The organism is Bradyrhizobium sp. USDA 4541 (assembly GCF_024171085.1).
In the GTDB taxonomy this organism is placed as follows: Bacteria; Pseudomonadota; Alphaproteobacteria; order Rhizobiales; family Xanthobacteraceae; genus Bradyrhizobium; species Bradyrhizobium australafricanum.
In genome coordinates this window covers 3342391-3455119 of sequence record NZ_JALJZF010000001.1, presented here as the reverse complement: position 1 = coordinate 3455119, position 112729 = coordinate 3342391, and the positions used below count along the sequence as shown (strand labels likewise).

The 112729-nt window shown below is 63.2% G+C and carries 111 protein-coding genes, 1 tRNA gene and 4 pseudogenes (2 of these 116 running past the window's edge); 52 read left to right on the top strand and 64 right to left on the bottom strand.

The window, feature by feature from the left end:
• A protein-coding gene (locus J2R80_RS16225; protein WP_253638873.1) for an ankyrin repeat domain-containing protein crosses the window boundary here: on the top strand, window positions 1-421 show its end. It extends 494 nt beyond the left edge of the window; the window shows 421 of its 915 coding nt (coding positions 495-915); the start codon falls outside the window, past its left edge; it ends in the stop codon at window positions 419-421.
• 115 nt (window positions 422-536) lie between these two features.
• Here J2R80_RS16225 and J2R80_RS16220 read toward each other — a convergent pair whose 3' ends face one another.
• From J2R80_RS16220 to J2R80_RS16170, 11 genes are all read right to left on the bottom strand, one after another.
• Window positions 537-1103: a c-type cytochrome gene (locus J2R80_RS16220; RefSeq protein ID WP_245311669.1), complete on the bottom strand. Its 567-nt coding sequence runs from the start codon at window positions 1101-1103 to the stop codon at window positions 537-539.
• 247 nt (window positions 1104-1350) lie between these two features.
• The gene (locus J2R80_RS16215; RefSeq protein WP_168855785.1) at window positions 1351-3060 is read right to left on the bottom strand and encodes a PQQ-binding-like beta-propeller repeat protein; all 1710 of its coding nucleotides are present in this window, start codon (window positions 3058-3060) and stop codon (window positions 1351-1353) included.
• 406 nt (window positions 3061-3466) lie between these two features.
• Complete coding sequence (locus J2R80_RS16210; RefSeq protein ID WP_076830636.1) at window positions 3467-4405, bottom strand: carbohydrate kinase; 939 nt, start codon at window positions 4403-4405, stop codon at window positions 3467-3469.
• 10 nt (window positions 4406-4415) lie between these two features.
• Window positions 4416-6068: an FGGY-family carbohydrate kinase gene (locus tag J2R80_RS16205; protein WP_253638872.1), complete on the bottom strand. Its 1653-nt coding sequence runs from the start codon at window positions 6066-6068 to the stop codon at window positions 4416-4418.
• A 42-nt stretch (window positions 6069-6110) separates the two neighbouring features.
• Entirely contained in the window at window positions 6111-6884 is a 774-nt protein-coding gene (locus J2R80_RS16200) for an SDR family NAD(P)-dependent oxidoreductase (protein WP_168855788.1), read from the bottom strand.
• 11 nt (window positions 6885-6895) lie between these two features.
• Window positions 6896-7903: an ABC transporter ATP-binding protein gene (locus tag J2R80_RS16195; protein ID WP_253638871.1), complete on the bottom strand. Its 1008-nt coding sequence runs from the start codon at window positions 7901-7903 to the stop codon at window positions 6896-6898.
• A 16-nt stretch (window positions 7904-7919) separates the two neighbouring features.
• A complete protein-coding gene (locus J2R80_RS16190) occupies window positions 7920-8750 on the bottom strand; it encodes a carbohydrate ABC transporter permease (protein ID WP_028334898.1) in 831 nt (276 codons plus the stop codon).
• 4 nt (window positions 8751-8754) lie between these two features.
• On the bottom strand, window positions 8755-9627 hold the full coding sequence (locus tag J2R80_RS16185) for a carbohydrate ABC transporter permease (RefSeq protein WP_024583852.1): 873 nt from the start codon (window positions 9625-9627) through the stop codon (window positions 8755-8757).
• A 136-nt stretch (window positions 9628-9763) separates the two neighbouring features.
• Complete coding sequence (locus tag J2R80_RS16180) at window positions 9764-11077, bottom strand: sugar ABC transporter substrate-binding protein (protein ID WP_253638870.1); 1314 nt, start codon at window positions 11075-11077, stop codon at window positions 9764-9766.
• Between the two features lie 377 nt (window positions 11078-11454).
• Entirely contained in the window at window positions 11455-12408 is a 954-nt protein-coding gene (locus tag J2R80_RS16175) for a sugar-binding transcriptional regulator (RefSeq protein ID WP_253638869.1), read from the bottom strand.
• 9 nt (window positions 12409-12417) lie between these two features.
• Window positions 12418-13083, bottom strand: coding sequence for an HAD family hydrolase (locus tag J2R80_RS16170; protein WP_168855791.1), 666 nt, complete (start codon window positions 13081-13083; stop codon window positions 12418-12420).
• Between the two features lie 114 nt (window positions 13084-13197).
• On the opposite strand from J2R80_RS16170, the gene ybaL reads away from it, so the two are divergent.
• Both ybaL and J2R80_RS16160 read left to right on the top strand, forming a co-directional pair.
• A complete protein-coding gene (gene ybaL / locus J2R80_RS16165; protein ID WP_057019226.1) occupies window positions 13198-14919 on the top strand; it encodes a YbaL family putative K(+) efflux transporter in 1722 nt (573 codons plus the stop codon).
• Between the two features lie 61 nt (window positions 14920-14980).
• Window positions 14981-15214 (top strand): hypothetical protein, encoded by a 234-nt coding sequence (locus tag J2R80_RS16160; RefSeq protein ID WP_028343292.1) that lies wholly within the window; start codon window positions 14981-14983, stop codon window positions 15212-15214.
• A 260-nt stretch (window positions 15215-15474) separates the two neighbouring features.
• Here the strand turns inward: J2R80_RS16160 and J2R80_RS16155 are convergent, their stop codons facing one another.
• The 6 genes from J2R80_RS16155 to J2R80_RS16130 form a co-directional block, all read right to left on the bottom strand.
• Window positions 15475-15699, bottom strand: coding sequence for a hypothetical protein (locus tag J2R80_RS16155; RefSeq protein WP_016843345.1), 225 nt, complete (start codon window positions 15697-15699; stop codon window positions 15475-15477).
• 64 nt (window positions 15700-15763) lie between these two features.
• Complete coding sequence (locus tag J2R80_RS16150; RefSeq protein ID WP_057019224.1) at window positions 15764-16039, bottom strand: chaperone modulator CbpM; 276 nt, start codon at window positions 16037-16039, stop codon at window positions 15764-15766.
• The gene (locus J2R80_RS16145) at window positions 16036-16938 is read right to left on the bottom strand and encodes a DnaJ C-terminal domain-containing protein (protein ID WP_253638868.1); all 903 of its coding nucleotides are present in this window, start codon (window positions 16936-16938) and stop codon (window positions 16036-16038) included. Before J2R80_RS16145 ends, J2R80_RS16150 begins: the two co-directional genes overlap by 4 nt.
• A 125-nt stretch (window positions 16939-17063) precedes the next feature.
• The gene (locus J2R80_RS16140; RefSeq protein ID WP_028343296.1) at window positions 17064-17246 is read right to left on the bottom strand and encodes a hypothetical protein; all 183 of its coding nucleotides are present in this window, start codon (window positions 17244-17246) and stop codon (window positions 17064-17066) included.
• Between the two features lie 83 nt (window positions 17247-17329).
• Window positions 17330-18748, bottom strand: coding sequence for a hypothetical protein (locus J2R80_RS16135; RefSeq protein WP_253638867.1), 1419 nt, complete (start codon window positions 18746-18748; stop codon window positions 17330-17332).
• Window positions 18749-18844: 96 nt separating this feature from the next.
• The gene (locus J2R80_RS16130; protein WP_141340045.1) at window positions 18845-19069 is read right to left on the bottom strand and encodes a hypothetical protein; all 225 of its coding nucleotides are present in this window, start codon (window positions 19067-19069) and stop codon (window positions 18845-18847) included.
• Between the two features lie 347 nt (window positions 19070-19416).
• Here J2R80_RS16130 and clpB point away from each other — a divergent pair, with 347 nt between their 5' ends.
• The 5 genes from clpB to J2R80_RS16105 all read left to right on the top strand — a co-directional run bounded on the left by clpB (window position 19417) and on the right by J2R80_RS16105 (window position 24675).
• Complete coding sequence (clpB, locus tag J2R80_RS16125) at window positions 19417-22029, top strand: ATP-dependent chaperone ClpB (protein WP_057019220.1); 2613 nt, start codon at window positions 19417-19419, stop codon at window positions 22027-22029.
• A gap of 100 nt (window positions 22030-22129) precedes the next feature.
• Window positions 22130-22384, top strand: a complete 255-nt coding sequence (locus tag J2R80_RS16120; RefSeq protein ID WP_253638866.1) for a DUF2171 domain-containing protein — start codon at window positions 22130-22132, stop codon at window positions 22382-22384.
• 147 nt (window positions 22385-22531) lie between these two features.
• Window positions 22532-23593 (top strand): Dyp-type peroxidase, encoded by a 1062-nt coding sequence (locus J2R80_RS16115; protein WP_253638865.1) that lies wholly within the window; start codon window positions 22532-22534, stop codon window positions 23591-23593.
• Complete coding sequence (locus J2R80_RS16110; RefSeq protein WP_253638864.1) at window positions 23586-24401, top strand: family 1 encapsulin nanocompartment shell protein; 816 nt, start codon at window positions 23586-23588, stop codon at window positions 24399-24401. The genes J2R80_RS16115 and J2R80_RS16110 overlap by 8 nt, the downstream gene beginning before the upstream one ends.
• An 82-nt stretch (window positions 24402-24483) precedes the next feature.
• A complete protein-coding gene (locus tag J2R80_RS16105; protein WP_057019217.1) occupies window positions 24484-24675 on the top strand; it encodes a hypothetical protein in 192 nt (63 codons plus the stop codon).
• A 9-nt stretch (window positions 24676-24684) separates the two neighbouring features.
• On the opposite strand, the gene J2R80_RS16100 is transcribed toward J2R80_RS16105, so the two are convergent.
• Window positions 24685-25974, bottom strand: coding sequence for an MFS transporter (locus tag J2R80_RS16100; protein ID WP_256527844.1), 1290 nt, complete (start codon window positions 25972-25974; stop codon window positions 24685-24687).
• 118 nt (window positions 25975-26092) lie between these two features.
• On the opposite strand from J2R80_RS16100, the gene J2R80_RS16095 reads away from it, so the two are divergent.
• Window positions 26093-27304 carry an amidohydrolase family protein gene (locus J2R80_RS16095; protein ID WP_253638863.1) on the top strand — a complete coding sequence of 404 codons (1212 nt, stop codon included), beginning with the start codon at window positions 26093-26095 and terminating at the stop codon, window positions 27302-27304.
• A gap of 27 nt (window positions 27305-27331) precedes the next feature.
• On the opposite strand, the gene J2R80_RS16090 is transcribed toward J2R80_RS16095, so the two are convergent.
• The 3 genes from J2R80_RS16090 to J2R80_RS16080 form a co-directional block, all read right to left on the bottom strand.
• Complete coding sequence (locus tag J2R80_RS16090; RefSeq protein WP_076830597.1) at window positions 27332-28357, bottom strand: glycoside hydrolase family 5 protein; 1026 nt, start codon at window positions 28355-28357, stop codon at window positions 27332-27334.
• Complete coding sequence (locus J2R80_RS16085) at window positions 28354-29643, bottom strand: O-antigen ligase (RefSeq protein ID WP_253638862.1); 1290 nt, start codon at window positions 29641-29643, stop codon at window positions 28354-28356. Before J2R80_RS16085 ends, J2R80_RS16090 begins: the two co-directional genes overlap by 4 nt.
• A 75-nt stretch (window positions 29644-29718) precedes the next feature.
• Window positions 29719-30573 (bottom strand): WecB/TagA/CpsF family glycosyltransferase, encoded by an 855-nt coding sequence (locus J2R80_RS16080; protein WP_057019213.1) that lies wholly within the window; start codon window positions 30571-30573, stop codon window positions 29719-29721.
• Window positions 30574-31034: 461 nt separating this feature from the next.
• Here J2R80_RS16080 and J2R80_RS16075 point away from each other — a divergent pair, with 461 nt between their 5' ends.
• The gene (locus J2R80_RS16075) at window positions 31035-32165 is read left to right on the top strand and encodes a GNAT family N-acetyltransferase (protein ID WP_253638861.1); all 1131 of its coding nucleotides are present in this window, start codon (window positions 31035-31037) and stop codon (window positions 32163-32165) included.
• Window positions 32166-32189: 24 nt separating this feature from the next.
• Here J2R80_RS16075 and J2R80_RS16070 read toward each other — a convergent pair whose 3' ends face one another.
• The gene (locus J2R80_RS16070) at window positions 32190-33410 is read right to left on the bottom strand and encodes an NAD(P)/FAD-dependent oxidoreductase (RefSeq protein ID WP_253638860.1); all 1221 of its coding nucleotides are present in this window, start codon (window positions 33408-33410) and stop codon (window positions 32190-32192) included.
• Window positions 33411-34028: 618 nt separating this feature from the next.
• Between J2R80_RS16070 and J2R80_RS16065 the strand changes: the two genes are divergently transcribed.
• A complete protein-coding gene (locus tag J2R80_RS16065) occupies window positions 34029-35354 on the top strand; it encodes a polysaccharide biosynthesis C-terminal domain-containing protein (RefSeq protein ID WP_256527998.1) in 1326 nt (441 codons plus the stop codon).
• A gap of 18 nt (window positions 35355-35372) precedes the next feature.
• Here the strand turns inward: J2R80_RS16065 and J2R80_RS16060 are convergent, their stop codons facing one another.
• Complete coding sequence (locus tag J2R80_RS16060; protein ID WP_375162583.1) at window positions 35373-37478, bottom strand: GumC family protein; 2106 nt, start codon at window positions 37476-37478, stop codon at window positions 35373-35375.
• A gap of 279 nt (window positions 37479-37757) precedes the next feature.
• Here J2R80_RS16060 and J2R80_RS16055 point away from each other — a divergent pair, with 279 nt between their 5' ends.
• Entirely contained in the window at window positions 37758-38948 is a 1191-nt protein-coding gene (locus tag J2R80_RS16055; RefSeq protein WP_375162648.1) for a glycosyltransferase family 4 protein, read from the top strand.
• A 15-nt stretch (window positions 38949-38963) separates the two neighbouring features.
• Window positions 38964-40520, top strand: coding sequence for a hypothetical protein (locus tag J2R80_RS16050; RefSeq protein WP_253638857.1), 1557 nt, complete (start codon window positions 38964-38966; stop codon window positions 40518-40520).
• Between the two features lie 16 nt (window positions 40521-40536).
• Here the strand turns inward: J2R80_RS16050 and J2R80_RS16045 are convergent, their stop codons facing one another.
• From J2R80_RS16045 to J2R80_RS15990, 12 genes are read right to left on the bottom strand one after another with little or no spacing between them, the layout of a single operon-like run.
• On the bottom strand, window positions 40537-41739 hold the full coding sequence (locus tag J2R80_RS16045; protein ID WP_076830579.1) for an ABC transporter substrate-binding protein: 1203 nt from the start codon (window positions 41737-41739) through the stop codon (window positions 40537-40539).
• Between the two features lie 55 nt (window positions 41740-41794).
• On the bottom strand, window positions 41795-42496 hold the full coding sequence (locus tag J2R80_RS16040) for an SDR family NAD(P)-dependent oxidoreductase (RefSeq protein WP_253638856.1): 702 nt from the start codon (window positions 42494-42496) through the stop codon (window positions 41795-41797).
• 39 nt (window positions 42497-42535) lie between these two features.
• A complete protein-coding gene (locus J2R80_RS16035; RefSeq protein WP_253638855.1) occupies window positions 42536-43342 on the bottom strand; it encodes a glutathione S-transferase in 807 nt (268 codons plus the stop codon).
• 24 nt (window positions 43343-43366) lie between these two features.
• Window positions 43367-44527, bottom strand: coding sequence for an iron-containing alcohol dehydrogenase (locus tag J2R80_RS16030; protein WP_253638854.1), 1161 nt, complete (start codon window positions 44525-44527; stop codon window positions 43367-43369).
• A gap of 40 nt (window positions 44528-44567) precedes the next feature.
• Window positions 44568-45341 (bottom strand): enoyl-CoA hydratase-related protein, encoded by a 774-nt coding sequence (locus tag J2R80_RS16025; protein WP_253638853.1) that lies wholly within the window; start codon window positions 45339-45341, stop codon window positions 44568-44570.
• A gap of 12 nt (window positions 45342-45353) precedes the next feature.
• Entirely contained in the window at window positions 45354-46364 is a 1011-nt protein-coding gene (locus J2R80_RS16020; protein ID WP_057019203.1) for a nitronate monooxygenase family protein, read from the bottom strand.
• Window positions 46365-46385: 21 nt separating this feature from the next.
• A complete protein-coding gene (locus tag J2R80_RS16015; protein ID WP_168855810.1) occupies window positions 46386-47573 on the bottom strand; it encodes an acetyl-CoA C-acyltransferase in 1188 nt (395 codons plus the stop codon).
• Between the two features lie 15 nt (window positions 47574-47588).
• On the bottom strand, window positions 47589-48719 hold the full coding sequence (locus tag J2R80_RS16010) for an acyl-CoA dehydrogenase family protein (protein WP_168855811.1): 1131 nt from the start codon (window positions 48717-48719) through the stop codon (window positions 47589-47591).
• A 20-nt stretch (window positions 48720-48739) separates the two neighbouring features.
• Window positions 48740-49921, bottom strand: coding sequence for an acyl-CoA dehydrogenase family protein (locus tag J2R80_RS16005; protein ID WP_253638852.1), 1182 nt, complete (start codon window positions 49919-49921; stop codon window positions 48740-48742).
• Window positions 49922-49933: 12 nt separating this feature from the next.
• Window positions 49934-50671: an SDR family oxidoreductase gene (locus J2R80_RS16000; RefSeq protein ID WP_076830559.1), complete on the bottom strand. Its 738-nt coding sequence runs from the start codon at window positions 50669-50671 to the stop codon at window positions 49934-49936.
• A gap of 51 nt (window positions 50672-50722) precedes the next feature.
• Complete coding sequence (locus J2R80_RS15995; RefSeq protein ID WP_229189138.1) at window positions 50723-52267, bottom strand: class I adenylate-forming enzyme family protein; 1545 nt, start codon at window positions 52265-52267, stop codon at window positions 50723-50725.
• A 59-nt stretch (window positions 52268-52326) separates the two neighbouring features.
• On the bottom strand, window positions 52327-52965 hold the full coding sequence (locus J2R80_RS15990; RefSeq protein WP_076830551.1) for a 2-hydroxychromene-2-carboxylate isomerase: 639 nt from the start codon (window positions 52963-52965) through the stop codon (window positions 52327-52329).
• Between the two features lie 206 nt (window positions 52966-53171).
• On the opposite strand from J2R80_RS15990, the gene J2R80_RS15985 reads away from it, so the two are divergent.
• Window positions 53172-53678, top strand: a complete 507-nt coding sequence (locus tag J2R80_RS15985; protein ID WP_026193238.1) for a helix-turn-helix domain-containing protein — start codon at window positions 53172-53174, stop codon at window positions 53676-53678.
• A 49-nt stretch (window positions 53679-53727) separates the two neighbouring features.
• Here J2R80_RS15985 and J2R80_RS15980 read toward each other — a convergent pair whose 3' ends face one another.
• From J2R80_RS15980 to J2R80_RS15970, 3 genes are all read right to left on the bottom strand, one after another.
• Complete coding sequence (locus J2R80_RS15980; protein ID WP_253638851.1) at window positions 53728-54603, bottom strand: PhzF family phenazine biosynthesis protein; 876 nt, start codon at window positions 54601-54603, stop codon at window positions 53728-53730.
• A 26-nt stretch (window positions 54604-54629) separates the two neighbouring features.
• Window positions 54630-55673, bottom strand: a complete 1044-nt coding sequence (locus J2R80_RS15975; protein WP_253638850.1) for an alpha/beta fold hydrolase — start codon at window positions 55671-55673, stop codon at window positions 54630-54632.
• A gap of 103 nt (window positions 55674-55776) precedes the next feature.
• Window positions 55777-58098, bottom strand: a complete 2322-nt coding sequence (locus tag J2R80_RS15970; RefSeq protein ID WP_253638849.1) for a molybdopterin guanine dinucleotide-containing S/N-oxide reductase — start codon at window positions 58096-58098, stop codon at window positions 55777-55779.
• A gap of 408 nt (window positions 58099-58506) precedes the next feature.
• Between J2R80_RS15970 and J2R80_RS15965 the strand changes: the two genes are divergently transcribed.
• Together J2R80_RS15965 and J2R80_RS15960 are read left to right on the top strand one after the other, a co-directional pair.
• The gene (locus tag J2R80_RS15965; RefSeq protein ID WP_253638848.1) at window positions 58507-59166 is read left to right on the top strand and encodes a hypothetical protein; all 660 of its coding nucleotides are present in this window, start codon (window positions 58507-58509) and stop codon (window positions 59164-59166) included.
• Window positions 59163-59429 carry an HGGxSTG domain-containing protein gene (locus tag J2R80_RS15960; RefSeq protein ID WP_253638847.1) on the top strand — a complete coding sequence of 89 codons (267 nt, stop codon included), beginning with the start codon at window positions 59163-59165 and terminating at the stop codon, window positions 59427-59429. The genes J2R80_RS15965 and J2R80_RS15960 overlap by 4 nt, the downstream gene beginning before the upstream one ends.
• Before the next feature lie 953 nt (window positions 59430-60382).
• On the opposite strand, the gene ligD is transcribed toward J2R80_RS15960, so the two are convergent.
• Entirely contained in the window at window positions 60383-61306 is a 924-nt protein-coding gene (gene ligD / locus J2R80_RS15955) for a non-homologous end-joining DNA ligase (RefSeq protein WP_253638846.1), read from the bottom strand.
• Window positions 61307-61428: 122 nt separating this feature from the next.
• On the opposite strand from ligD, the gene J2R80_RS15950 reads away from it, so the two are divergent.
• Window positions 61429-61659: a DUF3606 domain-containing protein gene (locus J2R80_RS15950; protein ID WP_092090290.1), complete on the top strand. Its 231-nt coding sequence runs from the start codon at window positions 61429-61431 to the stop codon at window positions 61657-61659.
• Between the two features lie 314 nt (window positions 61660-61973).
• Here J2R80_RS15950 and J2R80_RS15945 read toward each other — a convergent pair whose 3' ends face one another.
• The 5 genes from J2R80_RS15945 to J2R80_RS15925 form a co-directional block, all read right to left on the bottom strand.
• Window positions 61974-62153, bottom strand: a complete 180-nt coding sequence (locus J2R80_RS15945) for a hypothetical protein (RefSeq protein WP_229189145.1) — start codon at window positions 62151-62153, stop codon at window positions 61974-61976.
• Between the two features lie 103 nt (window positions 62154-62256).
• Window positions 62257-62448, bottom strand: coding sequence for a hypothetical protein (locus J2R80_RS15940; RefSeq protein WP_057019190.1), 192 nt, complete (start codon window positions 62446-62448; stop codon window positions 62257-62259).
• 25 nt (window positions 62449-62473) lie between these two features.
• On the bottom strand, window positions 62474-62716 hold the full coding sequence (locus J2R80_RS15935) for a hypothetical protein (protein ID WP_229189146.1): 243 nt from the start codon (window positions 62714-62716) through the stop codon (window positions 62474-62476).
• Between the two features lie 1285 nt (window positions 62717-64001).
• Window positions 64002-64208, bottom strand: coding sequence for a hypothetical protein (locus J2R80_RS15930; protein ID WP_253638845.1), 207 nt, complete (start codon window positions 64206-64208; stop codon window positions 64002-64004).
• Window positions 64209-65031: 823 nt separating this feature from the next.
• Window positions 65032-65202 carry a hypothetical protein gene (locus tag J2R80_RS15925; protein ID WP_253638844.1) on the bottom strand — a complete coding sequence of 57 codons (171 nt, stop codon included), beginning with the start codon at window positions 65200-65202 and terminating at the stop codon, window positions 65032-65034.
• A gap of 161 nt (window positions 65203-65363) precedes the next feature.
• Here J2R80_RS15925 and J2R80_RS15920 point away from each other — a divergent pair.
• Window positions 65364-66306 (top strand): IS630 family transposase gene (locus tag J2R80_RS15920; protein WP_141343507.1). Its coding sequence is split into 2 segments (ribosomal slippage): window positions 65364-65702 and window positions 65704-66306, totalling 942 coding nucleotides; the frame shifts between segments, so codons are not numbered across the junction.
• A gap of 174 nt (window positions 66307-66480) precedes the next feature.
• On the opposite strand, the gene J2R80_RS15915 is transcribed toward J2R80_RS15920, so the two are convergent.
• Both J2R80_RS15915 and J2R80_RS15910 read right to left on the bottom strand, forming a co-directional pair.
• The gene (locus tag J2R80_RS15915; protein WP_141340037.1) at window positions 66481-66690 is read right to left on the bottom strand and encodes a hypothetical protein; all 210 of its coding nucleotides are present in this window, start codon (window positions 66688-66690) and stop codon (window positions 66481-66483) included.
• A 98-nt stretch (window positions 66691-66788) separates the two neighbouring features.
• Window positions 66789-67202: a hypothetical protein gene (locus J2R80_RS15910; protein ID WP_076830452.1), complete on the bottom strand. Its 414-nt coding sequence runs from the start codon at window positions 67200-67202 to the stop codon at window positions 66789-66791.
• 364 nt (window positions 67203-67566) lie between these two features.
• Between J2R80_RS15910 and J2R80_RS15905 the strand changes: the two genes are divergently transcribed.
• From J2R80_RS15905 to fabF, 3 genes are all read left to right on the top strand, one after another.
• On the top strand, window positions 67567-68685 hold the full coding sequence (locus J2R80_RS15905; protein ID WP_253638843.1) for a hypothetical protein: 1119 nt from the start codon (window positions 67567-67569) through the stop codon (window positions 68683-68685).
• Between the two features lie 668 nt (window positions 68686-69353).
• Window positions 69354-69776, top strand: a complete 423-nt coding sequence (locus tag J2R80_RS15900) for a hypothetical protein (protein WP_253638842.1) — start codon at window positions 69354-69356, stop codon at window positions 69774-69776.
• A 170-nt stretch (window positions 69777-69946) separates the two neighbouring features.
• Window positions 69947-71209, top strand: coding sequence for a beta-ketoacyl-ACP synthase II (gene fabF, locus J2R80_RS15895; RefSeq protein WP_057019181.1), 1263 nt, complete (start codon window positions 69947-69949; stop codon window positions 71207-71209).
• A gap of 18 nt (window positions 71210-71227) precedes the next feature.
• Here the strand turns inward: fabF and J2R80_RS15890 are convergent, their stop codons facing one another.
• The 3 genes from J2R80_RS15890 to J2R80_RS15880 form a co-directional block, all read right to left on the bottom strand.
• Window positions 71228-72391 (bottom strand): radical SAM protein, encoded by a 1164-nt coding sequence (locus J2R80_RS15890; protein ID WP_253638841.1) that lies wholly within the window; start codon window positions 72389-72391, stop codon window positions 71228-71230.
• Between the two features lie 128 nt (window positions 72392-72519).
• On the bottom strand, window positions 72520-72915 hold the full coding sequence (locus J2R80_RS15885) for a hypothetical protein (protein WP_253638840.1): 396 nt from the start codon (window positions 72913-72915) through the stop codon (window positions 72520-72522).
• A gap of 535 nt (window positions 72916-73450) precedes the next feature.
• Window positions 73451-76234 carry a UPF0182 family protein gene (locus tag J2R80_RS15880; RefSeq protein ID WP_253638839.1) on the bottom strand — a complete coding sequence of 928 codons (2784 nt, stop codon included), beginning with the start codon at window positions 76232-76234 and terminating at the stop codon, window positions 73451-73453.
• A 658-nt stretch (window positions 76235-76892) separates the two neighbouring features.
• On the opposite strand from J2R80_RS15880, the pseudogene J2R80_RS15875 reads away from it, so the two are divergent.
• A pseudogene (locus J2R80_RS15875) lies at window positions 76893-77041 on the top strand (IS5/IS1182 family transposase); the annotation flags it as partial.
• On the opposite strand, the pseudogene J2R80_RS43465 reads toward J2R80_RS15875, so the two are convergent.
• The 3 genes and pseudogenes from J2R80_RS43465 to J2R80_RS15860 form a co-directional block, all read right to left on the bottom strand.
• Window positions 77024-77141 (bottom strand): annotated as a pseudogene (locus J2R80_RS43465) (DUF2130 domain-containing protein); the annotation flags it as partial. The pseudogenes J2R80_RS15875 and J2R80_RS43465 overlap by 18 nt on opposite strands.
• Window positions 77142-77406: 265 nt before the next feature.
• Window positions 77407-77973 carry an ImmA/IrrE family metallo-endopeptidase gene (locus J2R80_RS15865; protein ID WP_375162582.1) on the bottom strand — a complete coding sequence of 189 codons (567 nt, stop codon included), beginning with the start codon at window positions 77971-77973 and terminating at the stop codon, window positions 77407-77409.
• 16 nt (window positions 77974-77989) lie between these two features.
• On the bottom strand, window positions 77990-78448 hold the full coding sequence (locus J2R80_RS15860) for a hypothetical protein (RefSeq protein ID WP_253638837.1): 459 nt from the start codon (window positions 78446-78448) through the stop codon (window positions 77990-77992).
• Here J2R80_RS15860 and J2R80_RS15855 point away from each other — a divergent pair.
• From J2R80_RS15855 to J2R80_RS15820, 8 genes and pseudogenes are all read left to right on the top strand, one after another.
• Window positions 78447-78665, top strand: coding sequence for a hypothetical protein (locus J2R80_RS15855; RefSeq protein WP_253638836.1), 219 nt, complete (start codon window positions 78447-78449; stop codon window positions 78663-78665). The two genes, J2R80_RS15860 and J2R80_RS15855, sit on opposite strands and share 2 nt — an antisense overlap.
• A 2-nt stretch (window positions 78666-78667) precedes the next feature.
• Window positions 78668-78931, top strand: coding sequence for a DUF1883 domain-containing protein (locus J2R80_RS15850; RefSeq protein WP_253638835.1), 264 nt, complete (start codon window positions 78668-78670; stop codon window positions 78929-78931).
• 12 nt (window positions 78932-78943) lie between these two features.
• On the top strand, window positions 78944-79210 hold the full coding sequence (locus tag J2R80_RS15845; protein ID WP_253638834.1) for a hypothetical protein: 267 nt from the start codon (window positions 78944-78946) through the stop codon (window positions 79208-79210).
• 124 nt (window positions 79211-79334) lie between these two features.
• Window positions 79335-79754, top strand: a complete 420-nt coding sequence (locus J2R80_RS15840; protein ID WP_253638833.1) for a hypothetical protein — start codon at window positions 79335-79337, stop codon at window positions 79752-79754.
• Window positions 79751-80465 (top strand): annotated as a pseudogene (locus tag J2R80_RS15835) (DUF6602 domain-containing protein). The gene J2R80_RS15840 and the pseudogene J2R80_RS15835 overlap by 4 nt, the downstream one beginning before the upstream one ends.
• Window positions 80466-80601: 136 nt before the next feature.
• Window positions 80602-81594 carry a DUF4238 domain-containing protein gene (locus J2R80_RS15830; RefSeq protein ID WP_253638832.1) on the top strand — a complete coding sequence of 331 codons (993 nt, stop codon included), beginning with the start codon at window positions 80602-80604 and terminating at the stop codon, window positions 81592-81594.
• Window positions 81595-81829: 235 nt separating this feature from the next.
• Window positions 81830-82054: a hypothetical protein gene (locus J2R80_RS15825; RefSeq protein ID WP_253638831.1), complete on the top strand. Its 225-nt coding sequence runs from the start codon at window positions 81830-81832 to the stop codon at window positions 82052-82054.
• Between the two features lie 1858 nt (window positions 82055-83912).
• Window positions 83913-84581 carry an Abi-alpha family protein gene (locus J2R80_RS15820; RefSeq protein ID WP_253638830.1) on the top strand — a complete coding sequence of 223 codons (669 nt, stop codon included), beginning with the start codon at window positions 83913-83915 and terminating at the stop codon, window positions 84579-84581.
• A 117-nt stretch (window positions 84582-84698) separates the two neighbouring features.
• Here the strand turns inward: J2R80_RS15820 and J2R80_RS15815 are convergent, their stop codons facing one another.
• Both J2R80_RS15815 and J2R80_RS15810 read right to left on the bottom strand, forming a co-directional pair.
• Window positions 84699-85616, bottom strand: coding sequence for a hypothetical protein (locus J2R80_RS15815; protein WP_253638829.1), 918 nt, complete (start codon window positions 85614-85616; stop codon window positions 84699-84701).
• 294 nt (window positions 85617-85910) lie between these two features.
• Window positions 85911-86855, bottom strand: a complete 945-nt coding sequence (locus J2R80_RS15810) for a type I restriction enzyme HsdR N-terminal domain-containing protein (RefSeq protein ID WP_253638828.1) — start codon at window positions 86853-86855, stop codon at window positions 85911-85913.
• A 154-nt stretch (window positions 86856-87009) separates the two neighbouring features.
• On the opposite strand from J2R80_RS15810, the gene istA reads away from it, so the two are divergent.
• From istA to J2R80_RS15775, 7 genes are all read left to right on the top strand, one after another.
• Window positions 87010-88548, top strand: coding sequence for an IS21 family transposase (gene istA / locus J2R80_RS15805; protein WP_083715045.1), 1539 nt, complete (start codon window positions 87010-87012; stop codon window positions 88546-88548).
• A gap of 11 nt (window positions 88549-88559) precedes the next feature.
• Entirely contained in the window at window positions 88560-89303 is a 744-nt protein-coding gene (istB, locus tag J2R80_RS15800; RefSeq protein WP_076828398.1) for an IS21-like element helper ATPase IstB, read from the top strand.
• Between the two features lie 1681 nt (window positions 89304-90984).
• Window positions 90985-91710, top strand: a complete 726-nt coding sequence (locus tag J2R80_RS15795) for a thermonuclease family protein (protein WP_253638827.1) — start codon at window positions 90985-90987, stop codon at window positions 91708-91710.
• A gap of 13 nt (window positions 91711-91723) precedes the next feature.
• Window positions 91724-93172, top strand: coding sequence for a hypothetical protein (locus tag J2R80_RS15790; RefSeq protein WP_253638826.1), 1449 nt, complete (start codon window positions 91724-91726; stop codon window positions 93170-93172).
• The gene (locus J2R80_RS15785) at window positions 93165-94001 is read left to right on the top strand and encodes a hypothetical protein (RefSeq protein WP_253638825.1); all 837 of its coding nucleotides are present in this window, start codon (window positions 93165-93167) and stop codon (window positions 93999-94001) included. The genes J2R80_RS15790 and J2R80_RS15785 overlap by 8 nt, the downstream gene beginning before the upstream one ends.
• A gap of 4 nt (window positions 94002-94005) precedes the next feature.
• The gene (locus tag J2R80_RS15780; protein ID WP_253638824.1) at window positions 94006-95022 is read left to right on the top strand and encodes a hypothetical protein; all 1017 of its coding nucleotides are present in this window, start codon (window positions 94006-94008) and stop codon (window positions 95020-95022) included.
• Window positions 95023-95031: 9 nt separating this feature from the next.
• Window positions 95032-96192: a hypothetical protein gene (locus J2R80_RS15775; RefSeq protein WP_253638823.1), complete on the top strand. Its 1161-nt coding sequence runs from the start codon at window positions 95032-95034 to the stop codon at window positions 96190-96192.
• 1139 nt (window positions 96193-97331) lie between these two features.
• Here J2R80_RS15775 and J2R80_RS43460 read toward each other — a convergent pair.
• Window positions 97332-97754 carry a hypothetical protein gene (locus tag J2R80_RS43460; protein ID WP_309143759.1) on the bottom strand — a complete coding sequence of 141 codons (423 nt, stop codon included), beginning with the start codon at window positions 97752-97754 and terminating at the stop codon, window positions 97332-97334.
• Here J2R80_RS43460 and J2R80_RS15770 point away from each other — a divergent pair.
• Window positions 97647-98240: pseudogene (locus J2R80_RS15770) on the top strand (site-specific integrase); the annotation flags it as partial. The gene J2R80_RS43460 and the pseudogene J2R80_RS15770 overlap by 108 nt on opposite strands.
• Before the next feature lie 135 nt (window positions 98241-98375).
• Here J2R80_RS15770 and J2R80_RS15765 read toward each other — a convergent pair.
• Window positions 98376-98452, bottom strand: a tRNA-Pro gene (locus J2R80_RS15765).
• A gap of 78 nt (window positions 98453-98530) precedes the next feature.
• On the opposite strand from J2R80_RS15765, the gene J2R80_RS15760 reads away from it, so the two are divergent.
• The 4 genes from J2R80_RS15760 to J2R80_RS15745 all read left to right on the top strand — a co-directional run bounded on the left by J2R80_RS15760 (window position 98531) and on the right by J2R80_RS15745 (window position 102144).
• A complete protein-coding gene (locus J2R80_RS15760; protein WP_158074217.1) occupies window positions 98531-99517 on the top strand; it encodes an L-threonylcarbamoyladenylate synthase in 987 nt (328 codons plus the stop codon).
• 134 nt (window positions 99518-99651) lie between these two features.
• On the top strand, window positions 99652-101079 hold the full coding sequence (locus J2R80_RS15755; protein ID WP_141343179.1) for an FAD-binding oxidoreductase: 1428 nt from the start codon (window positions 99652-99654) through the stop codon (window positions 101077-101079).
• A 14-nt stretch (window positions 101080-101093) separates the two neighbouring features.
• Window positions 101094-101543, top strand: coding sequence for a GNAT family acetyltransferase (locus J2R80_RS15750; protein ID WP_035632483.1), 450 nt, complete (start codon window positions 101094-101096; stop codon window positions 101541-101543).
• A 19-nt stretch (window positions 101544-101562) separates the two neighbouring features.
• A complete protein-coding gene (locus tag J2R80_RS15745; protein ID WP_141343178.1) occupies window positions 101563-102144 on the top strand; it encodes a GDP-mannose pyrophosphatase in 582 nt (193 codons plus the stop codon).
• 231 nt (window positions 102145-102375) lie between these two features.
• On the opposite strand, the gene J2R80_RS15740 is transcribed toward J2R80_RS15745, so the two are convergent.
• Complete coding sequence (locus tag J2R80_RS15740; protein ID WP_141343177.1) at window positions 102376-102816, bottom strand: hypothetical protein; 441 nt, start codon at window positions 102814-102816, stop codon at window positions 102376-102378.
• Between the two features lie 273 nt (window positions 102817-103089).
• Between J2R80_RS15740 and J2R80_RS15735 the strand changes: the two genes are divergently transcribed.
• Window positions 103090-103344, top strand: a complete 255-nt coding sequence (locus tag J2R80_RS15735) for a hypothetical protein (RefSeq protein WP_057019143.1) — start codon at window positions 103090-103092, stop codon at window positions 103342-103344.
• Window positions 103345-103431: 87 nt separating this feature from the next.
• On the opposite strand, the gene J2R80_RS15730 is transcribed toward J2R80_RS15735, so the two are convergent.
• Window positions 103432-103905 carry a hypothetical protein gene (locus J2R80_RS15730; protein WP_141343176.1) on the bottom strand — a complete coding sequence of 158 codons (474 nt, stop codon included), beginning with the start codon at window positions 103903-103905 and terminating at the stop codon, window positions 103432-103434.
• A 127-nt stretch (window positions 103906-104032) separates the two neighbouring features.
• Between J2R80_RS15730 and J2R80_RS15725 the strand changes: the two genes are divergently transcribed.
• On the top strand, window positions 104033-104800 hold the full coding sequence (locus tag J2R80_RS15725) for an SDR family NAD(P)-dependent oxidoreductase (RefSeq protein WP_057019141.1): 768 nt from the start codon (window positions 104033-104035) through the stop codon (window positions 104798-104800).
• Between the two features lie 169 nt (window positions 104801-104969).
• Window positions 104970-105230 carry a helix-turn-helix domain-containing protein gene (locus tag J2R80_RS15720; RefSeq protein ID WP_016840962.1) on the top strand — a complete coding sequence of 87 codons (261 nt, stop codon included), beginning with the start codon at window positions 104970-104972 and terminating at the stop codon, window positions 105228-105230.
• A 113-nt stretch (window positions 105231-105343) separates the two neighbouring features.
• Here the strand turns inward: J2R80_RS15720 and J2R80_RS15715 are convergent, their stop codons facing one another.
• Entirely contained in the window at window positions 105344-106339 is a 996-nt protein-coding gene (locus J2R80_RS15715; RefSeq protein WP_141343175.1) for a hypothetical protein, read from the bottom strand.
• 130 nt (window positions 106340-106469) lie between these two features.
• Here J2R80_RS15715 and J2R80_RS15710 point away from each other — a divergent pair, with 130 nt between their 5' ends.
• Complete coding sequence (locus J2R80_RS15710; RefSeq protein ID WP_057019139.1) at window positions 106470-106997, top strand: collagen-like protein; 528 nt, start codon at window positions 106470-106472, stop codon at window positions 106995-106997.
• A gap of 55 nt (window positions 106998-107052) precedes the next feature.
• On the opposite strand, the gene J2R80_RS15705 is transcribed toward J2R80_RS15710, so the two are convergent.
• Together J2R80_RS15705 and J2R80_RS15700 are read right to left on the bottom strand one after the other, a co-directional pair.
• Complete coding sequence (locus J2R80_RS15705) at window positions 107053-107277, bottom strand: hypothetical protein (RefSeq protein ID WP_028334831.1); 225 nt, start codon at window positions 107275-107277, stop codon at window positions 107053-107055.
• A gap of 85 nt (window positions 107278-107362) precedes the next feature.
• Complete coding sequence (locus J2R80_RS15700; protein ID WP_141342579.1) at window positions 107363-107629, bottom strand: DUF2277 domain-containing protein; 267 nt, start codon at window positions 107627-107629, stop codon at window positions 107363-107365.
• A gap of 119 nt (window positions 107630-107748) precedes the next feature.
• Between J2R80_RS15700 and J2R80_RS15695 the strand changes: the two genes are divergently transcribed.
• Complete coding sequence (locus J2R80_RS15695) at window positions 107749-107994, top strand: DUF2188 domain-containing protein (protein WP_016840968.1); 246 nt, start codon at window positions 107749-107751, stop codon at window positions 107992-107994.
• 15 nt (window positions 107995-108009) lie between these two features.
• Here the strand turns inward: J2R80_RS15695 and J2R80_RS15690 are convergent, their stop codons facing one another.
• Window positions 108010-108696 carry a helix-turn-helix transcriptional regulator gene (locus J2R80_RS15690; protein WP_159109476.1) on the bottom strand — a complete coding sequence of 229 codons (687 nt, stop codon included), beginning with the start codon at window positions 108694-108696 and terminating at the stop codon, window positions 108010-108012.
• Between the two features lie 139 nt (window positions 108697-108835).
• On the opposite strand from J2R80_RS15690, the gene J2R80_RS15685 reads away from it, so the two are divergent.
• From J2R80_RS15685 to J2R80_RS15665, 5 genes are all read left to right on the top strand, one after another.
• The gene (locus J2R80_RS15685) at window positions 108836-109237 is read left to right on the top strand and encodes a nuclear transport factor 2 family protein (RefSeq protein WP_246786722.1); all 402 of its coding nucleotides are present in this window, start codon (window positions 108836-108838) and stop codon (window positions 109235-109237) included.
• A 111-nt stretch (window positions 109238-109348) separates the two neighbouring features.
• A complete protein-coding gene (locus J2R80_RS15680) occupies window positions 109349-110413 on the top strand; it encodes an alpha/beta fold hydrolase (protein WP_076830371.1) in 1065 nt (354 codons plus the stop codon).
• 17 nt (window positions 110414-110430) lie between these two features.
• Window positions 110431-110778 (top strand): MmcQ/YjbR family DNA-binding protein, encoded by a 348-nt coding sequence (locus tag J2R80_RS15675; protein ID WP_141342582.1) that lies wholly within the window; start codon window positions 110431-110433, stop codon window positions 110776-110778.
• A 154-nt stretch (window positions 110779-110932) separates the two neighbouring features.
• Window positions 110933-111286, top strand: coding sequence for a hypothetical protein (locus tag J2R80_RS15670; RefSeq protein ID WP_253638822.1), 354 nt, complete (start codon window positions 110933-110935; stop codon window positions 111284-111286).
• A gap of 214 nt (window positions 111287-111500) precedes the next feature.
• Window positions 111501-111896: a hypothetical protein gene (locus J2R80_RS15665; RefSeq protein WP_141342584.1), complete on the top strand. Its 396-nt coding sequence runs from the start codon at window positions 111501-111503 to the stop codon at window positions 111894-111896.
• Between the two features lie 90 nt (window positions 111897-111986).
• On the opposite strand, the gene bfr is transcribed toward J2R80_RS15665, so the two are convergent.
• Window positions 111987-112475: a bacterioferritin gene (bfr, locus tag J2R80_RS15660; protein ID WP_076830360.1), complete on the bottom strand. Its 489-nt coding sequence runs from the start codon at window positions 112473-112475 to the stop codon at window positions 111987-111989.
• 189 nt (window positions 112476-112664) lie between these two features.
• Window positions 112665-112729 carry the end of a bacterioferritin-associated ferredoxin gene (locus tag J2R80_RS15655; RefSeq protein WP_016843730.1) on the bottom strand. The gene runs 208 nt beyond the window's last position, so 65 of the gene's 273 nt are visible here — the last part of the coding sequence; the start codon falls outside the window, past its right edge; it ends in the stop codon at window positions 112665-112667.

Genomic DNA, 112729 nt, shown 5'->3' with positions numbered 1-112729 from the left:
GCTGGCGCACGGCGCCGACGGCCGCAAGGCAGACGACACCGGCAAGCCGCCGGTCGTCTACGCCGCGGCGGGCGGCCAACTCGGCATCGTCAAGCAGCTGCTCGCGCACGAGATCGACATCAACGCGCGCTACGCCAACGATCTGACGCTCCTGATGTGGGCCGCCGGCCCTGACGAGACCGTGCCGGAGGCGCAAGCACTGGAGGTCGTCTCGTACCTGCTGGAAGGCGGCGCCAAGGTCGACGCCCGCGATGCGCGCGGCCGCACCGCGCTGATGATCGCCGCCGAAGGCAATCATCCGGCGATTGCCAGGACACTGCTGGCGCACGGCGCCGACCCTGCGCTGGCCGACAAGGCCGGCAAGCACGCCGCCGATCTCACCATCCTCTCAGTGCTGCGCGAAGAGCTGACGCCGCGCTGAGGCGACTTGCTCGGACGTCATGGCCGGGCTTGTCCCGGCCATCCACGTCTTCTTTTGCCTGGATATCAAGACGCGGATGCCCGGGACAAGCCCGGGCATGACGAGTGCCCGCCGCTCACAGCCCCGCCAGATAGTCCACCAATGCGGCAAGGTCGTCGGGCGACGTTGCCAGCATCAGGTCGGACATGCCGGGATTGTTGCCGCGCGCACGGGTGCGGAAATCGGCGATGGTCTTGGCGAGATAATCCCGTCCCATGCCGGCAAGCCGCGGCACCGTGCCGTCGCCCTGGAAGCGATCGAGATGGCAAGCCGGGCAACCGACCGAGCGGCTGGCGCTGACCGCCTTCTCCGCCACGTCCTTGGGCGCGCGCGGCTGGCCGAGGTCAGGCCACGGCTTCTGCGAAAAATATTCCGCGATCGCCAGCATATCGTCGCGCTCGAACTGCGCCGCGATCGGCTGCATGATCTCGTTCTTGCGATCACCGCGCTTGAAATCGCGCAGCTGGATGTAGAGATAACCGGCCTGCTGGCCCCAGATCGTCGGAATGGTCTTGTCGACGGGCTTGCCGTTCTCGCCATGGCAGCCGGCGCAGACCTGTACTTTTTCTTCAATCGTCTCTGCGCGCGCCTGCGCCGCCATCAGCAACAGCGCGACGCCGCAAATCATCAATTTACCGAACATTGGCTCATCCTGAGGCGCAGTATCGGTCCACCTCCGTCATTGCGAGGAGCTCGCGACAAAATTGCAAAGCAATTTTGCGCTGGAGCGACGAAGCAATCCATGCTTCCACAAACGCGGCACAATGGATTGCTTCGCTTCGCTCGCAATGACGTGGCTGGACCTTTTATCCGACCAAAACAGAGGCGGGACCGAACCGGTCCCGCCTCGCCGTCAATGTTTGCACGCGTGATGATGCATCAGGCCCGGCTCAGTCGAGCGTGAAGGCGATGATGTTGTTGCCACGCTTGTAGTCGAGCTGGGTGTTACCGCCCGCGCCGACCACGATATATTGCTTGCCGCCGACCATGTAGCTCGACGGCGGCGCGTTGACGCCGGCGCCGGCGCGGAAGCTCCACAGCTCCTTGCCGTTCGACGAATTGTAGGCCGCGAACTTGCCGTTGCCTTCGCCGGTGAAGACCAGGCCGCCGGCGGTGGCGAGGATGCCGCCGATCATCGGCTCGGGCGTGTTGACCTGCCATTTGATCTTGCCGTTGTTGTAGTTCACCGCGGTGATGTTGCCTGCCTGCTTCTCGCCCGGGATCACCTTGAAGGCGCCGCCCAGCCAAAGCTTGCCGTTCGGATAGGCCGAGCTTTCGACGTGGTAGGTCATCGGCTGGTGCAGATTGATCGCGTAGGCCAGCTCCTGTCCCGGATCGGTTGCGATCGGCGACCATTCGACGCCGCCATTGGCGCCGGGCAGCATGCGCGCGCCTTCCTTGGTCGGCAGCACCCACATGTTCTCCTGCGGCACCATCGCCTCGGAGAAGCGGATCAGGCTGCAATCCTTGCGATCGTGCACATAGATGTGCCCGGTCTTGCCGGCATGGATGACGCCGGGAATCGTCTTGCCGCTCTTGTCCTTGACGTTGACCAGCACCGTCGGGCTGACCGCGTCGAGGTCCCAGACGTCATGGGCGATGTACTGGAAGTGGCAGACATACTTGCCGGTGTCGAGATCGAGCGAGACCAGCGAATTGGTGTAGAGGTTGTCGCCGGGCCGGTTCGACCCGTCGAGGTCGGGCGACGGGTTGCCGACGACGAAGTAGATCCGGTTGGTCGCGAGATCGACCGACGGGTTCTGCCACACGCCGCCACCGAGCTTGGCATAGGGATCGCCGATCTTGGCGAGCATGTCCTTCTCGGCCTGGATATTGCGATGCATGTCACGGCCGGTGGCATCCTTGGTCGCCCAGACACCGACGGAGTTCTCCGGAATGGTGTGGAAATTCCAGAGCTGCTTGCCGGTCTTGGCGTCATAGGCGCGCACGAAGCCGCGGATGCCGTATTCGCCGCCATTGGTTCCGATCAGCACCTTGTCCTTGACCACGGTCGGCGCCATCGTCTCGCTGTAGCCGAGCTCGGGATCGGCGATGTTGGTGGTCCAGACCACCTCGCCGGTCTTGGCGTTCAGCGCCATCAGCTTGGAATCGAGCGTCGCCAGATAGACCCGGTCGCCGAGCACCTGGACGCCGCGATTGTTGGGACCGCAGCAATAAACCGTGATCGGGCCCATCTTGTGGGCGTAGTGCCAGAGCTGCTGACCGGTCTTGGCGTCGAGCGCATAGACATGGCTGAACGACGTCGTGACGAACATCACGCCATCGACGACGATTGGAGATGTCTCAAGCGATTCCTTGACGTCGGTCTGGAAGATCCATGCGACGTGCAGGTCCTTCACATTGTCCCGGCTGATCTGCTTGCCCGGATAGAATCGCGTCTGGGCATAGTTGCCGTTGGTGAGCAGGAAATCCCTGCTGTTCTTGTCGGCGGCGTTGAGCTGCTCCTGGGTCACCGGAGAAACATTGGCGTTGCCGAGGACCGACTGCTTCTCCTGCTTGACTTCCTGCGCGATGGCGGCGCCCGACAACAGGCCAACGCCAAGCGCGGCGGCGAATGCCGCAATCCCTCTCACATACATATCTTCCCCCGTTGTTTCTTGGTTGCAATATTAGGGATGCGTGTCTGCTACTTCCCTTCGAGGCCCGGTCGCCCTGGCGAGCCCGCAACCCGTTGCGTGGCCTGGTTGCGCTGCAATAGACGATCAAAAAAGGACGAAGACAGGTATCGATGGATGGATTCCATGTTAGCGCGGTCTTTCACAAAGACAACCGATGCGCTCAATGCGAAGCCGAAGCAGCATGACTTCGTACGATCGAAATGCAGCGATCGCGGGTTGGCATCAAATCCGAGCGATATCGGGTGCTTCGGACGCTTTCACGCATCGCCGGGCAGATTTGCCTTCGCAGGCGCAGCACGCAAAATGAGACTAAGCGTCAAGCGACGGCATCGCGCGGGAGGCCGCGCCGGCTGAGGCCCTGCATGGCCTACCAATAGTCGGCCGGCAACTCCCGGCTGCGCGGCGGATCGGCGCCGGGCCGCGTGCAGGTGAAAGCGGCGCATTTGCAGGCAAAGGACAACGCACGGGTCAGCTCGGCTGCGGAGACGTCGCGCAACTGCGGCTGCGCGATCCGGTCCAACCGATGCAACGCGGCGAGCAGCGCCGCCTGAAAGCTGTCGCCGGCGCCGATCGTATCGACGACGTTGACCACCGGCGCTTCGGCCGCGATCGGTCCTGCCTTGCGATGCCAGGCGCAAGCGCCATCATTGCCGCGCGTAATGACGACGAGCGATGCGCCGCCCGACAGCAGCGTCTCGGCCCGCGCAGCATGGGCCTCGTCACCGAACAGATAGGCGAAGTCGACGTCGGACATCTTTACGATGTCGGCATTGCCGCAGAACGCCAGCATGCGCGCGCGATAGGCGTCCTTGTCCTTGACGAGGTTCGGTCGGCAGTTCGGATCGAGCGAGATCGTCACGTTCGGCCGCGCATCCTCGATCAAGGCCAGCGTCTCCGCCGCACCCTTGTCATGGACCAGCGTGGTCGAGCCGGTGTGCACGCAGGTGACGCCGTCAAGCGCGACCGCATCGCGCCGATAGGTCCAGTTCCGCGACGCAGTGTCCGCGTCATAGAAGGCGTATTGCGTCTCGGTGCCGGTGACGCGCGCAAAGGCCAGCGTGGCCTGGCGATTGCTCCGCGTGGCGCGACGAAGATCGACGCCGGACGCCGCGGCATGATCGGCGATCATCCTGCCGAAGGTGTCGGTCGAGATGCCGCCGACAAAGCCGGTGGGAACATCGAGCCGGGCGCTGCCGATCGCGATGTTGAGGCAGGAGCCGCCGACGGCGGGCGTCAAGGCCTCACGTCCGTCCGCCGTCTTCGACGGCAGGAAATCGATCAGCGCATCTCCGCAACTCAGCAGCATGGGGCAAACCTTACGTCGGCGCTTCGCCGGGCACCCGCCTCATCGCCTCGCGGCTGTCGCGGTCAAGCTCTCGCAGCAGCTTGTGCACGCCGCGCTTCTTGCGGTGGAACTCGGCGAGCTCCGGCCTGGTCGGCTCGCTCAACCGTCCAAGCGCCGACATGCCGGCCATCGCCGCATTGATCGAGTTGTGCGCGCCGCTGGCGACCGCGCCCAGCATCGCGGCGCCGAGCAAGACGGGTTCTTGGGTCTGCGGCAGTGCCACCGTGTAGCCTGTCGTGTCGGCCATGATCTGGCGCACCAGGGGGCTGCGACTCGCGCCGCCGCCGATCACGATGGTCTTGCCGTTGACGCCATGCGCCTGCAAGGCGTCGATGACGTCGGCAAGGCCATAGGCCAGCCCGCACAAACCGGCGATGAACAGCCGCTCCAGCGCCGACACGTCGGTATCGAGATCGAGCCCCGCGATCACCGCGCGCGAGCCGGGATCGGCATAGGGCGAACGGTTGCCGAGGAACTCCGGCAGAACGTGAACGTTGCGCGCGAGCAACGCCGCAGCACCGGCATTGCCGCTGCGCGCCAGGATGCGCCTCTCGAGATATTCGATGACGTCGACGCCGTCGGTCTTCGCCGCGAGCGCAACCTCGGCATGCGCCGGATGCGACTTGAGCAGGTGATCGATCGCGGCGCCCGCCGCCGATTGGCCGCCCTCGTTCAGCCAGAAGCCCGGCACCATGCCTTCGAAATACGGGCCCCAGACGCCGGGCACGAAGCAGGGATCGACCGTCGTCGCCATGATGCAGGCCGACGTTCCCATGATGTAGGCGAGCCGTTGGCAGACATCGACCTCGGCGCCGGAGCCATCGCGGCCGCCGATCGCGCCGACGCCGCCGGCATGGGCATCGATCAGGGAGGCACCGACCGCGGTTCCCGGCAGCAGGCCGAGATCGCGCGCGGCATCCTCGGACAGCCCGCGACCGAACGGCGAGCCGGGCGGCACGATCTCGCTGCCGATCCGCCCAAAACGGTCGGCCGCGAGCGCCTCGAGCCCGACCCGCTTGAAAAAGGATTCGCTCCAGCCGCCCTCGCCGGCGACATAGGTCCATTTGCAGGTGACCGTGCAGGTCGAGCGCGCCAGCGAGCCGGACGCGCGGAACGACAGATAGTCGGCAAGATCGAAGAAATGCCCGGCGGCCTCGAAGGTCGCGGGCAGATGCCGCTTCAGCCAGAGGATCTTCGGGATCTCCATCTCCGGCGAGATGGCGCCGCCGACATAGCGCAGCACCTTGTCGCCAGTCGCATTGACGAATTCGGTTTCATCCATCGCGCGGTGATCCATCCAGACCACGACATTGCGTACGGGATCGCCGGACGGGCTGACGGTGAGCGGCCGGGCTTCCCGGTCGAGCACGACCAGCGAACAGGTCGCGTCGAAGCCGATGCCCTTGACGTGCTCGGCGGCAACCGCAGCCTCCCGCATCGCACCGCGCACGGAGGCGACGCAGGCCGCCCAGATGTCATCGGACGATTGCTCGACGATATCGCCGGGCTCGTGCCAGACCCGGATCGGATGCCGGGCCGACCCGAGCAGCTTCCCCGACTCGTCGAACACGCCCGCCCGGGCGCTGGTGCTGCCGACGTCCACCCCGATAAAGGCTTGCCGCATGACCGCTCTATCTTCCGTTGAGCACGATCCCCGGGCGCAAGCCTACCAGCAAGTGTAGCCGCCATCGACCAGAACGATGCTTCCGGTCATCAGGCTCGCCGCCTCGGACGCCAGGAACAGCACCACGGAGGCGATCTCGTCAACCTGCCCCATCCGCGCCATCGGGGTTCCACCGATCCAGGCGTCGTACATTCTGGGGCTGTTCTTCACGAAGGCGTTCAGCGGCGTCTCGATATAGGTCGGCGCCACGGCGTTGACGCGAACCCCGCGCGCGCCCCATTCGGCGGCGAGCGATTTCGTCAGGTGATGCACCGCGGCCTTGGAGGCGTTGTAGAAGCACTGTTCCTGCGGCTTGTTGACGATGAAGCCGGACATCGAGCCGACATTGACGATGGTGCCGGATTTCGCCTTCAGCATGTGATTGCCGAAGGCGCGACAGCACCAGAAGGTGCCGTTCAGGTTGACGTCGATGACGTTGAGCCAGTGCTCGTCGGTCACGGTTTCCGCCGGCGTCTCGCTGCGGGCGATGCCCGCATTGTTGACGAGAATGTCGACCTTACCGTACTTGCCGACCAGTTCGTCGGCGACCGCGGCGACGCGACCGGAATCCGTCACGTCCATCAGCGCGATGTCGGCGTCAAAGCCCTGGGCCTTCAGCGCCGCCTGCGCGTCATTGGCAAGCTTGGCGTCGCGATCGCCGATGATGACCTTGGCGCCGGCTTCGGCGAGCGCCTCGGCGCAGGCGAGCCCGATGCCCTGACCCGCGCCGGTGATGATGGCGGTCTTGCCGCCGAGCCTGAATTTCTCGAGATACATTTTCTTCTTCCTTACGCGTGAATCGATTTTCCGCTGTCGTCGAAACGGTGGATGCGCGCCGGATCCGGGATCAGCGACACCCGGTCGCCGGGATGCAGGTCGAGCTCGCCGACATAGCGCGTGGTCAGCATTCCCAGCGGTCCGGCGTCGACATAGAGGAAAGTGTCGCTGCCGAGATGCTCGGCGACCGAGACGGTGCCGTGCCAGCCGCCCTGCCCGTCGCGCTCGACCCTCAAATGCTCGGGCCGTACCCCGATGGTCGCGGCGCCCTGCTGCTTGGCGATCTCACCGGTGACGAAATTCATCTTCGGCGAGCCGATGAAGCCGGCGACGAACAGGTTGGCAGGCTTCTCATAGAGCTCGAGCGGCGAACCGTATTGCTCGATCTTGCCGCCGTTCAGCACCACGATCTTGTCGGCCATGGTCATGGCCTCGACCTGGTCGTGGGTGACGTAGATCGCCGTGGTGCCGAGCTGCTTCTGCAACCGCGTCACTTCGAGCCGCATCTGCACCCGCAGCGCGGCGTCGAGATTGGACAGCGGCTCGTCGAACAGGAACGCCTTCGGTTCGCGCACGATGGCGCGCCCGATCGCGACACGCTGGCGCTGGCCGCCTGAGAGCTCGCGCGGCTTGCGGTCGAGATAGGGCGTCAGGTTGAGCGTCGCCGCGGCCGCCTCGACCTTGCGGTTGATCTCGCCCTTGGCGATGCCGGCCATCTTCAGGCCGAACGCGATGTTGCCGCGCACGCTCATATGCGGATAGAGCGCGTAGGACTGGAACACCATCGACAGCCCGCGCTTGGCCGGCGGCACGTCGACCACATTGCGTCCGTCGATCAGGATAGCGCCGCCGGTGACATCCTCGAGCCCCGCGATCAGCCGCAGCAGCGTGGTCTTGCCGCAGCCGGACGGGCCGACGAAGACGACGAAGGAGCCGTCGGCGATGTCGAGGTCGGCGCCCTTGATGATGTGGACCGGCCCGAACGATTTTTGCACACCCTGCAGCGTAATCTGACCCATGGCGAAAGCCTTTCTGCTACTTGACCGCGCCGAAGGTCAGGCCGCGGACAAGCTGCCGCTGACTGAACCAGCCGAGCACGAGAATGGGCGCGATCGCGAGCGTCGACGCCGCCGACAATTTCGCCCAGAACAATCCTTCCGGGCTGGAATAAGACGCGATGAAGACGGTGAGCGGCGCCGCCTCGAGCGTCGACAGATTGAGGGTCCAGAACGCCTCGTTCCACGCCAGGATCAGATTGAGCAGCAACGTCGAGGCGAGCCCCGGCACCGCCATCGGCGTCAGCACATAGATCAGCTCGCGCCCGATCGTGGCGCCGTCCATTCGCGCCGCCTCGAGGATGTCCTTCGGGATCTCCTTGAAATAGGTGAACAGCATCCAGATCACGATCGGCAGATTGCCGAGGCACAGGATGAAGATCAGGCCAGAGCGGGTGTCGAGCAGACCGAAGGTGCGGTAGATCAGATAGATCGGCACCAGCACGCCGACCGGCGGCATCATCTTGGTAGACAGCATCCAGAGCAGCACGTCCTTGGTCCGCTTGGTCGGCGAGAACGCCATCGACCACGCCGCCGGGATCGCGATCAGCATCGCGATCAAGGTCGAGCCGCCGGCAATGATGATCGAGTTGAGCGCGTGGTGGAAATAGTCGCTGCGCTCCTGCACCGTGGCATAGTTCTCGGTGGTCCAGTGAAAGAACAGGAACGAGGGTGGGATCGCGAACGCCTCGAGCTCGGTCTTGAAGCTCGCCAGCACCATCCAGAGGATCGGGAAGAAGATCAGGAAGCCGACCAGCCAGGCCGCCGCCGTCGAGATCACCTTGCGCCGTGTCGTGACCATCCGCGCCATGACGTTACGCCTCCAGATTCCGGCCGACGATACGAACGAGGAAGAAGGCGACGATGTTGGCGAGGACCACCGCGACCAGGCCCCCCGCCGAGGCGCTGCCGACATCGTACTGGATCAGCGCCTGCGAATAGATCAGGAAGGCGATGTTGGTGGTCTGCAGGCCGGGGCCGCCGCCGGTGGTGACGAAGATCTCCGCGAACACCGTGAGCAGGAAGATGGTTTCGATCAGGATCACCACGGTGATCGGGCGCGCCAAATGCGGCAGCGTGATGTAGATGAAGGTCGAGATCGCGCTCGCGCCGTCCATCTCGGCCGCCTCCTTCTGCTCCTCGTCGAGCGATTGCAGCGCGGTGAGCAGGATCAGGGTCGCGAACGGCAGCCATTGCCAGGAGATGATCAGGATCACCGAGAACAGCGGCGCGTCGTTGAACCAGTCGATCGCCGGCAGCCCGAACAGATGCGCGATCCAGGCGAACAGGCCCGACACCGGATGCATCAACAGGTTCTTCCAGACCAGCGCGCTCACCGTCGGCATCACGAAGAACGGCGCGATCACCATCAGCCGGACGATCGATAGCCCGACCACCTGCTGGTCGAGCAGCAGCGCCAGCGGCACGCCGAGGATGATCGTGATCGCGAGCACCGAGCCGACCAGCACCAACGTGTTCTGCAACGAGGCGAGGAAGGCCGGATCGGTCAGGAAGTAGCGGAAATTCTCCAGCCCAACGAATGATTCAGAGCCGGGATCGAGCAGATTGTAATGCAGGGTCGCGAAATAGATCGTGAGCGCCAGCGGCACGATCATCCAGATGAACAGCAGCGCCACCGCGGGCGTGAGCAGCGTGCGTGCAAGCAGTTGGGTCTGCTGGGTCGCCATCCCCGCCTCCTTGTCAAGGAAAGGAGCGACCATCCCGCTGCGGGACAGGATGGTCGCAAGTGGCCCAGCTCGGGAGGTCTAAGCTGGTCGGGCGGCCAAGGCGTTCGACGCGCCCTGGCTTTGGTTCCGGCGTGCTCTACTTGATATAACCCGCGCGCTTCATTTCGCGCTCGGTCACGGACTGCGCAGCGGTGAGCGCTGCATCGACGGTGGTCGAGCCTGAGAGCGCCGCGGAGAACTGCTGACCCACCTGGGTGCCGATACCCTGGAATTCAGGGATCGCCGCATACTGCACGCCGACGTAAGGCACCGGCTTCACCGTCGGCTTGTTTGGATCGGCGGCATCGATCGAGGCCAAGGTCAGCTTGGCGAAGGGCGCGACCTTCAGATAGTCGGGGTTGTTGTACAGCGAGGTGCGCGTGCCCGGCGGCACGTTGGCCCAGCCTTCCTTCGCGGCGACGAGCTTGGTGTAGTCCTTGCTGGTCGCCCAGGCGATGAACTTCTCGGCCGCCTCGACCTTCTTCGAGCCGGCGGGGACCGCGAGACTCCACGCCCACAGCCAGTTGGCGTTCTTGCCGAGCCCGGTGTTCGGCGCCAGCGCAAAGCCGACCTTGTCGGCGACCGTGGATTCCTTCGGATTGCTGACGAACGACGCCGCGACGGTGGCATCGATCCACATCGCGCATTTGCCGGCGTTGAACAGTGCGAGGTTCTCGTTGAAGCCGTTGGAAGAGGCGCCGGGAGGGCCGGCCTGCTTCATCAGGTCGACATAGGTCGTCAGCGTCTTCTTCCATTCCGGCGAGGTGAATTGCGGCTCCCACTTCTCGTCGAACCAGCGCGCACCGTAGGAATTGGCCATCGCGGTCAGGAACGCCATGTTCTCGCCCCAGCCGGCCTTGCCGCGCAGGCAGATGCCATAGACGCCGCCCGACTTGTCGGTCAGCTTCTTGGCGGCGTCGACCACGAAGTCCCAGGTCGGGCTCTCCGGCATCTTCAGGCCGGCCTTGTCGAACAGGTCGGTGCGATACATCACCATCGAGCTCTCGCCGTAGAACGGCGCGGCATAGAGCTTGCCGTCGACCGAGACCGCATCCTTGATCTTGGGCAGGAGGTCGCCGACGTCGTAATCGGCGCCGAGCTTGTCGAGCGGCACCAGCCAGTTCTTCTTGGCCCAGATCGGCACCTCATAGGTGCCGATGGTGAGCACGTCGAACTGGCCGCCCTTGGTGGCGATGTCGGTGGTCACGCGCTGGCGCAGCACGTTCTCCTCGAGCGTCACCCATTTGACGGTGATGTCGGGATTCTTCGCGGTGAATTCGCTGGTGAGCCCCTGCATGCGGATCATGTCGCCATTGTTGACGGTCGCCACCGTCAGCGTGGTCTGGGCGATCGAGGGGACAGAGATCAAAACAGCAGCCGCGCCCGCAACGGCGCAAAGGACGTTTTTCAAGGTGACCTCCCTTATGTCACGTTGAGCATATGCCCACGTGTTGAGCGTATGTTCATACTGCCGCCAAACTTTGTCAAGCGCGCGGGAGCGCCGTCCCGCGCGTTTGCGGGTTCCACTGCACGCTGGAATGGAGGTGTCTGCGGAGATGAAGAAGGGCGCTGAGACCCAGAAGGCAACTTGATTTGCGGCCACAGCGGGACTGCGCTCCCTCGCCCCGTTCTTACGGGGAGAGGGTTGGGGTGAGGGGCTCTTTCCGCGCATACGAAGCGGACGAATGCGCGGAGACTCCCCCTCACCCGGATCGCATCTCCGATGCGATCCGACCTCTCCCCGCAAGCGACCGCAAGCGGGGCGAGGTGAAGTACGACTCGTGGCGCCTAACGATCCAGCACCGCGCGCGCGGTGGCCTCATCGGTGATGAGGCCGTTGACCACCCGGCCCGCCAATGCGGCCTTGATCGAGGGCACCTTGGCGGCGCCGACCGCCGCGGCGATCGTGGTCGCTTCCGCGGGGATCTGCGGCGGAATGCTGGTCAGCCGCTTGTTGGTGCCGCCCTTGATCAGGCGGCCCCTGGCGTCATAGGCCCAGCCGGTCACCTCGCCGACCGCGCCGAGCCGCATCATCTCCAGCAGCTCCTCGCGGGTGACGAAGCCGTCGACATGGACCTGGGCCTTCTGGTCCATCTGGCCGATGCCGATCAGCCGCAGATCGGCCTTGGCGGCGACCGCCCTCACCCGCGCGATCGGGTCGATGCGCACCATGCGGTTGCGCTCGTCCTCGCTCGACATCAGGAACGGCAGCGGCATCGGGTAATGGCGCGCGCCGGTGCGGTCGGCGAGCCGTCCCACCGTGTCGTAGAAGCTCGCCGAGCCGTCGGCGGAGATGTTGCCGACCAGCGAGACGATCTGGTGATCGGGCCGCTCGATCGGCGAGACCCGCTCGACCGCGGCGCGCACCGCGCGGCCGGTGCCGAGCGCCACGATCACAGGCGTCTCCGAGCGCAGCGTCGTCTCCAGCAGATTGGCGCTGCGCTCGGCGATCCCTGCATTGGACAGCGGCGCCGCCGGATCGGTCGGCACGACGTCGCAATGCACCAGATCGAACCGCGCCTTCAGCCGGGAGGCCAGCTCCATGCAGGCCGCGATGGGGTGTTCGAGGCGAAACGTGATCAGCCGCTCCGCCAGGCACAGCGACACCAGACGCTGCGCGGAGGCGCGCGACACCTGCAGCATTTTCGCAATCTCATCCTGGGTGTGGCCCGCGATGAAATACAGCCAGCCGGCGCGCGCCGCATCGTCGAGGCGAGACTTTTCGTTGTCGGGCGCAGCCATCGTCTTGCGTCAGCCTTCCATCCAGAAATCCGTCATCGCGGCGAAGATTCGATCCGCCCCCGCTTGCCGCAGCAGAGCACTGCCATCCGCCAACCGATAGTGGGCGCCGCCGACAAATCCCCACACTTTCATGCCCGCCGCCTTCGCGGCCATCACACCGCTGACGCTGTCCTCGATCACGAGCGTGCGGCGCGACGCGGCGCCCATTGCGCTTGCCGCATGCAAGAACAGATCCGGGGCCGGCTTGCCGCGCTTGACCATCTGCGCGGTGTAGAGCCGCGGCCCGAAGCTGGCAGCGAGGCCGGTCAGCTCCAGCGAAAACTTCACCCGCTCGAGATCGCTCGATGAGGCGACACAATATGGCAGCCGCAATTCCTCGAGCACCGCCGCGATGCCGGCGATCGGCTTCAGCCGGGAGCGGAAGGTCTCACGGACCTGCAGCGCGAGGTCAGGCAGAAACGTCTCGGGCAACGGCTTTCCCACGCCCCGGCAGTAGTCGACCAGGGCCGCGGTGCTGCGGCCGAGGAAGAGCTCGAGCGCCCGCTCGGTGCTCATCCCGATGCCGGCCCGAACCATCGCCTCGGCAAGACAGCGGCAGCTCAATTCCTCGCTGTCGACGAGCACGCCGTCGCAGTCGAAGATGACGAGATCAGTCTCGGGAAGCCGCGGATCCATCCCGACATGAGATCATATGCTCACGGCATGAGCAATAGATCACAGTTTCCGCGCGGAATGCCGCGCCTCAAATGGTCGCGGTGCACCGCCACGGATGCTGTGCGACAAGGCGAAATGCCGCATGACACACCTCTGATCGCGACCGTCGTCGCGGGCCTCGGCCTCGCTTTTGTCTTCGGAACCATCGCCCAGCGCTTTCGGGTTCCGCCACTGGTCGGTTATCTGCTCGCGGGCGTGGCCGTCGGTCCCTTCACGCCCGGCTTCGTTGCCGATCAGGCGCTGGCAACCGAGCTGGCGGAGCTCGGTATCATTCTCCTGATGTTCGGCGTCGGCCTGCATTTCTCGCTGAACGATCTGTTGTCGGTGCGCGCGATCGCGGTGCCCGGCGCGATAGCGCAGATTGCGGTCGCCACATTGATGGGCCTCGGCCTCGCGCTATTGATGGGCTGGACCGTCGGCGCGGGTCTGGTGTTCGGCCTCGCGCTGTCGGTCGCAAGTACCGTCGTGCTGTTGCGCGCGCTGCAGGAGCGCCGCCTGATGGACACCGAACGCGGCAAGATCGCGGTCGGCTGGCTGATCGTCGAAGACCTCGCCATGGTGCTGGCGCTGGTGCTGTTCCCGGCGGTGGCGAGCTTGCAGGGCGGCGATGGCGCGGCGCTCACCTCCGACCCGCTCGCCGCCCGTTTCGGTCTCGGGCTCACCGGCGTGCTGGTGCTGACGCTGATCAAGATCGCCGTGTTCATCGCGCTGATGCTGGTGGTCGGACGCCGGCTGATCCCGTGGGTCCTGCACTACATCGCGCATACCGGCTCGCGCGAGCTGTTCCGGCTGACCGTGCTCGCGATCGCGCTCTGCATCGCGTTCGGCGCGACCAAGCTGTTCGGCGTCTCGCTGGCGCTCGGCGCCTTCTTCGCCGGAATGATGCTGCGGGAATCGCCGCTCAGCCAGCGCGCGGCCCAGGAGACCTTGCCGCTGCGCGATGCGTTCGCGGTGCTGTTCTTCGTCTCCGTCGGCATGCTGTTCGACCCGATGAGCGTGGTCCGCGAGCCCTGGCCATTCGTCGCGACGCTGTTCGTCATCGTGGTCGGCAAGTCGATCGCAGCCCTTCTGATCGTCGTGCTGTTCCGTCATCCGATGGCAACCGCCCTGATGATCTCGGCGAGCCTCGCCCAGATCGGCGAATTCTCCTTCATCCTGGCCGAACTCGGCGTTGCGCTCAATCTGCTGCCGAAGGCCGGCCGCGACCTGATCCTGGCGGGCGCGATCTTCTCGATCATGCTCAACCCGCTGGTGTTCGCGGTCGTCGACTGGCTGACGTCGCGGCTCGAGAAGCCGCAGACCTCCTCGCCAACTGCCGCAGCTTCTGAACCAATCCCGGTCACTGAATTGCAGGATCACACCATCCTGGTCGGCTACGGCCGGGTCGGCAGCATCGTCGGCGATGCGCTGCATCAACGCAGCGCGCCGTTTCTCGCGGTCGAGGCATCCGACGACATGGTCGCCAAGCTCAAGGAGCGCGGCATCGAAGCGCTGATGGGCAACGCCGCGCGCGCCAGCGTGCTGCGCGCGACCAATCCGGCCGGCGCGCGATCGCTGGTCATCGCCATTCCCGAAGCCTTCGAGGCCGGCCAGATCGTCGAACAGGCGCGCGCCGCGAATGCCGATATCCAGATCATCGCCCGTGCACATTCCGACGCCGAGGTCGATCATCTCAAAGCACTTGGCGCCGACATCGTGATCATGGGCGAGCGCGAGATCGCCCGCGGCATGATCGAGGAGCTCGACAGGGCGCGTCCGGCTGCTATGCGAACGGCCGAGCAGGATTCGGCAGCTTGAGATAGACTGCACCCACCGTACAGATGCGCGCCGCGCGTCACGCGATGAGGGAGATCGAGCGATGGCCTTCAAGAGCCCGCACGTATCGCTGGTGTCGTTCTCGGTCGAGATCGGCGCCGCGGACACGACAAACGTCATGCAGATCGAGACCGACTTGCATCTGAACACCCGTCATCCGAGCTATGACGCGGCCGCCGTGGAGCGGCTGGTGCGTGACGCACAAGCCTATCTCGCCGGCAATGCCGGCCAAGTCACCCGGATCCGACTGGTCTCCACCCGCGGCGGCCAGACCTGAAGCCTCATTATTTGAGCTCTTTGTTTGAGCGTGATCACCGCGCAAACGCTTTGCGTCTGTCGCGAGGGAAAACCGGCTTCCACTTTTCCGGATCATGCGCTAGTGTGCTGAATGCGAAGTTCGTGCAACTTCGCGGCAGCCACTTTCACGAACTTCGCATTCATAAAGCACACGAGAATCATAAGTTCGCTAGTGTCCTTATCGAATCCGAAGTTCGCCCCGAAGGTGCGGCAAATGATGCGAACTTCGGATTCGGGACACTAGCCGCCAAGGAATGCCGGCGCGAGATCCTCCTGCACGATGATGTTGGCGGCTTCCGTCGTCAGTTCGCTGCCGACCAGGTCAAGATTCTTGGCGGCCTCGAACAGCATCGACCGGACGTCGTCCGGCGTCAGCACGCCTTTCGCGATCAGCTTGCGCACCAGCGCCTGCAGGATAAGAACGTCGATCTCGCCATGCGCCAGCGGCGTCGGCTTGTCCGTCATGATCGCCTCCCAGGCTGATCCCAAGGCTGAGTCCCAAGGCTGAGGTTCATCGCAAGTGAGACGCCTAGCGCGGTGGTGACGCCATGTCCTTGTGCAATTGTTCGAACGCGCGGCGCAGGCCGTGCAGCTGATCGACCAGATGAAGGATGACGTCGATGCCCTCGTCGTTGACGCCGAAGTCGCCCTTCAGGTCGCGGATCAGATGCGCGCGCGCCACGTCGGTGTCGGAGAAGCTGATCTCGCTGGCGGTCTCGTCCGGCACGAGCCATTGCTGCTCGATCCAGAACTCCAGGGTCTGCACCTCCAGACCCGCATCGATGAGGAACTGCTGCTTGTTCATGATGCACCATCCTCGCGCGGATCGAATGCCTTTCGATCCCAGTTCGACACAAACGCCTCGAGCTCGGGATCGGGTCCCTTGGGCAGGACCACCTTGAGCTTGACGAGCTCGTCGCCATGGCCTCCGCCGACGCGGGGCGCACCCTTGCCGCGCAACCGCATGGTCGTGCCGGTGTTCGATCCCTTCGGAACCGTCATGGTCACGGCACCGGTCGGCGTCGGAACGCGGACTTTTCCGCCGAGCACCGCCTCGGACAGCGAGATCGGCAGTTGCAGCGTAATGTCGTCACCCTCGCGGGTGAAGCGCGGGTCGGGGCGAACTTCCACCTCGATCAGCGCATCGCCGGGACCGCCCTTGCCGCTGCCGGGCATGCCCTTGCCGCGCAGACGAATGATCTGGCCATCGACGAGCCCCGGTGGGATCGTCACATCGAGCGTACCGCCGTCGGGAAGCGTCAGCCGCTTGCTCGCACCGGTGATCGATTCCGCGAAGTCGATCGCGAGAGCGTAATGCAAATCGCGGCCGCGCCGGTTGGCGCGCGCCTGCTCGCTGCGCCGGAGCAATTCGGCGAAGGCGTCGTCCTGGTCCATGTAGTCGGCATAGCCGGAACTGTCGGCATAGGGATGCCCCGCATCCGCGGTGGCGAAATCCCTGTAGTAGCGATGCTGCGGCCGCTCGACGCCATCAGCATCGATCTCGCCGGCATCGAAGCGCTTGCGCTTCTCGGCATCCGAGAGCAGATCGTTCGCAGCAGCGACTTCCTTGAATTTGTCTTCGGCCGCCTTGTCACCCGGATTGAGGTCCGGGTGCAGCTTCTTCGCCAGCTTTCGATAGGCCTTCTGGATATCGGCCGCAGACGCCGTCGGGGCAACGCCAAGAACCTCGTACGGATTTCTCACAACCTGCTCCGCAACACCGTGAGTGCACCTGCAATCATGAGGGCGCAAAAGCAGGCGATTTGCAAGTGCGCAGGCGCGCCGCCCGGAAGCGGCCGACGCAGCATGCGCTCACGTCACATGACAAGTTAAGATGTATGTCCGGGGTCCAGATAGTTCGGCATGTTCTTTTGCTGCTGCGGCGTCATCTTGGCGGTATCCGCCTTGCCTGGCACGCCCCGCGGACCGAGCAGGGCGCGCTGCATATCGTCCTCGCTCAAACGCGGCTTGCCATCGTCGAGCTGTCCATCGCCGCCATGACTCTGTGCCATGACCAACCTCCAGTGATGATCGCTTGCACAGGCGGAACAATACCGCGCTCCGCCGGAACGAGCCAGCGGAGCGCGGACGTGCCTTAGTGTTGCTCCTGCCGCTTCTCCTCTGCGGGATGACCTGCCGCAGGCGCAGCATGCGGAGCGGCGTGCGGCTCCGGCCGTGCCGCCGGCTGGGGATGGGCGGCCTGCGGCTGCGGATGCGGCTCAGGGCGCGCCATCGTCTCCGGGTGCGCTTGCGGCTTCGCTGCTGGCTCCGGTCGCGCTTCGGGCCTCGCTGGCTCGGGCCGCGCGACGGGCTTCGCGGCAGGCTCGGGACGCGGCTCTTCCTTGCGCACCTCTTCGGGCCGCTTCTCCTGCACGGCAGGCCGCGTCGCTTCTGCAGGATGCGGCTCAAGCTTCGGCTCGGCGGCAGGCGCCGCGCGCTTCTCTTCGACCGCGGGCCTGTTCGCTTCGGCGGGCGGATGCGCCGCAACGCCCTTCTCGGGAACCGGAAGCGCGTGGGATCCGGCAGGCGCCGGCGCAGCAGGATGCGGCTCGGCCTTGGTCTCGGGAGCAGGTGCCGCGCGCTTCTCCTCCGCCGCGGGCTTGTTCGCCTCGGCGGGCGGATGCGCCGCCGGAAGCTGCTTTCCCGGGACCGGGAGCGCATGGGAAGCAGCCGGTGCTGTTGCGGGTGCGGGTGCAGGTGCAGCTCCCGGGTGCCCCGGCTCCCCGGCCGCCGGCCGTGCGGCGTTGGCCGGCACCGCCTCGCCGGCCGGCCGCGCGCGAACCACGCCCGGTCCCTTCAATTCGCCGGGACGCGCCGTTGCGGCGACTGCGGGCACGCCATTGTTGGTCCGCTTGAACAGGCTCGGATCCTGGCTTGCGGTCTCGACCTGCTTGCGTTGCAACGGCGTCGCCGCGAAGTGCTGCTCCTTGGCGACCGCGCGCTCGGCCGGCGTCGGCCGCACCTCGATGCCGCCGCGGCCGCCATTGTAGCTGACGTTGTTGACGGTGGTCTGATTGATCGTGACATTCTTCTCGTAGACGTTGGTGATCCGCGCACCCTGCAGATTGTTCACGGTCCGATTGTAGAAGAAGTTGCCGTGATCCCAGCGGCCGCCTTCATAGCCCGACCCGCCGTAGCCGAAGCCGTAATTGATGCCACCGTAGAAGCCGACGCGATCACCCCAGTAGCCCTGATGGAAGATGAAGCCGCCGCCGAACGCGCCCCAATAACCAGGTGTCCACAGCAGCCCGACCCGCGGCGGCTGCACCCAGGTGCCCGGCACCCAGTAGTAATCGCCGCGATCCTCGTCCCACGACCAGTTGCCCGGCGACCACATATAGCCGGGACCAGGCACCGGCGGCTGATCGTAGGTCGGCAACGGCGGCGGCGCGGTCTCGACGGCAGAGACCGGCGCGCATGCCGCATCCTGCGCGATTGCGGGCACCGCGGTCGCATAGAACAGCGCCGTGGCAATCGCTGCACACGACGCGGTCGAAAGGAGACGAGTTGTCATTGGGAGCCTCTTCGATGAGCACGTTCAACGTGAGACGGAACAAAGGTTCCGTGCATCGGCAATGCACCGACACACTTCATCGCTAGCGCCTTGACCTTACACCAGGCTGAAACGCATCGACGCAAACGGAAACGCGCTCATCCGGCTATTCATGGTCGGTTCAGAGCGCGCCGTGATGCAACGTTGCGCGATGCAGTGGAACATCGCGCGTTGCTTCTCTGCATCATCGGGCGAGCTACGCGAAACGCGACGTGATCGATTCCGATAGCGTGTCCCGATCATGCCTTTGGCCTTTGTACGATCACGGCGATCCATGCTCATCCAGCACTCGCTTCGCGAGCCCGGCGATCCATCGAACCGCAATCAGCGCGACGCGTGCACCCGGCTTGCCCGCGCGGCCGTAGCAGTGCCCCCGGATGAGTGCCAGCGACGAACATCAGCCCTCACAACGGCTTAACCGAAGCATCCCAGCGAGCGCGCTGCGCGATTGACACTCCCCTGAAAGGACCACACGATGCGAGATGCGGCAGCCTTTGGCCCGCGGTTTTCCGCCGGCGCAATTGCACGGGGCTGTTGCATGATGGATGTCATCGTTCCGCCATCTGTCGCCGACGGAACTGCGTGGCATAATGGATCTCGACGAGCCTGCGTTGCCTTGAGGTGCCACGATGAACATAGAAAAATATACCGATCGCGTTCGCGGTTTCATTCAGTCGGCGCAATCGCTCGCGATGCGCGAGGGGCATCAGCAGTTCTCGACGCTGCACATCCTGAAGGTGCTGCTCGACGACAATGAGGGCCTCGCGGCCGGCCTGATCGACCGCGCCGGCGGCAATTCGCGCGCGATCCTCAAGGCGACCGAAGACGCGCTGGCGAAGATACCGAAGGTCAGCGGCGCCGGCTCCGGACAGATCTATCTGGCGCCCGAGACCGCGCGCGCCTTCGCGGCGGCGGAACAGGCCGCCGACAAGGCCGGCGACAGTTTCGTCTCCGTCGAGCGCCTGCTGCAGGCGCTCGCAGCCGACAAGGACAGCGAGGCCGGCAAACTGCTCGCCAAGGGCGGTGTCAATCCGCAGAACCTGAATGCGGCCATCAACGCGCTGCGCAAGGGCCGCACCGCCGACAGCGCATCGGCCGAGAACGCCTATGACGCGCTGAAGAAATACGCCCGCGACCTCACCCAGGCCGCGCGCGACGGCAAGCTCGACCCGGTGATCGGCCGCGACGAAGAGATCCGCCGCACCATCCAGGTGCTGTCGCGGCGGACCAAGAACAATCCTGTGCTGATCGGCGAGCCCGGTGTCGGCAAGACCGCGATCGTCGAGGGCCTCGCGCTGCGCATCGTCAACGGCGACGTGCCGGAAAGCCTGCAGGACAAGGCGCTGCTCGCGCTCGATCTCGGCGCGCTGATCGCCGGCGCAAAGTATCGCGGCGAGTTCGAGGAACGGCTCAAGGCAGTGCTGCAGGAAGTGACCTCGGCCGAGGGCGGCATCATCCTGTTCATCGACGAGATGCACACGCTGATCGGCGCCGGCAAGGGCGACGGCGCGATGGACGCATCCAACCTGTTGAAGCCCGCGCTCGCTCGCGGCGAGCTGCATTGCATCGGCGCCACCACGCTCGACGAATACCGCAAGCATGTCGAGAAGGATGCAGCGCTGGCGCGGCGCTTCCAGCCGGTGTTCGTCTCCGAGCCGACGGTCGAGGACACCATCTCGATCCTGCGCGGCTTGAAGGACAAATACGAGCAACATCACGGCGTGCGCATCGCGGATTCGGCGCTGGTTGCAGCCGCGACGCTGTCGAACCGCTACATCACCGACCGCTTCCTGCCCGACAAGGCCATCGACCTGATGGACGAAGCGGCCGCCCGGCTGAAGATGCAGGTCGATTCCAAGCCGGAAGAACTCGACTCGCTCGACCGCGAGATCATCCGGCTGAAGATCGAGCAGGAGGCGCTGAAGAAGGAGACCGATCTCGGCTCCAAGAGCCGCCTGCAGACGCTCGAGAAGGATCTCACCGACCTGGAAAAGAAATCGGCGGATATGACTTCGAAATGGCGGTCGGAAAAGAGCAAGCTCTCCGATGCGCAGAAGATGAAGGGCGAACTCGAGCAGTTGCGTACCGAGCTTGCCAATGCGCAGCGCAAGGGAGAATTCCAGAAGGCCGGTGAGCTGGCCTATGGCCGGATTCCCGAGCTCGAGAAGAAGCTCGCGGCGGTCGAAGCCAGCGAGACCTCGTCCGCCAGCGAGACCGTGACCGCCGACAACATCGCGCAGGTGGTGTCGCGCTGGACCGGCGTGCCGGTCGACAAGATGCTGGAAGGCGAGAAGGACAAGCTGCTGCGCATGGAGGAGATGCTCGGCAAGCGCGTCGTCGGCCAGGCCGAGGCGGTCCGCGCGGTGTCGACCGCGGTGCGCCGCGCCCGCGCCGGCCTGCAGGACCCCAACCGGCCGATCGGCTCGTTCATGTTCTTAGGTCCCACCGGCGTCGGCAAGACCGAGCTTGCGAAAGCGCTTGCCGAATATCTGTTCGATGACGAGACCGCGATGATCCGCCTCGACATGTCCGAATACATGGAAAAGCATTCGGTCTCGCGGCTGATCGGCGCGCCTCCCGGTTATGTCGGCTATGATGAGGGCGGTGCCCTGACCGAAGCGGTGCGGCGGCGGCCTTATCAGGTGGTGCTGTTCGACGAGATCGAGAAGGCGCATCCCGACGTCTTCAACGTACTGCTGCAGGTGCTCGACGACGGCCGTCTCACCGACGGCCAGGGCCGCACCGTCGATTTCCGCAACACGCTGATCATCATGACCTCGAACATCGGCGCCGAGTATCTGGTCAACCAGCCGGAAGGCCAGAGCACGAGCGCGGTGCGCGAGCAGGTGATGAACATGGTACGGGCGCACTTCCGGCCCGAATTCCTCAACCGGATCGACGAGATCATCCTGTTTCACCGGCTGCAGAAGAGCGACATGGGCCGCATCGTCGAGATCCAGTTCTCGCGGCTGCGCAAGCTGCTCGAGGATCGCAAGATCGAGCTGGAGCTCGACCCGAAGGCGCGGGACTGGCTCGCCGAGAAGGGTTGGGATCCGGCTTACGGCGCCCGCCCGCTGAAGCGGGTGATCCAGCGCAGCGTGCAGGATCCGCTGGCGGAGATGATCCTTTCCGGCGATGTGCGCGACGGCTCAGAGGTAAAACTCTCGGCCACCAAGGCCGGCCTCACCTTCAACGGCAAGAAGCCGGAGAACGCGGCGGCGGACGAATTCGAACCGGTGTGAGACAGGCCGGATCGCCAACGACGCGCTGTCATCGCCGCGTCGTCGGCCGGCATCATATGCAAGCCGAATATACAAGCTGACCTGCAACCAGGAGAGCGCCATGACGCAGCACAAGATCAAGGACAACATGGAGGTCATCGGCGCCGATGGCGTGCATGTCGGCACCGTCGATCACGTCGAGGGCAACCGCATCAAGCTCAAGAAGAGCGAGAGCGACGGCTTCCACAAGGGCCATCATCACTTCATCGAGCTCGGCTTCGTGGCGGATGTCGAAGGCTCCAAGGTTCGGCTCTCGGCCAACGCCGCGATCGCGGTGACCCTCGAGGAAGAGAAGTCCGGCAAGCCCGTCGATTGAGGCAGGCACCTCTGCAAGAGCGTGAGCCATTCGAGCCCTTGTAAAGGTTCCAGTGGCATGCTCCTCTGCCCCTGTCTGGACGCCGATCCGGCGTCCAGCGCCTGCCTTTTGTCCTCGTGGAAGTGCCGTTTAGTCAAGGAGACATGCGTGCCATCAGCCGTTCCGCAACCGGTCGCTGCGAAGCTGACGCGCGCGGCCATCTTCCTTGCGGTCACGATCAAGCCCAATCCGGAATATGACGCGGTGGTGCGGTCGCTGTGCGCCGATCTGGGCGCGCTGCTGCGTGCGGTGGGCTTCCGCGATCTCGAGGGCCGGCTGTCATGCGTCATGGGCATCGGCTCCGACGCATGGGACCGGCTGTTCGGTGGGCCGAAGCCGAAAGGCCTGCATCCGTTCCGCGAGATCAACGGCGTCCACCACGCCGTCGCAACGCCGGGTGACCTGCTGTTTCACATCCGCGCCGTGCCGATGGATCTGTGCTTCGAGCTGGCGACCCAGATCGTGACGCGGCTCGGCGATGCGGTTGCGACCTCCGACGAGGTGCACGGCTTCAAATATTTCGACGAACGCGACCTGCTCGGCTTCGTCGACGGCACGGAGAATCCGGAGGACCAGGCGGCCGCCGACGCCACCATCATCGGCGACGAGGACGCGGCGTTCGCCGGCGGCAGCTATGTGATCGTGCAAAAATACCTGCACGATCTGAAGAAGTGGAACGAGCTGCCGGTCGAGATGCAGGAAAAGATCATCGGCCGAACCAAGCTGTCCGACATCGAGCTCGACGATGCGGTGAAGCCGAGCTACGCGCACAACGCGCTGACCACGATCGTCGAGAATGGCGAGGAGCTCGATATCGTCCGCGACAACATGCCGTTCGGCAATATCAGCAAGGGCGAGTTCGGCACCTATTTCATCGGCTATGCCAAGTCCCCGCAGCGGATCGAGCAGATGCTCGAGAACATGTTCGTCGGCAAGCCACCCGGCAATTACGACCGCCTGCTCGACTTCAGCCGCGCCGTCACCGGCATGCTGTTCTTCGTCCCGTCGGCGACCTTCCTGGAGGATGTCGCGAGCGAGGCGCCGGCACCTTCGCCCGCCGAGCCGTCTCCGGATGACGCCGGGGCTCGCGACACACCTGCACCAGGAATACCGCCGTCCGACGGCTCGCTCGGGATCGGCTCACTGAAAGGAGAGGCTGGACATGAATAATCTTCATCGGGGACTCGCCCCTATCTCGGACGCGGCATGGGCCCAGATCGAGGAGGAGGCCTCGCGCACGTTGAAGCGCCATCTGGCGGCGCGCCGTGTCGTCGACGTCGACGGTCCGAAGGGAACGGATTTCTCCGCGGTCGGCACCGGTCATCTCAAGAAGATTGCGGCGCCCGGCGACGGGGTCGAGGCGACGCAACGCGACGTTCGCGCGCTGGTCGAACTGCGCGTGCCGTTCGAGCTCTCGCGCCAGGCGATCGACGATGTCGAGCGCGGCGCGAATGATTCCGACTGGGATCCGCTCAAGGAAGCGGCGCGCAAGATTGCCTTCGCCGAGGATCGCACGGTGTTCGACGGCTACGCGGCCGCCGGCATCGAAGGTATCCGTCAGGGCACCAGCAACCCGGTGCTGACGCTGCCGCCGAGCGTCAAGAACTATCCCGCCGTGGTCGCGCAGGCGGTCAGCCAGTTGCGGCTTGCCGGCGTCAACGGTCCCTATACGCTGCTGCTCGGCACCGAGCCCTATACCGCGATCGGCGGGGCGACCGACGACGGCTATCCGGTGCTGCAGCACATCCAGCGCCTGATCGACGGCAAGATCATCTGGGCGCCCGCGATCGAGGGTGGCGTCCTGGTGACCACCCGCGGCGGCGATTTCCAGCTCTCGATCGGCCAGGATCTTTCGATCGGCTATCTCAGCCACTCGGCGAAATCGGTTCAGCTGTATTTCCAGGAGACCATCACCTTCCTGATGCTGACGAGCGAAGCGTCGGTGGTGCTTGCGCCGGAGGCGAAGAAACCCGCCTAGTCTTGCCGGCGTTGACCTATCCGGGAAGTCTCCGGCCGTTGCCGGAACTTCCGCCAAACGTGAAACGGAGAGGAGGCGCGCAATGGACTACGATCTCTACATCAATCCGAAGAAGGCATCGGTCGGTCTCTACGTCCGCAAAGGCGCCGGCCTTCCCGACCTTGCCGACGCCAAGGACTGGGTGTTCGACGGCACCTCGGCGCAGGCCAATCTGCCGCCGCAGCTCGTGAAGGAAATCGAAGCCAACGGCCACGCCTTTCGCGACATGGATTGAGCGGGGCGGTTACTTCTCGCCGACCTTCACCGGGGCGGTCTCGGGCATCAGGCTCATGGCCACGATGCCGACCGCCGCCGCGAGCAGAAGATACCAGGACGGCGCCAGCGGATCGCCTGACACGTGCAGCAGCCACGTGACCACGAGTTGCGCGGTGCCGCCGAACGTCGCGATGGCGACCGCGTAGATCGTGGCGAACACGCCGCCGCGAATGCTCTGCGGCAGCGCTTCGGTGAAGGCGGCATAGAACGCGGTGAACGGCAGCGACCCGATGAACGACAGGATGCCGAAGCCGAACAGCAGCGACCACGCGCCGGGGTCCTGGACGATCCACAGGAAGGCCGGATAGGTCAGCACCAGCACGACCAGCTGCGGCCAGATCATGATCGGCTTGCGGCCGAGCCGGTCGGCAAGCCAGCCGCCCAGCACCGCGCCGATGATCTGCAGTCCGTTGCTGACCAGCGATACCGTGAACGCCAGCGACGGCGACACATGCAGCGTATTCTTGGCGTAGGTCGTCATGTATTGCGTCACATAGGTCGAGATCGTGCCGCTGGCCAGGATCATCACCGCCAGCACGATGACGCGAAGATGCCGCCGCGCCAGGGCCACATGGCTCGAGCGTTCGATCTGCCCGACGACGTGCTCGCCATGCGAGACGGTTTCCGGCAGCGTGCGGCGCATCCAGATGCCGAACGGCAGACAAACCGCCCCGAGCAGGAACGCGACGCGCCATCCATAGGTCTGCAGCATGTCGGGCGCCATCGTGCTGCTCAGGATGACACCGACAAGCGCGCCCACCGTCGCCGCGATCTCCTGGCTGGCCGGCTGCCAGGCGACCACGAGGCCGCGGTTCCTCGGTGCGGCGATCTCGATCAGATAGGCCGTGGTCGGCCCGACCTCGCCGCCCAGCGCAAATCCTTGCACCATCCGCGCCAGGATCACGATGATCGGCGCCACAATGCCGATCGCGGCATAGGATGGCGTCAGCGCGATGGTCAGGATCGCGCCGCCCATCAGCGCAAAACTCAGCAGCATCGCCGGCCGCCGGCCGACCCGGTCGGAGAAGATGCCGAGCACGATGCCGCCGATCGGCCGCGTCAGGAAACCGGCGCCGAAGGTCGCAAGCGACAGCATGAGGCTGCCGTATTCGCTGTGCGCGGGGAAGAAGGTGCGGCCGATCTCGGTCGCAAAGAAGCTGTACGTGATGAAGTCGTAGAACTCCAGCATGTTGCCGATGGTCGCGGCAAAGGCTGCGCGCTTGACATCGAACTGTTCCCCGCTTGCAATCTCCGGCAACGCTCTCGGTTCCTTGTCTGCTTGTGCGAGCGGAGTATTATTCCTCTGACCATGTTAGGCAAGGCATGGAGAGCCGCGCGATCTGCATGCGACGCAAGCGAGAAGAGGAACAGATCCGATGCCAGCCGACAAACTCTTCATCAATGCCAGGTTCGGTGACGGCGCCAGCCGCGATATGCTGGTTCGTGGCGGCCGCATCGTTGCGATTGAGGCGAAGGGCGAACGCCCCAGCGGGGTCGAGATCGTCGATCTCGGCAATGCGCTGGTCGTGCCCGGCTTCGTCGAAGGCCACATCCATCTCGACACTAGTTTTTACGGCGATACCTGGCGGCCACACCGTCCCTGCACCGACGGATTCGACGTCCATGAGCGGGTGGCGTTTCAGGCCAAGAACCTTGCCGCCGCCGCGCCGATGGACGTGCGCGCGCGGAACCAGCTCGACCTCTGCATCGGCCATGGCACGACGCAGATGCGCAGCCACGTCATGGTCGACGGCTCGGTGGGGCTGAAGTCGCTGGAGACCATCCTCGGGGTTCGCGAGGAATACAGCGACTTGATCGATATCCAGCTCGTGGCGTTTCCGCAGAACGGCATCCTCACCAGCCCGGGCACGCCGCAGCTGCTCGACGAGGCGATCAAGCTCGGGGCCAATGCCGTCGGCGGGCTCGATCCCGCAAGCTTCGACCGGGATGTCGAGGGCCATCTCGACGTCGTGTTCGGCGTTGCGCAAAAGCACGGCGTCGATGTCGATATCCATCTTCATGACGGCGGCATGCTCGGTGCCTTCGAGGTCGAGCAGATCGCGGCGCGAACGCGCGCGCTCGGCATGGCGGGCCGCGTCACCGTCAGCCACGCTTACGGGCTCGGCGACATTCCCGCCGATGCGCTGAAGAAGACCGCCGACAGTCTGGCGCGTTCGGGCGTGGCGATCATGACGAATGCCCCGGGCAGCCGGCCGTTCCCGCCGGTCGCGCTGTTGCGGAAAGCCGGCGTCACGGTGTTCAGCGGCAACGACAACATCCGCGACTCCTGGTGGCCCTATGGCGACGGCGACATGCTGGGCCGTGCCATGATGATCGGATACCGCTCGGGCTTCTACACCGATGAGGGGCTCGCGATCGCGTTCGACATGATCACCGCGGCCGGCGCCAAGGCGCTCAGGCTCGAGGACTACGGCCTGCACGTGGGGGCCAAGGCCGATTTCGTGACCTTGAACGCCGTGCATATCCAGGAGGCCGTGGTGGCGCGGCCGTCCGGGCGTTCAGTCTACAAGGGTGGCGTGCTCACCGCGCGGGACAATCGCGTCGTCAAGGCCGCTGGCCGATCCTGAAGCGGACGCTGCGTCCAATCGAAGGGCTCAGCGGACCGGAGGGATGATCGCGCGGAGGATGTCCGCCTTCCAGCGTTGCCGGACGCCGTCGAAGGCCGCAAAATCGTGGTCGAACTGCCAGTAAGCCCACGCCCAGCCATTGCGTTCCGCGCGTCTCGCCATGAACGACAGATACGTCGCGCGGCTCTCCGCGGGCGCGCGTTCATAGACACCGAACTCGCCAAGATAGATCGCGCGCTGCTCCTTCTCGGACCAGGAGCGGATCTTGTCGAAATCGGCCGAGGCCGTGGCCAAGTCTTCCGCAGAGCCCCAGCGCAACGGACCGATCTTCGAGAAGGTCGGCGACCACGGCGCGCCCTGATGGGTGAATTGCAGCGGCAGGTAATAGTGGAATGTGACGATGAGGTTTCGGTCGCCGGCCGGCAGCACCAGCTGATCGATCGGCAGCTCCTCGGTGTTCAGGATCGCGACCACGACATTGCGCTTCGGGTTGGTATCCCGGATGATGGCAAGACAATCGCCGAGCAGCGCATTCCATTCGGCCGAGGTCATGTTGCCGCCGGGCTCGTTCAGGATCTCGAACACCAGCGCCGGGTATTTCCCCGCATAGCGCGATGCGATCTGGCGCCAGAATGCCTTGAGCTTCACGCCGCATTCGGCCACGTCGCGTTGGCAGAGATCGGTGTCGTGCTCATCGAGGATCGGAACGAGCCTATTCTCCAGCACCTGCTCGATCACGGCATCGAGGCGCCGCAGGACGGCATCATCGAGGATGTTGCCGGACTCCATATGCCTGAAGCCGAAGAAGTTGATCCGGACATGGGAAAATCCGGCCCTGCGAATCGCGGCGAGGTTTTCCAGCCGGAACGGCGCGTTCCGGTAGCCTTCCCAGATGCCGTCATAGCCGAGGATATTGATGCCGCGCCCCAATGGCGCGGCGTCCGGCGATGCCCCCTGCCCCGCAGCGTTCGCCGGCGCGATCAGCGGGAGAGCAAGTGCCGCCGCCGCCAGCATGACGAAGGCTCTTTGCAGAAGCAATCGGAACGCGGTCATGGCTGCTTCAACTCGCGCGGCTCTACGCGCGATGACGGCACCGGCCGGCAAATGGCGAGGAAGAAGGCGATCAGCAGCACCGACGTGAACATCGTCGAACGAAGGAAGACCGTCTCGGTGAAATTGGTCTGGCAGTTGAGGAAGACGAACCCGATGATCAACGCGCAGTGCAGACGGTCGATCGCCCGCCCTGCGATCAGGCAGAGCACCTTGTAGGAAAACAGGAAGACGCCCGCCGTGAACAGGAAATAGCCCAGGAATCCGGTCTCGACGAGAATGGCGATATAGCCGTTGTGATAATTGTCGAGCACCCAGCCGTGGTTCTGGTTGAAATAGTCGTAGATCGCCGGATTGGTCCAGAAGCCGTTGATGCCGAATCCGAACAGCGGCGCGTCATCGAAATGGCTGATGGCGTACTGCCAGATGAAGGTTCGCTCGGTGAAGTCGATCGTCGTGTCGAAGGCATGAATCGAATCGTATCCGGTCGTGTAGAAATACAGGATCAATAGCGCTGCCGCGACGCACATGACACATGGCAGGATCGCGTAGACCTGCATGCACCGGACCGACCACAGGGAGGTGAGCAGCAGCGCGCAGGCAACCAACGACAGGGCGCCGGCGCCGCGCGACTCCGAAAGCATGACGCAGGTCGAGGCCAGCACGAACGTCACGAGGAACGGCAGCCATCCTTGTCCCGCTATCTTTCGATAGCAGGCGAAGAACATGAGATAGGCGCCGGCGAAGCCGAGGGTTTGCTTCGACTCGAAGACACCCTGCCACTGCCCCTTGTGCATCCATGTCTGATCGATCCCGATGTCCGGCAGGATCACAGCACAGAGCGCAGAGGCCGCGATCAGCACCAACAGGCCGCGGGTGGCCGATGTCACGATGTCGTCGATATCGACGCGAGTGATCATGCAGAACGCGCCAAGCGTCGTGATTGCGAGCGCCGCGGCCTTCATCAGGGCCGCCACGCCGAGGTTGGTCCACAGCACGGAAACAGTGGCGAACGCATAGAACGCGACGATCACGAGCGCGTCGAGATTGAGGGCCAGCCGCAGGCAGGGACGGATGAACAGGCTTGCGTAGATCAGGACGCCCCACATCAACAGGGCGACGGCTTGCTGCACCAGGGTCAACTCGGTCGGAAGCAGCGCGGCGTGGAAGGTCCCCATCGACATGATCACATTGATGGTGATCGACCAACCGATGACGGTCCTGGCGAAATTTTCCGCCCCGACGCCGGGTGCCTGCCAGACCGAACTGTCGATCGCACGTCCGTCCATTCGGTTGTACTCCGCTCATGGAATGAGCTTGCTGCTCCGGTGGATCGGAGCAGCACATTGCACTCGTGAGAGGCGTCAGTCTTTCGTTGACGAAGATCGGGTCCGGTTGAACAGCAGATAGAGCGCGTGCGGGTTGGTCGTCAGGTAACGCCAGAACAGCCGCCGCGGCTCGAGCCACAGGCGCCAGGCCCATTCGAGGCCGACGATCTGCATCCATCTCGGCGCACGCGGCCGCGAGCCGGACAGGAAGTTGAACAGCCCGCCCGAGGTCTTGATGACGCCGACATTGCCGAGTCGAGGCATGAATTCGTCGACGAAAGCCTGCTCATAGGGCACGCCGAGCGCGACCCAGAGAAAATCCGGCGCCAGGGCGTTGATCTCGTCGACCTTGGCCCGCAGCGCGTCGCCGCGCAGATAGCCGTGCGAATGGCCGACGATCTTGAGCGCCGGATAGGCCCGGCGGACATTGGCGATGGCAGCCTTGTTCTCGGCCTCGTTGGCGCCGAACAGATAGAAAGTCAGCCCGAGTTCTTCCGCCTTGCGCGCGACGTCGTGAAACAGGTCCGTGGTCGCGACGCGCTCGGGAAGCGGATTCGGCGACCGAAGCTTGGACACCATGACCAGCGGTTGCCCGTCGGCGTTGATCAGGTCGGCGGTACGGAACAGCCGATCCGTCATCGGCTCGGTCGAGCAGCGCGACAGCACCTCGCCGTTGGCGGAGGTCAGATACAGCGGACGATTGACACGCCGGTTCGGATGCACCGCCTCGACCATGAACTCGGCGGTCTGCTCGCGATCGAGCACGGCGAGCCGCAGTCCACCGATGGTCGCCCGGGGAACACCGGCAGTCGCAGCCCTGCCGACAGGATTGATACGCCGCTCCGGCGCACCGTGTGGCAATGATCCGATCTGCGCCGACGCCAGGGACATCTGCTCGGCCCGCGACGTGTCGCAAATCCGGACAGGCGGAGCAGCGATGTCCGAATTGAGACGCCGAGGCGGCTTGCGGTCGGCCTGCGGGAACGAAATTGCGTAGGAAGCGCGGTTTTTTTGGCTGTGACTCAGCATTTCGGCGGGACTCCAGGACTTGCGAGCCCTTAACTGCAATATCCGGTCCAGACCGGGTGCGATATCTCACCACGGCGCGATTGAACGCATCCTTAAGGGATTGTTAACGATGCTGATCCCCGGACGCGGCCAACTGAGATGACAGCCGATCGCAGTCGATGCGATGAAGGCAATGGCTCGCCCCAGCAACAATGTGCAAAGGTCGAGGCATTACATTAATACAAATCGTGTTCTGCCGCTGCCCGAGCCGATCGACCTTTGCTATAAGGGCGGCGTGCCGGATTCAATCGGCGCTTTGAAACTGTCGTTTTGTTTGGTCTCACATGAACAAGAATGATGACGCGTTCGATGTCTGCATCGACGACGCATTCGACTTCCTGTCTGAAGAGTACGTGAAGTTATTTGAAGGCTCGGACGCGACCGCCTTCCAGCATCCGCTATGGCTGGACAGCCTTTATCGCAAGCTCGCTCCCGCTGCGTCGGCCAAGCCGCTGGTCGTCGCCGTCCGCCGTCGTGCGAACAAGTCGCTTGCGGCCGTGCTGCCGATGCTGCGCGTGCGGCGCGGCCCGATGCGCACCATCGAATTCGCCGATCTCCGCGTGTCCGACTATTTGTCGCCGGTGTGCAGCATCGCGACATTCACCGACCTGCTGCAAGACCAGCGTGCCTGCGAACGGCTTCGACAGCTGCTGAGGCCGTTCGACCTGCTGCGCATACCCAAGCTGCTCGATGCGAGGATGCCGATCGAGAATCTGCTCGGAGCGCCCCATCGCAGCCTGATGGATACCAATGCCTACGCGACGGTCCTGGTTGCGCCGTTCGAGCAGTGGCAGATCAATGCAATGGGAAAGTCGTACCAGAAGGAGCTGGCAAAGAAATGGCGTCAGATCCACAAGAAGGGCACGCTCACCTTCTCATGCTGCGACGATAGCGCTTCCGTCGGCGAAGCCATGGAGACGATGAGAAAGTTTCGCGGTCCGCGGTTTCACGAACAGGGTGATGGCGACCTGTTGCAGCGACCGGAGTATTTCGATTTCTACTCGAGCGTGGCACTTCGCGGCATGGGCTCGTTTGCCCGGCTCTACGCCATGAAGATGGACGGCAAAGTCATCGCGGCGGCCCTTGGGCTGGTTCACCGTGACAGCCTCCTTGTCGTCATGACGGCGTTCGATGTCGAGGGATACAAGAGCCAATCGATCGGCGCGCTGACATTCGAGAGCGTCGCCAAGGATTGCATCGAGCGCGGCGGTCGGGTGCTGGACTTCACCATCGGTGACGAACCCTACAAGACGTACTTCGGCGGTCAGCCGACGCCGATGTCGGCCGTGACGCAGGCCGGGAGCGCGGCCGGCTCGCTCGCGCTGTTTGCCTTGAAGCAGGCGCCCTGGATCAAGCAGGCCGCCAAGCGTGTGACCGATTTCAGGCCGGTCCGCACCTCGACCGGCACGCGCTAGCGCCGCCCGGCGCTGGCAACCCGATCAGCGGAGCGCGCCGCGCACGCGCATCACCCATCCCGGATGAATCCGGTCCACCCGGTGTGTGATCGTCCGGCGCAGGAAGTGCAGCTTCCGCCGCAAGTTCCAGCGCACACCGGTGTTCAACGTCAAGGCCTGGCGGAAGCTCGCCAGGTGCAGCGAGTGCTGATCCGCGGCGAGCTTGTCCTGATCGGAATAGAACTGCGCAATCTTGTCCGCGCCCATACCGGCGGTCTTCAGCCAGCGCGGCACATAGTCCGTGCAAAGACGTTCGACGTCCACCAGCAGTCGGCCAACGCCGGTTCCGGCTGCGGGACAATTGGTCTGAAACGCATCGCCGATCAACACGACGCCGGGCTGCAGATGGCCCTCGGTCACGGTCAGATCCATGACCCAGTTCTGCACCTGGCCGACCACCTCGAAATCGCCGAGATAGGGCTGCAATCCCGGCATCAGACGAAGCAGCGTTCGTCTGGTGTCGCGGCGCAGCTCACGCATGATCGGATCGGTCGGATCGCGGAACATGAACAGGTTCGCCCGCATGCCGCCCGACATCGGAAACAGGCTGAGATAGTCGACGCCGTCAGCCGCCTGCTCGCCATAGCAGGTCAGCGCATCGAAATCGAATGGCGCGTTGTCCGGCCGTGCAATCGTGAAGCCGAACGAGACAGAGTGGCGCGCAGCAAGCATCTGCCGGCGCATTCCGAGACTGTGGCCGAGCACGTTCGCCATGCCGGTCGCCAGAACGACCAGACGCGAGACGACGCGCTTTCCGGAGGCCAACGTCAACTGCTGACGTTCCTCGCTGCAGCTGACATTGGTCACCTGGTCGAGCAGCAAGCTCGACGCATCGGGCGTCAGGCCGCGTGCCATGTTGACGAGGTTGGCATAGGAAATCCCGTAGGACCGGCCGACGCCGATATCGACCAGCTTGCCGCTCCTGATGTTGAGCACCCGGTCATAGGGCGCGGCAATGGCCTCGACGTCGTCGATGAAGCCGAGGCGGCGCAGGATATCGATCTGCCGTCCGGCGATTTTTTCAACCCGGAATTCGTCCGGCGGGATCGATCGCTTGTCGATCAGGACGACGCGGTATCCGGCTCGGGCGAGCACAGCCCTTGTGAGCGAGCCTGCCAGACCGGCTCCGACAATTGCGACGTCCGCTTCGATGACCTCGGTCTCGCAGGCCACGATTGGCTTGGTCGCACTTTTCTCGGCAATCATGTTCGTCCGCTCCGACGGCTAGAGCGTTTTCGAGCGAAGTGGATACCGGTTCGCGTGAAGAAAACGCGTCAAAACAAGAATCTAGAGTCCCGTTTCGATTCCATCGGAACGGGAAAAGCTCTGGTTGGCCGCAGGACTGCAATTTCCTTGCCTGCGGTGCCGCCTTGCCGATCGAACACGGCGAGTTCCAGAATTGCGGTTAATGAAAACGTCCGGACCACGATCAGCGGTCTCTCGGCACATGGCTTGCACGGCGGTCGGCCATGAAACCGAACCTTTGCAGGCTCCGCAGCGGGATGGCGAGGCAATTGCCAGGCCATCGAGCAGCGACAAATGGCGTTGACGCGCAAGCGCAGTCTGTTCCGGCAAGGTCCGCGCCACTGGACCGGACGCTGGAGGCAAATCCAACCTGCGCCGTTTGGAGACAGGGCAGACGGCGCCGTTCCAGAATGGAGCAACGCGACCTGGCCCTGTTCACAACTGCGTTGGGCCCGGCAGCCGTTCGAAAGGAACGGAATCTTAGCAAGAGAACATTAACACTCCAGGCTTCACCGATTGCTGCGGTCAACAGCCCGACTGGATATTGAGACGTCTCTGGTGATTGCCTCCGTGCTCCAACTGTTACGGCGCGACGTTACGCGCGGCGTTGCCGGGACCATCCTGCTCAAGGTTGGTAGCGGCGGGCTCGCATTCGCGTTGTTCTCGCTCGCCGCGCGGGCGATGACGCCGGACGCGTTTGGAAACTTCGCAACCCTGCTCTCCGTCGCCCAGATCGCCTCGGTCGTGGGCCTGGTCGGCCAGGAGCTGCTCCTGGTTCGATTTCTCAATGAGTATGAGGTGCGCGGCCAGGCCGAGTTCACCAAGGGTGTGCTGCTGTCGAGCCTGAAGAACTCCGCGATCGGGATGCTGATTTCGATCGCCGCGATCGCCGCGGCGGCAAGCATTCGCGGCGAGTGGTGGCTCTTGATCCTGTCGGTCTCGGCGTTCACCGCGATCAATGCAGGGCTCATGCTCGGCAGCCAGATCGCGCGATCCCTGGTCAGCATCCTGATGGGCGAAGGCAATCGGGAGTTCTTCTGGCGCGTCGCCGTCGTCCTGTTCCTGATCGCGGTGCTGTTCGGCCACCGGCAGCTCACCCCCGCCGAGCTGTTCAGCGCGATGTCGGCCGCCATGGCCCTCGGGCTCGTCGTGCAGATCGTATCGATCGTACGGGTGCTGCCGAACCTGCGGTCGGTCACGGCGCGCTTCGAGACCTCGCGCTGGAACAAGAGCGCATTCCGGTTCTGGCTCGCCTCCATTCTCGAAGCGGCAAACCAGTATTTCGACGTCATTCTGGTCTACTGGATGCTGGATCCGGCCACCGCCGGCGTCTATTTCGCCGCCTCGCGGCTGGCGAACATCTTCGCGATGCTGTCGGCTGCGCTCTACACGTTCGGGGCGCGCCGGCTCCCCTCGCTGTATTTCAGCAAGAACCACGGCGAGCTCGAACATACGTTAAAGCTGATGGCCGAGGTGACCGCGCTCTGCGTGCTCTGCGGGCTCGTCATTGTCTGGGTGGGCGCCCCCTATCTGCTCGGCCTGTTCGGGCCGCACTTCGCGGCGCAGCAGTGGGTGCTGATCGTGCTCGCGATCGGAACGGCCTTCCAGGCGACAGGCGGACCCTCTGCCGCTGTTCTGCAGCTGACAGGTCATGAGCGTGATTATGTTCCCGTCGTTGCAGCCAATGTGGCGTTGCGGCTGCTGGGATTTGTCGTGCTGATCCCCTGGCTCGGCGTGCTCGGCGCCGCGATCTCGGCGACGGTCTCGCTGGTCCTCGCCACCGTCGCGCTCAATGTACTGTGCCGGCGGCGGACCGGCGTCGACCCATCCATTCTGGTGCTGTCGCATCTGTGGCCGTCGAAAGGTCACGCCTACGCGGTCCGCGTTGCCGACAGCAACGACTAGACGTCAGCTGAACCGCCTTCAGCTCGCCAGGCCGAGCGCCTCGCCCTGGCGACCGCGAACGGCGTCATCGACCGCCACGCGATTGACGACCAGCACGGTCGGGACCGAACCATACCCGGATAGATCGGCCCGCGCCTTGCCGATCGCAGCCGAGTTGGCAGCCCCTTCGCGAACCACGAGGATCACGAGGTCGGCATAGGCAGCCAGCGCCACCGCGGCAGGCTGCAGCGCAAACGACGATGCGTCGACGATGATCAGGCCGAAATCGGCGCGAATATCGTCCGGCGGATAGGGCGGCGCCTTGCTGCTGGCGCCCAGCAACTCGACGACGGACGGCAGATCGGCCTTGATGATCCCCGATCCTTGCGGCGGCGCGGCCTCGGCGCGCCTGGATTCCATCTCGATCAGGACGCTGAGCATTCCGTTCTTGACCGCGGATCGGTTCAGCGACCGTGCAACGGTACTGCCGCCCGCACCGGCCTCGACCGACAGCAGCAGCGCCACCTTGCCATGGTCTCCCGGAAGCTGCTCGATGTTCTCGATCAGCAGCTGAAGATGCGGACTGAGATCAGGCTCGGCCGTCGACGAGATCGGGGTCTGCCAGACGCTCCTGACGGCGTCGGGCGACGCGATACTGGGAATGCGGGCCAGCACCGGCAATCCCGGCGGCAGCGCAGACTGCGGCGCGTCCGGCGCAAGTGCAGGCGCCTCGGCCCGACGCAGCGGCGGAATGGCCTTGATCGGGAGCTGCTTCAGATTCAGACCGGGAACGGCGACGATCGCCGTCGACGTCAGCAGCGAGACGATCGCGAGCGCGACCAGCAACAGCGGAAGCGGCGGCAGCGTCGAGCGCACCGGCGGCGTCGCAGGCGATGCGACCTTGGTCTGCGAGCTCTGCAGCAGCCGCTGCTCGTCGGTGGTCTTGTAGCGCGAGAGGAATTGCTCGTAGATATTCTTGTTGGCATCGGCGTCGCGCTGCAATCCCTGCAGCTTGACGAGCGCCTGACCGTCGACCAGGATTTGTTGTTCGACCGCCTTCTGCTGATCCTCGAGCGCTTTCTGCTGATCGCGCTGCGCCTCATATTCCGACTTCGCGGTGTCGATGTTCTTCTTCCGCTCGATCTCGATCTGTCGGTTGAGATCGCTGAGCTGGCTGAGGGCCATCACGAGGTCTGGATGACGGTCGCCCAGCACCCCGCGCTTCTGTGCGATCTGGTCGTTGAGCGCGGAGCGCTGGGCGCGCAGCGCACTCAGCAGGTCCTGCTTGACGGGGCCGTCGACATTGGCCTTCAGGTCGCGCTGCAGTTGCTCATAGCGGACCTTGGCCTCCTCGGTGCGGGCGCGCGCGGCGGCGACCTGCTGGGTCAGATCGGTGACGCGCAATTGTTGCGTCGTCGATTCCTTGCCGGCGTTGACGATCCGGTGCTCGAGCTTGAACTTCGCAACGGCATCTTCCGAAGACCGCAAGCGGTCGTCCAATGTCTTGAGCCGGCTCTTCAGCCAGTCGGCGGCTTCGTCGGTCGCCACGCTGCGCGTGCCACGCTGGCTGGCGACGAACGCCTCAGCCACCGCATTGGCGTAGTAGGCCGCACGCTGCGGGTTGTTGGACGTGAACTTGATGGCGATGACATAGGTCAATCCGCGCCGGGAGATGTCGAGCCGGTTGCGAAACCGGTCGAGCAGGCGCGTCGGGTCGGTTCTGCCGCCGGAGATGTCGCTGTCCTCGGCGACCTTGAGTTGCTCGATCAGCGGCCCGAGAAATCCGTCGGATTTGGCGATCTCGACATAGCTCTGCAGTGCTGCGGCATCCTGACCGATCCCCGGCAGGACGTCCTGATCGGTGGTCACGCGCTGCTCGCGCGGGTCGACCACGACGAGCGCGGTCGCGGCATAGCGCGCCGGAATCAACATCAGCAGAATGACGCCGACCGCGAAGATCAACGCGGCGAGCATCAGAATGCGTTGACCGTTCTCGCGGAAAAAAGCCACCACGCCGGGAATGCTAAGCACGCCCTGGGTGGTTTCCGCAGAGGATCGGCTGGTCGGCACGCCGGCAGCTTCCCACGACGCGGCGGGTTCCGTGGCTTCGGAACGTCTCGGGCCTACGCGGCTACCGAACTTCATGGGGCGGTTACTCGAATTCAACTGACAGTACTGCTCCAACGTAAATATCTATGGTTAATCCACGGTTACCCCCTCCTCATGCGGACGTAACCAATTAGTTAACGAGCCAGCTGTACCCTATGCGTGAAACAATGGCTCTCGATTGCTGGCAATGTCTGATCGCACTAAATGAGCAGTAACCTCAACACGCGCTACTCGATCTACGAGCGCGCTTCGCGTGATAAGTACGCGCGCAATAGCGAGGGAGACGATTTCACTCCTTCGACGGGTGAGGAAGCCGTGCTTCATTACAGGCCAAGCACAGAATTGCGCGAGGCATCGACCGCATCACGCGATCGACCGAACGAGAGCAAGCCAAAGCTGCGTGTCGTCCTGGTACAGACCCAGGCCGAGAACGCCGGCGCGCAGGAGATATCGCGGCTGCTCGGCGCGGGCCTCTCCGCGTGCGGCTATGACGTCGCCAACCTGTTCTTCTTCCGCAAATCGGATTCCTTCGACGAGCCGCCCAATACTTTCTATTGCGCGCAGACCCGCCCGGGAAATCCCCTGGCCCTGCTGCGGATGCTGTGGACGCTCGCCGGTCATCTCAGGACCATCAGGCCCGATGTCGTGCTGACCTTCCAGCACTTCGGCAATGTGATCGGCGGAGGCGTGTCGCGGCTCGTCTGCCGCGCTCCGGTGATCGCCAATCAGGTGTCCTCGGCGATGTCGATGAGCATGCCGGTGCGCGCCGCCGACATCTTCATGGGCTCGACCGGCTTCTTCCAGTGCATCACGCTGAATTCGCGGGACATGGAGCGTGAATACGCCCGCTACCCCGCGACCTATCGCGCGCGCATGACGCACGTCCCGCACGGCTTCGACGACAAGTCGCACAGCCTGCCGAAGAACGTCGCGCGGCAGCAGTTCAGGCTGCCGCCGGATCGCACGCTGCTTGGCTGCGCGGCAAGGCTGCATCCGCACAAGCGGCTCGATGCGGCAATTCGCCTGCTGGCCGCCGACCAATCCTGGCATCTTGCCCTTGCCGGACAAGGAGCGGATGAGGAACGGCTGCGAGCCCTGGCGAGCGAGCTGAAAGTCGCGGACCGACTGCACTTCATCGGCGAGATCCCACCGCGCCAGATGGCCGAATTCCTGGCGTGTCTCGACGTCTTTGTATTTCCGACGCAGGCCGAAACCTTCGGCCTTGCCGCTGTTGAAGCCGCGAGCGCCGGCATTCCCTGCGTCGTCAACGATCTTCCCGTGCTGCGCGAGGTGCTGTCCTACCAGGGACAGCCCGCGGCGGTGTTCGTTGACGCGGCTAACGAGGCGGAGTTTTCGGCCGCCGTGTCGAAAGTCCTGACCGATCGTTTGTTGAGCGACCAGCTGCGGCAAAGTGCCGTGGGCCTGAAGTCGCGTTATTCGTTGGATGCCATGATAGAGGAATACGTCCGCATTCTCGGCAATGCCGTGGGAGTGGACGCGCACTAGGAAATTGGGCTGGACATGATTATCGAGTTTCGCTGCGATCGCGCGCAGGCGCGACTCTGGATGCGTCGCGAGACGCTGCGCGTCAGCGATCAGGATATTCCCGTTCAGATCGCCTGGACGACGACGCCGGGGCCGAGGCCCGCCGGCCTCGACATGCTGTTCGAGCTCGAACGCATCGTGCTGCGCAAGGGCAAGGCGGGTGATGTCGACAGGTTGAAGACGATTGCGGAACGGCCGCGCATGGGCAACCCCGATGTGGTGGTCGACTTCACCACTGCCGAGCGGGACCCGAACTGCTCCGCCAGGCTCTATCTCCGTCCACGCTTCAACGGACAGGCGGGCGAAGCCGCCGCACTGGCCGCCATTCTCGCCGTCGACCTGCCGGTGATTGAAATCGTCAACGAGCTCGACGGCACGGTCATGGACCGCGGCCATCCCTCGGCGGAAATCGCCACCGGCCTGAGCGGCGGGCTCGAAACGGTGATGGCGCGCACCCTGTCCATGCTGCCGCCGATCCTGTCGGGGGCTCCGCGGCTGGTGCCGCAACTGGCTGTGCCGGCGACCGGCAGCGCGCCGGGAAATCCCGCGCCCTTTGTCCTGCGCGGCGTCGCGACCTCGATCGCGAAGGAGATCTATCGTCTTTGCTGCTACGCGCCGCATTGGCATGTCGGCTGGCGCTACGCCGACGACGCGGATATCTGGCGGACCGGTGACCTGTCGGGACCTGCCTGGAGCGTGCTCGGCGATCCCGGCAATCACTTCTATGCCGATCCCGTCCCGGTGAAATGGCAGGGCAGGACGTTCGTGTTCTTCGAGGACCTCGACCACCGAACCGGCAAGGGCATCATCTCCGCGATCGAATTCGACGGCAACGGTCCGGTCGGCACGGTGCTGCCGGTGCTCGAAGAGCCGTGGCACCTGTCCTACCCGTTCCTGATCGAGAACAATGGCGAGCTGTGGATGATCCCGGAAAGCACCGCGCATCGCGATGTCCCGATCTACAAATGCGTTCGCTTTCCCGACAAGTGGGAACGGCAGGGCACGCTGCTGTCCGGGCTCGAACTCGCCGACGCGACCATCACGCAGCATGACGGCCTCTACTATATGTTCGGAGCCTGGCGCGACGGCACCGGCGGATATTCCGACACGCTGGCGATCTATTACGCCGAGCAATTGTTCGGCCCCTGGCGGCCGCATGCAAGCAATCCGATCCTGATGGATCGCGCGACGACCCGACCCGCCGGCAATTTCGTGACCATCAACGGCAAGCTGTGGCGGCCGGTGCAGGACTGCACCAACGGATACGGCGCGGCGCTCGGACTTGCGGAGGTGCTCGAACTGTCGCCGACGACCTACCGGCAGGCCGTGCGCCATCTGCTCAAACCCGGGCCGCTGTGGACCGGACGCAAGCTGCACACGCTCAACCGCTGCGGCCGGCTCGAGGTGATCGACGGCTCGCGGGTCCAGCCGAAGACCACCGCCTTGCTGAACAGCCTGCGGTCAAGCGACCGACCAGCCCAGCGGGAGTGGCAAGGCACGCTGGCGAAGCCGATCGCGCGACGGCTCCACTAGCCTCGGTCGACCCGGTTCAGTTCAGGTCGGCACTCAGCACGCCGCCGAACTGCTCCCATGAGCTTCCGGTCCAGCGTTGCAGCTGAAGCTGCGTATAGGCCATGCTGTTGTCGGGGCCTGTGTTGATGGCGATGCCCGGCATCAGCGTCGGCAGCACGAGCCCTCTGATGTTGCGCGCCTGCTTCACGATGTTCTCGCGCGACAGGTCGTCACCGCACTGCTTCAGCACCTGCTCCAGGATCTGGCCCTGCTGGGTGCCGAACAGATAGTTGTTGTCGCCGATATCGGCGCCTGGGAGATATTTCTCGAAATGGGCGCGATACCATTTCATGCCGGGATCGTCGGCCCACTTCTTGTCGTTCGGATCCTTGGTGATGGTCGCCACGACAACGCCCACCGCCTTGTCCGCGCCCGCCGGCACGATGGTCGCGGACACCGAGCTCGACACATAGTTGACGATGGTCAGCGGCGACCAGCCGATCTCGTTCGCCTTCTTGATCGCCTGGGCCACGAATTTCGGTGTGCCGGCGATCAGGAACGCCTGCGCACCCGACGCCTTCAACGTCACCACGCGGGATTCGATGGTCGGCTCGGTGACCTCATAGGGAGACGTCACCACCTTCTTGTCGAAATCGGCCTTCAACACCTCCTTGAACGCGGCGACGAAATCGCGGCCGAGATCGTCGTTCTGGTAGAGGATCGCGATCTTCGCATCGGGCGCCGTCTGCGTAATGTATTTTGCGTAGATCTTGCCTTCGGTGTTGTAGCTCGGCAGTCCCGTGGTGGTCAGCGGAAACTCCGCGAAATTCGTAAACTTGGTCGCGCCGCTGACGACGAACAGATGCGGCACCTTCTTCGCGGTGACGTATTTGATGGTCGCGCCGATGCCGGGCGTGCCGAGCGGGCTGAACAGGAACGCCACCTCGTCGCTCTCGATCAGCTTGCGGGTCTGCTCCACGGCCTTGGGCGGCGTGTAGGCATCGTCATAGGTGATGAGGTTGATCTTGCGGCCGTTGATGCCGCCGCGGTCATTGACGGAATGGACGTAGGCGATCAGGCCCTTGCCGGTGTTGCTGAGCGGAGACGCCGGGCCGCTGAACGGGAACGTCGCCCCGACCTTGATCTCTGATTCCGATACCCCCGGCGTTTCGGCGCGGACTGGAGCCGCGGCAAGCGCCGCGAGCATCGCAACGGACACGGCAAGCGTCTTCAACAACATGAAATTCCTCCTGAGCTTTTATGAATTGACCAACTCTTGCGACCGGCGCGCGGCGCTACCAGGCTTCGCCGAACGGCCTGATCTCGACATTGAACGACCACGCGCTGCGATCCTGATGGGCGACGTGCCAGACCTCGTCGGCGATCGCTTTCGGCTTGATGAAGAAGTCGTCCCGCCGATCCGGCCAGCGCTTCCGCGTCCACTCCAGATCGATCACGGCATCGATCACGAGATAGGCGACGTGAACACCTTGCGGCCCCAGATCGCGGGCCATCGCCTCGGCGAGAATCCGCTGTGCCGCCTTGGTCGGCGCGAACCCCGCGAAGCCGGCCTTGCCGCGCAACGCCGACGTATTGCCGGTCGCGACGATGGCGCCCTTGCCGGCAGCGATCATCGCCGGGGCAAATCGCCGTGCCAGGTACAGCAATCCCATCGTGTTGACCTGGAAGTTGCGATTGAGAATCTCTGGATCGATCTCGCGGAAGGTGCCGAACGCCCCGCCGACGGCGTTATGAATGACCACGGCGGGATTGCCGAGATCGCGCTCCACGGCGGAGGCCACCGCCTCGACCTGCGCGGGATCGGACACGTCGCACCAATAGGCCTTTGCGCCCGGCAGCTGCTTTTCGAGCGCGGCGAGGCGCGCCTCGTTCCTGGCGAGAAGCGCGACGCGATAGCCGCCCTCAGTGAATCTCCTGGCGAGCGCCGAACCGGTGCCGGGCCCAACGCCGGATATCAGAGAGACAGGTGCGGTCATGCGATCAACCCTCCCCGTTGCGGCTCATGGCCTTCATGGTCAGGCGGCCGCCTTCGACAGCAGCTTCTCGACATAGGGCTTGAGGTCCGGCCTGACATGCTCATGCGCGATCAGGCGGCCAAAGTGCGCAAACATCAGCGGATACTCATCCTGCACGCCCGGGTGCAGAATTTTCGCCAATCCTTGCTTTTGCAGCTGCTCGGTCCGCGCATGTTCATTCATGAACAGCGCGAGTTCGGCGGCAAAGCAGATGTCGGCAATCGAGATACCGTTCCCGACCAGCGCCTCCCGCCGCGGCGACAGCGCCTGCTCGATGCCGGACGCATAGATCGCGAACGCATCCTTGGCCCGCGCATGAATGGCCGCATCGACGGTGCCGCCCGAGAGCGCCAGCAGATAGATTTGCGAGTCCCGCGCGAACACCAGGCTGACATCGAGAAAACTGTCGATCCGCGACGCCTCATAGGCGTCGCGTCCGTAGAGCGGGAACTTCGCCTCGCCGAGCCGCGCCACCGTGCGCATGATGCTGTTCGATTCGAAGATCCCGACCTTGCCGTCGGCGCCGAATGCCGCCGGCACATTGCCGAAGGGCTGTGCCGCCATGAATGCATCGGTCTTGAAGAGCTGCGCGCCGGTCAGTCCGACCCGCCCGGTCCGCGCCAGCGACGACAGCGAGGCGCGCTCGTGCTCCGCCAGCGGGCGGGCATCATAATCCCACAGCCAGTCCCGCAGCTCCTTGCCGGAGGCTCCCCTGACCTCGACATCGACGCCGCAGAACCGCGCCGCGATGGTCGCCTTCCAGACGCGCGGGTTCGGCAGATAGGAGAAGATGCGCAAGGCGGCCATGGCGGCTGCTCCGGTGCTGATGCCTCAGGCGGCGAGCTTCAGGATCTTGACGACGTCGCCGGGCTCGCGGATCGGCTGCGGGTTGGCGCGCGTGAAGATCGACAGCATGGCGTTCTTACCGATCAGCTCGAACCGGTCCTCGCCGACGCCGACATCGGCAAGCCGGCGCGGCAGGCCGAGCTCCGCGATGAACGCCGCAAACGCCTCGCCGGCGTCGCGCCCCGGCGCGCCGAGCGCGGCGGCGATCGATTGCTGGGCTGCCTCCGTCGCCGGGCGGTTGTAGCGCAGCACGCTCGGCATCATCACCGCCGTGCAGAAATAATGCGGCACATCGCAGGTGCCGCCGAGCACATGGCCGATGGCATGACTGGCGCCCATCGGCACTCGCGACTGCAATCCGAACGCCGATAGCCAGGAGCCGAGCTGGCAGCTTAACCGCGCCGGCTCGTCGTCGGGGTGGGCCTTGGTGCGCAGCAGGCCGTCGTGCAGATAGCGCAGCCCCTGCTGGCACACCGCATCGACCAGCACGTTGGGGCGGCTGGAGCAGATCGCCTCGATGCCGTGATCCATCGCCCGCGTCCCGGAACCGAGCCAGAGCTTCTCCGGTGTATATTTCGTGATCGCGGGATCGAGGATGATGCTGCGCGGCATCATCATCGGGTGGTTGAAGATCTGCTTCAGCTTGCGGCTGGTATCGGTGACCAGCGCGCCGGAATTGTATTCGCCGCCGGAGAGCGTGCTGGGGATCGCGATCATGCGCACTTTCGGCGTGCGGAACGGCCCGAAGCGGCGGTCCGGCGTGGTCTCGAAGCCGTCGAGGCCATCAGGCTCGAAGATCTCGTGCTCCATGCACATCAGCACGATCTTCGCCGCATCGACCACCGAGCCGCCGCCGATCGCGACGACGAGGTCCGCCTTGGCCTCGCCGGCTTGCCGCGCGATCTGCGTCACCACGTCCCGCGTCGTGTGCTGAGGCACGCCGTCGAAGGTCGCGGCGTGGCGGTCGCCGAGGGCTTGACGGATTTTCCCGATCTCGTCGGTCGTGGTGTTCAACGTCCGGCTGGCGATCAGATAGACGCGCCTGGCATCCAGCCGCTCGGCCTCCTCGCGCAGCGCTTCGGCCGCCGGCTTGCCGTAGATCACGGATTCCATGGTCGGGTATTGATGGCTGCCGGTGACGCGCATGCTTTCACTCCCTCGATGTGTCCGTGAGTTCCGCTGTCGGTCAGGCCGACAGCTTGGTGAAATCAGGCTGACGCCGTTCGGCGAAGGCGGCAAAGGCTTCGCGCGCCTCGGGCGTCGTCAGCCGCTCCTTGAACAGCACGCCTTCCTCGGCGATCTGCGCCGCGATCTTCTGCTGCTCGCGCATCAGCTTCTTGGTCATGCTGAGCGACCCCGCCGGCCGCCTGGTCAGTGCGACAGCCGCGTCATGCGCCCTCTTGCGCAGATCGGCCTGCGGCACCACGGCGTTGGCGAGACCAGATGCCAGCGCACCCTGCGCATCCATCGGCTCGCCGAGCGCGAACATCGCATAGGCCCGCGCGTGTCCGATCCTCAAGGGGAGCAGCCAGCTCGACGCCGCTTCCGGAACCAGAGCGAGGTTGACGAACGGCGTGATCAGCCGCGCATTCTCGGCAAGATAGACCAGGTCGCAATGCAGCAGCATGGTGGTGCCGACGCCGACCGCATTGCCCTGCACGGCGGCGACCAGCGGCTTGCCGACCTTGCTGATGGTCTCGATGAAGCGATGCGCGGGGCTATCGACTGCGCTTTCGCCGCGTGCCTGGCTCGCGAAGTCGGCGAGGTCGTTGCCCGCGGTGAAGCTGTCGCCGTCGCCCTGGAACAGGATGACGCGGACGGCCGGATCGGTCTCGGCCTGCTTCAGCGCCTGCGACATGGCGTCATACATGGCGCCGGTCAGCGCGTTCTTCTTCTCGGGTCGCTGCAAGGTCAGCGTGATGACGCCGGCGGCGATCTCAACCTTGAGATGCTCGGTCATGGCACTCTCCCGTCAGGCGACCGCGCGGGCCGGCATGGTTTCGAACTTACCGTCGAGGAAGCCGGTCAACCGCTGCCGGATGATCGCTTCGGCTTCGGCCATGATGCGGTCGATCAGCTCCTTGACGGTCGGGATGTCATTGATCAGGCCGACCACCATGCCGCAGCTCCAGGCGCCGGCATCCATCTCGCCGTCGATCATCACCTTCGGATAGACGCCGGCGACTTGCTCGTGGATATCCTCGATCTTCAGCCTGGCGCCCTTCTCGCGCTCGATCTCGAGCAGCTCATCGACGCCCTTGTTCTTCAGCACCCGCTCGGTGTTGCGTAGCGCGCGCATCACGAGGCGGGTGTCGAGCTCGTCGGCGTCGAGCAGCGCCTGCTTCACATTGGGATGAACCGGCGCTTCCTTCGTCGCGATGAAGCGCGTGCCCATGTTCATCCCGGCAGCGCCCATCGACAGCGCCGCGACAAGGCTGCGCGCGTCCGCCATGCCGCCCGAGGCGACGAACGGGATCTTCAATTCGTCCGCTGCGCGCGGCAGCAGGATCATGTTCGGGATGTCGTCCTCGCCGGGATGGCCACCGCACTCGAAACCGTCGACGCTGACCGCGTCGCAGCCGATCTTCTCGGCCTTCAGCGAATGCCGCACCGAGGTGCATTTGTGGATCACCTTGATGCCGGCCGCCTTCAGCGCCGGCATGTACTGCTCCGGGCTGCGGCCCGCGGTTTCCACCGCCTTGACTCCGCCCTCGCGGATCGCCGCGATGTATTCGGGATAGGGCGGCGCGGTGAAGCTCGGCAGGAAGGTCAGGTTCACGCCGATCGGCTTGTCGGTCATGTCGCGGCAGCGCGCGATCTCCTTCGCCAGCAGCTCCGGCGTCTTCTGGGTCAGGCCGGTGATGATGCCGAGGCCGCCGGCGTTGGACACCGCGGCCGCCATCTCGGCGAAGCCGACAAAATGCATGCCGCCCTGGATGATCGGATGCTGGATGCCGAACAGTTCAGTGATTGCTGTCTTCACAAGTCTCTCCCGCGTTTCCGCTCAGTGGACGATTTCGAACAGGCCCGCCGCGCCCATGCCGCCGCCGATGCACATGGTCACCACGCCGTATTTCGCCTTGCGCCGCCGGCCCTCGATCAAGAGGTGACCGGTGAGCCGCGCCCCGGTCATGCCGTAGGGATGGCCGATCGCGATCGAGCCGCCATTGACGTTCAGCTTGTCCGGATCGATGCCGAGCTTGTCGCGGCAATAGATCACCTGCACCGCATAGGCCTCGTTGAGCTCCCAGAGATCGATGTCGTCGATCTTGAGGTTGTGCCGCTTGAGGAGCCGCGGGATCGCGGCAACCGGGCCGACGCCCATCTCGTCCGGCTCGACGCCGGCGGCGACGAAGCCGCGGAAGATGCCGAGCGGCTTCAGGCCCTTCTGCGCGGCAACCTTGTCGCTCATGATCACGCAGGCCGAGGCGCCGTCCGAGAGCTGGCTGGCATTGCCGGCGCTGATGGTCTTGCCCTCGAACACCGGCTTGATCTTGGCGAGCCCGTCCGCCGTGGTATCCGGCCGCGGGCCCTCATCCTTGGCCAGCGTCACCTGCTGAAAGCTGACTTCCCTGGTGTCCTTGTTGACCACGGCCATTTTGGTCGTGATCGGCACGATCTCGTCGTTGAAGCGGCCGCCCTGCAACGCGGCGCCGACGCGGCGCTGGCATTCGAGGCTGTACTCGTCCTGCTTGTCGCGGCCGATCCCGTAGCGCTCGGCGACGACTTCCGCCGTCTCCAGCATCGACATGTACATCTCGGGCTTCATCGCCATCAGCTCGTCGTCGACGGCGTGGAACCTGTTCATGTGCTCGTTCTGCACCAGGCTGATCGACTCGATGCCACCGCCGATCGCGATCTCGACGCCGTCGAGCATGACAGAGCGGGCGGCGACCGCGATCGCCTGCAGGCCGGAGGCGCATTGCCGGTCGATGGTGGTCCCGGCGACCGTGACGGGAAGTCCAGCGCGGATGGCGCCCTTGCGCGCGACGTTCATCACCATGGTGCCCTGCTGCATGGCGCAGCCCATCACCACGTCCTCGACCTCGCCGGGCGCGATGCCGGCGCGCTTCACCGCCTCGGCCATCACATGGCCGGCCAAAGTCGGGCCGTCGGTGTTGTTGAGCGCGCCGCGATAGGCCTTGCCGACGCCGGTGCGCGCAGTGGAAACGATGACTGCATCCTGTGACATGCTTGCCTCTCTGGCTTAGGCGACCGCGTCGAGCTGCGTATAGCGCAGCACGTGATAGGCGGGATCGCCGAACTGGATGTTGATGGAGGAAATCCGCTTGAAGTAATGGCCGACATTGAGCTCGTCGGTCATGCCCATGCCGCCATGCAGCTGCACCGCCTGGTCGGCGACGAACTTGCCGGCATATCCGATCTTCGACTTGGCGCCGGAGGCGAGCCGAGACACGCCGGCCTCATCCTCACTGAGACTGAGGCTGAGATGCTGCATCAGCGACAACGCCTCCTGATGCGCAATGAACATGTCGACCATCCGGTGCTGCAGCACCTGGAAGCTGCCGATCGTGACGCCGAACTGCTTTCGCGTCTTGGAATAGTCCAGCGTCGCGGCGTTCAGTTCGCCGATCGCGCCGACCGCCTCGGCGCAGAGCGCGCCGATCGCGCGGTTACGGCAGGCTTCCAGCGCGGCGACGCCCCCGCCTTCGCTGCCCAGCAATTCCGCGCGCACGCCGCGCAGGCTGATCTCGGCCGCCCTTCGGCCATCGATCGTCCTGAAGCTTTGCAGATCGAGATTGGCGGCGCGGCGATCGACCACGAACAGGCTGACGCCGCCGCGATCATGACGATGGCCCGCGGTGCGCGCGGAGACGATCAGATAATCCGCCCACGGCGCGGCCAGCACCGCCGTCTTCTCCCCGGTGAGCACGTAATCGTTGCCGTCGCGGCGCGCCGTGGTGGTGACGGTGGCGAGATCGAAGCGCGAACCCTTTTCGGTCCAGGCCAGCGCCCAAAGTTTCGTGCCAGCGATGATGTCGGCGATGAACGCCTGCCTCTGCGCGTCGGAACCTGCCTGCTCGATCAAGCCGCCCGCCACGACGACCGTCTCGACGAATGGCTCGACCACGAGATGGCGGCCGAACTCCTGCATGATGATCATGGTCGACAGCGGCCCGCCGCCGAGCCCTCCAACCGCTTCCGAGAACGGCGCGGCGAGCAGGCCGAGTTCGGCGAATTCAGCCCATTGCTTGCGGCCAAACCCCTCTTCGCTCGCGACGATCTTGCGGCGGGCGTCGAAATCATACTGATCGCGCAGCAGCCGCTGGACGCTGGACCGCAACAATTCCTGCTCTTCCGTGAACTGGATATCCATCCGATCCTCGTTGCTTGTGGCTAGAGTCCAAGCACCGCCTTGGCGATGATGTTGCGCTGGATCTCGTTCGACCCGCCGTAGATCGAGAGCTTGCGCGAGTTCAGATATTTCTCCGACGCGGTGTGGCCGTAGTCGGGGCCCGGCATGAAGTGGTTGGCGCTGACCGCATGCTCGCGGATCGCGAGCCCGTAATTGCCGATGGCGCGATGGGTGAGTTCGGTGATGTTCTGGAAGATCTCGGTGCCGCGGATCTTGAACAGCGAGGCCGCCGGTCCCGGGTCGATGCCGCGCGCCATCTGGGCGACGACGCGGAGTTCGGTCGCCTCCAGCGCCAGCACGTCGAGCTCGACGCGGGCGATGTCCCGGATGAATTCCAGATGCGCCGGATCGTCTTCGGGGATTTCCGCCTTCACGATCTTCTTCAGCCGCGCGATGTAGCGCGTCGAGCGGCCGATGCCGGCCATGCTGGTGCGCTCATTGCCGAGCAGGAATTTGGCGCAGGTCCAGCCCTTGTTTTCCTCGCCGATCAGGTTCTCGGCGGGGACACGGACGTTCTCCAGGAAGACGTCGTTGACCTCGTGCGAGCCGTCGATGGTGATGATCGGGCGCACGGTGACGCCGGGCGACTTCATGTCGATCAAGAGAAACGAGATGCCGGACTGCGGCTTGGCCGTGGGATCGGTACGCACCAGGCAGAAGATCCAGTCGGCATGCTGCGCCAGCGTGGTCCAGGTCTTGTGGCCGTTGACGATGTAATGATCGCCCTCGCGCACCGCCTTGGTGCGGACGGTCGCGAGGTCGGAGCCGGAGCCCGGCTCTGAATAGCCCTGGCACCACCAATCCTCGCCGGACAAGATGCGCGGCAGGAATTTCTTCTTCTGCACATCGTTGCCGAAGGTGTAGATGACGGGCCCGACCATGGTGACGCTGAACGCCAGCGGCGGCATCGTGCCAGCGCGCGTCGTCTCCTGCTCGAAGATGAAGCGGCGGGTGATCGACCAGCCGGGCCCGCCATATTCCTTCGGCCAGAGCGGCGCGATCCAGCCCTTCTTGTGCAGGATGCGATGCCACAGCAGCATCTGCTCCTTGGAGAGATCGGTCTCCGGATTGGCGACGCGCATCTCCGCCGGGTAGTTGTCCTTGATGAAGGCGCGAACCTCATCGCGGAACGCCGCATCTTCAGGGGATAGCGCGAGCTCCATCTGACCGGCTCCCTACCACTTCTCGCCGAAGGGCCGGATTTCCAGCTCGAAGGTCCAGGCGCTCTTCGGCTGCTGATAGAGCTGCCAATAGGCGCCCGCGACCGATGCCGGCGGCATCAAGAGATCGGGATCGTCGAGCGCGTTCGGGCCGAGCGCCTCGATGCGGCGCTGCCGCACCCATTCAGTATCGACGCCGGAATCGATGATCAGATGCGCGACATGGATGTTCTTCGGTCCCAGTTCGCGCGCCATCGCCTGCGCCACGGCGCGCAAGCCGAACTTGGCGCTGGCAAAGGCGGCATAGCCGCTGCCGCCGCGGAGTGACGCGGTGGCACCGGTGAAGAAGATGTTGCCCTCGCCGCGCGGCATCATCAGCCGCGCCGCCTCGCGCCCGGCCAGGAAGCCGGAGTAGCAGGCCATCTCCCAGACCTTGCGGAACACGCGCTCGGTGGTCTCGAGAATCGGGAAATTGACGTTGGCCCCGATATTGAAGATGCAGACCTCCAGCGGCGCATGCTTGTCGGCGTCGTTGAGGAAGGCCGTGATCTCCTCTTCCTTGCGCGCATCGAGCGAGCGCGCATGGATCTCGCCGCCGGCGGCCTCGATCTCCTTGACCAGCGGAGCCAGCTTGTCGCCGTTGCGGCGGCCAGCGAAAATCGTAAAGCCTTCGGAGGCGAACTTCTTGGCGATCTCGCCGCCGATGAAATCACCGGCACCAATGACGGCCACCGTCCTGTTTCTCTTCTGCATGGTGTACTCCGGTCTTGTTTGAGTGAACTGGCTCGCGGCGATGGCTCGGCCTCAGCCGCGCAGCGACTCCGCGAGCTTGTGCTTCAGCAGCTTGCCCGTGGATGTCGCGGGCAGCGCGTCCATCAGGATAATCTCGGACGGCCGCTTGTACGAGGTGAGTTGCGGGGCAATATGGGCCATCAGGTCCTGTACCGTGGCGGTCGAACCCTTGATCAGCTGCACAAAGGCAACCACCTCTTCGTTGCCCTCGACCGGCCGGCCGACCACGGCGCACTGCACCACGGCGTCGTGCGTGCTCAGCACCGCCTCGATCTCGGCCGGATAGACGTTGAACCCGGAGCGGATGATCATCTCCTTGGTCCGCCCGACGATATAGAGCGCATCATTCTCGAAGCGGGCCAGATCGCCGGTGTTGAACCAGCCGTCGGGGTCGATCGCCTTCGCCGTCAGGTCGGGCGCGCGGTAATAGCCGCGCATCACGTTGGGGCCGCGAACATGCAGCTCGCCGACTTCGCCTGACGCAACCGGCTTGAGGTCGCGGCCGATCAGCTTGGCCTCGAGGCCGGGCATGACGGTGCCGACCGCATGGTCAGCCCGCGGATTGTCGGGCCGGACGCCGGAGATGCCCGGCGAGCATTCGGTGATGCCGTAACCGTTGAGCAGCGGCAGCCCGAGCTCCTGCTCGACCCGTGATTTGAGATCGAGGTCGAGCGGCGCGCCGGCTACCGAGATCACCCGCAACCGGCCGCGATCGAGCTTCGGCAGGCCGGCATTGCGCCGGTATTCGAGCAGACGCTGATAGGTCGCGGGCACGCCGTTCAGGATCGTGATGCCCTCTTCAGTCATCGCCTTGACCAGCGCGGCCGGATCGTATTTCGCCACCAGACGCACGGTGGCGCCGATCATCAGGGTCATGGTCAGCAACGAGATGCCGACGATATGCGAGATCGGCAGCACGCAATACTGCACGTCGTCGGCCGCCATCTTTCGGAAGCTTGCCGTCGCCCGGGCGCTGAACAACAGATTGCGATGGGTCAGCATCACGCCCTTCGGCGTGCCCGTAGTGCCGGAGGTGTAGATGAGAACCGCAACCTGGTTGGCGCCGTCGGCCTCGACCGGCTCCGCCACGGTTGCCAGGTTCAAACCGGTGACGGCGATGCCGCGGAGCGGACCGACATCCTGCACGGCGGCCTCGTAACGCGCGGCATGCGTAGCCGCCTCCTGCGAGACCTCGGCGGTCAGCAGCACGCGGCGGGCGCCGCTGTGATCCCTGATCTGGTCGAGCTCACGCGGCGACAGCCGGGGATTGACCACGATGGACCAAGCATCGAGCCGGCTCGCCGCCAGCAGCAGGCAGGCGAGCGGGATCGAATTCTCGCTCACGATCATCATGCGGTCGCCGGCGCGGATGCCGAGCGCCCGCAGCGCCTCGGCGACGCGACTGACCGCCCGATCGAGCTCGCGGTAGGTCAGCCGCATCTTGTCGTCGATCAGCGCCGGATGATCCGGCGTCGCCCCGACGTGGTGATCGATCACCTCGTGGATGCGGTTCGGCAAGCCTTCCACACTTCCTTCAAACTGGGTCGACGCCTGCACTGAAACCTCCCTGTGACAGCCCTTTGGGCCTGATTTGTTGTCTTGAGGAATTTTCCCGCTCAGGCGGTCTTGCGCCGCCCCGCGGCCAGCTGCGCGACGATCTCGTCCTCGACCTCGCGCAGCTTGTCCTTGCCGAAGAAGATCTCGTCGCCGACGAAGAAGGTCGGTGAGCCGAACGAGCCGCGCGCCACCGCGTTGCTGGTGTTGTCGATCAGCTTCTTCTTCACCTCGTCCTGCTGGGCGCGGGCGATGATGCGGTCGATATCGAGGCCGGAGGACAGGAACGCTTCGCGGAACACCTGCGGATCGTCCATCTTCTTGGGCTCGGACCACATGTGGTGATAGGCGGCGCGAAAGTACGGTTCGAACAGCCCTTCGAAATCGGCAGCGACGACGCCGCGCATCAGCATCAGCGTGTTGACCGGAAAGAACGGGTTGGTCTTGAACGTCGTGATGTTGTAGCGGCGCAGGAAGCGCTCGGTCTCGAGCGCGTTGTATTCGGGCTTGTTCTTGATGCCGCGCAGCGACTCGCCGGGCGACATGTTGCCGGTCGCCTTGTAGACGCCGCCGAGCAGCACCGGGATGTAGTCGAACTTCACGCCGGTGCGCTTCTCGATTTCGGGCAGCGCCTGCTCCGCCAGATAGGCGTTCGGACTTCCAAAATCGAAATGGAATTCGACCTTGAGCGGAGCAACCATGGAACGCCCTTCCCTTTGAGTGCCAGCAGCCCTCAGCCGCCGCGTTGATCGAGCCGAGACCTTAAGTTCTATTTTAGAACTGTCAATATGATATTTGTCATCCAATGACCAAGTCACGGCTCCAGGCGACGCATCCTATTGAAATGACGTTAGTTCTGTTTTAGAATTTTACTAAGCGATATCGTTGCTGACCGCAGGAGATGCTGATGAAATGGGATGCCCTCGAGGAGGAGCCGTGCTCGGTGGCCCGCACGGTGGCTGTCATCGGCGACCGCTGGAGCCTCTTGGTCCTGCGCGAATGTTTCCTGCGCATCCGCAGGTTCGATGACTTCCAGGCCTCGCTCGGGATCACGCGGCATCTGCTCGCCGACCGGCTGAAGAAGCTGGTGCGGTTCGGCGTGCTGCGCAAGATCCCCTATCAGGAGGCGCCGAAGCGCTACGAATACATCCTGACGCAGAAGGGGCTCGACCTCTATCCGATCATCATGTCGATCGTGCACTGGGGCAACGTCCACATGGTCGATTCGCGCGGCCGGCCGATGCTGCACGAACACAAGACCTGCAAGAAGATGTTCGATCCCGTCATGGTCTGTTCGGAATGCGGCGAGCCGCTGAGCGCGAAGGCGGTCCACGTGCATCCGGGCCCGGGTGCGCGGAAATCCTCACCCGTGCACGCCAAGGCGCAGGAGCGGGCCAGGCGTGCCGCTGATTAGACCAGGATGTACTGTTTACGAAGCCGGCTCGCCTTGCGCTGGCGGCTGCTCAGTGTGACGGCGCAGCCATCAGCGCAACATTGCCGCCAAGCAGGCAGCCGACGGCACGGCCGCCAGCGAAGCCGATGCGGACCCGAATCTCGGACAGCCGCCCAATCGCCCTGCCCTGCAGGATTCGAATCTCCTCGTCATCAGGAGCGACCAGGCCGTAGTCGAGCAGGCCGAACGCCAGCGCCGCGGCCGCAATGCCGGTCGCGGCATCCTCCCGATAACCTGAGGAGCGCGGGAATTGCCGCGCCTCGAACAGGCGAGCCTTTCGGTCGATCACGGCGAATGGATAGAGCCCGGTCGATCCGATCCGGCCGCAGACCGCCTCGACTTGCTCGGCCGCGGGATCGAGCGCATTCAGCGCGTCGGGAGAACGCATCGGAACGAGGGTCTTGATCCGCGATGTGACGGCATTGCAGGCCATTCCCGCGCCCATCGCGTCGGGCCCGACCGCGAGCGCCCGCAGCACGTCGTCGCGTTGCCCCGTGGTCAGCGGAACGGTCTTCCCGGCCGGCTGGGTGATCTCGACACGCGGCTCGCCGTGACGATCACGGCTGATGAAGCCGGTGACCGGACCGCTGCGCGTCGAGATCCGCATCGTGTCGCCCGGCAACTTTCCATGGCGCGCAAGCAACCAGAGCGCACCGATGGTCGCGTGGCCGCACATTTCCATCTCGTGATTCGGAACGAAGAAGCGGAACGTGGCGTCGAAATCGTCGCTCTGTGCCGGCAGCACGAAGCCGGATTCGTGACCATGGCGGCGCGCAATATCCTGCATCTCGGAGGCGCTCATGCCGCTTGCATCCACCACGATCGGACAGGGATTGCCGCCCTGCCCATCGACCGTGAACACGCTGACCAGTTCCGCTGTCGCCATGATGTCGCTCGCCTGTCTCGCCGTCCCTACTTGACCAGCATCGCGCCGGTCTCCGGATGCTGCAGCCAGCCGAGCAGCGCCTCGTGGAAGCGCGCCGGCGCCTGGATTTGCGGCGAATGGCCGAGGTCGGGGAATTCGATCAGCTGCGCATGTGGGATCCGCTTCACGGCCTCCTTGCCCAGCACCGGATAATTGCCGAGCGTCTTGCGAATCTCCGGCGGCGCAGTGTCCTTGCCGATCGCGGTGGTGTCCTTGTCGCCGACAAACAGCAGCGTCGGCGGCTTGATCTGCTCGAATTCGTAGAACACCGGCTGGGTCGCGATCATGTCGTAGAGCCGCGCCGAGCTCGACGCCACGGCGGCGCGGCCCTCTCCGCGATACATGCCGGCCAGCATCTGCACCCACGTCTCGTAGGACGCATCCCACGTGTCGGCGTAATAGGTGGCGCGCTCATAGGCGCGGATGCTGTCTGCGGTGACACGCGTCTCGCGCTGCATCCAGCCGTCGAGGCTGAGCCACGGCACGCCCTTGGCCTTCCAGTCCTCCAGCCCGATCGGATCGACGAGAACCAGGTGGTCGGTGGCCTCCGGATACATCAGCGCATAGCGCATCGCCAGCATGCCGCCGGTCGAATGGCCGACCATGATCGAATGCGCGATCCCGAGCGAGGCGAGCAGCGCGCGGCTGTTGCCGGCGAGCTGTTGAAAGGTGAACTGATAGCGCTCCGGCTTGCTGGACTTGCAGAATCCGATCTGGTCCATCGCGATCACGCGATAGCCGGCGCCGCCGAGCGCCTTGATGGTGCCGTCCCAGGTCGCGGCACAGAAATTCTTGCCGTGCAGCAGCACCGCGGTCTGGCCGTTCGGCGTCGCCGGCTTGACGTCGAGATAGGCCATGTCGAGTTCCTGCCCCTGCGAGCTGAAGCGATAATGCTCCACCGGATAGGGATAGTCGAAGCCCTGCAGCTCTGGTCCATAGGCCGGCTCGGCGGCCGATTGCGCCCATGCGTTGGACGATCCGAGCGCGACGGTCGCAGCGACGGCGATGTGAAACAGGGTTTTCAGGGGCATCTCGGCAAATCCAGAACTCAGGGGCGATCTCGTGATGCCGTAGCCGAACGCTTGGGCGCCATCCAGCGCCCAGCGATGATTTGTTCGTGATCTCCGCGCAAAATTACGCCGGATCGAACGCACGGATCGGCGGCAGATTGCCGTTGAAGCGCTCGACCTCGACGCTGGTGAGCTGGCCGGTGCAGCCCTGCGCGAAGGATGACGTGCCGATGTCCCGCGTCAGCACGTTCGGATTGCCGTGCACGCAGAGCGGCGCTTCATCGTCGGGGTCCATCGGGTCGTACCAGGCGCCGGTCGGCAGCTGAACCACGCCGGGCGCGATGCCGTCGGTGACATGCACCGCGGCAAGGCAGGCGCCGCGCGCGTTGAAGATGCGGATGATGTCGCCGTCGACGATCCCGCGCGGCTCGGCGTCGCGCGGATTCATGCGCGCGACCTCGCGGCCGCGATGCTTGGCGTCAAGCGAATGGCCGCCGAAATCGAGCTGGCTGTGCAGCCGCGTCACCGGCTGGTTGGCGACCAGGAAGCACGGCGCGCCCGGCGTCGGCGTGTCGGTCTTCTCGAGCCAGACCGGATGGCCCGGACAATCCGCATCGCCGTGGCTAGCGATCTTCTGCGAAAAGATCTCGATGCGGCCGCTCGGCGTCGGCAGCGGGCGCGCGAGGGGGTCCTCGCGAAAACGGCGCAGCGAGCCGCCGTCGTCGAGATGCTGCGGCACCACCTGGCTGCCGCGCTCCCAGAATTCGTCGAAGCTCGGCGCTTCGAGCCCGCGCGCGGCGAGCGCCTTGCGGGTCGGCTCATAGAGATGTTCCAGCCATTGCCGCGAGGTGCGTCCCTCGGTGAACGGCTCGCGGGCCCCTAACCGCTCGGCGAGGTCGGCGAAGATCTCGTAGTCGTCGCGCGCAAGGCCGAACGGTTCGGCGATCCGGTGCATCGCGACCATCAAGGGATCGTTGCTGGAATAGCCGATGTCCTCGCGCTCCAGCGTCATGGTCGAGGGCAGCACGATGTCGGCGTGGCGGGCGGTCGCGGTCCAGGCCAGCTCATGCACCACCAGCGTGTCGAGCCGCGCAAACGCCTTGCGCAGGCGGTTGAGGTCCTGGTGATGGTGGAACGGATTGCCGCCGGCCCAATAGACGAGGCGGATATCCGGATAGGTCCGCGTCTCGCCATTGTAGCGATAGCTGGTGCCGGGATTGAGCAGCATGTCGGCGATGCGCGCCACCGGAATGAAGTCGGCGACGCCGTTGCGGCCCTGCCCGAGCGTCGGTCCGGGCACGGCGTTGACGCGGCGGCCGTAATAGCCGATCGCGCCGAGCGAATAGGCGTAGCCGCCGCCGGGCAGGCCGATCTGGCCGAGCGCCGCCGCCAGCACCATGCCCATCCACACCGGCTGCTCGCCATGCTCGGCGCGCTGCAACGAATGCGACACGGTGATCAGCGCTCTGCGGCCGGCAAGCCGCCGCGCGAGCGCCTTGATGGTGCCGGCGTCGATGCCGCAGATCGCCGCGGCCCATCCGGCGCTCTTCGGCACACCGTCGCTCTCGCCGGTCAGATAGCGCAAAAACACTGGCCAGCCCTCGGTGTAGCGATCGAGGAAGGCCTGATCGTGCAGGCCCTCGCTGACGAGCGTATGGACGATGCCGAGCATCAGCGCGGTGTCGGTGCCGGGCGTGGCCGTCAGCCATTCGGCGCCGGCCTCGACGGGGAGATCGTCGCGCAGCGGGCTGACCAGGACGAACTGGCAGCCGCGCCGCTGAGCGGCCTCCATCGCGCCGCGCTCGACATGCTTGCTGATCGAGCCGCCGGCCACCATCGAGTTCTTCAGCGCCATGCCGCCGAACGCCAGCACGACGTCGGTTTCGGCCGCGATCTGCTCCCAGGTGACGTTGCGCTTGGTGATGTCCTCGTAGCCGGTCAGAATCTGCGGCAGCAGCACCGATGACGCGCCCGAGGAATAGGTGTTCACCGAACGCACATAGCCGCCCATCGCGATGTTGAGGAAGCGGTGCACCTGGCTCTGCGCGTGATGGAAGCGGCCCGCGCTGGACCAGCCGTAGGAGCCGCCGAACACCGCGCCGGGGCCGATCGTGTCACGGATCCGCGTCAGCTCGCCGCCGAGCAGATCGAGCGCCTGCTCCCAGCTCACCGAGACGAAGTCGTCGCGGCCGCGGCGATCGTCCGGGCCGGGCCCGCGCTCGAGCCAGCCGCGGCGGATCGCAGGCTGCGCGATGCGCGCCTGGTGGCGCAGCGCGCCGGGGAAATTGTTGATGATGCGGTTCGGATCGGGATCGGCGGCATAGGGCCTGACTTCGAGACCCGCCTTGCCGAGCCGCGCCGAGAACACGCCCCAATGCGAGGTGTGCGGCTTGAAACCGTCGGACAAATCGAGGCCGGGATCGGGGTGGCCAATGGTCTCGCTCATCGATGCTCCTTCATCCCAGGCCGGCGCCGCGCCTGTAGCAACATTCCGCCAGTATAATGATCCAATCGGCGCACGGTACCCGCTAACACGGATCGCACCTTGCCTTGCCGGCATGACTGCGGGCGACGGCGGCGGAACTCCCCGCCGGGGCCGCGCCGCCAAAATATCGAAAACAACCCCATGCAAAGGAGCCGGCGGCCGCCGGCGCTCGAATGGCGGCTTGACACGTCGGGCAAATCAGCGGCACACTTCCAATATTCCGAAATCGCGCAAGCCCCACTCGCCCGCAACAGCGGGCTCGCGGATAGCGCTTGCCGCCCAAACCCCTCCCCACAATTGACATCGCACCGACTGCCGCAGCGAGCGATCGTCTGCGCGTTTGCCGCGCGCGTTCCAGGGACTATCGACATGACACCTGCACCTGAAATCTCCGTGCCGACGACACCCGCCGCCACCGCGCAGACCCAGGCTGCCACACCTCCGCGGATAAAGTTTTCCTCGCACGGCTTCTGCATCGACCATCCCGATCCCGAGCTCGGCGCACAGTTGATGGCGAACGCGCTGGGGGTCGCCGATCGCGACGCGATGGACGGCATCCTGCGGCAACTGGTCAAGGCCAGCGTGAGCGGCGGCAAGCCCTGCGAGGTCAACCTCGCCTTCATGATCTCGATGGTGAGAAGCATTCGTCCACGGGATTCCGTCGAGGCCATGCTGGTGGCGCAGATGGTGTCGGTTCATGTGATGGCAATGCGATGCGCCCATCACCTCGCGCATGCCAAGGACCTCGCCCAGCACGACAGCGCCGCGCGCGCATTGGGCCGGCTCGCCCGCACCTTTCCCGCCCAGATCGAGGCGCTGAACCGCCACCGCAGCCATGGCGAGCCCGCCATCACCGTGCAGAACGTCAAGGTCGAGGACGGCGGCAACGCCATCGTCGGCACCGTCACGCAGCATGCGAGCGTGATCGTGTCCGAGAACAGCCCGGCATCCGCGGCGCGGGCACTGAGGCCCGCGGGCGCGAGGCGACGGCGGAATTCCACCGATGCGGCGCGGGACCCACAGGCATGAGCGGCCACATCCAAACGACCGGCCCGATGCTGGCCAGCCGGCGTTGCGGCGCCAGGACCCGCTGCGGCGGTTCTTGCCGCGCGCCGGCGGTGCGCGGCAAGACGCGCTGCCGCATGCACGGCGGCGCAAGGGGATCCGGCGCGCCACGGGCGAACCGGAATGCGCGCAAGCACGGCCGGTTCACGGGGGACGCGATCGCCGAGCGAAGGCAGATCCGGGTGTTGTTGGGGGAGGTGCGGAGGATGCTGGAGGGGATGAAGTGATTGCGTTTCGCAAATGGCCGCGCGCAGAAACGACCAATGGGCCGCCGGGCGCGAAATCCCGCCGGCCCATTCCCGCTAAAGCATGATCCGGAAAAGTGCGAAGCGGTTTTCCCTCGCGACAAACGCGGGACGCGTTTGCGCGGAGATCATGCTCAAACAAAGAGCTAAAGCGCGATGACGATTCAACCTAATCTCATCGCGCTTTAATGGATCATGAGGGCTGCGGCGATGCCGAACGCCGTGAGCGTTGCAACGGCCAAACTCATCAGGGTTATCGCTACAGGCCTCGGCATACGTTTAAACCCGCTGACGCAGTAAAAGCTTGCCGGTTGCCGGACATCGCCGCGTTCCGCGAAGACAACGCACCCCGTAGCGGCCCCGCGAGCAAATATCCGGATTCCCGGCGGTCAGTGCACGAAAGCCAGCATCAGCGCAAAGGTGACCAGCGCGTAAGTGCTGGTGACGGTGATGCCCAAATACAGACGCTCCATTGCGGCCTCCTGCCCTCAAGGCGCCGCCCCCGCGCCATCAACTTAGCGCCCGCTCCGGCGCCGAGCAGCTGGAATTCCGGGTCATGGTAAATCTACGGGACCGTCCATCCGGGCTAGCCCCTGTAAGCTGCCGGCGCCGACCCCGTGGGCTCTTTGCGTCCGACTGAGGAAGTACCCCTCTCTTTCCAATTGCCAGCCCGTTGGGCTTATCACCGTGCAGAACGTGAAGCTGGAGGACGCCAGCTGCGAGATCGTCGGCAACGTCACGGCCAAGCCTCGTTTATTCGTCTGGTTGGAAGCCCTCCGGCATTCGAGGAGGACCGTCATCATTCGGCTGATTGCAGGCCGGACAGGGCGCACCGGCGCCTCCGCAAGCGCAGGCGTGCGGACCGGTCCAGGGCTGGTCCTGATGATTCTCGCACACCCATCTTGTGTCGTCGCAAAAGATGCAGCGAGGCTTGCTCATAGATCTTCTCGCACCCCACGAAAGAACGGATGCCGCACCTTGCCCTCGGCGGATTTGGCGCGGTACTCGATCTCGGCCAGCACCTTCGGCTCGACCCAGATCGCCTTGTGTGCAATGCGCTTGGTGTAGGGCTGCGTCTTGCGGATCAGCGGCGTCAGGCGTTTGCGGAGATCGGCGGCCGAGGCCTTGTCGAAGCCGTGGTCGACCTTGCCGGCGTAGATCAGCTCGTTGCCCTTGCGCCGGCCGACGTAAATTCCGTCCCATTCGTTGTCGTCCAGTGCAAAGCCGGCGATGGTCAACGTCTCGCGCTGGGCGCAGGTTTTCTTGACCCAGTCGCGGCTGCGGGTGCCGGTCGGATAGGCGCTATCCGCCACCTTCGACACCACGCCCTCATAGCCGAGCCTACAGGCATGCGCGAACATCTTGGGGCCGTCCACCTCGAAGCTTTCGCTGAACTGGACCTCGGTGCCAGCGACGAGCTTCTTCAGCAGCGCTTTGCGCTCCTTCAGCGGCAGCTTCCGGAGATCGCGGCCATTGAGATAGAGCAGGTCGAAGGCCACCATCGCGATCCTGGTCGACTTACCGCGCAGCTCGTTCTGCAGCACGGAGAAGTCGGTCGTGCCGTCTGGTGAGGGAACGACGATCTCGCCGTCGATGATGGCTGATGATGCGGAAATGTGCCAGGCGTCTTGGACCACCTTCTTGAAGCGCCTGGTCCAGTCGTTGCCGCGCCGGGTGTAGATCTTCACGTCTTCATTAGCGATGTGAGTCTGAACCCGGTAGCCGTCGAACTTGATCTCGTGAATCCAGCGTGTGCCGCTCGGCACCTTCTCGATCGGCGATGCCAGGGCCGGCGCGATGAAGCCGGGAAAGAGCGCCTTGGTCCCGATCGCCTCGGGCTTCCTACGCTGAAACGCCACAACGCAACTCCACAAACAATAAGCTGATTCAAACTGGCGCAATCGCAATCGTTCCGACGCGGGTCCGCAAATGGAACGGTCGATCATAAACCGAGTTGGCCCTCATCGACAGGGAGGCCGGAATGGCAAAGAAAGCGAAGAAGCAGACCGCGCGCGGTCGCAAGCAGGACCGAGCGCGCGTCGCCGGCGGGCAGGATTACGAAGTGCGCTATGAGGCGAAGAAGACCGGCAAGTCGGCCGCATCGGTGAAGAAGGCCGTCAAGAAGGTCGGCACCAGCCGCAAGCGAGTTGAGCGTCGGCTCGGGTCGGCGATGAAAAGGTCGTTAGGAACGGCACCTTCGAAGCGACGTTAGCAATGTGCTGCTCGCGGCAGAGCGGCATCATGGATGAAAGTGCCCCGGCTCTTGCCCCCGAAGACCGGGGCACATTCTCGATCAGTTTGAGCGGCCCCGGCTGGCACCTCGCTGGGGCACCGAATCGGCCTCGGCATGTCCTCTCGCTGGGGCCGTTTCGCTTCGGGGAACAAGCAGGAGTCCAGAGGCCGTTTCGCGAGAGTAAACAGCCCGCTCCTTTGTCTCGGTGGCCGTCAGCCGCAAGCGCGTCGATCGTCGGCCGAGTTGCGGTGCCGGTCGGAGTTAGGGCCTGGTCGGCAGCAATCAACCGGTACTCATTCGATCCCGAAATCGCGCTCGTTCGGAAGCGGAATCGGCTCATGGTGACTTCGTCCCAGAAACGTGTCGGGCTTGGGCAACCCCAGCGCAGCGTTGGCTCGGGCGAGGAGATCGTCCGCTGACCTGCGCAGCCGTTCGAGTTCAATCTGCAAATTCGTTGGGCGGTAAACAAGCATTGCCGGCTCCGAATAACTGGACTGCTCGTACAGGATTGAGCGTAGGCCTGAATATTTCTCGGAGCAAGGGCTTAGATGACCGGCCTCGCCGCTCGGCTCGGATCTAATGGGTCGTGGGCGCGGATATAGTCCCAATGATTTGCATGTCTTCTTTCCGCACGGTTACGCGGCGTCCTGTCTCGGCAGCGATCTTTCGGGCGGCTCGCATCGCGGAATCCTCGTCCGTCAGTTCGAGCAGGATGATGCTGCCTGTTCCCGAGAACGCGTCAGGGTTCAAGAGTTCGATGATGAACAATGGTCCCCCCTCCGGACGATCATTTTCACCGCGCGTTTATAGCGGCCTTGACGCACCGCAATTGCGCAGGATCATCCGATCTCGCACGAATCTGGTTCGTCAGCGCCTGCGCTATGATCTCGGCTTGTTCCTTGGTCAGCTTCTCGGCAAAGGGGCCATTTTTCTTTATCTGTGCCGGTCCTTTGAGTTCGCTGTCGTAGACCATCCAGCCAATGCTTCCTTGCCGAACGAGGAAACGGCCTCGCATCGGGCGTCCAATAAATTCCATTGCAACCATCCACCTGTGAAACGCAAGTTCACCGATTAGCTTGCAGGATGGTGTGCTCCGCATTGAACTATGTGAATCGTTGCGATCAACTTTGGACAAGCACCGCTCGCGCTTTCCGCAGCGAACTGAAAACGGCCCCAACCAGGGGGCCGCCAACCCGAGCGATACGGGTTTTCTTCCAGGCAGTCGGGGGGCACCTTGGCTGACCAGAAGCGCCAATTAGACGCTCTTGTCCTCTCGATGGTTCCTTGCCTACTGCGCATATTTTGGGAGAAACTGGCGGTCGCACAGGAGCGTGCTAGCAATAGCTCCGTCGGGTCGCGCCCCGGCAATATCGGACGACTGGGCCTCAGCAACGGCGTTTCGGCGTGCTGGGGCCTTTTTGCGATTACCTAAAGGGGGCGCCATCGAATTGCTAGGAAGTCGCCATCTCGCCAGACGAGCTGACACGAACTTCGGCTAGCTAAGGGCTTCAAGAGATTAACACATGCAAGTGCCGGAACTTTCGTCGCCAGCATGATCCGGTGAACCTGCCTCCAACAACACAGACCGGAATCAGGTAGCGGCTCCAGCACCGGCCTCCCGGCCCCCAGAGGTGCTGGGGCCGTTTTTACAATTAAGGGGTAATCCAAGGTGCCGTCGGCGTTTGTCGCATTCCCCGGTAATATGCATTGCGCTCTCGGACGTGAGCGCGCGTGGGGACGGCTCTGGCGCGCACGCTAGCCCCGCAAAGCGCCGGAGCCGTCTCACGGCGGCGACGGGTGCTATCCTACATGAGATGGATCACCGGCTCATAGCGGTCCAGATGCGCGGACCGAGGCTGGGGCTAATAACCGGCTCGTAGGTGATCGCCAACAGAGCCAGACGGGCCGAGCGCCGTCAGCCAAGCGCGGGCCATCGCCCTCGCTGAGGGCATTTTCTTGGGCCAAGAAAAAGGCCCGGCGCGAGCGTGGTCGGCTTTCTCTTGGGCGGATGTGAAAATGAAAGAGGCCGCCAACTGAGGCGGCCGTAGCCCAAATTGGGTCATTCCGCCATTTGGTCGCTCCAGATGCGTTCGCCGCATTTGCATTCCATGAGTCGCACGGTTTTCCCGCCGACAGGATCGAGGAAGGCACGGACGAGTTCGGGGATGTCAGAGCATCTGGGGCACTGCTGCCAGTTCATGGCTTTGTGCGGCGTCGTTCGCTGATCTAGAGTGGGCTGGTTCACTTCAGTTCTCGATGCGCTCTTAGTGGACTCCTTAAGTTACAAAGTGAACAGTTGTTCCTGGGTTGCGCCGCGAATCCTAAAAAGGCATGGAACATCTTGGAGCATGCTGTTCCAGCCAAAGGCCTTTGTTTGCCTCGAAAAGCGCTAGCTCTAACCGGAACGACCGAAGGCCGGCCTCGGCGAGATGGCGTCGCCTCTGTTCACGCACCAGGATCGCATCATCAATGGCTCGCTGAGCGCGATCCAATAACGCTATCGTCTCTTCGCTGAATGGCTGGCTCATGGCGCAGCTCCTCCTTGCAGGCGGGAGCGCGCTCGGTCTCTCAGCCACCGACGCCTACGGACAAAGCCTTCGCCGGTGATCGCGGGACAATGAGCCAGTGCAGCAAGCCTGGCAAGTTGATTTACTGTCCACCCGCGCCGGTCATCCCTTTCGGGACGACCGACGGCGAGCTTTGGGCCGGGCATCCCGTGCTAAGGGAGATACTGTCCTAATTAGGACACTCGACCGAACAAACGAGAAGGACCGGCAAATCCCGGGAAGACGAGATGACCAGGATGTGCAATTGGTACTGGCATTTCAGGACGAAACAATTCGGAGAACATCCTTGCCAGCTTGGGCCGAAGAGGAAGAGCAGCGCCTGCTACAGATGATCCGCGAGACCGAGCTAACCCAGCGCGAGATCGCCCAGAAACTCGGCCGCACAGAGGCCGCAGTCAGCGCCCGACTGACGATAATGAGGAAGCGTCTCGCGACGGGGAGCTAGGCTCGCTCAACAGCTTCTTCCCGCGAAGAATCTTCACTTAAGATAAGGCCGGAACCTAGATGGGACACGGCTCCTGACACGCCTAAGTAAATGCGAACACCAAGGCCGCGGCGCAAGCTCTCCATATGTTCAGGTTCAGTCACGACGACGGCGTCGAGTACAGCCTCATGGCGTTGGCGGCGATATCGTTCGTAGCGCTCATCGTAGGCGTCGGCGCCCTGTTTATGTGATGAGCCTGCCATCTCATGGATGATCCAACCGTCTTGGCCTCAGCGTGTACCCCTCGCTGGGGCCATTCTTTGGGGCGCCAGCCTAACGGTGCTATCCCGCCGCCGAAAATCAAACCGGCAGCTCGACACCTCGCCGCTTGAGCAGGTCCTCGATCTCAATGGCCCGCCGGGCTTCGCGCGCGTTTTTCAGCAAATGCTCGCGCTCTGCTCCGGGGGGAAGACCTGCCGCTTTCGCCCTCGATTCCTGAGCAAGCCGGTCAAGCCGAGCGGTGAGCGACATCGTTTGTATCGTCCGTTTGCGCCGTTTCTTTACCATGACAGTTCGCCTGACATTCCAACTAGAGCGGTTTCCAGTTGAGGTGAATCGGAACAGTCAAAGGGGATTCCCACGGGCACGCAAATCAGATTCGGTGTTGCCCGCGACAACATGCGGGGCATGCGATGGCGAAGGGATACTCCAAGGACCTCAGGGTGCGTGCGGTTGAGCTTGTTGAGTCCGGCGAAAGCGCACGTGAGGCTGCGCGCATTCTCAATCTCGGCGCTTCGACTACGATCCGATGGATGGATCGTTGGAGGAAGACCGGAAACGTTGAGGCCAAGCCCGGCACCGGGCACAGCCGCTCGCCGTTGGAGCAGCACAAGCAGTGGCTGATCGAGCTGATCGCCGCGGAGCCGGACCTGACGCTCGAGGAGATCCGCGCGCGTCTGCGCTCTCAGAGAAAGCAAAAGGCCGGCATCGGTTCGATCTGGCGTTTCTTCGACCGTCACAGCATCACCTTCAAAAAAAACACTGCACGCCGCCGAGCAGGATCGACCTGACGTCGCTGCCGAGCGTGCCGCGCTGAAAGCCGAGCAGCCCAAGCTGCGTGCACCGCGCCTCATCTTTATCGACGAGACTGCGGTCACGACGAAGATGGTCCGGCACTATGGGCGCTCTCCTCGCGGTGAGCGCCTCGTCTCTGGCGTGCCCCATGGTCACTGGAAGACGCTGACGCTTGTCGCCGCGCTGCGCATCGATGGCCTCACGGCGCCCTATGTCATCGACGGTGCAATGGATGGGCCCTCGTTCCTGGCTTATGTCGAGCAAGTCCTGGCGCCGACCTTGCGCAAGGGCGACATCGTCTTCATGGACAACTTGCGCACTCACAAGATCGCCGGTGTCCGCGAGGCGATCGAGGCTGTCGGCGCCCGCGTGCGTTATCTGCCGGCCTACTCGCCCGACCTCAATCCAATCGAACAGGCCTTCTCCCGGTTGAAAGCTGCGCTGCGCAAAGGCGCCACCCGCACGGTCCAAGCCCTGCTCAAACTCATCGGCAAACTCGTCAAGTCGTTTGCGCCGCAGATGTGTGCCAACTACTTTAGGCATGCTGGATACACCAGATGATCCACATCATGTGGAAAATGCTCTAGCGACCGTCAGAACACCAGCCGCACGGGCTCGCATTGTCCTGGGATAATCTAGGCGCTCGAAATTTTTTCATCCGTTAGGAACTGACGCGCCGGTGCTTTTTGAGCGAACAGGTCTCAGCTTGAATTTCGCAGCGGGTGGTCAGCCACTTTAAGACCGGGCCAGATTGGCAGGTCGCCTGCCTTCGGGATGCTTGTCGATTGTCCGCTTCGCTGCGGCGATCGCTTCTTGAGTACGTTGGTAGGTCATTGTTCTGATGGTTTGGCCGCCGGCGATCGGCGTGACTTCGACCAAGAACCCACCGCCGGGTTGCTCGATAATCACCAATCGGTGCGCTAGATATTCAAATTCGTCCGTCACGTTAGTGAACTCGTTCTGGATTTCGGAACAAGCGGGTAAGGCCTGGAATGTTCCAATAGTGAGGTGGGACTTTGGGCGCAGCATGCTCTGCGACGGTGTCAGCGCTCTCCCGGCCACCAGGTTGAGGGCGGGTTCATGGCGGAGATCTTAGTCGTCCGCAGTACCACAAGATGGCTGCGCTTGAACGGGTAGCCGGAGCGTCGCGAGCACAGCTTGCAGCGCATATAGCGCTCCAGCTCGTGGATCGGCGTCCACTTCGGTCGCCTCACGATATCGAGCGCGACCGTCTGATGCGTCTCGCAGCCGAGGCATTTCACTTCGAGGTAGCGGAAACCGGCGTTGAGTGCATCGCCGAGCGCGGGCGACGGCTGGGCGGGCCCCTGAAAAGCGAGCATGCGGGCGTTCCATGCCCGGCAGGCCGCACCATCCGCCTCGAGCCGAGCCTCCTTGGCGCGCTCGGCCAGATGCCTGACCGTCGCTCCGAACAAGTACTCCCGAGATTTAGAGCCCATGCTGGTCACAAAAGCCGGATTCTCCTGTCGTTGCAAATTCCCAAGATATGGTCGCGCGGAACCGGTCCTGAGTACAGAAATCAGGCCGGTCAGTCGTTGTACTGGTTGCAGTCCGCGGCAGCGAGTCGATCGTTGTGCAATACGATCTGATCTCCGCCGTGGCAGCGATTTCAAGAAGACTCTGCAGCGGCCGCAACCTCGACTGCGAGCACCGCCGGTAACTGATCCGCCGACGCATCCTGCGCGTTTCAATCCGAGGCCCGCGTCATTTTCAGAAACAAATCTCCGGGCGAAACGAGCGCCCGAGTGTGTCATCACAACGGAATTGTTTGCTCGATAGACGGCACGACCCAGGATAAATTTCATGATTGTGCGGGGACTTGTTTTCGTCATCCTAACGCTTTTCCCGGCAGGCGCAATTGCCAGAAGCTGGTTTCTCAATGGCGTGGGGAGCAGCGGCATTTATCACATCTGGGAGTTCGGCGACGACGGCCTGGTGTCGAGCCTGACGCCGGCGCTGTCGCCGCCCGATGGCGTTCTTCATTTGGCGTGGCCATCCGCGATCGCGCCGGATGCGCATACAAGGCGTCTTTATGCGTCAGCCTATACGACGGGCTGGTTTCAGCTGCGGCTCTGGACGTCGACGAACGAAGGAGCCTGGATTCCGCAGGGAATCGCCTTTCAGTCGGACGCGTCCGAGCCCGGCGGGATCGGCCCGGCGCAGGTGGTGTATGAGCCTGGAGCAGCCGAGCCGTACATGATCTATTACCTCGACCGCGCGGCGAAGCAGATCAAGCTTGCGACCAGCGTTGACGGCATGACGTTCACGCGCCACGGCGCCGTGATCACGCCCTCACTGCCCGAGGAAGCGTCCGGGCTGTCGATCAGCTATGCCTGTCGGCGCGCGAACGGCGAATATGTCATCTTCTATCACGGCTACTACAACAACACGCAGAACGCCGTCGCGCTGGTTGCCACGGCAGATGGCCCGCACGGCCCGTTCACGAAGAAGACCGTCATTGCGCGGCCGGATGGTTTTGCGTCGACGCTTTCCGCCCACCGTCTCAATGCCACCGCCACCGCTGATGTCGCGGTGCCGCTGGGGATTCCCCTGCTGGTCGGTGGCGGCACGGCACGACAGGAGGCCAACGTCGCAATCAAGCAGGATGAGACCACGATCTGGTTCGAGCGGCCATTCGTGTTCGATCACGCTTCGGATCGTCTGGTTTCGGTCTCGCGAAACAAGGTGGAGCTGTCCTACGCCCAGGAGCAGCCGGACGGCAGCTGGCGCGGCGTCTTCTCGCTCTATAATCCAGACCCTGGCATCGCTTCAGAATATACGACGGAGGGCAGCGCCCGATCCCTGACCGCGCCATGGTCGTATGCGAGAACCGGGTTTCGCTTCAAGCCACGGTATCGCGGCGGGGAAAATTCGACCGAGAACCCGACGCCGCTGCTCAGCAACGACGCGTGTTCAAGCTAGAATGGCAGGCGCGTCGTGAACGCCGGCTTTAATGCTCCAGACGATGCCCCCGCTTCCGTCGTGATCGTCCACGGTTCGGCTGCGGCCGACGAGGCAGCCGCCGGGCTGATCGAGGACCATCCGCTCCAGCCCGACTATTGGTGGAGCTGTTCCTGGAGCTGTTCCTGGAGGCCGTTGCGCGATCGAGGACGATCTGCCAGTTTTCAACCTTTAATAGGCGGGCGATCCATAGCGCGGGCACAGCATGCGACATGTCTGCGAGCGTGAGGCCAGGACCCGGACACGGAGCGCGTGAAGACGTCTGATGCCCGAAACAGGAGAATCTCAAAAATCCAGCGCCACCGCCTTGCAGCGCGCCTTCGCGCAGGCTGTCGCGCTGCATCAGCGGGGGCAGCTCGCGGCAGCAGAAAAGATCTATGAAGACATGCTCCGGCAGCAGCCGGACAACTTCGATGCGCTGCGTCTGCTGGGCCTGATCTCCGCGCAGACCGGCCGCAGCGAGCGCGGCGTCGACCTGATCCGGCGCACGCCTGACATGTTCGATCGGTGGATGAGGATTCTCGGCCGCGTCGAGGGCAGCATGTTGTGGCTCCTCGAAGCCAACGCCGACTCTGCCGCAAAATTTGCGAAAGGAGGCGGTCGCGCGTGGCGTCGCTGCGGAGCGCCTCGTGTTCGCGCCGCGTATGTCGTTGCCCGACCATCTCGCACGCCATCGCCTCGCCGGCCTGTTCCTCGACAGCACGCCCTACAATGCCCACACCACCGCCAGCGATGCACTATGGGCCGGCCTGCCGGTGCTGACCATTCTCGGCGACACGTTTGCCAGCCGGGTCGCGGCGAGCTTGCTCCATGCGATCGGCCTGCCCGAGCTCATTGCGGAATCGCCGGAGGCTTATGAGCGCATGGCGGTCGATCTTGCGACCGATCCTTCGAGGCTCGCGGCGCTCAGAACCAGGCTGGCGGCCAACCGGCTGACGGCGCCGTTGTTCGATACCAAACGTTTCACCCGGCATATCGAGGCCGCCTACACCACGATGTATGAGCGTCACCGGGCGGGCATTGCGCCGGACCATATCGTCGTCCCGGCGTGATCGTTGCTGCCTGACGGCAGTCGCTCGTCAGCGGAGCGCTGAGAGCGAAGTCAATCCCTTGACGGCCGGCCGGTCGAGACAATAGATGACAATCATCATATAACGACCCGACGCCCGGGAGGTTCGAATCCCGGCCATGCCGGTTCGCACCAGGGCGCGACAGGAGAGCCATGCGTCGAATTGTTGTGACGGGCCTGGGGACGGTGTCGCCGCTGGGCTGTGGCACCGAACTGGTGTGGTCGAGGCTGCTGGCGGGGCATTCCGGGCTAACGGCATTGCCGGAATGGGCGGCGGCGCTGCCGGCGCGCGTCGCAGGACAGGTTCCTGACAAGGCCGGGGATGCCGAGGGCGGCTTCGATCCTGACCTGGCGGCCCCGCGCAAGGACCAGAAGAAGATGGACCGGTTCATCCTGTTCGCGCTGCTCGCAGCGGCTGAAGCCGTGGCGCAAGCCGGCTGGATGCCGGCCGACGCGCAGGCGCAGCAGCGCACCGCGACCGTGATCGCATCCGGGATCGGCGGGTTTCCCGCGATCGCGGACGCCGTGCGCACGGCGGAGAAGAGCGGCCTGCGCCGGCTGTCGCCGTTCACCATTCCCTCCTTCCTGGCCAATCTCGCGGCCGGGCAGATCAGCATCCGCTACGGCTACAAGGGTCCGATCGGCGCGCCGGTGACCGCGTGCGCCGCGAGCGTTCAGGCGATCGGCGACGGCGCGCGCCTGATCAGATCGGGCGAAGCCGACGTTGCGATCTGCGGCGGCGCGGAGGCCTGCATCGATCCCGTGAGCCTCGGCGGCTTTGCGGCGGCGCGGGCGCTGTCGACATCGTTCAACGACACGCCCGCCCGGGCGTCGCGGCCGTTCGACCGCGACCGCGACGGCTTCGTCATGGGCGAAGGCGCTGGTGTCCTCGTCATCGAGGAGCTCGAACACGCGCTTCGGCGCGGCGCGAAACCGATCGCCGAGCTCATCGGCTACGGCACGACGGCGGACGCCTATCACATCACCGCTGGTCCCGAAGACGGCGACGGCGCCCGGCGCGCGATGGAGGCGGCGCTGCAGCAGGCCGGGCTGCGGCCCGGCGAGGTCCAGCATCTCAACGCGCACTCGACATCGACGCCGGTCGGCGATCTCTCCGAGTTGGAAGCGATCAAGCGCGTGTTCGGGCGCGCGGGAGGAATTGCCGTCAGCGCCACCAAGTCGGCGACCGGACATCTGCTCGGCGCCGCCGGCGGCATCGAGGCGATCTTCACCATCCTGGCGCTGCGCGATCAGGTCGCGCCGCCCACGCTCAATCTGGAGAACGCCGATTCCGCAGCTCAGGGCATTGACCTCGTCGCGAACGTTGCGCGGCGGATGGCCATCGAACACGCGATCTCGAACGGTTTTGGATTTGGCGGCGTCAACGCCAGCCTGGTGTTTCGACGGTGGTCCTGAGGCGGTCGGGCGTTGCGCTCAGCGCACTCCAATCCGTTCCCCGTCCTGCTTGCGGACGTAGAGATGACGTTCCAGCACGGATTGCATGTTCTCGAACATCGAATAGAGATCGTCGCAATAAACCGACGGATTGTCGAAACCGTTCTTCGTGGAGAAGCGGTGCGGAAGGTAGCCTCCGCCGCAGGCGTTCATGAACTTGCATTGCCGGCACTTCTCGCAAAGATTGACTGAAGCATCGCGTGCGGCTTTCCAGCGCGGCTCGGTCCTGACGTCGTCGATCGCGTGATCGAAGATGTTGAACCGCGTGTTGGTGAAACCGTCACCCGCAATGCGCAACACGTCGTGGGCCTCCACCGTGCCGTCGGTCATGACCGTGCAAAGCTCGACCGGCTTGTGGCCGACACCTTCGGTCGGCGCGTTGTTGCCGATCAGGGCCGCGACCATGTCGGAAATGATGCGGACATTCGATGTCGGCGTCGTGCGATTGGCTTCCAGCCACAAGTCGAAAAGGCCGTTATAGAACGGGGCAATGGACAACGGCTTCTCGTCCACCGTCGCGTCGGGAATCATGATGTCGTAGTTGGCGATGCCGCACGCCGCGAAAAAATCCGCGTACTCCTGCGGCGCGTAGGCCGGGTTGCAAACCGCGAGGGCGATCACGCCGATGTCGCGCGATACCAGCATGCGGGCGGCGCGTTCCACGGCGGCATGGGTGCCGGTCCCTTGAAACGTCTTGCGGTGAGCGTCGTGAATATGTGCCGGCCCATCGATGCTGATCGCCACCGAAATATTGCGGGCCTCGAAGCAGTCGAGCCATTCATCGTCAATCAGGATGCCGTTGGTCGTCACCGCGATCGGGATCTCGCAGCCGGTCCGGGATGAAATGCCCTCGCAGCCCTCCGCAAAACGGTGAAAATTATCGACGCCCCAAAGCAGCGGCTCGCCGCCGTGCAGGATCACTGGAAAGTCGACGAGGGAGTATCTGGCGACGTGCTGTTCGAGGCGCAGCAACAGCTGTTGCAGCACCTCGGCACTCATCAGCTTGGGCTTGTCATAGACGGCCGCATCGCGAAACCAGTAGCAATAGGAGCAATCGATGTTGCACCTCGCCGCAACCTTGACCAGCAACTGCGTGATCGGCTGCTCCTGGAACGCGACGGAATTTGAAGCGTCAACCGACATGCGGATTACCGGCAAGCTGCGATCGGCCTAGATCATGATGCGTTTCCACGGAACCGCATCATGATCTCGTCTGTTTGTTTGAGCATGATCATTTTGGAAAACCGGTTTCCACTTTTCCGGATCATGCTCTAGTAGCCCCTGACGAAGCCACCTCGTCGGAACGCGCCTGCTCCGGGATAATATCCGCCGGCCCTGCGAAATGCGCCGGCTCCCGGATAGTAGCCGCCGCCCCTGCGAAAGCCGCCCGCATAGGGCCCCCTGGCAAAGGCCCCGCGCCTGAAATAAACCTGAGTTGCCTGAGGCTGTTCGGAAATCACCCCCAGCTGGAAGCCCTGTACGTCTTGAGGGCTCTGTTCTTGCAAGCTCTGTTCTTGAGGGCTCTGTTCCTGAGCGCCCTGTTCCTGAAGGCTCTGCTCGCGCACACCACTCAGCAATGCGTCGATACCCTGATGATCGCTTTCGATTGTCGCACCCGGCCCGTGCAGTTGCAGCAGGCTCGCCAAGACCGTCAGCGTGATCGCCATCGTTGAGCTCCTTTTCGCGATATCGCAATCAAACGAAATGTCGGCGCGTGCCTTACGCCGGTCGAGCAACTGAAAGTATAGCAGCGGATTTGCAGCGGAGTCTAGGTATCGCGTCTGATGCTGCGCCGATCAGTTCGCGATGGGCGAACGACCAGGGCACGCTCTCGCGCGAGCCCGTTCCGAAAGACCTGCGCAATCGTTCACGAATGTGATCGCGGCCAACGGCACCGCAATCTGAATCGGGAGCCGCAGCCATGCGCTCGAAATGGCCGCTTTTGCGTGCCGAAGCGGGTCAGTTCCGGGTTTGCGGATGAGGGCTCAATGGCGCGCCAATCGGAACGAAACTGCGAACTCTTATGTGATTGAAACTGCAAATGCGACCTTTAACAATACCCGATTGAGGCGTGCGTCCGCACTCACAATTCCCGAGCCCATTGGAGCGCGATGACTTTTCTTCGAATCGTCATCCCGCTCTGGCCCTTTGATTTGACACGATCTTTTCGGACAACCGCTACACGCTTTTCCGGATCATGCTCTAGTGACCGGCGGAGCGTCGGTTCATTTCCTCAAGGGGCTCGCGCAGGGCATCGAACTGGGTACCGAAACCTTTCCAGTCTCCCGCCTTCAATCGCTCCATCGCCTGATTGTAGTGATCGAGCGCCTGCTGCGCCGGGCTCGCCGTCCCGCCCGCAGGGGACACCGTTTCCGTTGCGTTTGAAACCGCCGGCACCGCACCTGGCTCCGCGAACAACGCGGCCAGGGCGTCAGCGAGCGTCTCCTTCATCACGACGTGCTCACCGTAGGCCGCGATCACGCGTTTCAGCTCCGGCAGGTGTCCAAGCTCGGCGCGCAAATAGAGCGGCGAGACATAAAGGATCGAGTTCTCGATCGGGATCACCAGCAGGTTCGCACCGCGTATCACCCGCGAGCCCATCTGATTCCACAGCGTGAGTTGTTGCGAGATCTCGGTATTCTGATTGATCCGTGCCTCGATCTGAAACGGCCCGTAGACAAGCTTGTCCTTGGGGAACTCGTAGACAATCAGCTTGCCGTAGTCGGGGGCGTCGCAACGCGCCGCGAGCCAAGCGATCATATTGTCGCGACGGCTCGGTACCATGGGAAGCATCAGGAAGAACTCGGCCTGCGGCTCGCCGGGCAGCCGCATGATGATGTAATAGGGGGTCATCACCGAAGTGCCGTCGCCGCCCGGCTGTCGCGGAAACTGCCAGAAGTCCTCGCGGTTGTAGAATATTTCGGCCTGCTCCATGTGGTAGGTCTGATACAGCCGCGCCTGGATCAGGAACAGATTCTCCGGATAGCGGATATGCTTCTGCAAATCCGCCGGCATGGCCATGAACGGCTTGAACAGGTCCGGGAAGATGCGCTGGTAGGTCGCTGCAATGGGGTCGCTTGGGTCGATCAGGTAAAAATCGACCGTCCCGTTATAGGCATCGACGACAACTTTCACCGAATTCCTGATGTAGTTGAGATCGAGCTCCGGCACGGGCTGCGCTGAGGGGAAATAGGAGCTCGTGGTGTAGGCATCCTGCATCCAGAACAGCCGACCGTTGCTGACGACCAGATAGGGATCATGATCGAGCCTGAGGAATGGGGCGATCGTGCGCACCCGTTCCGTAATGTTGCGCCGGATCATGATCCGGCTGTCGGCCGTGATATAGCTTGAGAGGACCAGATTCGCGTCGTTGAAGTAGTAGGCGAACAGCGTTCTCCATCCCAATGCTCCGATCGGCACACCGCCGCTGCCGTCATAGGCCGCATAGACGTTGTCCTTCCCCTTCGGATAATCGAACTCCGGGATGCTGGCCTTGACGATGACGTAGTCGTCGCTCTCTTCGCCGAAATAGATGCGCGGTTCGTCGATCCTGGGGCCACCGTCGGCAACGGGCGGAATATCGCGCAAATAGAAGAACGGCAGTCCTTCCGTGCTCTTGCGGGTGACCGGGCTCATCACTGCGCCGTTGCCGTGCGTAAACAGCACGTGGCGGTTGACCCAGGTCTGGGCGTTCGCCGGCAGCAGGGAGGCCCGGAGTTCGCGGGCCGAGAGCATCACGCTCTGGTAGGAGCCGTCGAGCCAATAGCGATCGACGTCAAGATCGTGGAATTTGTAATAGGTACGGATCTCCTGCAGCTGCGCGTAGGTATTCGACAGCGGCAGCCAGTCCCACAGCCGGATGTTGTCGATGGTCGCCTTGTTCGCTTCCAGCGTCTTGAAGGTCAGCCTCTGTTCAGCGGCAAACGGCTTGGTTGCGATCCGGTCGAGATTGTAGGCCTGCCTGGTGAGCGCAATGTTGCGTTCGATGTAGGGCTTCTCCAGTTCCAACTCCGTCGGCTTGACGACGAAGTGCCGGAAAAGCGAAGGGACGAGGCTCGACAGCATGACAGAGCTGACGCCGACGAGGATGAACGCGGCGGCAAGAAGCCGGTAGGTGCACGCCCGCAAATTGGCCCATGCGATGAGCGCCGCGATGATCGAAAGCCCGATCATCAACCACAGAGCCGGCAGCCCCAGATGGACATCGGTGTAGCTCGCCCCGACCACGACACCATTGTCGCCGTAGAGCAGCAGATAGCGGTCGAGCCCATAGGACCAGGCTTTCACCGCGAACAGAAGGCCAATCAGCGCCGAGCCATGCGCGATCACGGTCGGCGAAATTGAACGGTTGTGAACATCGTATTCGATGTCGCCGCGCACCCAGTAGATCGCTCCGGCAAACAGCGCGCCCAGGATAATTGTCAGCAGCATCCAGTTCTTGATCGCGATATAGGCGGGTAGCGAAAAGAGATAGAACCCGATGTCCTTGTTGTAGAGCGGATCCTGCGCACCGTAGGGCACGTGGTAGAGAAACTGCAGGAAGATGTTCCAATTGCCGACTTCGCCTGCGGCAACCAGCACGGCGAGCACACCCGCACCGAGCGCGACAAACCGCGGCCGGGCTAATTGGTCGCGCAGTTCTACGAACGGATCGGGCGGCGCCGTAAAACCGGCGACCTTCCCCGGGGCAACTCGGTTCTGTAGCGGCTGCTGCATGGCAAACAGCACCGCCAGGACTCCGTTCAGCGAGAGGACGACGGTGGTCACCGCGAAGACGGAGAGAAAGACGATTGCCTTGGCGCCGATCGCCGTCAGGAAAACCTGTAGGTAGCCGATCGATGAAAACCACAGCCAATCGACCAGGAAGTCGCTCGCGAACGAGAGCAGGATCAGGCAAATCGTGATGACGATGGCCGCAACGATCAGGCTGACCACGCCACTTTGCCGTGGTCCTTTCCGGCCGGGTCCGGTAATCCCGATCGTCATGGCTTCATCATAGCGGAAACGAGGGACGCCCGCCGCTTGTTTCGTGGTGGGGATTGCCCGCCAAGGCGCGATGAGGGCTCGAAGATGCGTCACCGGGACCCAAATGAGCACAAGGCGGCAACTGCTCAGGCGGCCGGCGTGATCAATCAGTCGTCGAGCAGGAAAGCTCCCAGCGAATGGAGCCGTATCGTAAAATGTCGTGGAATAGCGAACATTTGGCGCTCCCTAGGGGACTGAAACAAGATAGCAAATTCAACGCCTTACGGAATTATTTGGGTAAGATACGCCTCATTGTTTTTCAAGGCGTTTCAAAATGACCGCCCAAACTGGAGAATGAGAGTTGTAAGATCCAAGCTTACTTTTCCATGACTGTCGAATGGGTGAACAGAGCCGCGGATTAGACAGTCAGCTTGAATGAATACAGGAAGATCAATCCCCTTCTGGCAGCTGTCTCCTATGTTCCGATGGTGTTGCTCCAAAATCTGCCCGCGTCGGGACGAACGATCGGTAGGCCCCAATCTTTCGCGGTAGGTCGGGGACCGTTCCCCCGAAGATCCCTTTTTACAATCTTTCGAGCCGGACGGACCGCATGATCAGTTGCATGGTCGGCGTAGACGCTGTTTGTAGCCGGCATCCTGCGTGTTCTTTTGTGGCCTTAATCCTCGCCTGCCACGAGGCCGGCATCACCGTGACTTTGCCAAAACCACTGACGGCGGGCGCGCCAAGGCGGATGGGCGCGTCGGTAAGCAAGACTTTGCGTATTTGGCGGAGGAAGACGCCTATCGCTGTCCTGCTGGGGAGCTGTTGTGCGAAATCGGCGTCGCGGATCCTGCTTCAGAATCTCAGCGTAGCCGGACTCATCGACCTTGAAGGCCTTGTCGCAGTGGGGACAGATGACCTCGTTCATGGCTCCTGTCCGGATGGGCAGCTGCTGTTTCATTTAGAAAAATGGCCGCGGACCGGTGGGAATCAGCCTCCAGCTGTCGCTGAGAACAAAACTAGAACGCGCCGCCTCGCGCGGTCAAGCCGAGAGCAATGGTTTTGCTAAATTTGCTTTGGCACTCCCCGCCTTTCGGCGGCTTGAACACGGCCAGCACGCGCACTGGATCGCGCAATCGCAAACGCGATTTTGCGACTACACCAACCTAACCTGTCTCCGTTCGTTAGCGCTCTTATACGCGGGCGAAACGGCGGCGGCTGGCTACCCGCTGATAAGCCCCGGTCACGTTGAGCCGCATGCGGACCAGCGGCTCGCTCGCCCCGTACATATCGGACGCCTTGGATATTGTCAGGTTGAGGGCCGCGACGTGCATGGCGGCCTCGTCCGAGACCAAGAGCGCCGGTCCAAGCCAGTTGGCCTCCTCCTCCATGGTTTTGTCGTAGTTGCGCGTGCCTGACGGGTCGAAGATCCGGATCGGCGGATGCAACAGCAAGCCATGCGCAAGTTCGTGGCTGATATCGGCGGCCTGTCGCTTCCTGTCGTGGGCATCGTTATGAACGATGAAGCGCTCCTGACCGTCCGCGAGCGTCACGGCCGAAAAGTCTTTTTGACCATTGACGGTCCTTAGGTAAGCCACGGCTTCGGGGGCCAGCTTCGCGTAGTCGCTGAGCGGAAAAACCGGAAGCTCAAGATGCTTGGCGAGGCGCCAGGGGCAGAGCGGCAAATGGGATGCGATATCCAGCTCCTTGCGGAGGCTGGTCGCATACCAGTTCGCTTCTGCTTTGAACCCCCGACGCAAGGCCATTTCCCAGCCGCTACCTCTTCCTGAATTGCTGGTACGCGGCCTTGATCAGCGCCTCTAGCGCCTTGGCCCCTTCTTTCGACAAATTAGGATCGGCTCGAAGGTGCGCGGTCAGCTCCGCAAGCGGCTCCTTTCCCTCCTTCACTTTTGAAGTACCACCTGCGAACTGGTCGGCCTTAAGTCCCGACCAGGCACAAAGCGCGGCAAAGCTATCCACGTCCGGTCGCCGTCCCTGGGACATGCGAGTCAAGCTCGATGCCGGCACGCCGGATTGCTCGGCTACCTTCTTCCAAGTGAGGTTGCGCGTGATTCGCACGCTGTCGATTGCAGCAAAGAATGCCTCCCCGTCGAATTTTCCTGACGCCATTATCCCCTGGTCCGCGTGTCTTGATCTCGGGCCCGAATCGAGCCACAATTGCAAAATAGCAATTGATTCCGTTCCGGCAATTGCCGATTTGGAGATATCAACCATGTCGAAATCGTCTAAAGGCAGCGGTCCGTACCGCAGCGCAACCACAGGGCAGTATGTGACTCCCAAGTATGGTCGCAGCCACCCGAGCACAACGGTCCACGAGGCGGCCGGCAAGCACGGCTCCAGCGGGCCACACTACCGCAGTGCGACCTCCGGCCGTTACGTCACCACCAAGCACGGCCAGTCCCACCCCAACACCACCGTGAAGGACAAGTAACGATGAACTTCCTTCACAACGACCTGGGCTTTCTCAACAGCGGCGCAGTGGTCGAGGTCAGCCTCGATCACGCCGCCAACGTGCGGCTGATGGACGCCGGCAATTTCCAGAGCTACCGCCAGGGCGGACAGCACAAGTTCTTCGGTGGTGAGGCGCGCCGGTCACCGATCAGGCTGCGGGTGCCGCAGTCTGGTCATTGGCATGTGGCCATCGACCTGGGCGGTCGTGCCGGCACGATCCGGGCCGGTGTCCGGGTCTTTTCTTAGAGGCAAACCTTGATGAATGCGCTCGACCTCTACAGCCTCACTAATCCTCAACGTTGGCGCATGATGTCCGAACAGGACTACCTGAACGCCATTCTGCTGCGCGAGCAGGTAGCCACCGGTCTCGCCTCGCCCGCCTTCTTCGTGCCGGGCGCGATCAGGCCGGTGATCGAGCAATGGGCGGGCCGATTCCTCCTAGACGTCACGGCAAGCGGCTCCTACGCCAAGGGCCGCCAACCACAGCGGCACCGATCTCGACCTGTTCATCGCGCTGTCCCCTGAGACCGTTGAAACCCTCTCCGACATCCACAAGACGCTGGTCGTCGCGCTCAAAGCGGCGGGTTACCAGCCGCGGCTGCAAAATGTCTCCGTTGGGATCAAGGTTCACGGCTATTCGGTCGATCTGGTGCCGGGCAAGCGCCAGAACTGGCTGTTTAATGACTACAGCCTGTACAAGCGGCGCGGCGACACCTGGACCAAGACCGACATCTCGCAGCACATCACGAAGGTGAAAAACTCCGCGCGGCAGGCCGAAATCCGGCTGACCAAGCTCTGGCGGACGCAGAAGGGCCTGGAGTTTCCGTCGTTCCACCTCGAACTGGTGGTTATCAAGGCTCTCGAAACCGCATGGCTGACGCCGCTCGGCGACAACATGCGCACCGTATTCGCCTATCTGCGCGACAACATCGCCACGGCAAGGTTTGTCGATTCCGCCAGCACCAACAACATCATCTCGGACGATCTCACCGCCGCCGAGAAGCAGGCGATCAAGAAGGCCGCCGCGGCTGCGCTCGCCGCGCCTTACTGGCGGGACATCGTCGTATGAGCGGCTGGTCGCTCAAGACTCTCCTGGCCGGGCTTCACGGCGAGATCTCGCTGCGCCTTGAACGCAGTCGGGCGGCGATCGGCCATCCGGTGGCAAAGGGCGACGCCACCGAAGGCATTTGGATCGAGCTACTCAAGAACTATCTACCGGAACGGTATCGCGTCGACAGGGCGTTTGTGATCGACAGCACCGACACGACCAGTCAGCAGATCGACATCGTCGTCTATGACCGCCAATACACGCCGCTGATCTTCAAGCAGGACGGCACATTGGTGATCCTGGCTGAAAGCGTGTACGCCGTCTTTGAAACCAAGCGATCCATCGATGCCGGTCAGGTCGAATATGCCGCCAAGAAGATCGCGTGCGCTCTCTGTATCGCACCGACCTACCCATACCGCCTGCGGCCGGTATGCAACCTGCAAAACCGCCCGAGCACACATTGGCGGACTTCTGACATTCGAAAGCGAGTGGAATCCGCCGATGGGCGCTCCCTTGCTGAAGGCGCTGGCGACAGCTGAGGCGACGGCATCGCTCGACCTTGGATGCGTGGCAGCCCACGGCATCTTCACGAGGCAGGACGACGGGAACGTCCTCGAAGCCGACAAGCGCGCAGCAACGTCCTTCCTGCTGGAATTGATCGCGAGACTGCAGACGTCCGCGACCGTCCCGATGATCGATGTGCGGGCATATGCTAGATTCCTGAAAGGCTAGCTCTGGGTCTCCGTGTGAATCGGCGTGGGGTCCCGACGCCGATCGGCGTAGCACCCCGTTGACAAGCTTGACCCGAACGGGGTCATTTCATCGCGCCGATTCACAGTCCTATCGAAGGTGAAGGGAGCAGTTGCCGATGGACAATCCACGCGACCATCACGTCGTTCCACAATTTTTCCTCCGCAACTTCGCCATCGACGAGGCGCACACCAAGGTAACCACCCTGGCTAAGGAGGGAGCCGTCGCCGTGTGGATGGAGCGTTCGATCAAGAGCATCGGGTACGAGCGTGACTTCTACGTACATATGCAGGGCAATCGCCCGATTTCGGTCGAGACGAATATCAACCGGACGGTCGAGACGCCGATCAGTCGGAGCGACACCTGGGCCAAGATTGTCGCTGGACGTTCCGCCGACCTCGACCAGACCGACCGGCCTATTCTCTATTCGCTCGTTCGGCATCTCGAGGCCCGCACACCCCACTATCTTCAAACGAGCGCAGAGCTCGCCGCGATGGCGGCCGATCCTTCTTCCGAGATGGAGTTCACCCAGGACGAGTGGGAGATGTACACAGCCCTGCGCGCCAACCCAGCTCTTGCGAAGCTCATGTTCAACGCGATGGCCCTGCGCTCGTTCGCAGACGATTATGACCGTTCGTTGATCCAGGTGGCACGGTCGCCGATCCCACTCCGGTCTTCGACTACGCCCGTGCTGCCCGCGCCTGCTCCTGCACATGCCGCGATGGATTTGCCCCTCCCGGGAATGGTGCCGTTCCAGCGCGTGCTGGCGGTCGACCCGCACACGCTGATCCAGGTCGTCGTCGGCGACTTCGACGGAGCCTTCGTGAACGGGGAGATGCCGATCGAGCTGGCGCACGGCTTCAACCGCAGCGTCGCGGGCCAGTTCGCGCACTTTCCAAAGGTCCGGCACATGATCTGCGGACGGGACCGACTCGTCGAAGACATGACGTGGGCGCCATTCGAACTCGCATCAGACACTCCGGCTAAGATGATCTTTAAACGGCGATCCGCGCAGGCCACGGTTAGCGAGGCCCCACGGCTTGCTTTTCACTCCCCGCGTCCGGTCAGCCCGAAAATGAACAAGGAATTGCGGCCTGAGCAGTCGCCGTAGCAGCTGGGCAAAGGTGCTCGAGGCCAACCGCCGTGCTGTCCTGTGTCGGCCAGCATGACGGCGATTCGCGGCCGTATCCAGTGCGAGGACGACGTCGTTCACCTCTGCGGTCAGCGTATCACCAACCTCTCGGCCGATCGATTGCTCATAAAGAGCGCGATTCCGCGGTACAAGAGTCACGTCTTCAATCATCGTGCTATCCAGCCATTACTTCAGGGGCACTTAAGGGATTTCCATGACGGACATCTTCAAGTTCTGGTCGAAGATCGGCAAGGCCGAGACGATCCATCCCCTCGACCGGCCGATCTTCGATCGCCTTAACCATTCCCATGGCTTCGACCTGCGGTGCCTGCCGTGCAATTTCGGCGGCAAGCTGCGAACCGCACCGGTCGTGCTGCTTTATCTATCGCCGGGCTTTTCGGAACCAGACGTTCGCATAGCTAGGTCGAAACAGGAGTAGGAACGCTACATCAGGCAACGGACCGGCCGGCTCGCCTTCACCGAAGATCATCCTGAGGCCGCAAAATGGCGCAGGCAGCGTCTGGCGTGGCTTGGCGAACCAACCGTCGTCAACGGCAAGGTCGCGATCGCCAATATCGGCGCCTATCACTCCCGAACCTTCACCGACCATCATGTCCTGGCAGCCCTTTCAAGCCGGGCGATGCTCGATTGGGCTCAGTCGACCCTTTTTCCTCAAGCGGAGCGCGGCGAGAGGATGATCGTCTGCATGAGGGGAACTTCTGGGGGCTTGAAGCCGGGCAACGGTATGGCAAAGGCGTTATTCGCGCCGCAAACGACGCGCCGAGGCCATATGAGGCAAGGAAAGATGCGCGACGTCATCAAACGAATGGCCCGGCGCTACGCCTAGGGCCGGCACCTTTGCAGTTGCGTGTCGGGATTGGCGCGGAACGTGTACCAGGGGCGGCGTCGCAGGGCTCATTGCCGATGCTTTTCAGCGCGGGCCAACCGCCGGGCAACGCGCCGAGTATATTGGGGTTTCTCGCGATTGCTATTTCCTGATGTCATACGAAGAAAGAATTTTATAGGTCGAGTTCACCGGACCTGCGAAATTGCGGCGCAGCCAGACCCCTTGTGTATGAACCTATTGCGAGAGAATGAAGTAATGCAGGGCAACAGACCGAAGCTACCCTACGACGGAGAGTTTAATTTCAAACAGGCATGGCAAGCTGTTCGCGAATGGCGTCGTCCCGACACGGTCCCGTATATGAAACGGAAGGCGGTAAGGTACTTTGCTCCCCGTCTAGCGTTGTGGACCAGCGTCCTCTCTCTGGCCGGACATTGGTATTGGGCTTCGATCACACATTCCAGCGTAAACTTCCAGAGAGGCGGCGCAATTGTCGTGTTAGCCGCCGCCGCGCTCTATGCTGTTCTTGAATGGCACGAACCAAGCACCGCCAATCTCAGCGGCGGTCCAGTCCAGCAATTCTGGTTTCACAATCCGGCCTTTCTGCTTCCGTTTTTGGGGGCCGTTGGCACTCTGGTTTGGGGCTATGGCGATCTGCTCCCGTTCTTTGGCTCGTCAACCTGCATCAGCTCGAATGGATAACTCCAACTGACCAGCTCTTCTTAATTTTGTTATCAGTCGACGGACTGACTCCGTTTGTACAAATTCCTAGCATCGTGAGCGCCGTGGCCGAGGTGTACATTCTGACGAAGTACCTGCCGAAGATGCGCGACCCATCGAGAACAAGTGGGAGCCGTTCCTTCAAATCCTGACCCGCGCTGCATAGCGCGGGTTCCATTATACTGACGTCGATTCGGAGGGCTTACGCATGGCCGGACGACGCATCATTAGACTGCCAAAGAAACCCTGCGCCAACTGCGAGGTATGGTGTGAGCACGCCCGGTCCGGCTCGTCCGGGCTCGGCGCTCTCTGTAAGCGCTGCCCCGGACGCGCGGCACTCATCCCACCTTCGCGCCAGCCACCGCGGCGCGTTAGGCTCCGGCCCTAGGCGGCGCCCGCGCCGCGCTCCCGATTGCACTGTCTGGCTGTGGGCAAATGTAAGAGGATAGCGGCGATTTCCACGCACTTCGATAGCGACCCTCTGCTCGATATTTGGATAACTGTCGCGAATGAGCCTATCGATCGTGCTTTGGGGATCGTCGTGCAATCCTTCAAAAACGCCGCTGCTTGGCCACCTGTCCGAAATTTATCCCGCCAGCTCCTATGCTTTTTTCTGAAATTTTTGGCTAACCGCGTTCGCGTTTTGATGTCCCACCCCCATATTACGGCCTGAGGTGCAGCAACCACCGATCGCACCGATTCCGGGGAGACTCGATGTTTTCGGGGGGCGCCGATGGGCCAGGAAACGGAAGCTTTTAAGGAAGGCGCCAAAGCCGTCCAGGAGATCGCGAAGGTCGCCGGCAAGGCCATAGATGCCGGCCAAGGCGCCGGTGGCTGGCTAGACCGGATATTCGGCCGGGGGATCGAGGACGCAGTTGGTCGGCGATGGTCCGACCGGCAATTCACGAAGCGGGTAGAGGCGGCCATCCTCGATTGGGAGCGCCTTGTACTGCTCTTTCACAAGGTCGAGAAACGGCTGAAAGACGCTGGTATCACTCAGACGAAGGTGCCGCCGCCCAAGATCATGATGCCGCTCCTCCAACACGCCACGATGGAATACGAGGACGATCTGCATGCGATGTATGCGAACCTCTTAGCGTCCGCGCTTGATCCAGCGAGCGAGATTGAGAAGAAATTCGTCTCGGTGCTTGCCGAATTGAGCGGCACCGATGTCAAGGTCTTGCGATCCATGTTCGCCGAATGGATGTACTACGAGGATAAAGCGATCAGGAAGAAGGGCGAAACCCGCTACAGTTCGGGTGTGTCGAGCACGATCGAGACTGCCGTCATCACGTTGTACCGGCTGGGTATTGTTTTGCCCGTACAGGTCAACGTGAACCATTTCGAGCAAAGGGGACATGACGACCAATACGGTTCGTATGGCTCGGCCAGTCCAAAGTGATCTGGAAGTCGTGGCATTCACTGAGTTCGGCGAGAAGTTTGCGATGGCGATCATGGGCGACGTAAAGGACGATTACGTCCCTCCGATTATCCCGGAAACTAAAATCGATCTGAAGGACTAGACGCCCCCGCTGAGCGTCTTCAATCGAAACGTCAGGTGCTTTACGAGGTCTTCCAGACCTTCGCCATTGTTTAGATACTTGAGATATCGATGATGCTTTAGATCGAAGGGAACGTCGGCATCGTTCTGCGAGATCGGAATAACTGATCGGCCAAGCGTGTGCGCGATCCCCGCCTCATAAAAGACGTTGGGATTCTGTTGCGTGAAATCGCAGACGACGATGCGTGAGCGATAGATAAGCGAAAAGATGTCCTGGATGACCTCGTTCTCCTGCCAGATGTTATCGGCTCTCTCACAAGTCAGCCCGGCGGCCTGTACCGCCTTTTGAATTGCTGCATACACGTTACTGAAGGTGGGGCTGAACGGCATCATGACCGAGACGAGATTCGGATCTCTGGGCTGTTTGGGCGTACGGAAGACTGTTGGCCGCGCCTCGATCTCCGATGCCGTCTGAGCCGTGTTGATTGCCCTAATCTTGTTGGCCGTTGGTTGTGCAGCGATCATGTCGGCGGTGAGGAGTCCGGCTTCAATCAAGGCAGGGAAGAGGTCAACGTCCTTCAACGCCCAATGTGTGGTGTTCATTTCCCAATCGGTGAAATCGAGCTCCCATTGCAGTCCAAGCAGCTTCTCCATCGGCATGCTCGGCAAATTCCGATCGATCTCGTATTCGATTCGCGCCTCTTTGTTGCGATGACGAATTTTCGTTATCCATCCGATGCGTCCGGGGGAGTTGTGCTGCTTTTCGTTGACAAATAGAGCCGGGAAGCTCTGCAGCGCTTGGCACATCTCATCATCAAGAGCGCCGTATTTCGCCTTCAATGGCTCTGCCGTGTAGGTCAGCGTTCTACCGAGGTCCATTTCATATGGCTTCCCCTGCCAAGCTGTCAGGCTGTAAGCGACAAACAAGTTATACATCAGGGCTATTCCGGGCGAAATTTGGTGATTCCCGCTTGTAGCATGAAAGCCGGCTTCTTGGGGCTGCCATTACTCCTAGGGCATTTAACAGCCTCTGGCGGAGCCTAGCGAAGACTCCTCCTGCGAATGACGCCGCATGCGCGCTTAAAGCTTCGCAACTGGGGCCGCTGTTCTGGCGCGACGGATTCGAGCTCCCGGCTCCACGTTTTATGATCCCCTGTTCTGGAGACCGGCGAGCTATCGTTAGAAGTCCTGTCAATCAGAACCGAGCCCATCTTCTGCCGCCTCTTGCGCTCAAGCGGAAGGCGGCGCGCCCGTAACTGGAGATGTTGGAGCTGCGTCAGCCACCTGGGTCCCAACGTCGACCTTCTCTCGCGCAGCCGTTTTCTGAAGCTTCTTCACGTACGCCACCGCAGCTGCGCCCTCCTCGCTGTCGATAAGCTCGCGCTTTACGATTTCATTTTCCAAGAGAGAAGATAAGTATTCCAAATCCAGCCTAATGCCGGACAATCGCCGAACCTCTTTACGAATGGCTTCGACCATTTTATCGGTCCGCAGTACAGCTGCGACTGTGTATTTGCTGCTGGTCTGCTTCTCGTTCAACAACTCCGACAATGTATCCTTCGAATAACCTTCAGAACTAAGGCTTCCGAAGCAGCCAATGACGTCATCATCCTTGCAGTCGCAACCTAACAGGTCGATCTCGAACACCAGCGTCTTCTCGATCGGCTTGGCGAATCTCAAATTGTATAAGCGCCACATCGCTCCGTTTGAAAGGACCACCCAAGAGACGCCCTCATTCGCCGCGTAGTCTATGGCTTGCTTGACGTGAGCGTCTTTAAGACCAACGCCGATCGCTTTAGCCTCGATCAAGAAGCGCTTTTTGTTGTCAACTGTTACAACTCGGTCAACGTACGTACCGCGGATCGCGTGTTCGCTCGAGACTTCCTTGTATTTGTCGTAGCCCAAGGCATCTGAGAGAAAATCGGTAATAATGGTGACCGTATCGGCTTCACCGATATCGCGCTGCCTCGCTGCGGCGAGTACTTTTTGATATATCTTGAGCTGGGTCGATATACGCGCAGAAACCTTTGCTGAAATTCCCATAGTCCTACCCGCAAAGAACTGTCTGAAAGCGGCTAGAATTCCGGTATTTGGCGGCTCGCGCAAGAGTTTAGTTGGCCCATCCGTGCTGATTCCGCTCGATGTCGCCCACCATTCCGGAATGATCTCGCCCACCGTTCCGATTTGATGTCGCCCACCATTCCGAGATGATCTCGCCCACCATTCCGGGATGATGTCGCCCGGGGTGACGAGGCCTCTTCTGGCTCCGATACGGTCCCGCCTTTCGGCTTTGCGAAGGGGGACCTGGATGCCGACGGAGAGGTTTGCGATGCGCCATGTGCGCGATGTGATCAGATTGAAGTCGGCCGGGATGCCGACCCGCGAGATTGCGCGGCGGGTGGGGACAGCCCCTTCGACGGTGCGGTTGACGATCCACCGGTTCGAGGCAGCGGGGCTGACCTGGCCATTGCCCGACGACATCACCGACGCTGCGCTGGAAGCCCGGCTGTTCGCCAGCGCGGGAGCCGGTCCCGGCACCCGGCGGGGCCATCGCCGGCAGGCCGAGCCGGACTGGGCGGCGGTACACCGCGAACTCCGGCGCAAGCATGTGACGCTGTCGATCCTGTGGGACGAGTACATCGCGGGCGAACCCGGCGGGTATCGTTATTCGCGGTTCTGCGAGCTCTACCGCGCCTGGGAAGGCCGCCTGTCGGTGACGATGCGCCAGTCGCATACGGCCGGCGACAAGCTGTTCGTCGACTATGCCGGCGACGGCGTGCCGGTGGTAATCGACCGGTTCACCGGCGAGCGACGCGCCGCGCAGATCTTCGTCGCGGTGCTCGGCGCATCGAGCTTCACCTACGCGCAGGCGACTTGGACGCAGGGGCTCGCCGACTGGATCAGCGGCCACGTCGGCGCCTTCGAGGCGATCGGCGGCGTGCCGGCGCTGCTGGTGCCGGACAATACCAAGGTCGCAGTGATCAAGGCCTGCCTCTACGACCCGCAGATCAACCGCAGCTACGCCGACATGGCGGCGCATTACGGCACCGCCATTCTGCCGGCCAGGCCGCGACGGCCACGGGACAAGGCGAAGGTCGAACAGGCGGTCCTCATGGTCGAGCGCTGGCTGCTCGGGCGGCTGCGCCACCGCACCTTCCACAGCCTCGCCGAGGTCAACGCAGCGATCACCGAGCTAATGACCCGGCTCAACGAGGAGCGGCCGATCCGGCGGCTCGGCGTGACCCGCCGCAAGCTATTGGAGGAGATCGACCGGCCGGCGCTCAAGGACTTGCCGGAGAGCCCCTACGTGTTCGCCGAGTGGCGGATCTGCCGGGTCAGCATCGACTATCACGTCGAGGTCGAGGCGCATTACTACAGCGTCCCGCATCGCTTCGTCCGCGCCGAGGTCGAGGTGCGCTTCACCGCCCGCACCGTCGAGATTTTCCACAAGGGCGAGCGGATCGCCGCGCATCAGCGCATGAGCGGCAACCACAAGCACACCACCGTGCCGGAACACATGGCGTCCAGTCATCGGCGCTACGCCGGCTGGACCATCGAGCGCATTCGCAAGGAGGCCGCCACGATCGGGCCGGCCACCGCGGCGCTGTGCGACCTGATCCTCGATGAGCGGGCGCACCCGGAGCAGGGCTTCCGCGCTTGCCTCGGCATCATCCGGCTCGGCCAATCCTACGGGCAAGAGCGGCTCGATGCTGCCGCCATGCGGGCGATCGACATCGGCGCGCGCACCTACGGCTCGGTCAAATCGATCCTTGCCAACAACCTCGATCGGCGTCCTTCACCCAAGCGCCCCGCGGACAACGCGCCGGTCCTTCATCCCAACATCCGCGGGCCACGCTACTACAACTAGGAGATCACGCCTTGCTCACGCATCCGACCCTCGATCAACTCCACGCGCTCGGCCTTCATGGCATGGCCAAGGCCTTTGCCGACATCGAAGCCGGCGGCGATGCCGCAAGCCTCGGCCATGCCGAATGGCTCGCGCTGCTGCTCGAACGCGAAGCCTCGCTGCGACGCGACAAGCGGCTATCGAAGCGGCTGCAATACGCCAAGCTGCGCCAACAGGCTTGCGTCGAGGACATCGACTATCGCACCCCGCGCGGCCTCGACCGCAGCCTCCTGACGATGCTGGTCGAAGGCCAATGGATCGACGATCACGCCAACCTGCTGATCTGCGGGCCCTCCGGCGTCGGCAAGAGCTGGCTCGCCTCGGCGCTCGGCAACAAGGCCTGCCGCGACAATCGCTCCGTGCTCTACCAGCGTGTCCCGCGGCTGTTCACCGACCTCGCTTTGGCGCGCGGCGACGGCCGCCACCCGCGGCTCCTGCGGGCGCTCGGCCGCATCGATCTGCTCATCCTCGACGACTGGGGCCTCGAGCCGCTCGACGCCGCAGCCCGCCACGACCTCCTCGAGATCCTCGAGGACCGCTACGGCCGCCGCTCCACCACCGTCACCAGCCAGCTCCCCGTCGATCAATGGCACGCGCTGATCGGCGATCCCACCTACGCCGATGCCGTCCTCGACCGCCTGGTCCACAACGCCCACCGGATCGATCTCAACGGCGAGAGCCTGCGGCGAACCCGCAAACCCGATCGAAAGGCCTGAGCCAGTGGCGCTGTGGACATGCCGCTGCGCTTGGACAACGCAAAGAGCGTTGCCCACATGCCCACAGCAGACCAACAGCAGACGAAGAAGGGCCTCAAGCCGCGATTCAAGGTTGACCCCGCGGCTTCACCGATGCCAGAAACCAAACAGCCAGAACGCCTCGCGCCCCGGGCGACATCAAATCGGAATGGTGGGCGAGATCATCTCGGAATCCTGGGCGAGATCAAATCGGTACACCCGGGCGAGATCATCGGAATCCGCAGCCCATCCGCGCCACTTGAGACGCATTTGGCGACTTTTCTTCGCCTTTAGTCCAATCTCGGTCAGCCCTAGCACCCCAAAAGTGCCTCTTCTATTGCTTGTGTCTTGTGGCTGCTATTCTGTCTGCTCAGACGATCCCGAGGCATTTTCCAATGCGAAAGCCACAATTTGGATTTTCCTAGCAGCTCACTCTCTGATTTGCGCCACGTCGATCAGGGCGGAAGAAGGCGCTCCCAGCAGGTTCGACAGTATCTACAAGTCCGCCCGCGACATGATACCCGCGATGCCGGCGATCTCTTCGCCGTCAATGCCGGCTGCATCACTTCCCGACATCTCTGACCCATCCGGGAAACTCATGGCAGAGTTTAACTCGTTCACCGAACAGGTCGGTAGCGCTTTGCCCCTTCTTGAACAGATGGGCTATGAGGTCGTCACGTTCAAAGTAACTTGGGGCCTCCCGCCCAAGGCGCGGGCTGAAATCGAACGGGAATACCGATCCGCTGAAAGTAAGTGCAGTCGTAGCAAAGGCCCCCAACAGCGGACTTTTGGTATCTGGTCTCGTCACGAGCGCGGTGGCCGCGAAGAGAGTTCAGAACAGCGTAAGATTGGGGAATGCTTACCTCGATGTCGACTTTGCAATCCCGCCGCGCCCGAGCATGAAGTTCGTAGGTACGAAAGATGGCGCGAAAGATGATATCCGCGACCTCGAAGACTTGGAGCTGGCCTGTAGGAACTGACGCGTCAACACTCGACGCGCCGGGTGGCGGTCGGATCGGTGGGATCAGGCGAGTGAGTCGCTTTGTAGAGATTGCAGTGGTCGATCGTCCGGAAGTACCTAGTCGGTTGCAGCGAAGTCGTGCTCGTCGTGCGGGTCGTTGTCCTATGTGAAGCTGTAGAACTTGCCTACCGCCTCAAGCAGCTCGGCCAGAAGATCTGGGTCGAGGGCTCATCACGCCCCTGGGTGAGCAGAACGGTGCCGCCAAATTATAAGATCAAACCTGAAGCTGTCGCAGAGGCTACGAACTTTCTTGGTGTTTGTGGCGTTGGCATTTGAGTTCTCCCATTGGTTATCGGCTGCGCTATCGTGGCTAGCCGGTAGAATTCGAGGCATGCAGCTTTGGTGGCAGGGAGGCTTCGCGCGAAGCTCCGGCGTGCGCTCTCTGCGCGCGCTGGATCCGGGTGGCTGCCCTTGCCGGCACGTGCTGCGAGCCCTATTCACCCGACCCTACCGACCGGGTGGTGTGGACCATCAACCGGGAGCATCTATGTGATCCAGAGCGAGCATCCGAGCCGCAATGCTAATGCCGCAAACCTTGGCGGATTAACCATAGGGACAAGGGACGAAACGTCTCTCGCCATTCGCGCAACAGGTGTAATAGAGTGTTAACTATCGTGGATTGCTTGTAAAAAGGTCCTGTCAATGCGCCGGGTGGTTATGGCGGTCGCCCTCCTGTTCGGCCTCAACCCCGCCTTGGCGACGGGGGTTCGAGGATTGCCGCAAATTGTGGATGCGGACACCGTCTATATCGGGCAGACCAAGATTCGGTTTAGCGGGGTTGATGCGCCCGAAACCGAGCAAATCTGCCTCGATTCTGCAGGTAAGAACTGGAAATGCGGGTTAGAAGCAAAAGAGCGGCTTCAGGCGTTCAGCAACAACCGTGAATGGGTCTGTCAATTGTCCGGCCAGGACGTCTACAGGCGCTCGCTGGGCGTCTGCACGATAAACGGCGAGAATGTTTCCCGGTGGTTGGTCCGAAACGGCTGGGCGTTGGACTTTCACAGGTACTCTACGGACTTCGTAGATGATGAGGACTTTGCACGCGAACACCGGCGCGGCCTTTGGAGCGGTGCCTTCATCGCTCCATGGGATTGGCGCCACCGCAATCCTGCAACCGTTGTCCTGGGCGCTCTCGCGGTTCCAACCAATGCACAGCGCGCGTTGATCGCTCATGCGCCAACAGACGAGACACCCCATCCCTCCAACTGCGTGATCAAAGGGAATCTGGCCAGCGCGCCCCAGTGCATCTACCACCTTCCAGGCGGACGCTTTTACGATCGGCTCAGGATGCAGCCGACTTCCTCACGCCGATGGTTCTGTAGCGAGGCCGAGGCCCAAGCGGCCGGATGCCGCAAGTCAAAGCTCTAGTTGCGGGCCAGTAATGAATCGTTCTGAAATCCGATTTTCCCCGATTGCGCGGCTGCGGGCGCTTCTCAACCAGCCGACGCATGACTATCGGCCCGCGACGACGGTCTTTCTGGATCTCAACGTGGACCGGATTGCTGACGAAATGAATCTGACCAGCCTCGGCAAGGAGCGCGGTTCGCAGAACCGGCCGGCTTCTGATGCCCAGACCTTGGACGACGTCGAACATCTGATTGTCGAAAGGATCGAGGCGCATAAGCAGGATTCCCATACTATCTATCTGGACCACCTGCATACCTATGATGAACGGATCACCGCCCTCAGTTTTGAAGAGCGTTTTGCCGTTATCCAGCAGGCTGCGCCCGAAGCCGTTGGCGATTTCGAGGCCGAAGCGACCATGGGCCGGGATGAGTTGTTCACGCACCGTCGCCGCCTCAACGAATCCGAGCTGGAACGGGATGCATTCCGGAAGCGGCATCACCTCGAGCGACCGGCTAGGTTGCTAAGTTCCGGCACGCTCATTCTGAAAGTCGGTCTGCTTGCGATCCTGTTTGCGATCGAGGTTGTGGTCAACGCCGGCTTCCTCGCGAAGTCCAACACCGGCGGCTACATCGGCGCTGCTATCCAGGCCGCAACCTTTGCTGCGCTGAACATTCTCGCGAGCTTCCTTTGGGGGCTGGTGCTGATCCGTCCGGTCTTCCATCGAAACGTCCTGCTCAAATTGGTCGGGGTGGTGTTCTTTCTTGCTTACTTGGCGTTTGCAGCTGCGCTGAACCTGACGCTCGGGCATCTCCGAGAGATGCGACCCGAGCTGGAAGGTGACGTCGGCCAAGTTGTCCTGCACCGTCTGCTAACGTCCCCGTTCGACCTTACCGATGTCAATTCCTGGGTCTTCATCAGCATCGGGCTGGTGTTTTCACTAGTGGCGATGGCCGACGGACTGACGTTCTTTGATCCCTACATCGGCTATGCTGGTTTGGAGCGCCGCTGGGTCGAGGCCAGCCAGCAGTTCACCAACTTAAAGAGTGACCTGATTGAGCGGCTTCGGGACATTCGCCAGGATTCAACCGACGTGATGAACGCCGCGTCGAGCGACTTATCCAAACGTCGCGCCGACTATGACTCCATTCTTTTAGGCCGGAGTCGCCTCAGTCAGCGCTTCAACCAGCACCAGAACCAGGTCGAGCAGGCTGCGCGCGCGTTGCTCGGGATCTACCGCGAGGCCAACCGCAAGTCGCGATCCACACCAGCTCCAGCCTATTTCGACAAGCCGTTTACACTAGAACGGATCACTTACGCTGCCGGCGAACCGGATTCTACTGCAAGGGAGCGGCTGCGCCAGATGATCGAGGAGACCCAGGGGCTTCTGAAGGAGCAGGTTAAGGCCGTTAACGAAGCATTCGAACGAGCCATGCGCTCATACCGCGAGATTGATCAATTCTTCCCGGAGGACAAGAATGGCTAGAACTCGTCCCCGGAAGCGCAGCGCGCCCGGTATTGGCTGGGCGGGTGTGACCGGAATTATGCTTCTCCTTCTGGCGCTCTCCTGCGGCGGTGCGATGGCCTACATCTACCTTTTCGCGGAGAGGCCGCCGGTCCTGGATGTGCAGAGCCTCTGCCCGGTGAGTGGCCCGCAGGGCGTGACGGTCGTGCTCGTCGATACTTCCGACGAGCTACCCGAGACCACGCGTCGCGAAGTGCTGGGCTTGCTCGATGAAATCGCAACCACGCTGCCTCCCTTCCATAGGCTCGATGTTCGCGTCCTCGATATCGCGGGACTTAGCAGCCGATCGATATTCTCCAAGTGTAATCCCGGCGATGGGGCAGGTTTGAGTGAATGGACCAACAATCGGGAACTGGCCAGGAAACGCTGGAATGACAGCTTCCGCAAACCTGTGAGCGAAGCGATAAAGAACAGTGTTAGCCCCGCAAGAGCTAACGCCTCGCCCATCATGGGTGCGATCCAACACATTGCGATTGACGAGTTCGCCGGAAATGCGAGGCAAGACGTTAAGAAAACTCTTTACGTGATCTCAGACATGATTGAGTCCACAAAGGATTACAGTCAGTACCCTCGCGCCGGAGATCTGTCGTACCTGCGCTACAAGCAATCCGCTGGCTACTTGAAGTATCAAACCGACCTTCACGGCGCGACAGTGTTTGTTGAGCTGGTCACGCGCCAGCTCAACGGAAAGCCTGTGGTTGACGACCTTCAGCTCATGAAGTTCTGGCAGGAATGGATCTCTGATAACCGCGGCAAGGTCGGCTTCATCAAACGGCTGCAGGGAGCATAAGGAGATGGCTCCCAAAGGTACCAACAAGGGCCTGCCCCCAGGCGTCCTGAGCGGCATGCTGTTTTTTGCGGTTGTGCTCGCCGGCAGCGGTTACATCATTTTCTCAAAGCTACATGATTTCGGCGCCGTGCAAGTGACGGCCGTCCCGGTCCTGATCATGATCGGCTACGCGCTCATACTAGGTATGGCGCGCTTGTTTCGCCTACGGGACGATCAGTCTGGCGATAATCTTTACTACATGGGCTTTCTGTTCACATTGACCAGCCTTGCTGTCTCTCTTTACCAGTTTTCCTCCGACGGGGCCGCTGAGCAGATTGTCAAGAATTTCGGTATCGCCATTGCATCTACCATCGCAGGCATCGCATTGCGCATTTTCTTCAATCAGATGCGTCGCGATCCAGTCGAGGTTGAGGCAACAGCGCGGATGGAACTGGCCCAGGCCTCCCGGAACGTGAAGCGGGAGCTGGAAAGCACCGTTCTTGAATTCGGCTACTTCCGGAGAATGGCCCAGCAGTCAATCAGCGACGCGCTCGACGAGGTTAAGGAAGCTCTCGGAGAAACACGCAAAGGGCTAACCAGCGAAATGGAGGGCTTCGCGGTTGTCGCCCGCCAGCCGCTCGAGGATGCGTCGAAACGCTCGGCCGAGGCACTCAACATGATGAACAATCACGTTGTGCGGACCCTTGAGGCCGTTTCGAAGCAGCTGACCGAACAGGGAGACCGGTTGACGCGGAGTACGGGGGGCATGGTCAAGGCCATCGATGCCGTGGTCGGTAAATTGGCATCCCTCCAAACCCCGGAACAGGTCATCGAGATCAAGCTCGCGCCGATGATCCAGGGCCTGACGCGGGCGGTTAACTCTTTCAGCAAGAGCAGCGAGACGCAGGCCAAGGCAATTGACGAAAATCTCCGGCAGACACAGGCCCTTGCGACGGCGCTGAATGAACTTACGAGCGAACTCCGCGCCGAGAATGCAGAACGATATGCCACCGGCCCTTGGGGCCGCGGCGACAACACGTAGGCGACAGTCGTGTCAGTCACGGATGGTCAAATCACCCGACAGGGATCTTCGTATCGCCAAGGGTTGGTGCTTGGGCTCACGATGGCGGAGATCATGCTGCTTCTGGTGTTCTGCCTACTCATCGCCATGGCCGCTTTCTTGCGCAAAGAGCAGGTGAAGCGAGAAGAGGCGAACAAGAAAGTCGAGCAACTGTCGGTAGACAATCAGCGAAACCAGGATCTTTTGGAAGCCCTCCGAAACAATGAGACTCTGGTTGAAAAGTTGAGAACTCTCACGGGGACTGGCGATCCGGAGGCCGTCGATAAGTACTGGCGCGAGCTCATAGACAGCCGTGCGACCGCAGATGAGTTGCAAAAATCCGGGTTGTCGCTGAAGGAGGTGCGTGACCGGATTGCTGAAATCAAGGCGCTGCGTGCAAATGGCATCGACGTCGATAAGGCGATCAAGGATGCGAACGCGATGGCTGCCATCAACCGCGCTATGGTTAAATCGGGTGAGCCGCCTGCATCCACTCAAGTTATTCTTGATGCGCTTGCTCGCAGTGCTCCAGGAAGCAATTCTTCAGGCCATCAATGGCCACCGATGATCAGTTTAAGCGAGGCCGAGGGCTATTTCTTCAAGAGTGGCAGCGCCGAGCTCACGCCAGAGTTCCGAGATAAACTTCTCAACAAAGTACCGGACGTTCAAAAATTGATCGATCAGTACGATGTGGACGTCGTCGAGGTGGTCGGTCACACCGACGAGCAGCCGCTCGGCGCGCGCCCGTCCAATCTCGATTGGAATTTGGCTTCCGTCCTTAAAAATACAGCAAATGTCGGCAGTCTGGTTCCAGCAGATAATGCCGGGTTGGGATTGGCTCGTGCGGTCTCAGTCGTTAGCGTACTGAGACAAAGTCCGCTAATAAAATACAAGCTCATCCCTCTCTCCGGAGCCCAACTTGTGAATACGGATGAGACACTTGCCATTCAGGGAATACCTGCAAACATAAAGGAACGACGCCGCATTGAGATTCGGCTTCGCAAATCGGATGTGCGCGAAATCGCGACCAGCGCTGCTCCACCTTTGATGCCGCCCTCCCCGAAGCGGCGACCGACCGCAAAGCCGGCGCCATTGTCACTCCTACCAAAGCAATCGGCTCCTCCCCAAACATGGAGCACGCCCGCAAATTGAGGAACGTTCTGTCCTAGCGTTGGCGTGCAATGCGCGACCTAAGTGATAAACTTTCAGCGATTTTCTTATCAATCAGCGAGACTTCATCTGCTTATCAGTCGGTTTGAACGGATCCAGCGAAGCCATATCTGGAAGATTAGCGCCACCCAAGCGAGCCCGCGTACCTCACCGAGGCACGATTTGTCGCCTGACAACGGCCGGAACCCTTAATCTCTAGTCTGACAGCACCGCCGCGCGGACTATTGTCACGATTGGTTGGCGACGCTCTCCCGCGCGGTCGACATGATTCGGGCATTAACGTCAGGACCGCATCAGGCTTGCATGTGACAATGCACACACAGGCCAAGGGCTACGAGGTAATATGCGATGAGGGCATTCTCGATTTGGACCATTTCAAAACTCGTCTCAGTGTTCCGATTTGCACTCGGAAGCCGCCGATTGTCCCACGAGCGAGCACGCTCCGCTTTCACAGTAGAAGCCTTCGCTTATACTAATAGCAGCGCGGAAAACACTCGACGCGACGCATTGATCGCGTAAGGGAAGAGTTCGAACCTCGCTGGGTGGAGGAAGCGATTCTTACAAAGGTCCGTATACTCCTCCAAGGTTAGTTAACTTTGCCATCGGCGCGCAAAGCTTCGACTGTTCGAATTTCGAGGTCGTAACGTCACCAGAAAAATTGGCTGCCTTCAGACCATCGGAAGGCCCGCATGGACTTGGACCATCGACATATGCATGCCACTCGGATCTAGATGGCTTGGTCTTAGCATGGCCAGAACGCATCTCTCCCCAAGTCTGGTTTCGCGTGATATGCCTATCCGCCTGTCTGCTGCCGCATCGTTGGCTTTTCCGGACGGATCGATGACTGCTTCTGGCCTGCGACGAGAAGCACGCCGCGGCCGGCTCGAAATAGAAAGAATTGCCGGCAGAGATTATACTACGCTCGAAAACATCGAGAAGATGAGGGAGCTGTGCCGCGTCAAAGTAAAGGAGCCCGTCTCTATAAGCGAAAGGCACGATATCGCGGCGAAAAGCTCGTCGCCCAAGCCGTCTGGATCATCAAAGACGGCGAGCGCCATATCGCCACAGGCTGCCTTGCGAGCCCGTCTGGAACAAAGCCGCCTCGAGAAGCAGAGCAAGCGCTAGCAGAGTACATCGCGCGAAAATACCAACCGGAGCGCAGTCGACGGGATATCGACGACATCGATTGCGCCGACGTGCTGTCGATCTATCTGACCGACATCGGCGAGCCCGGTGATCAGTTTGAGATTGAAGCGAGGATCGACCGGCTCAACGATTTTTGGGGTGGCAAGAAGCTGGCGGCAGTCAACGCGCAAACCTGTGCCGGTTACGTCAAACATCGCGGCAGCCGGGGCGGCGCGCGCCGTGACCTCGAGACTTTCCGCGCTGCGATCAACCATCATGCAAAAGAGGGCTTTCACCGGGGCACGGTTCGCGTGTCCCTCCCGGCAAAAGGTGAGGCGCGCGATCGTTGGCTGACACGCAGCGAGGCGGCGGCCCTGATTTGGCAATGTTGGCGTTATCGCGAAAAGCAGACCGTCCATGCCGGCAGCTCAAGGGGCGATCCGGTACGGACAGACCGCCGACCGCTACGACACGTGGCCAGATTTATCCTGATCGGCCTCTATACCGGCACGCGGGCGGGCGCGATCGCGGCGGCATCGCCATACCCCGAGCTTGGGCACTCGTACGTTGATCTCGAGCGTGGTATCTTCTACCGCAGGCCGATCGGGAAGCGAGCCACCAAGAAGCGTCAGACGCCGGCCCCGCTCCCACCGCGGTTATTGGCTCACATGCGTCGTTGGAAAGACCGGAAGCTAATCACGAGCTGCTTCGTCGAGTTCAATGGCAAGCCGGTCGCTTCCGTAAAGAAAGGCTTCAAATCTGCCGTGGATCTGGCCAGGCTGCCCGGGAAAGTCACTCCGCACACGTTGCGCCACACGGCAGCGACCTGGTTGATGCAGCGCGGCGTGCCGATCTGGGAGGCGGCCGGGTTCCTCGGCATGTCGGCGGAGGTGCTGCAGGAAACCTATGGCCATCACCATCCCGATCATTTGCACGGGGCGGCGGCAGCCATTGGCCAAAAAGCGAGGTATGTTTCGGTGGTCAAATCGGTGGTTGACTCGGGAACAGCCACCGATGAGAAGAAAAAACCTAAGGAAATCTGGTCGGAGTGGCAGGATTCGAACCTGCGACCCCTGCGTCCCGAACGCAGTGCTCTACCGGGCTGAGCCACACTCCGACTGAGGGCCGGCTTATAGCGTCGGGTTTCGGGGACCGCAAGGGACCACGAGCCACCCAATTGAGGAATCTAGTCACAGTGGATACAGGTCTGAAAACGCACGTTTTGTCCGCCGGCGCCGCCGCGACGGCGACCGCCGCCGGGGTCCTGGCCGAGGGCGGCCTGGTGGCGTTTCCGACCGAGACGGTTTACGGCCTCGGCGCCGATGCCGGCAACGCCTCAGCGATCGCCCGGCTTTACGAGGCCAAGGGCCGGCCGGCCTTCAATCCCCTGATTGCCCATGTCGCCGATCTGGGCGCCGCCCGCCGGATTGCCCTATTCAATGGGCAGGCCCTGCGATTGGCGGACGCGTTCTGGCCGGGTCCCCTGACCCTGGTGCTGCCGAAGGCGCTGTCCTGCCCGGTTGCGGAACTCGCGACCGCCGGGCTCGACACGGTCGCCATACGCATCCCGGCCCACAAGGTGGCGCGCGACATCATCAAGGCTTTCGGCGGTGCCGTGGTAGCGCCGTCGGCCAATCTCTCCGGCCACGTCTCGCCGACCACCGCCGAGCATGTGAACGGCGATCTGGCGGGCCGCATCGACCTGATCGTCGACGGCGGGCCGGTCGAGGTCGGCGTCGAATCCACCATCGTCGGCTGCTTCTCCGATCCGGTGCTGCTGCGACCGGGCGGGCTGAGGCGCGCAGAGATCGAGCGCGTGCTCGGCCAGCCCTTGCAGTCGCCGCCGCAAGACGCGGAAAGCGACGCCCAGCCGGTTGCCCCCGGCATGCTCGCCTCGCACTACGCACCGCGGACACCGGTCCGGCTCAATGCCAGCGACGTCCATGTCGGCGAAGCATTGCTGTCGTTCGGGCCGGCGAAGGTCGCGCGGCGCGAATGCGCCTCCGTGGAGATGAACCTGTCCGAGCGCGGCGATCTTGCCGAGGCCGCCGCCAATCTGTTCGGCTACCTTCGCACCCTCGACAAGAGAAACGCGGATGCGATCGCGGTGACGCCGATTCCCGAGGACGGATTGGGCGAAGCCATCAATGACCGGCTGCGCCGCGCAGCCGTTGGGCGGTAACAAGCATGACCCGGACCGGAACGGCCGCGTTGGCGCCAAGCGGGAACCGGTTTTCCCTCGCGACAAACGCGAAGCGTTTGCGCGAAGAGCATGCTTAGGCAAAGATCCCCGACTGAGTGAAAGACCAAGAAAAAATGAACATCGTCCAATCAGCGGTGCCGCCGCTTCCGCCCGAATTGCTTGAAAAATTCCGCGCCATCGTCGGCGCGAAATATGCGGTGACCGATGCTGCCGACATCAAGCCTTACGTCACCGAGGAACGCGACCTGTTCCACGGCTGCTCGCCGCTGGTGCTGCGCCCGGGTTCGACCGCCGAGGTCGCTGCGATCTGCAAGCTTGCGACCGAGCACAGGATCGCGCTGGTGCCGCAGGGCGGCAATACCGGCCTGGTCGGCGGCCAGACGCCGCACAATGGCGAGGTCGTGGTCTCGCTGCGGCGTCTCGACAAGATCCGCGATATCGATGTCGAATCCAACACCATGACCTGCGAGGCCGGCGTGGTGCTGCAGGTCGCGCAGCAGAAGGCAGTCGAGGTCGACCGGCTGTTTCCGCTGTCGCTCGGCGCAGAAGGCAGCTGCACGATCGGCGGCAACCTCTCGACCAATGCCGGCGGCACCGGAGCCCTTGCCTATGGCGTGGCGCGCGAAATGGCGCTCGGGGTCGAAGTCGTGCTGGCTGACGGCCGTGTGCTGAACGCGCTGTCGAAGCTGAAAAAGGACAACACCGGCTACGATTTGCGCAACCTCTTCATCGGCGCCGAAGGCACGCTCGGCATCATTACCGCGGCCACGCTAAAGCTGTTTCCGCGGCCGCGTGCGGTCGAGACCGCCTATGTCGGCTTGGCTTCGCCGGCGGCCGCACTCAAGCTGCTGTCGATCTCGCGCGATCAAGCGGCCGGAGCGCTGACGAGCTTCGAGCTGCTCGCCGACGTCGCGGTCGACTTCTCGATCCGCCACGGCATCGATATCCGCGATCCGCTTGAGAGCAAGCACCCCTGGTACGTGCTGATGGAATTGTCGTCGTCGCGCGACGATGCGCGCGACACGCTGGAGGCTATCCTGGCCCAGGGCATGGAGGACGGCATCGTCGATGACGCTGTCATCGCCGCCAATCTGAGCCAGCGCCAGGCGTTCTGGAAGCTGCGCGACGAGATGTCGGCGGCGCAAAAGCCGGAAGGCGGCTCGATCAAGCACGACATCTCGGTGCCCGTCGCAGCCGTGCCCGCCTTCATCGAGGAAGCCAATGCTGCCGTGGTGAAGCTGATCCCCGGTTCGCGGCCGGTGCCGTTCGGCCATCTCGGCGACGGCAACATCCACTACAATGTCAGCCAGCCGGTCGGCGCCAATGCGGCCGACTTCCTGGCGCGCTGGCACGACGTGAATGCCGTCGTGTTCGAGATCGTGCTGCGGATGGGCGGCTCGATCTCGGCCGAGCACGGCATCGGCGTGCTCAAGCGCGACGAATTGCCTGACGTCAAGGATAAGGTCGCGATCGAGCTGATGCGGCAGGTCAAGGCGATGCTCGATCCGCTCGGCATCATGAACCCGGGCAAGGTGCTGTGACCGCGCAGGCGACGATGCCCTCCTCCTCTGCCTCCCTCGCCATTGCAGAGATCACCGATAACGACATCGCCGATGTCGTCGCGCTGTGGCAGGCCTGCGGCCTGACGCGGCCATGGAACGATCCTGCTGCCGACATCGCGCTGGCGCGGCGCGGACCGAATTCAGCCGTGCTGGTCGGCCGCGACGCCAATGCGATCGTGGCGACCGCGATGGTCGGCCACGACGGTCATCGCGGCTGGGTCTATTACGTCGCGGTCGATCCCAACCGCCAGGGCAAGGGGCTTGGCCGCACCATCATGGCGGCGGCCGAGGACTGGCTGCGCGCCGCCGGCGTGCCGAAGCTGCAACTGCTGGTGCGGCGGGAGAACGCCAAGGCCGGCGCGTTCTACCAATCGCTCGGCTATGACGAGTCGACCTCGGTGATGCTGGCCAAATGGCTCGACGGGCGCGAAGCGACGCCGTGAGAGGGCTGAGGACCGACGCATGAGCATCGCCGACCGCGTTCGCGTCAAGCACGTCGAGCTGCTTTCGAAGCGCCGCTACGAGCTGAAGAGCGCGACGTTCGACTACCGGCGCGCCAACGGCGAATGGCAGACCCAGGTGCGCGAGGTCTACGACCGCGGCAACGGCGCGGCGCTGTTGCCCTACAATCTGACGACCCGCTGCGTCGTGCTGGTGCGCCAGTTCCGCTTCCCCGCTTTCGCCAACGGTTATGACGATCTGCTGATCGAGGTTGCCGCCGGCATGCTCGACGATGCCGAGCCGGAAGCACGCATCCGCGCCGAAGCGGAGGAAGAGATCGGCTACCGGCTCGTGCATGTGCGCAAGGTGTTCGAGGCTTTCACGTCTCCGGGCGCCGTGACCGAGAAGCTGCATTGCTTCGTCGCCGAATACGACGCCGCGATGCGCATCGGTGACGGCGGCGGGCTCGCCGACGAGGGCGAGGACATCGAGGTGCTCGAGCTTGCGATCGACGACGCGCTCGCCATGATCAGCGACGGCCGCATCGTCGACGCCAAGACCATCATGCTGCTGCAATACGCCGCGCTGCATCTGTTCAGGTGAACGCGGCTTCGCCCCGGCCGGTGCCGGCACGGCCTTGCGGCTTCGCGCACTCAACGCTTTAGACTAGCTGTCCCCGTCATCCCTGCGCAATGGCTATGCCATTGTCGCTGGAGGTGCGAGCCACTTCGGCGAGCCTCGAAGGATGAATCGGCCACCAGCCGGGCCGTGCATCCTTCGAGACGCGCGAAGACGCGCTCCTCAGGATGACGGGGATAAACCGAACGAAATGCTCTACCGCATCGTGATCGCAAGCCCGCTCAGATCGGCGTTGGCCATCAGGCCGACCTGGTGGCCGGTCAACTCCAACACCGCGCCCTTCTGATTGGTCAGCACGATCGCACGCGCGCCGCGTCCGACGGCAAGCCCCGCGCCGGCCGCACCGTAGACGCCGGCAACGTCGGACGGACGGTTGATGTTGCTGACCCGGCCGCGTAGCACGGTCTTGGAGCCGCCGAACACCAGTCCGTAGTCGAGGCCGCCGGTGGAGAGCCGGTAGGAGCGGCCGCGGAAGGTCAACACGCCGCTGCCGCCGGAGCCACCGATGATCCATCCGGCCTTGTAGATCGTGAGCGTCACGAAGCCGCTGTCGGCGCGGGCCGCGGAAGAGAACGCAAGGCCAATGAACGCCAGCAGCGCGGCAAGCGCAGCACGCAGGGTGGATGAAGGTTTCATGTGTGGTCTCCCCAGGATTTACTCACGTCGATTTGCTCTCGTCGATTTGCTCGCGTCGTGACACGGCTGCGAATCGCGATGCTCCGACTGTAGCAAGCGCGTAAACAGGCGCAATTTGGCACAGCGATGGCCGATTTGTTGACGGGTGCTTTCGCACGACCGGTGTTGAACCTGTTCCCGGGGTTGCAATACTCACTGCATGTCCGGGGCGATCGGCCCCTGAGCTCCAGGATTGCCCCGCGGAGCATTCATTTTTCAAACCGGAGATTTCCCATGCGTCGTCTTGCGATTGCCTGTGCCGCCATTGCCGCCACCGTGTCCTTGCTTGCCGCGGCAAGCCCAGCCAGCGCCACGCCCTATCATCTGATCCGCTGGCAGGACACCGGCTTCTGCCAGATCTGGGACCAGAGCATCCCGACCACGCCGTGGCCGGCGAACTTCTCCATCGTCAGCGAGGAGCTGCCGACCTTCGACGCTGCGTTCAGCTACAAGACCGGCCTCCTGAACAACGGCACCTGCGCGTTTTGAGCGAACGCCATTCGATCACGCAAAGGCGGACACGCGGCAACAGCGCGGCGTCCGTCCTTGTGCTGTCAGATATGACGCGATCCAGCGTCAGTGATGCTTGATCAGGGCGTCGCGCGCGGCGGCGAGTTCGAGGAATGCCGCGCCGTTGCCGCCGCCGTCGGGATGCACCGTCTTGGCGGCGCGTTTGAAAGCCTGCTGGACTTCGGTCGCAGCGAGGCGGCGGCCCAACGGCAGGCCGAGCAATTGCCGGTACTGCTCCTCCTGCGTCAGCGCCTTCGGCGCCAGGCCGCGCCGGCCAAACCGCGGTGCCGACAGCATGTGCAGTGCGTCGTTGACGATGCCGAGACGGCGCAGCGCCATCGCTTTGGTGCGGCGGTCGGCCGATTTCATCGCCGCCTGGCGCAGGATCGGCAGCACCTGTGCGGCCGCACGCCGCAGCGTCTCGTCGATGTCGGTCGCGGCGATCTCCGCGACCATTTTGGCCATCTCGCGGTAGTCGGGATCCGGCGCCGCGCAAAAGCGCTCGATCGCAACTTTCCAGTGTCTGATATGCGGGTCCATGTCCGCGGTCCGTAACCGTCATCCGAATCCGGATAACAGCAACGCGCAAACGCGGCTTGGCGTTTCGGTTGGCGCAGTTTTGAATAGTGTTGTCGACAACGCTCACAAATCAGAACGAGGAAACGCCATGGCCCTTCTCGACAATCACATCGCCGTCATCACCGGTGCGGGCTCGGGCATCGGGCGCGCCATCGCACTGGGCTACGGCCGCGAGGGCGCGCGCGTGGTGCTGCTCGACATGAACGGCGATGCGGCGGCGGAAGCGGCCAGGGAGATCCGCAATGCCGGCGGCAAGGCGGAGAGCTTTGCGCTCGACGTGACCAATCGCGACGCCTGCGTCGCGATGGCAAAGCAAGTGGCCGACAAGGCCGGGCCGGTCTCGATCCTGGTCAACAATGCCGGCATCGCGCGCCGCAACGGCATGCTCGGCACCGACGAGGCCGTGATCAAGGATTGGGAAGACATCATCTCGATCAATCTCACCGGCGTGTTCAACGTGACGCATTCGTTCCTCGCGCCACTGCGCAAGAACAAGGGACGCATCGTCAACATCGGCTCGATCCAGTCCTTCGTGCATCTGCGCACGCCGAGTTCTCCGGCCTATACCGCCTCCAAGCACGGCGTGCTCGGCTTCACCAAGGCGCTGGCCGCCGAACTCGGCAAGGATGGTGTGCGCGTCAATGCAATCGGGCCGGGCTTCATCGAGACGCCGTTGAACGAGAAGGTGCGCGCCACCAATCCCGACCTCGTCAAGGTCTTCATGGACCACACCCCGCTCGGCCGCGCCGGCAAGCCGGAGGACATCGTCGGCCCCGCCATCTTCCTCGCCTCGGACCTATCGGCCTATGTCTCGGGATCGATCGTGATGGTCGATGGCGGCTACCGCACATTGTGACGGATGGAACCGCAATCGTGGCGATTTCTGGGTATTTTGCTTACAGAGCAGGGAGTTAGGGGCGCGTTAAGGGCTTGTTAACCAAACCGGCACACCGTTGATCTACGGGGTAGTTGGTTCTCGATGTCTTCGCTTCACCGACGAAGCGGGCGTTGATCGGGAGGAGTTCATGTCTTACGCGTCCACCGTACCGTCGCCGGAAGCTCTGCTGCCGTCGCTGGCTCCAAATGAAATCGTCCCACTGCTGATCGGCGCGACCGTCGATGAAGTCGAGCGCGAGCTCGTGCTGCAAACGCTTGCGCGCTGCGACGGCAACCGCACCCGCGCCGCGCGCGTGCTCGGGCTGTCGGTTCGGACATTGCGGAACAAGATCCGCGAATATTCGGCCGACGGCATCGACGTGCCGCTGAGCGAGCACGCCGCAGCCTAGAGCAAGATCCGGAAACGCGCGAAGCGGCTTTCCGGGAAGATCGTGCTTGGACAACGAGCTAAGCGTGATGACGATTCAACCGGATCGCATCACGCATGAGCGGCACGTCGACGCTAGATCGGCAGGTCGATCGAAAGCCGCCGCCAGCGCGACAACAGCTCGCTGCCGCCGGCATCAAGGCAGCGAGCGAGACGCACCTCGGTCGTCGCGGCCTGTTGCAGCGTCTGCGCGACCAGCGCCGTCGCATAGTCCCAATAGTCGCGCCGCCCCTTCGGATCGTCGTCGACCAGCGATTTTGCGAGGATCTCGACATAGATCGCAGCGACGGCTCTTTGCCAGAGCTCACCCGCGCGCTCGCCCTCCGCCAAGGACGCGCCGGTCCGCGACTGCCAGGCCAACCAATAATTTTCCTCCGCGCCGCCCCAAGCGGATGGCAATAGCGATGGATCGAGGCATGGCGAGCGACACTCAAGCGGCTGCATGCCGCGCGCGTCGCAGAAGAAGCAATAGCCAAGCTTGTCGTACCAGTTGACGCGCAGCAATCTGCGAATCTCGGTCTGTTGATCCGCTGCGAGCCGCCTCATGCCCGTCAGTTCGAGATCGCCGATGATCGCCGCCAGGCGATCGCGATCATACGGCTCGACCTCGAGCACCACGCCGATATTGCGCGGAAACAAGGCGTCGAGCATCTCGATCATCTCGCGATAGAACCGGCCCGCCAGGCCGCCGCCGCGCCACGCCTTCGCGACGCCGACATAGTTGCAGTAGATCAGCTCGCTTGCGTGATCGTAGGTGAAGAAGCCGAGGCCGATCGCGCGCCCTTCCGCGCGCAGGATGAAGCAGCGCGAGTCGAGGCAATATGACAGCTGCTGATCACCGACGCTGAACTCTCGTCGCTCGCCGACATCATCTGACAACACCCAACGCACAATGTCGTCGGGGGCGTCGCGCTCGTTCGGAGGAAACAGCTCGGCATACAGATCGAGGACGCCGGTGTTGCGAAACGCCGCTTCGTCGCGCAGATCGTGCCGCGTCACCACGATGTCGAACGTCAGCGTCCCTGTTGCGTCGCCTGCAACTGCCCCGCGCCTGTCGTTCAGAATCCGCAACGCGTCCTCCCGTCACGATCTTCGCATCGAATTATGATTGTTGATCGCTTGCATCAGCCGCGCCCGGCAGAATTGAAGCCGTCATCCAACCTCTGTTACAAGCGGCTTGAAATCGCGACGGAGCATATCAGTGGCTGACGAGACAATCTCCCGCCAGGGGTCACGAGGGGCGCAGGGGCCGCAGGGCCGTCAGGGCGAGCCGGGTCGGCCCGGTCCGCAAGGACATCCGGGGCGGCCGGGGCCGGAAGGTGCGCGCGGCAAGCCGGGTCCGCAGGGCAAGCCCGGACTGGTCGGGAAGGCGGGGCCCCAGGGCAAGCCGGGAGCGCAAGGCAAGGCGGGCGTGCAGGGTCCGCGCGGCGAAGCTGGCCCACAGGGACCGCAGGGACCGGCCGGCCCGCGCGGTGAAGCCGGCCCGCCCGGACAATTGCCGTCGATCGAACAGGTGATGCCGTGGCTGCACATGATCTTCGACGCCTGGGAAGACTACAAGCGCACCAAGGAGCGTGAAGCCGCCGAGTTCGCCGAGCGCGATGCCGCCGAGCGCGCGGCAGCGGAGGCGATCGCGCTTGACGTCGACGCCATCGACTTTGCGGAAGATGACGACGAGGACGACGATCACAAGAAAAAGAAGAAGCACCGCAAGAAGGACAAGAAGTAATCCTTCCTGTCCTCGCGCGGCGACACGGCCAGCTCTGTCCGTGTCGCCCCGATGCCTACTGCTCCGCGCCCGGATTGGCCGGAGGATCGGAGGGGCGAGCGAGGTGCATGAGCTGGAAGACCCAGCGCATGGCGTAATACCAGGCAACGCCCGCGAGCGCCCCGCAGGCCGACAGGATGATGACGTTGGCAAGGTCGATCGTCCCGCTCGACCACAGCATGCCGCAGGTCCAGAGCACGGCGAACGCAATCGAACAGGACGTGAGCAGGGCAGGCTTCATGGCGTCGCTCCGGGATCGGGTGAACGACACCGATGCCCGGACGCGCGGCGCCGCACCGTGACCTGCGTCACGGTACGCCCCGCCCTCAGCCAAACCGCAGGCGCGAACGCTCCCTCGCCTTCTCCGCCTCCACCTCGCGATCGCGCGCCGGTGCCGTGGTCTGCAACGAGATCAGGAGCTTGCGCGCGGCATTCGAGACCTCGGTCACGGCCAGGTTGAAGGCGGCCTCATTGGACTGCGACGGCTTGTTGAAGCCGGACAGTTTGCGCACGAACTGCAGCGCCGAGGCGTGGATCTCGTCCTCGGTGGCGGGCGGCTCGAAGTTGAACAGCGTCTTGATATTGCGGCACATGTCGGTCTCCCTCGCCCGCGGCAACGGGGCGGCTCTCTCAAGGACGATCGGCTGCTGCAAAATACGACATCGTGGTCTATTCTGGCAGTGTCATCGTCCACGGTGGAGCGAGGTTCCGGATGAGCCACGTGATCTACAAGGTAGTCCAGCACGACGGCGGCTGGGCCTATACCGTCAACGGGGTGTTCTCGGAACCATTTCCTACCCACGCCGCGGCACTCGCCGCTGCCCGACGCGCCGCCAACGAGCAGCGCGTCCCCGGCCGCACCGAGGCGATCCAGTACGAGACGTCGGACGGCAAATGGTTGACCGAAACCGCATCCGGCAACGACCGCCCGGAGACCGAGGTCGAGGACGGCCGCTAGATCATCTCGTCGCCTTCAGAACGGAACCTGGACGCCAAGCCGGTCGAAGAACGCCCGCCCCCGGTCGGTGATCCGCAATGCGCGCGGAATCCGATGCGGCGCAACGCCGCGCATCTCGATCAGCCGCGCCAGCACGGCATTGGCAAACGGACCGGCGAGATGCGGCACGCGCTCGGTCCAGTCGTTGCAGAGCCGCAGATGCGGCTGCCGCGCCGGATCGAAATCGATTGCCTCGGCCCGGCACCAGGCCAACCCCTGCTCGGTCACCCGACCATCGCGGCCGTCGATCACGACCAGGCGGCGGCGGATCAGCGCATTCGACAACAGCACGCCGAGCTGACCCGCAAGGTGGTGGTAGCAGGTGCGCGATCGCCTGAGCTGCTCGGCCGGCATCGCACGCCTCCCCACGGTGGCCTTGGCCGCAAGATCGACGAGGTTCTCGATCAGCGCCGCGGCGTCGTCGTCCCTGATCCGGTAATATCTGAACCTGCCCTGTGCCCACACGGAAAGCACGCGGGCGTCGACCAGCTTCTGCAAATGCGCGCTGGCGCCTTGCGGCGAAATGCCGGCGACCGCAGCAAGCTCGCCCGCCGGCAACGCCTTGCCGTCGGCCAGCGCACTGACCATCGCCTCGCGGACCGGATCTCCCAAGGCCTCGGCGATCCGCGAAAATCCCGTCTGCAAAGCCTGGGATGATCCCACCGCATCGTCCTCCAGATCGCGCCGAAACGTCATACCCGCATACGCCGTGCCGCGCAGTTCATTTCAGATTTTCCTGAAACGTCGCGGCGGCCTGTTCCGTTCAGATGGGCGGCAGTCGATCAAACACAAGGCAACGATCATGACAGCCGGCAGCAACGACGCGGAACGCATCTACAGGCTCTGGGATGAGGCGCTCGGTAACAAGGACCTCGAGGCGGCGCTCGCGCTCTACGCAGCCGACGCCTCGATCGAGAGCCCGCTGGTCCAGCATTTGATGCAGACCAAAGACGGGATCGTCCGCGGCCGCGACGCGCTGCGCGAGTTCATCACGCGCGTGTTCCGCACCAGCCCGCCGCAACGGCGGCGCTTCAAGCAGGGTTTCTTCAGCGACGGCCGCGTCCTCACGTGGGAGTATCCGCGGCAGTCTCCGGACGGCGATCAGATGGATCTGGTCGAGGTCATGGAGATCGATGACGGCCTGATCCAGCGTCACCGCGTCTATTGGGGATGGTATGCGCTGAACGTGCTGAAGGCGAGTTAACCGGACACTTCTGCGTCAGGGGCGCGGCGCCGCTATCGGACGACGCCTTCCGTCATGCTAGGCTTGCACGCAAGCGGCTGGACAAATGCGCCGCGCGTGGGAAGAAGCATAATGATCCGTTGGTGCGCGGCCTTTGTGGCCGCTGTTGTTGTCTCGATGTCGGTACCGGCCATGGCTGCAGACTATCCCACGCCGCAGGATGGCGAATGGATCGCAAAGGACTTCAAGTTTCACAGCGGCGAGGTGATGCCGGAACTGCGGCTGCACTACACCACGGTCGGCGCGCCCACCGGACAGCCGGTGCTGGTGCTGCACGGCTCCGGCGGCTCGGCGGCCAGCATGCTGACGCCGAGCTTTGCCGGCCAGCTGTTCGGCCCCGGCCAGCCGCTCGATGCGGCGAAATACTACATCATCATCCCCGACGGCATCGGGCACGGCAAATCGTCGAAGCCGTCGGACGCGATGCGGACGAGCTTTCCGAAATACGACTACAACGACATGGTCGACGCGCAGTATAGGCTGGTCACCGAAGGGCTCGGTATCAGGCATCTGCGGCTCGTGATCGGTAACTCGATGGGCGGCATGCACACCTGGATCTGGGGCGTGCGCTATCCGCGGATGATGGACGTGCTGGTGCCGATGGCCTCGCAGCCGACCGCTATGGCGGCACGCAACTGGATGCTGCGGCGGACGATGCTGGAAACGATCCGCAACGATCCCGACTACAATGGCGGCAACTACACCAGCCAGCCGCGGATGATGAAATACGCCATCGCCGCCTATCGCTTCGCCAGCGCCGGCGGCACGCTCGCCTACCAGATGCTGGCGCCGACCGCGACGCAGGCCGACAAGCTCGTCGACGACCAGCTGGCCCTGCCGGTCACATCAGATGCCAACGACTACATCTATCAATGGGAGGCCTCGCACGATTACGATCCGTCGGCGGGACTGGAGAAGATCGAGGCCACCCTGCTTGCGATCAATGCGGCCGACGATGAGCGCAATCCGCCGGAGACCGGCGTCACCGAAGCTGCAGTGAAGCGGATCAAGAACGGCAGGATTGATCTGATCCCGGCAAGCAGCGAGACACGCGGCCATCTCACCACCGGCGACGCGCGGTTCTATGCCAGGCAATTGCAGGAACTGTTGCAGACGGCGCCGCAACGCACGATGTAGCGATCGAGGCCAGGGCGATGTCCGCTGATCGCTTCCGCCGCATTGCGCTGAGCCTGCCCGAGGTCGTTGAAGGCGCGCATCACGGCACCGCCGACTTCCGCGTCGGCAAGCGCATCTTCGCAACCCTCGGCTATCCCGACCAGGATTGGGGCATGGTGAAGCTGACACCTGAGCAGCAGGCGATGGTGATCGAGGCCGAGCCCGAGATCTTCCGGCCGGTGCCGGGCGGCTGGGGCAAGAGCGGCAGCACCAATGTCCGCCTCGCGAAAGCGGATCAGATCACGCTGCGCAGCGTGCTCGAAATGGCGCGGGACAATATCGCGGTGAAAGCCGCGAAGAAGGCGCGCACGAAGCAACCAACCTGAGCGCAACCATCCCGCACTGCATCACGCCTGACTGCGCGGTTTCGCCGATTCTTTGAGCATGCATCCCGCGCGCGGTTCGTGCCTAATCGCGCAAACCCCGGATTCGCGTGACGCTACGCGCGGGTCACGTAGAAGTTTTCGCCGGAGGAAGGTAATGCGAAGGCTCACGCATGTCGCGGTGCTTGCGTGGCTCGCCATGATGGTGGGCGCTGCACTGGCGTTCGACAACGGCCAATACGACAACGTGCCGCCCGATATCCGCGCCTGGTTCAAGAGCGTGATCGCGCCGAATGGCGTGCCGTGCTGCGACATCTCCGACGGCCATCGCACCAGCTACGACGTTCGGGGCGGCGCCTATTGGGTGCCGATCGAGGGCGAGTGGATGATGGTGCCGGAGCGCGCCGTGATCCGCGATCGCGGCAACCCGGTCGGCGAGGCCGTGGTGTGGTACGTGCACCACCGCGGCAGCACCATCATCAGCTGCTTCGTTCCGGCGGATGCGGTCTGAGCGGCGCCCGCCGCCTGCGCGGGAAGCCTGCGCGCGAGGTCGCGTCAATTTGAAACAGTTACTCCCTGTTAACCTTACTTTTTAACCAATAATTAAGGATGAGTTTGCGGGCGCCATGAGGCGCGGCCTAGCGTCTGCAGAAATGCTCCGTAACCGCGAGTTGGTGCGTGCCATGGCTCTTCGAAGAATGGCGTATCGAACAACTGGGGCGCTGATGGCGTCCCTTGGTGTTTACCTTGGCGTTGCAGCGCTGCTGCTTGCTTCCCCGACCGAGACCTATGCGAGATCCGGATCCGCAGCGCGCGGCACGTTCTCCTCGCATCATCCAGCTTTCCGCCATCATGTGCGGGTGCCCGGCATCGTGTTGCCGGACGCGGGCGGATATTATGATGGCGCGGCGAGCGTTCCTTTCGCCGCCGAGGTCCCGGCGCCGGTCTCGAGCGACGTCCGCTACACCTACACCCAGGACGTGCCGTGGGATTGGGCGCACCGCTATCCGCCGGCCGTGGTGCCGTCGGATCGGCCCTATGTGTCGAGCTGCCCCACCGAGAGCGTCACGGTGCCCGGCCGCGGCGGCGACCGCACCATCAACATCACGCGGTGCTACTGACGAATAGCTCGTTCACAAAAACAAAAGAGGCCGCCCGCAAGGCCGGCCTCTCGTATTTTGGCAGACGCTCGGCGCGCGGCTGACAGCCGGTCAGGAATCCTCGCCCTTCAGATGACCGACGTGCTTCTGGGTGTAGAGCTCAAGGCCGATGCGCTTGATCAGGTCGAGCTGGGTCTCGAGGAAGTCGATGTGCTCTTCCTCGTCCTTCATCAGCTGCTCGAATAGGTCGCGGCTGACATAGTCCTTGACGCCATGGCAGTAGGTCGCCGCCTCCTGGTAGAGCGTGCGCGCGCCGATCTCGGCGGCGAGGTCACACTCGATGATCTCCTTGACGTCCTGGCCGATCTTCAGGGGATCGAGCACCTGCAGGTTCGGGAAGCCGTCGAGGAACAGGATGCGATCGACGAATTTGTCGGCGTGCTCCATCTCCTCGATGGACTCCTTGCGCCAGACCTTGGCCATCTCCAGGAGGCCCCAATTGTTGAGCATCCGGTAGTGCAGCCAGTACTGATTGATGGCGGTCAGTTCGCTGCGCAGCCCCTTGTTCAGATAATCGATGACCTTCGGGTCGCCTTGCATGATCCACTCCACCTGTCGCGGCCAACCTTGGCCGGCGCTAAACTTAGAACGCTTCTAAATCAGATTATCGGCAAGAGCAACTCTTCGCAGAAGCAGCGCGTGGATAACCGGATTCGAAGGATTAGCGCAGCGTCTTCCAGCGAAACGGAAGCCGGTTCGCCGTCAGGAAGCGCGTCGAAACGAGAAGCGTTAGCAGGCCGCGAGCGCGAATTCGGCCGGCTCGGCGTCCTCGTTGGCGGCGTGCGGATGGCCGC

What these genes read in the sequence shown, in the direction of transcription:
- J2R80_RS15890 (WP_253638841.1), bottom strand. Translation starts at nt 72,391, where the DNA reads ATGTCGGTTGACGCTTCAAATTCCGTCGCGTTCCAGGAGCAGCCGATC.
- J2R80_RS16200 (WP_168855788.1), bottom strand. Translation starts at nt 6,884, where the DNA reads ATGTATCTCGAGAAATTCAGGCTCGGCGGCAAGACCGCCATCATCACC.
- J2R80_RS16185 (WP_024583852.1), bottom strand. Translation starts at nt 9,627, where the DNA reads ATGGCGACCCAGCAGACCCAACTGCTTGCACGCACGCTGCTCACGCCC.
- J2R80_RS15720 (WP_016840962.1), top strand. Translation starts at nt 104,970, where the DNA reads ATGTCTTACGCGTCCACCGTACCGTCGCCGGAAGCTCTGCTGCCGTCG.
- J2R80_RS16155 (WP_016843345.1), bottom strand. Translation starts at nt 15,699, where the DNA reads ATGACGGACAAGCCGACGCCGCTGGCGCATGGCGAGATCGACGTTCTT.
- J2R80_RS16030 (WP_253638854.1), bottom strand. Translation starts at nt 44,527, where the DNA reads ATGCGCGTCACCGGCAGCCATCAATACCCGACCATGGAATCCGTGATC.
- J2R80_RS15735 (WP_057019143.1), top strand. Translation starts at nt 103,090, where the DNA reads ATGCGTCGTCTTGCGATTGCCTGTGCCGCCATTGCCGCCACCGTGTCC.
- J2R80_RS15700 (WP_141342579.1), bottom strand. Translation starts at nt 107,629, where the DNA reads ATGTGCCGCAATATCAAGACGCTGTTCAACTTCGAGCCGCCCGCCACC.
- J2R80_RS16160 (WP_028343292.1), top strand. Translation starts at nt 14,981, where the DNA reads ATGGCCTTCAAGAGCCCGCACGTATCGCTGGTGTCGTTCTCGGTCGAG.
- ybaL (WP_057019226.1), top strand. Translation starts at nt 13,198, where the DNA reads ATGCCGCATGACACACCTCTGATCGCGACCGTCGTCGCGGGCCTCGGC.
- J2R80_RS16015 (WP_168855810.1), bottom strand. Translation starts at nt 47,573, where the DNA reads ATGTCACAGGATGCAGTCATCGTTTCCACTGCGCGCACCGGCGTCGGC.
- J2R80_RS16085 (WP_253638862.1), bottom strand. Translation starts at nt 29,643, where the DNA reads ATGGACGGACGTGCGATCGACAGTTCGGTCTGGCAGGCACCCGGCGTC.
- J2R80_RS16040 (WP_253638856.1), bottom strand. Translation starts at nt 42,496, where the DNA reads ATGACCGCACCTGTCTCTCTGATATCCGGCGTTGGGCCCGGCACCGGT.
- J2R80_RS15885 (WP_253638840.1), bottom strand. Translation starts at nt 72,915, where the DNA reads ATGGCGATCACGCTGACGGTCTTGGCGAGCCTGCTGCAACTGCACGGG.
- clpB (WP_057019220.1), top strand. Translation starts at nt 19,417, where the DNA reads ATGAACATAGAAAAATATACCGATCGCGTTCGCGGTTTCATTCAGTCG.
- J2R80_RS16060 (WP_375162583.1), bottom strand. Translation starts at nt 37,478, where the DNA reads ATGAAGTTCGGTAGCCGCGTAGGCCCGAGACGTTCCGAAGCCACGGAA.
- J2R80_RS15785 (WP_253638825.1), top strand. Translation starts at nt 93,165, where the DNA reads ATGGCTAGAACTCGTCCCCGGAAGCGCAGCGCGCCCGGTATTGGCTGG.
- J2R80_RS15935 (WP_229189146.1), bottom strand. Translation starts at nt 62,716, where the DNA reads ATGGAATTTATTGGACGCCCGATGCGAGGCCGTTTCCTCGTTCGGCAA.
- J2R80_RS16095 (WP_253638863.1), top strand. Translation starts at nt 26,093, where the DNA reads ATGCCAGCCGACAAACTCTTCATCAATGCCAGGTTCGGTGACGGCGCC.
- J2R80_RS15850 (WP_253638835.1), top strand. Translation starts at nt 78,668, where the DNA reads ATGAACTTCCTTCACAACGACCTGGGCTTTCTCAACAGCGGCGCAGTG.
- J2R80_RS16175 (WP_253638869.1), bottom strand. Translation starts at nt 12,408, where the DNA reads ATGGCTGCGCCCGACAACGAAAAGTCTCGCCTCGACGATGCGGCGCGC.
- J2R80_RS15905 (WP_253638843.1), top strand. Translation starts at nt 67,567, where the DNA reads ATGATTGTGCGGGGACTTGTTTTCGTCATCCTAACGCTTTTCCCGGCA.
- fabF (WP_057019181.1), top strand. Translation starts at nt 69,947, where the DNA reads ATGCGTCGAATTGTTGTGACGGGCCTGGGGACGGTGTCGCCGCTGGGC.
- J2R80_RS16150 (WP_057019224.1), bottom strand. Translation starts at nt 16,039, where the DNA reads ATGAACAAGCAGCAGTTCCTCATCGATGCGGGTCTGGAGGTGCAGACC.
- J2R80_RS15725 (WP_057019141.1), top strand. Translation starts at nt 104,033, where the DNA reads ATGGCCCTTCTCGACAATCACATCGCCGTCATCACCGGTGCGGGCTCG.
- J2R80_RS43460 (WP_309143759.1), bottom strand. Translation starts at nt 97,754, where the DNA reads ATGGACGGTCTGCTTTTCGCGATAACGCCAACATTGCCAAATCAGGGC.
- J2R80_RS16035 (WP_253638855.1), bottom strand. Translation starts at nt 43,342, where the DNA reads ATGGCCGCCTTGCGCATCTTCTCCTATCTGCCGAACCCGCGCGTCTGG.
- J2R80_RS15945 (WP_229189145.1), bottom strand. Translation starts at nt 62,153, where the DNA reads ATGCTTGTTTACCGCCCAACGAATTTGCAGATTGAACTCGAACGGCTG.
- J2R80_RS16135 (WP_253638867.1), bottom strand. Translation starts at nt 18,748, where the DNA reads ATGACAACTCGTCTCCTTTCGACCGCGTCGTGTGCAGCGATTGCCACG.
- J2R80_RS15815 (WP_253638829.1), bottom strand. Translation starts at nt 85,616, where the DNA reads ATGTATAACTTGTTTGTCGCTTACAGCCTGACAGCTTGGCAGGGGAAG.
- J2R80_RS15990 (WP_076830551.1), bottom strand. Translation starts at nt 52,965, where the DNA reads ATGGTTGCTCCGCTCAAGGTCGAATTCCATTTCGATTTTGGAAGTCCG.
- J2R80_RS16050 (WP_253638857.1), top strand. Translation starts at nt 38,964, where the DNA reads ATGATTATCGAGTTTCGCTGCGATCGCGCGCAGGCGCGACTCTGGATG.
- J2R80_RS16080 (WP_057019213.1), bottom strand. Translation starts at nt 30,573, where the DNA reads ATGTCCCTGGCGTCGGCGCAGATCGGATCATTGCCACACGGTGCGCCG.
- J2R80_RS15970 (WP_253638849.1), bottom strand. Translation starts at nt 58,098, where the DNA reads ATGAGCGAGACCATTGGCCACCCCGATCCCGGCCTCGATTTGTCCGAC.
- J2R80_RS15680 (WP_076830371.1), top strand. Translation starts at nt 109,349, where the DNA reads ATGATCCGTTGGTGCGCGGCCTTTGTGGCCGCTGTTGTTGTCTCGATG.
- J2R80_RS16130 (WP_141340045.1), bottom strand. Translation starts at nt 19,069, where the DNA reads ATGAGCATGGATCGCCGTGATCGTACAAAGGCCAAAGGCATGATCGGG.
- J2R80_RS15830 (WP_253638832.1), top strand. Translation starts at nt 80,602, where the DNA reads ATGGACAATCCACGCGACCATCACGTCGTTCCACAATTTTTCCTCCGC.
- J2R80_RS15730 (WP_141343176.1), bottom strand. Translation starts at nt 103,905, where the DNA reads ATGGACCCGCATATCAGACACTGGAAAGTTGCGATCGAGCGCTTTTGC.
- J2R80_RS15975 (WP_253638850.1), bottom strand. Translation starts at nt 55,673, where the DNA reads ATGCCCCTGAAAACCCTGTTTCACATCGCCGTCGCTGCGACCGTCGCG.
- J2R80_RS16010 (WP_168855811.1), bottom strand. Translation starts at nt 48,719, where the DNA reads ATGGATATCCAGTTCACGGAAGAGCAGGAATTGTTGCGGTCCAGCGTC.
- J2R80_RS15740 (WP_141343177.1), bottom strand. Translation starts at nt 102,816, where the DNA reads ATGAAACCTTCATCCACCCTGCGTGCTGCGCTTGCCGCGCTGCTGGCG.
- J2R80_RS15755 (WP_141343179.1), top strand. Translation starts at nt 99,652, where the DNA reads ATGAACATCGTCCAATCAGCGGTGCCGCCGCTTCCGCCCGAATTGCTT.
- J2R80_RS16045 (WP_076830579.1), bottom strand. Translation starts at nt 41,739, where the DNA reads ATGTTGTTGAAGACGCTTGCCGTGTCCGTTGCGATGCTCGCGGCGCTT.
- J2R80_RS15705 (WP_028334831.1), bottom strand. Translation starts at nt 107,277, where the DNA reads ATGAAGCCTGCCCTGCTCACGTCCTGTTCGATTGCGTTCGCCGTGCTC.
- J2R80_RS16195 (WP_253638871.1), bottom strand. Translation starts at nt 7,903, where the DNA reads ATGGGTCAGATTACGCTGCAGGGTGTGCAAAAATCGTTCGGGCCGGTC.
- J2R80_RS15695 (WP_016840968.1), top strand. Translation starts at nt 107,749, where the DNA reads ATGAGCCACGTGATCTACAAGGTAGTCCAGCACGACGGCGGCTGGGCC.
- J2R80_RS15685 (WP_246786722.1), top strand. Translation starts at nt 108,836, where the DNA reads ATGACAGCCGGCAGCAACGACGCGGAACGCATCTACAGGCTCTGGGAT.
- J2R80_RS16140 (WP_028343296.1), bottom strand. Translation starts at nt 17,246, where the DNA reads ATGGCACAGAGTCATGGCGGCGATGGACAGCTCGACGATGGCAAGCCG.
- J2R80_RS15950 (WP_092090290.1), top strand. Translation starts at nt 61,429, where the DNA reads ATGGCAAAGAAAGCGAAGAAGCAGACCGCGCGCGGTCGCAAGCAGGAC.
- J2R80_RS16025 (WP_253638853.1), bottom strand. Translation starts at nt 45,341, where the DNA reads ATGACCGAGCATCTCAAGGTTGAGATCGCCGCCGGCGTCATCACGCTG.
- J2R80_RS16220 (WP_245311669.1), bottom strand. Translation starts at nt 1,103, where the DNA reads ATGTTCGGTAAATTGATGATTTGCGGCGTCGCGCTGTTGCTGATGGCG.
- J2R80_RS16210 (WP_076830636.1), bottom strand. Translation starts at nt 4,405, where the DNA reads ATGCTGCTGAGTTGCGGAGATGCGCTGATCGATTTCCTGCCGTCGAAG.
- J2R80_RS15820 (WP_253638830.1), top strand. Translation starts at nt 83,913, where the DNA reads ATGGGCCAGGAAACGGAAGCTTTTAAGGAAGGCGCCAAAGCCGTCCAG.
- J2R80_RS16205 (WP_253638872.1), bottom strand. Translation starts at nt 6,068, where the DNA reads ATGCGGCAAGCCTTTATCGGGGTGGACGTCGGCAGCACCAGCGCCCGG.
- J2R80_RS15795 (WP_253638827.1), top strand. Translation starts at nt 90,985, where the DNA reads ATGCGCCGGGTGGTTATGGCGGTCGCCCTCCTGTTCGGCCTCAACCCC.
- J2R80_RS15845 (WP_253638834.1), top strand. Translation starts at nt 78,944, where the DNA reads ATGAATGCGCTCGACCTCTACAGCCTCACTAATCCTCAACGTTGGCGC.
- J2R80_RS16070 (WP_253638860.1), bottom strand. Translation starts at nt 33,410, where the DNA reads ATGATTGCCGAGAAAAGTGCGACCAAGCCAATCGTGGCCTGCGAGACC.
- J2R80_RS15860 (WP_253638837.1), bottom strand. Translation starts at nt 78,448, where the DNA reads ATGGTTGATATCTCCAAATCGGCAATTGCCGGAACGGAATCAATTGCT.
- istA (WP_083715045.1), top strand. Translation starts at nt 87,010, where the DNA reads ATGCGCCATGTGCGCGATGTGATCAGATTGAAGTCGGCCGGGATGCCG.
- J2R80_RS15980 (WP_253638851.1), bottom strand. Translation starts at nt 54,603, where the DNA reads ATGGCGACAGCGGAACTGGTCAGCGTGTTCACGGTCGATGGGCAGGGC.
- J2R80_RS15780 (WP_253638824.1), top strand. Translation starts at nt 94,006, where the DNA reads ATGGCTCCCAAAGGTACCAACAAGGGCCTGCCCCCAGGCGTCCTGAGC.
- J2R80_RS15825 (WP_253638831.1), top strand. Translation starts at nt 81,830, where the DNA reads ATGACGGACATCTTCAAGTTCTGGTCGAAGATCGGCAAGGCCGAGACG.
- J2R80_RS15930 (WP_253638845.1), bottom strand. Translation starts at nt 64,208, where the DNA reads ATGAGCCAGCCATTCAGCGAAGAGACGATAGCGTTATTGGATCGCGCT.
- J2R80_RS15985 (WP_026193238.1), top strand. Translation starts at nt 53,172, where the DNA reads ATGAAATGGGATGCCCTCGAGGAGGAGCCGTGCTCGGTGGCCCGCACG.
- J2R80_RS16120 (WP_253638866.1), top strand. Translation starts at nt 22,130, where the DNA reads ATGACGCAGCACAAGATCAAGGACAACATGGAGGTCATCGGCGCCGAT.
- J2R80_RS15965 (WP_253638848.1), top strand. Translation starts at nt 58,507, where the DNA reads ATGACACCTGCACCTGAAATCTCCGTGCCGACGACACCCGCCGCCACC.
- J2R80_RS16090 (WP_076830597.1), bottom strand. Translation starts at nt 28,357, where the DNA reads ATGACCGCGTTCCGATTGCTTCTGCAAAGAGCCTTCGTCATGCTGGCG.
- J2R80_RS16110 (WP_253638864.1), top strand. Translation starts at nt 23,586, where the DNA reads ATGAATAATCTTCATCGGGGACTCGCCCCTATCTCGGACGCGGCATGG.
- J2R80_RS15675 (WP_141342582.1), top strand. Translation starts at nt 110,431, where the DNA reads ATGTCCGCTGATCGCTTCCGCCGCATTGCGCTGAGCCTGCCCGAGGTC.
- J2R80_RS15855 (WP_253638836.1), top strand. Translation starts at nt 78,447, where the DNA reads ATGTCGAAATCGTCTAAAGGCAGCGGTCCGTACCGCAGCGCAACCACA.
- J2R80_RS16105 (WP_057019217.1), top strand. Translation starts at nt 24,484, where the DNA reads ATGGACTACGATCTCTACATCAATCCGAAGAAGGCATCGGTCGGTCTC.
- J2R80_RS16170 (WP_168855791.1), bottom strand. Translation starts at nt 13,083, where the DNA reads ATGGATCCGCGGCTTCCCGAGACTGATCTCGTCATCTTCGACTGCGAC.
- J2R80_RS15910 (WP_076830452.1), bottom strand. Translation starts at nt 67,202, where the DNA reads ATGGGCTCTAAATCTCGGGAGTACTTGTTCGGAGCGACGGTCAGGCAT.
- J2R80_RS16075 (WP_253638861.1), top strand. Translation starts at nt 31,035, where the DNA reads ATGAACAAGAATGATGACGCGTTCGATGTCTGCATCGACGACGCATTC.
- bfr (WP_076830360.1), bottom strand. Translation starts at nt 112,475, where the DNA reads ATGCAAGGCGACCCGAAGGTCATCGATTATCTGAACAAGGGGCTGCGC.
- J2R80_RS15925 (WP_253638844.1), bottom strand. Translation starts at nt 65,202, where the DNA reads ATGTCGCTCACCGCTCGGCTTGACCGGCTTGCTCAGGAATCGAGGGCG.
- J2R80_RS15880 (WP_253638839.1), bottom strand. Translation starts at nt 76,234, where the DNA reads ATGACGATCGGGATTACCGGACCCGGCCGGAAAGGACCACGGCAAAGT.
- J2R80_RS15960 (WP_253638847.1), top strand. Translation starts at nt 59,163, where the DNA reads ATGAGCGGCCACATCCAAACGACCGGCCCGATGCTGGCCAGCCGGCGT.
- J2R80_RS16005 (WP_253638852.1), bottom strand. Translation starts at nt 49,921, where the DNA reads ATGGAGCTCGCGCTATCCCCTGAAGATGCGGCGTTCCGCGATGAGGTT.
- J2R80_RS16000 (WP_076830559.1), bottom strand. Translation starts at nt 50,671, where the DNA reads ATGCAGAAGAGAAACAGGACGGTGGCCGTCATTGGTGCCGGTGATTTC.
- J2R80_RS15750 (WP_035632483.1), top strand. Translation starts at nt 101,094, where the DNA reads ATGCCCTCCTCCTCTGCCTCCCTCGCCATTGCAGAGATCACCGATAAC.
- J2R80_RS15790 (WP_253638826.1), top strand. Translation starts at nt 91,724, where the DNA reads ATGAATCGTTCTGAAATCCGATTTTCCCCGATTGCGCGGCTGCGGGCG.
- J2R80_RS16215 (WP_168855785.1), bottom strand. Translation starts at nt 3,060, where the DNA reads ATGTATGTGAGAGGGATTGCGGCATTCGCCGCCGCGCTTGGCGTTGGC.
- J2R80_RS15665 (WP_141342584.1), top strand. Translation starts at nt 111,501, where the DNA reads ATGGCGTCCCTTGGTGTTTACCTTGGCGTTGCAGCGCTGCTGCTTGCT.
- J2R80_RS15745 (WP_141343178.1), top strand. Translation starts at nt 101,563, where the DNA reads ATGAGCATCGCCGACCGCGTTCGCGTCAAGCACGTCGAGCTGCTTTCG.
- J2R80_RS15670 (WP_253638822.1), top strand. Translation starts at nt 110,933, where the DNA reads ATGCGAAGGCTCACGCATGTCGCGGTGCTTGCGTGGCTCGCCATGATG.
- J2R80_RS16190 (WP_028334898.1), bottom strand. Translation starts at nt 8,750, where the DNA reads ATGGCGCGGATGGTCACGACACGGCGCAAGGTGATCTCGACGGCGGCG.